Source organism: Aminobacter sp. P9b, from assembly GCF_045345995.1.
GTDB lineage: Bacteria > Pseudomonadota > Alphaproteobacteria > Rhizobiales > Rhizobiaceae > Aminobacter > Aminobacter niigataensis.
Genome location: NZ_CP150082.1, coordinates 1,320,076 through 1,434,572 on the forward strand (window position 1 = coordinate 1,320,076; position 114,497 = coordinate 1,434,572).

Consider the following 114,497-nt stretch of genomic DNA (forward strand, 5'->3'; position numbering starts at 1 on the left):
GCGTGCTCGAAATTCTCAGGCTCAGGGAGGACGAGATCGAGAAGCGGGTCATCGACGATTTCTGATGGGAATCCCATCGTGTCCGAGACGGCCCGGAGAATAATGACGTGATCGGCCTCAAGCCCCTTGGAGGCGTGCACGGTCATGAAGCGGATCGACAGCTTTGGAAACTGGTCTTCGAGCGTGTGGAGCGCCTGCGGACGGGCATGATGATAGCGGCCCAGCAGGAGGACGCTTGTGCCCGGCTTGGCTGTGGCCGAGAGGCGTTCGAGAGCTGCCTTTAGGGCATCGCCTTCCTGGCCCCATTTGTAGTGGGCGACCATGATAGCCGGGGATGCTGTCGTTGCCGCCGGGACGACGGTCTTCTTGATCTGTGCGGGGTTGCGGAGCACGAAGTGACGGGCCGGGTGAGCGATCTTGTCCACGCTGCGGAAGGTGCGGCCGAGATCGACCGTGCTGTGGACGGTCTTGCTGCCGGCGAAGCTGCCGCCAAACTCAGCGCCGAAGTTGCGCATCAGATGGATGTCTGAACCGGCGAAACGATAGATGGATTGCCAGTCATCGCCGACTGCGAACAGGCGCGCATCCTGATGCTGCGCCTTCAGGGCTCGGAGCAGGCGAGCGCGCCCTTCAGAGATATCTTGGAACTCATCGACCAGGAGATGGCGATAAGGGCTCTTGTAGCGGCCATTCTCAACGTGAGCGGTTGCGCGGACGATCATGTCCTCGAAATCGATCATGTCCCCAAGGCGCGCTTCGTAGGCGTCGATCAGAGCATCGAAGATCTTCAGGAAGGAGCGGCTGCGCGGCACATCAGCTGATGAGGCGGCGCGCGCTTCGCAGCGGGCGATGGTCGACCCCGCGCTCTTGAAGTGCCGTAAGAACGTGGCGAGCGTCTGTGTAAAGGCGTCGACCTGTCCCATGGTCGCAAGGGTGCTGAAAAGCTTGTCGGCGGGGATGGGATTGAAGGTGACGTGGGGGGCGAGTTTGTCCTTGAGGTTGTCGAGCAGCTTACCCTCGACCTTCTCGTAGCTGAACGTCTCAATGAGGGTCGTGCCGTTCGCCGCGTGGAGCTGGCGTTTCCATTCCATGTCGGCGAGATAGCGCTCGCGGTCGATATAGGGGGCGGTCGTGAGGCGCGTTGCGCCGTTGATGCCGCGCTCTTTGCGGACGCCGAAATGCTCGATGTAGATGCCGCTTTCGGTCAGCCGGAAGTCAGGCCGGTATGTACCGCGGGCGTCTTCCGGGAGCGGGCCTTCATAGAGGGGCTCGTATTCGAAGGCGATGCCGTGGCGATAGAGCCAGTTGGCTATTTCCCATTCTTCAAAGCTTCTGACGAGGTCGCCGTTCAGCGTTCGCAGCTCATGGGCCTCGACCCACTGGAAATAACTATCCTGCGTTTTGAAATCCCATTCGCTTTTGTATGGCCAGTAGAATTCGGAGAACCAATCCAGAATGAGTTTCGCGAGCCCGGCCTTGGAGGCGACCTCATTGAGCAGGATATCTCTGAGGAGCGCGCGGAATTTGGCGTCATCGCTGGCGTGATCGGCCAGGGCCGGACCTTTGCCCTCCACCTCGCGAATGATCCTGTTGCCAAGCGCGTGGAAGGTCATGGCATCGACGTCGACGCCCGCCCGCTCCTTGATGCGCGCGGCCATCTCGGCGGCGGCGTCTTTGCCGAAGGCAAGAAGCAGGATGTCTTGGGGCGGGCGGATGCCGCGCTCAATCAGATAGGCGGCCTTGGCGACGATGACGCTGGTCTTTCCTGAGCCAGCCCCGGCGAGGACGAGCGTTGCGTCCTCATCCGTCACCACGGCGAGGCGCTGTTCGGGCGTCAGCGGGTTCTTCTCGATCGTGTCGAAGAAGCCCTTCATCTCGGCAAGATCAGAGTCAATGAAGCGCTGGATGGCGGCCCGGCGCGCTCCTTCGGGGTTGGCTTGGAAAGCGCGGACGGAGTCGACGAGCCGTTGCTGATCCGCTGACAGGACGCCTTCGGGCATTGCGGCTGGCAAGGCACTGATGACTTGGGTTGCGCGCGCGAGAAAAGGGCTGAGAAGGCAGGCGGCGGGATATCTGCGCGGCTGGTCGAGGCGGGTTATGGCGTCGGAGAGCGCGGTCAGTTCGTCTTTCACAGCCTCGAATTGACCGAGGATGTGTGCGCGAAAGGCCGCATTGGCGGAGGAGATGAAGCTTGCGGCATCACGCGGCGCGACCCCGGCGAGGCGGGCGACCCGGCCATCAGCGAGAGGTACCGCGATCGTCATAAAACCGAGCGTGCTGGTCAGACGGGCGGGGCCTGCCCATTGGGCGAAGGGTGCCTGCTGGCGGCCGCCCAGAAAGTCGATTCCCGAAGGCGTCTGCTCGGCAGCCCATGACGCGTGGCCTAGCGAGCGCAGTAACGCGCCTGTCCATGCCCGTCTTTTGAGCCGCTGCGGCGCCGTCATTTCAGCTGTCTCCATCAGCGATGGCTTTGCTGCTGGGGTCGGCGTCGGCGAGAAGGCCAACGCGGTGCTTAATGGCCGCCCGGACCGAAGTGATGAGTTGATCGGGGAATCCGCGCGGCAGCGTGTTGATGACGTCGTCGGTTTGCTTCTCGGCGTTTGCGGCGAGGTCTTCGAAGATCGTGCGCATGAGCGGTGTGCCGACGCCTGCCAGTTCGGCGGTCTGGAGGAAGTGGCGTGGCATGATGGTGTCGACGGGGTAGTGACGGTTCTTGCCGACGGACATGGCGAGCTTGAATTTCTTCTGCTGGATTTGTCCGGCATCGAGACTCGGCTGCGCGGTCAGCACGTCATAGAGCGGGGTCAGGTGGAAGCGTCCGCCGGGGCCGAGCGTGATACTGAAATTCTTCGCGTGGCCGTCGGTGGCGCCGAGCATCCAGAACAGGATGCAGGCGCGCATGAAGGTGGCGATATCCTGTTCCGGCGTATCGCTGCCCTTCAAGAGCTGGATGATGTCGCGCATGCCGGGGCCGCCGTCGGACTGGTATTTACGCGTGGGCGGCACGGACAGGGCCTGGCAGATATCTTCCTGCGGCAGGCGCAGCAGGCGGCAGTCAGCCGTCCAGCGGCGGTCAAAGCGCTCGATGATGAGCGTGCGGCGGTCTCCGAAATCGGCGATCTCCGTGTGGGCTGTCGGGACGCCGAGGGCGGTGAGCAGCTTTAGGCAAAGATATTCATTCTCAACGCTGTTTGAGAGATCAACGCCGTTCGGCAGCTGACCAATCTGCGGCTTGAGGATGTGGGTGGTGGCGGCGGTGCCAGCCGGTTTGAACCATTTCTTGTCCTTGCGCAGCAGCGCGGTCTTTTCCTGCGCGCCCGCGATGGAGATGCGGAAATCTTCATCCTCGCCCATACCGAGGGGGGCGGCGGCGAGGTTGTTGATGATGGCGGCGACCTCATCATCGGTGACAGGATTGCCGTCGGTGGTGCCGGCTTTGCCGGGGTCGACGCCATCGGGGAGGAACTGCAGCGCGCCGACGCAGTCATGGCCGAGGGCGGTCAGCAGGCTATAGGCATCCGTGCCGCCTGCGCCGACGCGCTCGGCGACGCGCTTGCGGATGGCATCGCTGTCCGGAAGCAAATTGTCGAAGACGTTGATGACGGGCGCGCCGATATAGCGGTCCTCGCGCAAAGGCAGGGAGAGCGAGACGGCGAAGGTGTTCTCCCAGGCGAGCCAGTCTTGGGCGTACTGGAAATCGATCGCGCCGGTGGATTCGCGGCGCAGCGTTCCGACGAGGCGGTTGTTCAGGAAGACATTAAGGGGCGCGTGCGCCCGGCGGCGCGCCATCAGAACAGGTCCTCGATATCGACGGCGCTTGCCTTGCTGCGCGGGCGGACAACAAGTTCGAGGTCGAGAGCCGAGAGCGCGGCCATCAGGGTGCGCAGCTGAACGGCAGGTTCACCGGCTTCGAGGCGGGAGACGGTGCCCTGGCGCAGATGGATATGGTCGCCGAGTGCGCCTTGCGTCAGGCCGGCTTGTTTGCGGGCGCGGCGCAGAATAGCGCCGAGCTGTTTTTCGTTGCGGGCAATCTGGTCGGTCATGTGAGTCTCCACGGTCAATATACGTGAGTGCGTATAAAATGTCAATATACGGGTTTGCGTATCAAAGTGAAATATACGAGTTAGCGTATAATTTTGAAATATACGCTAATGCGTATCGCCGGTTACACGTCTGGGCGGCTCTGCCGGGAGGCTTGGCGGGTGAGATAAGTGAGCGCCTGGCTGACGGCAGCCTCTCTTTCCATAGGATTGGGGAGGGTAAAGGCGCGGCGGAAGTGGGCAGCGGCGCTGCTGAAACCGTTTCCGGCCAGCCAGTTCAGGGCGGCCTGGGTTTCCGGGCAGGCTCGGAGGTCTTGCTCGATGCAGCGCTCGACGGCTGCGGTGCAGATGCGGAGCGCTTCCTTCAGGTAGGAGCGGTCGCGGGCGCCATCCGCCCAGACGCCGAAATAGGCGACTTTGTCCGACTTGCTGTCTGAGAACATTTAAAGAACATAGCTTGGCGCCAGATGAGCGGCCAAGGAGGACGTATTCCTAGAGGATGGGCGCGTCCTTGCGGAGCAGGCTCTAGGCGGAGCCCCGAGCCGCGAGGCGTCTCGGCCTGGGCGGGTGACGATCCTTCGCGCGGAGTAAAGAGGGCTCGGGAGCCCACCACCAAAGCAGGCTCTGGCTTCGGCTGTTTCCGCCGCCGCCCCTCAGGCGTGAGGGCGACGGACGGCTCCAGACGAAGCAGGCTAACGGGTTTCCGTAACTTATCAGGAAACGTAAGTTTCCTCTCCAATTCTCTCTGATTTTCTCTATACTCCAGCCAACTGTGTTGGGGAATCAGAGGGCAATGAGCGAGATTCTCACGGTGCGTGAGGTAGCGGCACTTCTCAAGATCAATGAGAAGACGGCCTACAAGCTTGCGGCCAAGGGGGAGATTCCCGGCTTCAAGGTTGGGGGCTCATGGCGGTTCGAACGGGGTGAGATCGAGAGCTGGATAAAGCGGCAGACAGAGAAGCAGGGGCACCAGGGGTGACGACGGAGTATCACGCCAAACTTTTCGCGCATGAGCTGAGCAGGCGGCATTCGGTGGCCGATGCCGGGAAGCTTGCTGCCGCCCTACTTGACGCGCAAGTCGACCTTAATCCGCACCAGGTCGAAGCCGCACTCTTCGCGTTCAAGTCGCCGCTGTCGAAAGGCGCAATCCTTGCCGACGAGGTCGGGCTCGGAAAGACGATCGAAGCCGGGCTCGTCCTCGCTCAGAAATGGACGGAAGGGAAGCGGCGCATTCTGATCATCACCCCCGCCAATCTGCGTAAGCAGTGGTCACAGGAGATAGAGGAAAAGTTTTTCCTACCGACGATGATCCTCGAAGCCAAGAACTACAACAAACTTGCCAAGAGCGGCGTGCGCCGTCCGTTTGAGCAAAAGTCCCTTGTGATCTGCTCCTTTCAGTTTGCGGCCCGGTGGGCTGACGAGTTGATGGTCATTCCTTGGGACCTGGTCGTGATCGATGAGGCGCACAGGCTCCGCAACGTCTACAGGCCAGACAACCGCATCGGTCGCGCCCTAAAGACAGCCCTCGGAAACGCGCCGAAGGTGCTGCTCACCGCGACGCCTCTGCAAAACTCGCTTATGGAGCTGTATGGACTTGTCAGTCTGATTGACGATTACGCGTTTGGCGATGCCAAGAGCTTTCGCGCGCAGTACGCACGCATCACCGGTGACGAGCAGTTTGACGAGCTGAAGGAGCGCCTGAAGCCGGTCTGCCACCGCACGCTGCGGCGCCAGGTTCTCGAATATATCCGCTACACCAATCGCATTCCCATCACGCAAGAGTTCGTGCCGAGCGAGCGCGAGCAGGCACTCTACGACATGGTGTCGGACTATCTTCGGCGCCCTTCGTTGCAGGCGCTGCCATCAAGCCAGCGCACTCTGATGACTCTCATCATGCGCAAGCTTCTGGCGTCCTCGACTTTCGCGATTGCGGGCGCTCTCGACTCGCTGGCGAGGAAGCTGGAGCGCCAGCTTCGTGATGACACGACCATGCGAGAGAAGCTGGTCGAGGAAATCGCAGAAGACTACGAAGAGTACGAGGACGCCGCCGACGAATGGCCAGAGGAAGGCGAAGACACTGAGCTTCTCACCGAGAGCGACATCGCCAACATACAGCAAGAGATTGCCGATCTGCGAGCCTTCCGCGACCTGGCAGTATCCATCTCCGAGAACGCCAAGGGTATCGCTCTTCTCAGCGCGCTGCGGGCCGGTTTTGCGAAGGCGCAGGAGCTCGGCAGCGCTGAAAAGGCGATCATCTTCACCGAGTCTCGCCGGACACAGGAGTATCTCGTCCGACTGCTCTCCGAACATGGCTACGACGGCAAGCTGGTGCTCTTTAACGGCTCGAATGCCGATCCCCAATCCAAGGCGATCTATACCGCCTGGGTCGAACGGCATAAGGGGACCGATCGCGTCACCGGCTCCCGGACCGCCGACATGCGGGCCGCACTCGTCGATTACTTCCGCGAGAAGGCCGCGATTATGATCGCGACCGAAGCAGCGGCAGAGGGGATCAACCTTCAGTTCTGTTCGATGGTGGTCAATTACGACCTGCCGTGGAATCCACAACGTATTGAGCAGCGCATCGGGCGCTGTCACCGTTATGGACAGCGACACGATGTCGTCGTGGTCAACTTCCTCAACAAGAACAATGCCGCCGACCAGCGCGTCTATGAGCTGCTGGCTGAGAAATTCAAGCTATTCTCCGGCGTGTTCGGGGCCAGCGATGAAGTTCTTGGTGCGATCGAATCCGGCGTCGAATTCGAAAAACGCATCGTGTCGATCTACCAGACATGCCGGTCGGAGGCTGATATCGAGGAAGCCTTCGAGCGCCTACGCACCGAGATGGAGACCAACATCTCCGTTACGATGGAAGACACCCGCCGTAAGCTTCTGGAGAATTTTGACGCCGAGGTCCATGATCGCCTTAAGATCAACATGGCGCAGAGCAAATCGTACATCGATCGCTACGAGCGCATGCTATGGGCCATCACCAAGCACGAGCTGGCCAAGCTCGCCAAATTTGATGACGACTATCTGACCTTCACCCTCAAGGCCGTACCCGCCGGTGTTGATGCCCCGTCAGGTAGCTACTTCCTTTCCAAGCAGGGGATTGACGGACATCGATATCGCTTGGGCCATCCTCTGGCACAACATCTCCTGTCAGTGGCGGCCGAGCGTAAACTTAACGGTGCCGAGCTCGTTTTCGACTATACGGCTTGGCCGCAGACGGCGGTCGCCCTCGCGCCGCTTGTGGGAAAGGCCGGCACCCTCGTCGCGCACAAGCTTTCCGTTCGCGGTGCAGACGACCAGGATCATCTGATCATCGCGGCCATGACCGATGACGGCGTCCGCATTGATGCGGGGGCTGCCATGCGGCTATTTGAAATGCCGTCCCGGAAGAGTGGAGCCGCCGACCTGCAGTTGCCGCAGGCGATGAAGGCAACAGTGAATGAGCAGCGTAAGACCATTCTCGACGAGATGGCGCGTCGCCAGTCCACCTGGTTCGACGAAGAAATGGAAAAGCTCGACCACTGGGCCGAAGACCGTCGTGCCGGACTGAAGGCGGACCTGAAGGAACTAGACGAGCAGATCAAGGCGCTGAAAAAGGAAGTGCGGCAGACTGGCAATATGCCGGAGAAGCTCGCGTTGCAGCGCAAGGCGCGAGCACTGGAATCGCAGCGAGATGAAGCGTGGCGCGCCTATGACGCTGCCGCAAAGGATATTGAGGTCCAAAAGGATGGCCTTTTGGATCAGGTTGAAGAGCGCCTCGAACAGGCTGTGTCCGATGAGGAGCTCTTTGCCATCAGATTTCAGATTGTTTGAGGTAACATGCAAACGCGCTTGTTGGTTCAGAGCCCCGCTACGGTCGAAAGCAAAAGTCTCCAGGCTCAGATTGCTGCCTGTATCACGAAGGAAAAGTTCGACTTCGCGCGTGTCGCCGTTGCCTATGCAACGGTCTCTGGGGTTCGATCGCTGCTAGCCACATTTGACGCTCATGGTCTGCAGAAGAGTCGGTGGCTGATTGGACTTGACGACGCGATAACCCAGCCTGGGGCAATCGAACTCCTGCTAACCTTGAAAAACGGCGAAGTCAGGATTGCTTCATTCGAGGATGTCGGTCGTCGTTTTCATCCAAAGCTTTACGCGTTCGCGCACGCTAACAAAGATCATTCCATCGCTACCATGATCGGCTCCGCCAACCTCACGGCCAGCGCATTTTATGGGAATGGCGAGGCTGTTGCGCTGCTCGAATGCAATGACAAAAAAGAAAAGGCTGAAGTGAACGCGGCCTGGGACCAGCTATGGGCCCAAGGTCACAAGCCAACCGTCGATGAACTGAAGGCTTATGCTGAAAAATACAAGAAAGCGGCTGTCCTTCACCGGCAGTACAAGAAGATCGTTAAGGCAAAGCCACCGAAGCCAAAATCGTCGGAGGTTCTTGCCAGCGATGAAGCGGAAATCGATCCGACCATTGCGACCATCTGTTGGATCGAGTGTGGAAATGTAACTGCAATGGGCCGCGAGTTGGAGCTAAAGGCTGAGCAAGGGCTGTTTTTCGGTTTGAACCCAGCAGGAGAAAAAGCAAAGGCCATAGCCATTCAGAATTCGGACGGTTCAATGGTTGATCTGCGCATGAAGTACCAAGGCAATCACATGTGGCGCTTGCAGATGAACAATTCAGTTCCCGAGGTGAAGGCCGGCCTTCGCCCGGTCAAGAAGGACGGAAAGCTTGGCCGGTCACCGTACGTCGCCGTATTCACCCGCATTCCCGGAATGAAGGCAAAGACACTCCAGTTCATTGACCTGGGCAGCAAAGAATTTACAGCGCTTCGAAAGCGCACAATCAAAAGCGGAACACTCGGTAAAACCACAGCTCGCGAGTACGGCTGGTGCGTGTAGAGCCAGTCATCGCGAAGGGAGTCAACATATGAATAGCGCAGAGAAAATTGGATTGGCGTCTCTGGACGTGCCGGGTGAAAGGTTGTCCGAAATTGAGCGATGCCTCCGCGAATCTTTCCCTGAAGTCTTTGCCGAAGGCGGCATTGATTTCGATCAGCTACGGCGAGTACTGGGAGATTGGATTGATCCAGGAAAGGAGCGATTCGGACTGACTTGGCCCGGCAAGGCCGAATGCATGAAGATCATCCAACGGCCGAGCTTTGCCACGCTTAAGCCTGTGAGAGAGGCATCAGTTGATTTTGACTCAACGAGTAATCTATTCATTGAGGGCGACAATCTTGAAGTGATAAAGCTACTGCAAAAGTCATACTTTGGAAAAGTGAAATTAATATTCATAGACCCGCCCTACAACACTGGAAACGAATTTATCTATCCGGACCGTTTTTCAGAAACCTTAGAGACATACCTAAATTACACCGGGCAACTGGATGAAGAAGGGCGTAAATTTTCGACCAACACCGATTCTTCTGGGAGATTTCACTCCCGATGGCTGAGCATGATGTTTCCGCGACTTTACCTCGCACGCAATCTTCTGCGCGAGGACGGTTCGATTTTTATCTCGATTGATGACGGTGAGGTCGCAAACCTGCGCAAGATTTGTGATGAAGTTTTTGGCGAGGATAATTTTGTCGCGAATGTTGTATGGCAAAAGAAATACACTAGGGCGAATGACGCTCGGTGGTTTTCTGATAATCATGATCACATCTTGGTCTACGCAAAGAACAAAGACGAATTCACGATAAACGGGCTGGCGCGGAGCGAGGAGCAGCTAAAGTCCTACGCCAATCCTGATAAGCACCCAAAGGGACCCTGGAAGGCGACACCGCTCCATGCGAAGAGCGGTACGAACACTAGCTCCTTCACGTTTGCCAATGGCGTCAGTTGGTCGCCCCCGAAAGGTACCTTCCGGCGCTTCAATGATGAGGCGATGCGGAGGATGGATGCCGGTGAGGAAATTTGGTTTGGCTCCGACGGCCATCAAATACCGAGCCGCAAATCTTTCTTGAGCGAAGTGAAGGATGGTGTCACGCCGACCACGCTCTGGACCTATCAGGAAGCGGGGCACAACCACGAAGCAAACAACGATTTGAAAGCACTCGGACTTGGCGGCGCCTTTGATAATCCGAAGCCTGTTCGTCTGATAAAGCTGATCCTAAGTCTCGCAACGTCACCGCAAGAAGAAGATATTGTGATGGATTTTTTTGCGGGATCGGGGACGACGGCCCAGGCGGTACTTGAGCAAAACAAAGACGACAATGGGAATAGGCGCTTCATATGCGTTCAACTCCCGGAACATATCGACGGCGGCCGCGAGATAGACGGCAAGCGATATACAAAAATATCCGATCTAACCATCGAGCGAATTCGGAGGGCTGCTCACCGCCTTACGGCCACTAGTGAGGGTCTGCTTCAGCTATCCGGGGACGCAGGAATGGACCATGGGCTCAAGGTGTTCAGCCTAGACTCCTCCAATTTCAGAGTTTGGGACGGCGAAAAGGAGTCGGCCGACCAGATCGGAACACAGATCGAACTGCACGTTGACCACCTCTCGCGGCTGAGCACGCCGGAAGACGTCCTATATGAGATTCTCTTGAAGGCCGGCTTCCCCCTGACAACCGCTGTGAAATCTACGACCATGGCTGGAAAGCAGGTGTTCTCGATCGACGAGGGCGCCCTTCTCATTTGCCTTGAGAAAGAAATCACATCTCAATTGATCGACGCTCTCGCTGACGCCAATCCGCTCCAGGTAATTTGCGTGGACGAAGGGTTCGCAGGAAACGATCAGCTAAAGGCAAATGCCGTTCAGACCTTCAAGGCCCGTGCACAGGCCGAGGAATCTGAAATCGTCTTCAAGACAGTCTGAGGGCGATCGAATGAAACTCAAATTTGATCCCTCTCTCCAGTACCAGCAAGACGCCGTTGAAGCGGTGGTGGGCGCGTTCGCGGGCCAGCCTTTTGCGCAGACGGCAGCGATGGCGTTTCAGTCGCTTCAGATTGGCGGGCTGTTTCAGACCGAGCTGGGCATGGGCAATCGTCTCACGCTTGGCGATGACGAAATCCTGAAGAATGTGCAGGCGATCCAGGAGGCCAACGACATCGAGAAGGTGGCTGCATTGGCCGGTCGTGAGTTCTCGATCGAGATGGAGACCGGAACGGGCAAGACCTACGTCTATCTCCGCACCATTTTCGAGTTGAACAAAGTTTATGGCTTTAAGAAGTTTATAATTGTGGTGCCGAGCGTCGCCATCCGGGAGGGCGTGCTGAAGAGCATCGAGGTCACGAAGGAGCATTTCCAGACGCTGTTCGACAAGGCTCCCTTTGACCACTTCGTCTACGATTCCAAGCGTCTTGGGAAAGTGCGGCAGTTTGCCAGCAGCAACCAGATTCAGATCATGGTCATCAACATCCAGTCCTTCCAGAAGGATGTTGCCGACAAGGACCTGGGGGATATGACCGAGGATGAGCTGAAGAAGCTCAACGTCATCAACCGTGAAAACGACCGTATGTCGGGGCGCCGTCCGATCGAGTTCATTCAGGCAGCCAATCCGATCGTTATCATCGACGAGCCGCAGAGCGTCGATACGACCGACAAGTCGCGGCGCGCCATCCGCAATCTCAATCCTATGGCGACGCTGCGCTACAGCGCTACGCACCGCAATCCTTACAACCTTCTCTACAAGCTGGACCCGATAAAGGCCTACGACCTGCGGCTCGTGAAACGGATCGAGGTGGCCTCGGTCCGTTCTGACGACAACTTCAACGATGCCTATGTGAAGCTGCTCAGCACGGACAACACCAATGGCATCCGCGCCCGCATCGAGATTCATAAAAAAGGCGCGTCAGGCCCGAAGGCGACAAAGATCTGGGTCAAGCAGGGGGACGACCTGTTTGTGAAATCCGACGAGCGCGAGACGTATCGCAACGGCTACATCGTGCAGAACATCGATTGCACGCCGGGAGCCGAGTACGTCGAATTCAATCAGGGCCGGATCCTTGAGTTAGGGCAGGAAGCGGGCGGTCAGGCCGACGATGTTATGAAAGCCCAGGTCTATGAGACCGTCGAGCAGCATCTGAAGAAGGAGCGCGCGCTCAAGGGCAAGGGCATCAAGGTCCTGTCACTGTTCTTCATCGACAAAGTGGCCAACTACCGCGTTTACAACGATGACGGCACGACCAGTCTTGGCAAAATCGGGCAGTGGTTCGAGGAGGCGTATCGCGAACTGACGGCCAAGCCGATCTACAAGGGGCTGATCCCGTTTGAGGTGTCTGACGTTCACAACGGTTATTTTTCGCAGGACAAGCAGGGCCACGCCAAGGATACCCGCGGCAACACAGCCGATGACGACGACACCTACAGCCTCATCATGCGGGAAAAGGAGCGGCTTCTCGATCCGAACGTCGCCCTGCGTTTCATTTTCTCGCATTCCGCGCTGCGCGAGGGTTGGGACAACCCGAACGTCTTCCAGATTTGCACTTTGAACGAGTCGCAGTCGGTTGAGAAAAAGCGTCAGGAGATCGGACGCGGTTTGCGTCTGCCGGTCAACGCGGCCGGCGAGCGCGTGCATAATGAAACCGTCAATCGGCTGACGGTTATCGCGAATGAATCATACGAGGAATTTGCCCGCACCCTGCAATCTGAGTTCGAGGAAGACTTCGGCATACAGTTCGGGCGCGTAGAGAAGATCGCCTTCGCCAAGCTGCTGCGCCGCGCCGAGGACGGAACGGAGAGCGTGCTGGGTCAGGACGAGTCCGTCAAACTCTGGACCGATCTCGTGGCGAACGGCTATCTCAATGCCACGGGCGACATTCTGGAAAAGTTTGACCCCAAGAACCCCCATTTTGACCTGAAGGTCCCGGCTGCATTCGCAGGGCTGAAGGCGGAGATCGTCGACGAGATCAATCGCAAGCTCTTCAAGAACCGCATCGTGAATGCAAGGGACCGCCGCGAGCTGAAATTCCGCAAGGAAGTGCAACTCAGCCCGGAGTTCCAGGCACTATGGGACAAGATCAAACATCGGACCCGGTATCGGGTCACTTTCGAAACGGCCGACCTCATCGACAAGGCGCTGGCCCGCATCAAGCTTATCGAACCGATAAGGGCCCCTCGCGTTGCGACCACGGTTGTCGAGGTAGAGATTACCGACGCTGGCGTCGCCGCTGACAAACAGATCGCCACCCGCGTGCGGGACATGGAGCAGGTGAAGGTCCTGCCTGACATTCTAGCCTTCCTCCAGAAGGAAACCGAGCTGACCCGGCATACGCTGGCCGCGATACTCAAGCGCTCGGGGAGGCTTGCCGAATTCAAGGTAAACCCGCAGGCTTTCATGGCGGCCGTCGCCAAGGAAATTTCCCGTGCCCTTCATGATCTCATGCTTGAAGGAATCAAGTACGAACGGGTTGCCGGCCAGTTCTGGGAACAGAGCCGCCTTGAGCAGGATGCCGAGGAAGGCATCATCCGCTACCTCACCAATCTCTACGAGGTAAAGCACCGGGAAAAGGCGTTGTTCGATGCCATCGAGTACGAGTCCGAGGTCGAGAAGCAGTTCGCCCGCGATCTGGATAGCAACGAGAACGTCAAGCTGTTCGTGAAACTGCCGTCGTGGTTCAAGATCGACACGCCGATCGGTACCTACAACCCCGACTGGGCTTTCGTCACCGAGCGCGACGAGAAGCTCTATTTTGTGCGCGAAACCAAAAGCACCCTCGACAATGAGGAGCGGCGCACGAAGGAGAACCAGAAGATCGCCTGCGGACGGAAGCACTTCGACACGTTGGGTGTCGATTACGACGTTGTAACTTCGCTAGCAGAGGTCTCGTTCTAGCTTCTAGTCGTCGTCTGCCCTATTGCGCAAAGTATTTAGAATCGCGGTTGTCGAAAGCCGGGCGGGTGCCTTCGAGTACGTCCACAAGGTAGCGGTTGATGTCGGGGGATTCGATGGCGCCCATCGTGTAGATCACGGCATTGCGCGCCGAGCGGTCGATATGGGCGTGGATGATCTGCTCGGCGTCGCAGACCACGGCAATGTTGGGGCTGTGCGTCACCATGATGATCTGGCGGCGCTTCTTCACGTCCTTGATGACCGGGATAAGCAGCCGGTAAACGGTCTGGCTGTCGAGGTTTTCCTCCGGCTGATCCACGATGATCGGCTTGTTGCTCTTGTCAACGAGGAGGTAGAAAACGAGGAGCAGGGTGCCGCGCTCGCCAGGTGACAGGTGGCTCAGGTCCTTGCCGTCGAGCTTGAGCGAGTATTCCGGCTCCAGGTAGCCGAAGGTCCACAGATAGTCATAGAGGTCCTTCACAGTGACGTTCTTGCGCAGTTGGGAAACGATGCCCGTCTTTGGCTTTTGCGGGTTGCGCATATCCGTCTGGAGATATTGCGTCACACGTTCGATGAAGGCGATGGTTTCGTCCGCGCTGTTGAAGTCGAAGTCAGAGCGCAGTTCTTCCAGCGCGGCTGCGCCTCTCTCCTTGTTGTAGAACGAACCGACATTGCCCTGCGAAACGTAGCGCTCAAAAAAGTCTGTCTGGAATGTGCGCTCGACGATACTGCTTTCGAAAGTGAGCTTGAAACCTTCCTTGATGATGACGCTGCCGCTGATAAGCTCCTGGACAGCTCCAAAAAGCTCCTTGTACACGTCACGAATGGCGGCCACGCACTTGTGGATTTCTGTGGCAATGACTTTGCGCTGCTCCTGGAGGGCGGCGATATCGCCCGGCAGCTTCGTGGCGATGTAGGAAAGCTGCGCTTCATACCATTTCAGGGTGTCTGCCTTCTCGGCATCGCCTTCAATCACCTGCGATCTTTCTTGCCACACGCGCAAGGCTTCGTTGTAGCGCTGGTACTGCTTGTTCGGGGCGTCGAGCTGGTCTTGAAGACCTTTGATGCGATCAAGGCATGCGGCCTTCAATGCTATGACGCCCGTCGCAGTTTCCGGGGCTAGGTCAGTGTCGATGAGAGACTTCTGGGCCGTAAGGCCTTCCAACGCCTTCGGCAGGACGGTCTTATCGACCGTGAGTGTGATGATGGACTTAAAAACGAGAGACAACTTCTGCAAGTCGGCGGCCGTCTCGCGTTCGAGCCGCCCATACTCGGCCTCGAAATTCTCGATCTTGCCTTCGAGTTTTTTGGCGATGGCAATCTTTTCTGTCACGGTTTTCTGAAGGGCCTGCTGCTGTACGATCTTCGCGTCAAGCTCGTTCAGCGTGGTCCGCTCAGCCGCGAGTTTTTCGGCAATCGCTTCATAAGCCGCCTTGTGCTCAGCACTGACATTGCCGGGCTGTTCGACCGTGGCGGGCCGGTTTTCCTGGTGCGCTTTCAGCTCCTGCTGCTTGAGCTTCAGCTTTGCGTCGAGCTGGGCGGCAAAGTCCGCCGTGGCCTTGTCTTCCAGCCGGATCAGGTCGCCATTGATGCGGGAGATTTCGCGCCGGGCACTGTCGATCTGGCCCTTTAGCTCTTCGGTCTTGTACTCGATCAGTTCGTCGAGCGTTTCCTTATCAAGGCGATCGGCATCACTGATGTGAGAGAAGATGACCTTGCGCAGTTCGAGCTGGAATTCGCTCTGCTGGCCGGGTTCGGTTTCGGTGCAGACCTTCTCCAGGTAGGTTTGCGGAATGTAGCGCACCAGCTCAACGCCGTTTGTGTCCGGCTTCGCATTCAGCGATGACGTGCTCTCGGTGCCATCCTTCCAGACCGGGCGCACCTCGAATTGCTTGGCCAGCTTGCCGTTGCGCTCGCAGAATCTCTGTTTGGTCAGGAAGGAGAAATGGGCCGTGTCGCAGTGGGTGTTTCCGGCAAGGGCGAGGATGTCGGCAAGCGCGCTCTTTCCGCTACCCTTGTTGCCGATGATGGCGACCATGTCGGCATTGAGCGGCAATTCACATTCAAACCAAGATTCCGGCGTGTCGGCATCCGGCGTTTTGGCGATATGGAGCCGGTCGATATAGCGGGTGGCGTTGGCGCGCACCTCTGCCAGCTTGGGCGGCAGCTTGCCGATGAAGACACGGTCTTCGGGTTCATTGATGATCTGGCGCAGGCCGCTGAAGGTCGGGTCGGCCTTGATCCAGCAGTACTTGTCGGTCGGTTGCGAATTGTGATCCTTGAGCTTACCAAGTTCGTCATTCATGTTGTGAGAGTCGCTGCCCTTGATGCAAGGCTTCCGGCAGCGGAACCAGCCCCGGTACTGGTCATCGGAATAGGCTGTATCTTTCCACAGGAAAAAATCGGCCTGCTTCTTGTTCGACGAGCCGAGGATATCGGCGTTGTAGATCAGATTTTCCTTAAAGAGCTTGTCGGTGGCGGGGTTGATGCCGTCGATCCCGCCGTACTCGTCATACGGCAGCCAGATAAGAAAGCGGTCCTTGAATGATCCGTCGCTGCGCAGCGCCTGAATCATGGTGTTGTAGTCTACGGACACGTCGTCGAGCAGGAACTGGCTGTCACTGTAGCGGTTGCCGATGGAGCTGTCCTTGACGCGCTGGTTCTTGAGGAAAGTCTCGATGTTCTCGGGATCGACGGCCGGGTCGAAGATCAGGTGGAAGTTGATACGCTGCCCTGTCCCTTTCTTGTTCATCAGCACATTGGTCATGCGGCATTCGACTACCGGCATCAGCACCTTGGAACGCAGCTTTTCGAGGGATTCCCGGTAGGCCTTGTTGCCTTCCGTAGCTGCGCCCGGATCATCGAGACGGCGCTTCACTTCCCGGTATCCGACGACCGAGAAATAATCGTTGATGCCGATCACGTCGCAATCGGCATTGCCGAGCTGGATGATGAAGCCATTCCAGTCTCCCTGGAAATTGTGCGAGGCGGGGGTGTGGACATGGAGGTCCCACTTGCGCCATTCAGCACCGCGCGGCCAAGGATTTGTCGTCATACACCCCCCTCTTGTTATTCTTCGTGGGCTGGAGCGCCGGCCGTAATGTAGCCGAGTCTGCGGCGCGTGTTCAGCGGTTCGGTAGCAATGGGGGCAATTAACAACGTTCCGCAGGAGTATCGCCAGATTATTTGCAGTTTTTGTCCACAGGGCTGCCTCCGCTTTGCGCGGTCCGGGCTCTATGGCTCTCGCCACGGAGCCTTTGTCTCCGCCGGTTCCGGTGACGATCCCTGGTAGGGGTAAGGCCGGAGGCGTTCGGGCGCTGAGGAGGGACCAGGGCGGGCGCCGCCCTCCCTCCCTCGGGCACGCTTTCTACCGGCAGGCAGGGCCGCGCCGTTCGCAGGGCGTCGGCCCCGCTCAGGCCGCATCCCGGCCCGCCCCGAAAGCGCACCGACCCGAACCCCCCCCGCTCTCGGCGAGGGCCAGGGGTGCAGGCACCCCTCTACCAAGGCATCCCGGGCCGAACGCCGGAATCTGCGCTCGGGATAGTCTCATCACTGTAGTTCGCGATTTTGGGGAATTTTTAGTAATTCGCTATACTTTTGCCTGTAGGATACTGCACTACTGAAAATTCTCACTTATCGTGAATTTTCGTGGTATCATTAGAGTCATGGAATCGCACGTTCTGCCCGCTGGAAGAGCCCGCCTGGCCGCCGTTATGAAGGCGGCGGGGACAGTCGTGCGCATCGAGCACGCCGAGAAGGCGCTGAACGTTTCACGGACCGAGGCCGCCAAGCTGCTATCGCGGTGGGCAGGACAAGGATGGCTCAGACGGGTCGGCGTCGGCGCCTATGTGCCCGTGCAACTGGAATTTCTTGATGCCGATCAGGTTGTCGATGACCCGTGGATTCTCGTGCCGGTGCTGTTCGATCCTGCCTATGTAGGTGGCCGGACCGCTGCCGAACACTGGGACCTGACCGAGCAGATTTTCCGGGACATCGTCGTCTACACCGCCCGGCGCGTAAACCGCCCGGTGGTCGAGCGGCAGGGGGCCGTGTTTTCGGTGAAGCACACCGGACAAAAGCAGATATTCGGCACCCAGGCCGTCTGGCGCGGCCAGACGAAAATAGATGTATCGGACATTCACCGCACCATCGTCGATATGCTGGACGATCCTGCTGCCAGCGGCGGCATCCAGCATGTCGCCGATTGTTTCGGCCAGTATATGCGCCGCCCCGACAGGGATGCTTCAAAGCTCGTCGGCTATGCGGTGCGGCTTGGCAATGGGGCTGTCTTTAAGCGGCTGGGTTTTTTGGCCGAGCGTGAGAAGGATGGTGGTGAGCTTGTCGCGTTGAGCAAGCATCACCTGACCAAGGGCAACGCGCTTCTGGACCCGGTGCTGGCCTGTCCACGCCTGATAACGCGCTGGCGGCTGCGCGTGCCCGATAGCTGGGCCAGCGGGTCCGGCGCATGATCGGCAGGCGCGAGATTCTCGATACGGCCTCCCGGGTCGGCCTCAATCCCAGTGTGGTCGAAAAGGATTACGCGCTCGGCTGGGCGCTGGCCGGCATCTTCGCGCACCCGGAATTGGCCGATAGCTGGGTGTTCAAGGGCGGGACCTGTCTCAAGAAATGCTTCTTTGAAACCTACCGGTTTTCGGAAGACCTCGACTTCACGCTGCTCGATCCCTCTCATCTTGACGAGGCTTTCCTCAAGCGGGTTTTTGGAGAGGTATCGGCGTGGATTTACGAGCGCACCGGCCTTGAATTTCCGGCGGATCGCCAGGATTTTGAGATGCTGACGAACCCGCGCGGCAACCCCAGTTGCCAGGGCAAGCTCAGCTACCGGGGACCTGTTTCCTCCAACACCGGCGGTCTGCCGCGCGTCAAGCTGGACCTTACGGCCGACGAACGCATCGTGCTTGCCCCCGTTCAGGTGCCGATCTTCCATCCTTACTCGGATGCGCCGGAAGGCGGCATCACGGTTCTGTCCTACGCCTATGAAGAGGCGTTCGGCGAAAAGGTCCGTGCCCTTGCGGAGCGTACCCGGCCGCGTGACCTCTATGATGTGGTCAACCTCTTCCGTAACACGGAGGCGCGGCCCACCGCAGCCGTGCTGATGGACGTTCTGCGCCAGAAATGTGAGTTCAAAAGCATCGCCGTGCCGCGCGTCAGCGATCTTGACGGTCATCGCGGCGATCTTGAAGGCGCATGGGGCCATATGCTGGGGCACCAGCTTCCGGCGCTGCCGCCGGTTGACGTGTTCTGGAGCGTCCTGCCGGAATTTTTCGCGTGGCTCGAAGGAGGACCCGCGACGGTCGTGCCCGTCGCGTACGCAACAGCTTCGGGCGAGACCCTAATACGGCAGCGCGCCCTGCGCCTGCCTATCGGGCTGCCAGGTCAGGCCGCACTTGAGATCATCCGCTTCGCCGCCGCGAACCGCCTGGTCGTTGAATTGCAGTATCAGGGCGGCACGCGGCGCATCGAGCCCTATTCGCTGCGGCAGACCCAGGACGGCAACGTCGTGCTGCACGCCTGGAATATCGACCGCAACCAGCACCGCAGCTACCGCGTGGACCGGATAGAAGGCGCGCGGAGTACCAACCAGACATTCACGCCGCGCTACGCGATCGAGCTGACCCCCGCCGGTCCGGTAGTCATCCCGAGAGCCGCCGCGCCGGTGAGGACAGTCCGCGCACAGCCAGCGCCCGTGCGGCGAGCTGCGCGGCCCGCCCGGCCGGCAAAGCCACGCAAAGCGCTGGGTTCCCAAGGACCGACTTACGTCTTTCAGTGTCCCGTTTGCCGCAAGAAGTTCAAACGGAAATCGATGACAAGCGCCCTGAATGCCCACAAAGGGGCAGCAGGATATCCGTGCCCCGGACGCAGCGGCATCTACGTGAAAACTGAGTAATAGAAATAGGTCAGTCGAGATGGATCAGGACGCGCTCGAAAGAATCCTCATTGCCGCGCTGGACACCCTGTATGCCGGTGATCACGCGATCATAAAGGTCGATGTTGCGGAGAGGACGCTATGCGCCCGTCTGGCCGCGATCCTACAGGCCTCATTCAAGGACCATGCCGTCCATGCTGAGTACAATCGCCACGGCGTCGATCCCAAAGAGATCGATCTGCCGAATGGGGACGGTGTCCTCACTGCGACGCGCGTGTTCCCTGACATTATTGTCCACCAGCCTGGCCATGATAACGAGAACCTCCTCGTCATCGAGGTCAAGAAATCAACCAACCTCGTGCCCGACGAGGCTGATCTTCGGAAGCTTGAAAAAATCAAGGAGCAGATCGCCTACCGCTTCGCCGTGTTCCTGAGACTGCCTACGGGACAGAACGCCGCTCGCGCTGATGTGCGCATGACGTGGGTTGGCCCGCAGCAGCGTAACCCGAGCAGCGCATCGATCACGGAGTACCCGTTTCCCTGGCCGGATGAGGAGAAAGGGTATCGGGTTTTTCCACAGGCTATGGAGGATGATGCGCTTGTCGCCTTTCACGGAACCGCCCGCGCCAATCTGGACTCAATCATCACCGATGGCTTCCAGTTCGCCGGGTCGCTGCAATCGCTTTCGTTTGCCAAGCAAAGTCCGAGCTCATTGTCTCATGCGTGCGGTCGGCGGTCGGAGACCTCGCCAGAAGGCGTCGTGATCGCAGTTCGTTTTGCTCCGCCTATCCCCAGGCACTACGTTACCGTCGAAACCTCCGACATTCACGTTTACCGGCTCGACGAGCAGCCGGAGGTGATCGGTTATTGCATTGTTCCGGCAGACTACGTTTTACGTTGACGCAGGCACCGGAAATCAGAGGCTGTTGAATATCATCAACGAATGCTGACCTTTCTTAGATAGCAAAAACAAGCACATACGAGTGCCCAGTTTCATCTCGTCCGGCGCGCCATTTTAAACATAAATATCAGACAGTTAGTCGATGCCGATTTTAACGAGCGTCCTAGCGGCTTTTGCGCGGAAGCACTACGGAAGCACAAGAGACCGTACGAATTTCAACGCACCCTCCTGTGGATAAATGCCAACGAAGTCTGCTCGACGATAGGGCGGCGACTGATGGCCGCCCATTTCGAGGCGAATAGGATGCATCGGCTCATGAGATTGATGTGGTTGATGATGGTAGCGTTAGAGCGCTACTGCCTTTCTCTCCACTCGTCGCAGCGCCATTCTGACTTCGCTGCATGGGTTGAGCAAAGGGTTCCGGAGTTCTATCCCGGAAGGGCCACAGTCACAGAGACGATGAGGGGAGACGGTCGGCACCACCGCCGCTCTCTCGGTGCTGATGAACCCGGACTTGGTCTAATCCTCCATCAATTGCAGAAGCCGACGCTCGCGCTTACCTTGCGGATCATCTGCGCCACCTGAGGCAAGGCGCGCACGATCGCCCCCTTGTTCGTGCCGATGAAGACTTCCTGCAGGGGGAGAATCGTATGCGTTTTCAGAACCTGTATCATACCCAGCCGGATCTGCTCTTGAAGTAGGCGCGTTGGCAGAATGCTGATGCCGGTCCCCGATTCCACCAGCCTAAGGATGGTGCCGAGGCTGTTGCAAACATTTAGGCGCAGTCCGCCACCGGCCGTCGCGGCGAGCGCTCCGATGGTCAGCGAATGGAGGTTCGACGGTGCCGGCGTGGCGAAGATGCGTTGGCGCAGCAGCTCCCCATCCGAGACGGTTGTCTGCGGCAGCTGGAGCTTCTGGCTCGCGATCCAGTCGACGCTCTGACGCCCGAGAAGCTCGAGCGCGACATTGTCGTGTGATGGAGGCGTCGAGAGCACTGCGATATCCAGCAGCCCTTCCGAGAGCTGGTCGGCCAACCTATGGCTGGTATCCACCGTGGCGGCGATGCGAGTGCCGGAAAAGCGGTTGTCGAGTTCGTCGAGCAGGGCGGGCAGGCAGACGGCGGCGAAGCTGTCGATGACGCCGACCCTGAGCGTCGGCAGGCCGGTGTTGCGGGTCTTGATGTTGGATTCAATGTCCCGCGCGATCGCGATCATCGATTCCGCATAGTGCTTCAGAGCCTCGCCTTCGCTGGTGAGGAGGAGCTGGCGCTTCTGGCGCACGAACAGCGACACGCCGAGCTGCTCCTCCAGCTCGCGGATGCGGTAGGAGATCGTTGGCTGGGTGACGTTGAGCTTCTCCGCCGCCGCACTGAAGCTGCGCAACTGCGAAACCCAGTAGAAAGATTCAAGGGCGGAGAAGCTGAGGGTCATCGCTCATGCATAGAAGTTTTCTATCGATGACGACAAATATCCCAATTAGATTTTGATTTCAACACCGCCTAGGCTCATCTCATCCACATCAGAAACGCGGTGAGACAATGTACAAGACCATTTCACGGGAGCACATTCTCGAGGACCTTCCGGAGATCGCGGACATCCGCTCCGACGAACTGAGGGAAAAGGTAGTGGACGCGTGGGTTTTCGCCCTGGAGCGCTCGTCCTTCGATCGGGTCATCGACATTCCGGGCGAGGGCAGCCCGAAAGTATTTGCGCTGAAGCGCGGCACGCAGGACGCGCATCTGCGAGGCGTCACGCGCCTCGCGCTAGCGATCTACGACGAGTTCGACAAGACCTATCCCGAGGCCAAGGTCGACCGCGACATCATTCTCGCCGGCGGGCTCTGCCACGATATCGGCAAGACCTGGGAGTTCGATCCGATCAACCTGAGGCGCTGGCGCGAGCGCGGCGACCGCTACGGCGAACCGTCCTTCCGCCATTCCGCATATGGCACCCATGTCTGCTTGTCGGTCGGCCTGCCGGAAGAAATCGGCCATATCTGCATGGGGCACTCGCTCGAAGGCGCGCATATCGGCCATAGCACGGAATGCTACATCATCCGTCAGGCCGATCATGCCTGGTGGCATGTCGCGGCGGCTCTCGATCTCTGCCATCCGGAAACGATCGGTTTCGCCGGCCCGAACTTGCGGGTCCGACCGATCGGCATGCAGTAGGAAGCCGAAAAGGAACCGCCCGAGGGGAAAGCCGAGGTTTGAGATGGACTACACGTTCCAGTTCGGCCCATTGCTGAACTACCTGCCGCAAATCGTCAGCGGGCTGTGGCTGACGGTCGGCCTGTCCTTCGTCGGCATATTCGGCGGCATCGCGCTCGGGATTTTCTGCGCGGTGATGTCGACCTCGTCCTCGCCGTTTCCGCGCTTCCTCGTTCGCCTCTATGTCGAGGTGGTGCGCAACACGCCGCTGCTGGTGCAGATCTTCGTCATCTTCTTCGGATTGCCGAACATCGGGGTTCGGCTGACGCCGCTCACCTCCGTCTTCATTGCCCTGGTGCTGAACAATGGCGGTTATGTCGCGGAGATCGTGCGCGGCGGCATCGAGGCCACCCACCGCAGCCAGGTGGAGGCGGGGGAAAGCCTCGGCCTCACCTATTTCCAGACGCTGCGCTTCGTGATCCTGCCACCTGCACTGGAAAAGGTATTCACGCCGGTCGTCTCGCAATGCGTGCTCCTGATGCTGTCGACCAGCCTCGTCTCGGTGATCGGCGTCGAGGACCTGACGGGGGCCGCGATGATCGCAAGCTCTGAGACGTTCCGTACGATGGAAATCTACCTGGTCGTCGCCGTGGTCTATGTCGCCCTAAATTTCGCCTTCCGCGCCGTGCTGAACCTTGCCGGCCTCATGGTCTTCACGCGGCTCCGCCGCCGCCTGCTCGGGAGGGCATGAGATGCGCACGTTCGGCTCCCCCGAATTCCTCTTCATTGTCTATGCACTGCGCTGGACGCTGTCGCTGACCGTCCTCGCCTTCGTCGGCGGCGGCATCATGGGCATCGTGCTGGCGCTGCTGCGCATCGCTCGCAGCCGGACGTTGCGCACGATCACGAGCTTCTACATGCAGGTGATCCAGGGCCTGCCGCTGCTGGTGTTGCTGTTCCTGTGCTACTATGCGCCGTCGCTTTTCGGCATCGAGATCGCGGCGCTGACGGCGGCGGCCATTGCGCTCACCATCAATTCCAGTGCCTTCCTCGGCGCCATTTGGGAAAGCGCGCTGAGGGCTATCCCCAAGGCGCAGTGGGAAAGCGCCGATGCGCTGGCGCTGACGCCCTACAAGACGCTGCGCTTCGTCATCGCGCCCCAGGCGATCCGTCTCGCCCTGCCGTCCACCGTCGGCTTCCTGGTGCAGATCATCAAGCAGACGTCGCTCGCTTCGATCATCGGCTTCATCGAGATCACCCGCGCCGGGCAGCTCGTCAGCAATGCCACATTCGAACCGCTCAAAGCCTTTTTGAGCGTCGCCGCCCTCTATTTTGCCGTCTGCTTCCCGCTCACCCAGTTCAGCCTCTGGCTTGAGCGGCGTACGGCCCGCCGGGGCGCGGGAACCTGATCACCCAACGGCCCGCAGAAGGCTGTCCTACCAACCGGAACTCTAGAACTGTGAGGATGACCATGCGCCTGAAATCCCTTCTCCTGCCCCTCGTCGGGCTTCTTGCACTCACCGTCGGCGCCGCAACGGCGTCGGCTTCCTCCCTCGACGACATCATCGCCCGCAAGAAGGTCCTGATCGGTGTCGACCTGTCCGTCCCGCCCTTCGGCATCACCAATGAGGAGATGCAGCCGGACGGGCTGGATGTCGACGTCGCCGAGCTTCTGGCGAAGGACCTAGGCGTCGAGCTGGAACTGGTGCCCGTCACCGGCCAGAGCCGCATCCCGTCGCTTCAGACGGGCAAGGTCGATTTCGTCGTCGCGAGCTTCGGCATTTATGCCGAGCGCGCGCTGTCGGTCGCCTTCTCCAATCCCTATGGCGGCCACAAGTCGGTGATCATCGCGCCGAAGGGAACAGTGATCAAAAGCCTCGCCGACCTTGCAGGCAAGCGCGTCGGCGTCCCGCGAGGCACGGCACACGAAAAGATCCTTTCCGCTGCCAAGATCGAGGGCATGGAACTGGTGCGCTTCGACGACGACAGCACGACGTTGAACGCGCTCGTCTCCGGCCAGGTCGATGCCATCGGCACGGTGAACTACATCGCGGCGCAGCTTCAGGAACGCTATCCCGATAGCGGCTTCGAGGAGAAGACGACCTATCTCCAGAGCTTCTACGGGGTTGGCCTGCGCCGCAACGATCCCGACCTTCTGCACTGGGTGAACACAGTGCTCTTCGTCCACAAGCAGAGCGGCGAACTCTCCGCGATCTACGAGAAGTGGATGAAGACCCCGATCCCGGAACTGCCGTCGTTCTGATCCCAAAACAGCCAAGGGGCGCCCCTTTGGCGCCCCGACCACTGATCGAGAGGTCTATCATGTCCGTTGTCGTCGCAAAGAATATCCGCAAGAGTTTTGGCGCGCTGGAAGTGCTGAAGGGCGTGTCGCTGACCGTCGAAGGCGGCGAAGTCGTCGCCCTGATCGGCCGCAGCGGTTCCGGCAAGAGCACCTTCCTGCGCTGCCTGAACGGCCTCGAAAGCGTCGATTCAGGCGAGATCGAGGTGGCCGGCCACGGCATGTCGCGTAAGCCCGCCGAACTTCGCCAGCTCCGGCGCGACGTCGGCATCGTCTTCCAGAGCTACAACCTCTTCCCGCACTTGACTGCCGGCGAGAACATCATGCTCGCCCCGGTCCAGGTGAAGTGCATGGGCAAGGACGCCGCGCGCGCGGAGGCCAAGCGCTGCCTCGCGCTCGTCGGGCTCGGCGACCGCTTCGAGGCCTATCCGGACATGCTCTCGGGCGGCCAGCAGCAGCGCGTCGCCATCGCCCGCTCGCTGGCCATGCAGCCGAAGGTGATGCTGTTCGATGAAGTCACGTCGGCGCTTGACCCGGAACTCACCGGGGAGGTGCTCGCCGTCATCGAAAACCTCGCGCGTGACGGCATGACTATGCTCCTCGTGACGCACGAAATGGGCTTCGCCCGGCGCGTCGCCAACCGGACGATCTTCATGAAGGACGGCGTCATCCACGAGGAAGGTCCCTCCGCCGAATTCTTCTCCGCGCCGAAGACGCCGGAACTTCAGGCCTTTCTGCGTTCGGAAGTAGGCTGAGCCCGCGCAGCCGTTCGTCCACCCATTGTCTTACATAATCGGCAGAAACGCTCTGCCGGAGGAGTCCCCATGCCTAAGATCGAGGTATTACAGGTTGGCCCGTACCCTGAGTGGGACGAGGAGCGCCTGAACGCAGCCTTCACCATGCACCGCTATTTCGAGGCGGCCGACAAGGAGGCCTTCCTCGCGACGCACGGCCAAAACATCCGCGGCATCGCCACGCGTGGTGAGCTCGGTGCCAACCGTGCGATGATCGAAGCGCTGCCGAAGCTGGAAGTGATCTCCGTCTACGGCGTCGGCTATGACGCGGTGGACCTTGCCGCGGCGCGCGAGCGCGGCATCCGCGTCACCAACACGCCTGATGTGCTTACCAAGGACGTCGCCGACCTCGGGATTGCGATGATGCTCGCGCAGGCGCGCGGCGTAATAGGCGGCGAGACATGGGTCAAGAGCGGCGACTGGGCGAAGAAGGGTCTCTATCCGCTGAAGAGCCGTGTGCATGGCAAGCGCGCCGGCGTACTCGGCCTCGGCCGAATTGGCTACGAGGTGGCCAAGCGCCTCGCCGGCTTCGACATGGACATCGCCTACAGCGATATGGGGCCGAAGGATTTTGCCAGGGACTGGACCTTTGTCGCCGATCCGGTCGAACTTGCCGCACGCTCCGACTTCCTGTTCGTCACGCTCGCAGCGTCGGCCGAGACCCGTCATATCGTCGGCAGGAAGGTTATCGAAGCGCTCGGCCAAGAGGGCATGCTGATCAATATTTCCCGGGCCTCCAACATCGACGAGGAAGCGCTGCTCGACGCACTGGAGACGAAGGCGCTCGGTTCCGCCGCGCTCGATGTCTTCGACGGCGAGCCGAACCTCAACCCACGTTTTCTCGCCCTCGACAACGTGCTGCTCCAGCCGCACATGGCGTCGGGCACGATGGAGACCCGCAAAGCGATGGGCCAGCTCGTCTTCGACAACTTATCGGCCAATTTCGACGGCCGGCCGCTGCCGACCCCGGTTCTGTGAGGGCGACCCGATGAAAGCCATCGTCATCCACGCAGCAAAAGACCTGCGCCTCGAGGACAGCGCCGTCGAGGCGCCCGGTCCCGGCCAGGTGGAGATCCGCCTTGCGACGGGCGGCATCTGCGGTTCGGACCTGCATTACTACAACCACGGCGGTTTCGGTGCGGTGCGGCTGAAGGAGCCGATGATCCTCGGCCACGAGGTCTCCGGCCACGTCGCATCCCTGGGTGAAGGCGTGTCCGGGCTGGCCGTCGGCGATCTCGTCGCCGTCTCGCCCTCGCGGCCCTGCGGCGCCTGTGACTACTGCCTGAAGGGCCTGCCGAACCATTGCTTCAACATGCGCTTCTACGGATCGGCCATGCCATTCCCGCACATCCAGGGCGCCTTCCGTGAACGCCTTGTCGCCAAGGCCGCCCAGTGCGTGAAGGCGGACGGGCTTTCGGCCTGCGAAGCCGCCATGGCCGAACCGCTCGCCGTGACGCTGCACGCCACGCGCCGGGCCGGCGAGATGCTTGGCAAGCGCGTGCTCGTCACCGGCTGCGGGCCGATCGGCACGCTGTCGATCCTCGCCGCACGGCGGGCCGGCGCAGCCGAGATCGTCGCCGCCGACCTGTCCGAACGGGCGCTCGGCTTTGCTCGCGCCGTCGGCGCGGACCGCACGATCAACCTCTCGGAAGACCGCGACGGCCTCGTTCCGTTCAGCGCGAATAAGGGATACTTCGATGTCCTCTACGAATGCTCAGGCGCCCAGCCCGCACTCGTCGCCGGGATCCAGGCGTTGCGCCCGCGCGGCGACATCGTCCAGCTCGGGCTTGGCGGCGAGATGAGCCTTCCCATGATGGCGATCACTGCCAAGGAACTGGACCTGCGCGGTTCCTTCCGCTTCCATGAGGAATTCGCGATTGCGGTGAAACTGATGCAGGGCGGCTTCATCGACGTGAAGCCGCTGATCACCCATACGCTGCCGCTCGCCGATGCGCTCCAGGCCTTCGAGATCGCCTCGGACAAGAGCCAGTCGATGAAGACGCAGATCGCATTCTCTTGAGGACAAGCCCATGAGCACGCAACTTTTCGACCTGACGGGCAAGCGCGCCCTTGTTACTGGCTCCTCGCAGGGCATCGGCTATGCGCTGGCTAAGGGCCTTGCCGAGGCCGGCGCCGAGATCGTCCTCAACGGCCGCGACACAGCCAAGCTGAAGGCGGCCGCCGATAGTCTCGGCGCAAAGCACACGCTCGCCTTCGACGCCACCGACCATGAGGCCGTGCGCAAGACGATCGACGCCTTCGAGGCGGAAGTCGGGGCCATCGACATCCTCGTCAACAATGCCGGCATGCAGCACCGCACGCCGCTGGAGGATTTTCCGGCCGACGCGTTCGAGCGCCTGCTGAAGACCAATATCTCGACGGTCTTCAATGTTGGCCAGGCCGTCGCGCGCCACATGATCGCGCGCGGTGCAGGCAAGATCATCAACATGGCCAGCGTCCAGACCGCACTCGCCCGCCCGGGCATCGCGCCCTATACCGCCACCAAGGGCGCCGTCGGCAACCTCACCAAGGGCATGGCGACGGACTGGGCCAAGCATGGCCTGCAATGCAACGCGATTGCGCCCGGTTATTTCGACACGCCGCTCAACGCCGCGCTCGTCGCCGACGCCAACTTCTCCGAATGGCTGGAGAAGCGCACGCCAGCCGGCCGCTGGGGCAAGGTGGAGGAACTGGTCGGCGCCTGTATCTTCCTCTCTTGCGATGCTTCCTCCTTTGTGAACGGACACACGCTCTATGTCGACGGCGGCATCACGTCCTCGCTCTGAGGCAACCAGGCGTATCGTCCTGATGGGCGTCGCCGGCTGCGGCAAGTCCGCCGTTGGCTCGGCACTGGCCTCCCGCATCGGCGCGACCTATCTCGACGGCGACGATCTGCATCCGCCGGCAAACATCGCCAAGATGAGCCGCGGCGAACCGCTCGCCGACGACGACCGCTGGCCATGGCTGACGCTGGTCGGGCAAAAGCTCGCCGACCCGGACGGCATCATCATCCTCGGCTGCTCGGCGCTGAAACGCCGCTACCGCGACCATATCCGACAAGAGGCCAGCGCGCCCGTCGCCTTCGTGCACCTCGCCGGCAGCCGGGAGCTGATCACCTCGCGCATGGCCGCGCGGGCCGGACACTTCATGCCGACAAGCCTCATCGACAGCCAGTTCGCGGCACTGGAGCCGCCGGCGGCAGACGAAAACGCCATAACCGTCGATATCGACAAGCCGCTGGAGGCGATCGTCGCCGCCATCGCGGCCAGACTGGAGGAGATCCGGACATGACCAAAAGGGTAGCGCTGATCGGCGCAGGCGCCATGGGGGGCGCCATCGGCACGCGGCTGGCCGAGACCGGCAATCGCATCACCGTCTTCGACCCCGGGCCGGACAAGATGCAGGCACTGGTCGACAAGGGCGCCTTCGCCGCCGCGTCGGCCGCTGAGGCCGCCGCCGCCAGCGACTACGTGATCCTCAGCCTCAACGCCCCCGCCATCGTGCGCCGCGCGGTCTTCGGCGAGGCAGGCGTAGCGGCCGGCGCCAGGCCCGGCACGCTGATCATTGACATGTCCTCGATCGATCCGGACGCGACGAAAGAGCTGGCGGTGGCGGCGGCCGAAAAGGGTCTGCGCTGGGTTGACAGCCCGCTTTCCGGCGGCGCGCCGAAGGCGCTCGTCGGCGAGCTGACGCTGATGGCAGGCGGCGCGGCCAAGGATGTAGAGGACGCGTATGCGGTCCTCCAGCACGTCGCTAGCAACTATACCCATATGGGACCGGTCGGCGCGGGCCAGACGACCAAGCTGATCAACCAGGTGCTCTGCGGCCTCGGCTTCCTTGCCGTTGCGGAAGCCACCCAATTGGCGCTCGACGCCGACGTCGATGCAGCAAAGATCCCACAGGCCCTGAAGGGTGGGCGCGCCGACAGTGCCATCCTGCAGGAATACATGCCGCGCTTCGTGGCGAGGGATTACCGCCGCACTGGGCGCATCGACAACATGGTGAAAGACCTTTCCGGCGCGCAGGATCTTGCGCGGCGCACCAACACGGCCATGCCGCTGACGGCGGCCTGCGCCGAAATCCACCGTATGCTGACGGCCGCAGGCCTCGGCGGCGAGGACCAAGCCGCGCTGATGGAATTTTTCCGGGGACCGAACAAGGAGAATTTTGAATGATCACCCGTTACGCACTGTTTGAGGGCAAGGTGAAGCACGGCCAAACCGAAGCCTTCCGCAAGGCCGTCATCGAGCGCATCCTGCCGAAGTGGCGGGCCTTCCCGCGCGCGACCGGCGTGCGTGTCTCCTTTGCGGAAGCCCGCGACGAGGGCGCACCGGAACTGCCGATGATCCTCGCCATCGACTATCCGAGCCTGGAGGCCGTGGAAGAAGCTCTGGCGAGCCCCGTCCGCTCCGAAGCCCGCGCGGCGACCGAAGCAGTCCTTGCCGAATTCTTTGACGGCCGCATCCACCATCATGTGACACTCGCCAATGAATACAATCTTTGAGCATAAAAAGGTCGTCGGCTCGAGGTCCTTACAAGACCGCGGATAGCGGACGCCGGCGGTTGGTTCTCAGCGACCGGCCGCCGATGCCTACCGGCTGTTAGGGCGAGGCCAATTCGGTAGCCGATTCCCAACGCTGACGGGCCTACGGGGGAGGTCAACGCCTCCAAATCGTCAAAAAGCATTTGAAAGCGACATCTGTTGAGCAAAGGTAAGGGACCTCAGCGTTTCTAACGCGGCGGCGGAACTCTTCGTAACGCCAGGGCGGTGAGCAGACAGGTACGGGCACTCGAGAGCCATCGCGGGACGCTGCTGTTTCTCCGCGGTTCGGGGAAGCTCGAGCTTACGCCAGAGGGGCGCCGCTTCTAGTGCGATATTCATTCCGCCTTTGCCATTATTGGCCATGGTACCGCGCGCATCCGTGATGCGCATTCCAGCCAAGCACTAAACATACTGGTCAGTCGGTGTTTCCTACAGCAGTGGTTGTTGCCCAAGCTCAGTAGCTTCGAGGTGAGGGTCCAGGTGACCCTTGCCGCGACTTGCGAAGCGTGGCGCCGTCATCAACCGACTATTGTGGATGACGGTGACAAGTTTCGGGGTGTGTCGGTTCCGGGCAGACGGCGACCCAATCTCATCTTCTTGACGCGCTTTAACGTAATTCAAACAACGGAACTAGCGGTTGTATCGTCGCTCACTTGCATAGAGCGCAACCGCCATAGCGCGGTTGCGAACGTTCAGTTTGTCGTAGAGATTTTTCAGGTGGTACTTAACCGTGTTTTCCGAGATCCCGGTCCGCGTCGCGATCTGCAAATTTGTCCAACCATCCGCCAAGACGCCGAGCAGTTCGAGCTCGCGTGCGGTTAGGCACGACAGCGGCGTCTCGTTGATCTTGGCGACGTCTATGTAAGGGATGCAGATACGGCCGTTGGCGACTGCTAACAGCGTATCGAACAGGATGCAGGGATCGTCGAACTGGTAGCAGTAACCCTGCGCGCCGAGCCGCACGCACTGCTTCAGGATGCCAATATCATGGTCGTTGGAAAAAATGACCACGCGCGGCATCAATTGTCGGCGCTGAAGTTCAATCAACACCTCGCCCGCATCTATGTCGGACAGCTTCCAGGCGACGACGGCAACATCGAAGCTTGGGCTCTTCTCCTCAGCAGCCTTGATGAGCGCACGGCCGGTTTCCACGCTTCCGATTAATTCGAATCTTTCATCTCTAGTTGCGAGGTCGCTGAGCGCGGCGACCACGAGTGGGTTGCGCTCAGCGATTAGGAGTCGGGTCTGATCGTGTCGAGCACTCCGCTGTGATATGTTGGAGTCTTCTCGATACACCTACATTGAGCCCTTAATGGCATCGAGAGGTTGACCTGTCGCGCGGAGGGCCGAAACGACCGTGTTGGCCATCAAAAGTGCAATGGTCATCGGCCCGACGCCGCCGGGCACCGGCGTGATGGCGCCGGCCTGTTCGGCCGCACTGGCATAGTCGACGTCGCCGACAAGCCTAGACTTGCCGTTGGCGCCGCCTTTGAGGCGGTTGATACCAACGTCGATGACGGTGGCTCCCGGCTTGACCCAGTCGCCCTTGATCATTTCAGGACGCCCGACCGCGGCCACCAGGATGTCAGCGCTGCGGCAAAGGGCCGGCAGGTCCTTGGTGCGGCTGTGGGCGATGGTGACGGTGGCGTTGGCGTTGAGCAGAAGGTTGGCCATCGGCTTGCCGACGATGTTGGAGCGGCCGACGACAACCGCGTTGAGGCCCGACAGGTCGCGGCCAAGCGTGCGCTCGATCAACAACATCGAGCCGGCAGGCGTGCAGGGCACGAAGGCGGTGTCGAGTTCGCCGGTGCCGAGCTTGCCGACATTGGTGAAGTGGAAGCCGTCGACGTCCTTGTCGGCCGAGATCGTCTGAATGATCCTGCCGGCGTCGATATGGCCGGGCAGGGGCAACTGGACGAGGATGCCGTGGATCTTGGGGTCGGCGTTGAGCTTTTTCACCAGGGTGACGAGGTCGGCTTCGGAGGTGTCGGCCGAAAGCGCGTGCTCGATCGAATGGAAGCCGCATTCCTTGGCCTTCTTGCTCTTGGAAGCGACATAGACCTGGCTTGCCGGGTCGTGGCCAACGATGACCACAGCTATGCCGGGAACGATACCCGTCTCGGCGATCAGCTTTTCGGCTGCGATCCGAACTTTGGCGACTACATCGGCCGCCACCGCCTTCCCATCTATGATGATTGACACGTATTTCTAATCCTTATTTTAAGACGCGTTCGGCTCAGAACAGTCCTTCGATCTGGCCCTGTTCGTTGAGGAAGATCTTTTCCGACGAGGGTGCCCTGGGCAGGCCGGGCATGGTCATGATCTCACCGCAGATGGCGACGATGAAGCCGGCGCCTGCTGCAAGGCGGACCTCACGCACCGGCACGACATGGTCGACAGGCGCGCCGCGCAGGTTCGGGTCGGTCGAGAACGAGTATTGCGTCTTGGCCATGCACACCGGCAGATGACCGTAGCCCGCCTGTTCCCAGGCATGCAGCTGGTCGCGCACCGACTTGTCGGCGATCGCCTCCGAGCCGCGGTAGATGCGCTTGACGATGGTGTCGATCTTGTCGAACAGCTTCATCTCGTCGGGGTAGAGCGGCGAGAACTGCGAGGCGCCGCTTTCGGCGAGCTGCACCACCTTGTGGGCGAGTTCCTCGATGCCGGCCGAGCCCTTGGCCCAGTGCTTGCACAGGATCGCTTCGGCACCCATCGAGGCGACATAGTCCTTCATCGCCGCGATCTCGGCGTCGGTGTCGGAGACGAAGTGGTTCATCGCCACCACGACCGGCACGCCGAACTGCTTGACGTTCTCGATGTGGCGGCCAAGGTTGGCGCAGCCCTTCTTCACCGCCTCGACATTCTCCTTGCCGAGCTCTTCCTTCTTGACGCCGCCATTCATCTTCATCGCGCGCACGGTGGCGACGATGACGGCGGCTGCCGGCTTGAGGCCCGCCTTGCGGCACTTGATGTCGAAGAACTTCTCGGCACCGAGATCAGCGCCGAAACCGGCTTCGGTGACGACATAGTCGGCGAGCTTCAATGCGGTGGTGGTGGCGACCACCGAGTTGCAGCCATGGGCGATGTTGGCGAACGGGCCGCCATGGACGAAGGCCGGGTTGTTTTCCAGCGTCTGCACCAAATTGGGCTGGACCGCGTCCTTCAGCAGCACCGCCATGGCGCCATCGGCCTTGAGGTCGCGGGCATAGACGGCCGTCTTGTCGCGGCGATAGGCAACGATGATGTCGCCCAGGCGCTTCTCGAGATCTTTCAGATCGGTGGCCAGGCACAGGATCGCCATGACTTCGGAAGCAACCGTGATGTCGAAGCCGGCCTCACGCGGAAAACCGTTGGCGACGCCGCCGAGCGAGCAGTTGATCTGGCGCAGCGCCCGGTCGTTCATGTCCATCACCCGGCGCCACACCACGCGGCGGGTGTCGATGCCGAGCTCGTTGCCCCAGTAGATGTGGTTGTCGATCAGCGCCGACAAAAGATTGTGCGCGGTGGTGATGGCGTGGAAGTCGCCGGTGAAGTGGAGGTTCATGTCCTCCATCGGCACGACCTGGGCATAACCGCCACCCGCAGCACCGCCCTTGACGCCGAAATTCGGCCCGAGCGAGGCTTCACGGATGCAGACGATGGCCTTCTTGCCGATACGGTTCAAACCGTCACCGAGGCCGACAGTCGTCGTGGTCTTGCCTTCGCCGGCTGGCGTCGGGTTGATCGCGGTGACCAGGATCAGCTTGCCGTCCTTGTTCTTGCGTGCATTGGCAATGAACTCGGCCGAGATCTTCGCCTTGTCGTGGCCATAAGGCAAAAGATGCTCGGTCGGAATGCCGATCTTGGCGCCGACCTCCTGGATCGGCTTCTTCTTCGCCGCACGCGCGATCTCGATGTCGGTCTTAAACTCGGCCATGGTCCTGCCTAATCTGTTTTGGTTGGCGTGAAAGTTCGTTGCGAAGCGGGCTCATGCACTCACTGCGACTTCTGACAAAGGTTGGCTCGTTTGTTGGGTTATTGACGCTGGCACTTTCGGGCACTCAAGAAAAATCCGGTTCCTGCATGCAGCGCAAATGACTGGGTCGAGGTGGCGCACGACACCTGGAATAGCCTCACTCTTGCGGCGAAATACGTGCCCTCGACCAATTTCCTTCGCTACCCGATACGTGGAAAGCTGTTGACGCAACCGGGGATACTTGACGATGAGATAAAGGCCGCCGCCACGCGCTTTACGTCTTTTGGCCTCTTCGATGAGAAACTCCGCACCTGAAAGGTCCATACCGATGTTCCCGTCGATGCCCATCACCATATGAGTCTGATGAGGCCGGGTCTGTTCCAGGCGACGGAACTGTCGTTGTAGCCCCTCCAGTGCTCCGAAATAGAGCGGGCCTTGAAGACGTGAGAAGATTGCCTGCGGGCATTCCGGCAGCTTGGCTCTCTCGGCATTGGCGAAGCTCCGGTGTGGATTCTTCGGATTGGGAACCCATAACGGCACATCAGTTTGCATGGTCCTGCGCAGGAAGAAGCACAGCGACAGGATCACGCCCAAAAATATGGCGAATTCCATCTCCAGGAACAGAACCGCAAGAAAGGTACAGACAAGCACCATGGACTCGGGCGGGCTTGTGCGAAGTACATGGCTGATCTTTTCGAATTCAACCAGTCGCCATGCAATCAGGATGATGAGGCCGGACATTGCCGGGATAGGCAGGTAGTGCACCAGCGGTGCAATGAATGCTATCATCCCGAGCAAAAAAAGTGACGACAATATCGCCGAGAGCGGGGTCCTTGCTCCGCAATCATAATTCAAACCGCTTCGCGTTAGCGAACCAGATCCGGCATAAGAAGAAAAAAGCGAACCGACGAGATTTGATAGCCCCTGGCCGATGATCTCCCGGTTCGTGTCGATATGTTGACGCGAGCGTCCTGCAATGGCTCTTGAGATCGAGACAGTCTGCAGAAGGCCGATTAAAGCGATCGCGAATGACCCCGGCGCCAGCGATCGCAGCTCCTCAGCGGAAAATTCTGGGATGCGAAATGGTGGGAGGTGGAAGGTTATCGGTTCCACGAATTCAACGCCATGTGCTCGCGCATGCATGAGGTAGGCAACTGCGCCACCAAGTATCAGAGCAATCAGATGACTGGGCCACTTTGGCAACAGCCGCCGCAGCAATATCGATGAAACGAGCGTCACCAGAACGACCAAGATCAGGCTGTAGTTTGCCTTAGCGATAAAGACTAGGGAGTCGAGATTCGACAATCGGTCGTGCTCAAGATTTGTGGTTAGGCCTTCCATGATGGTGGCGATTTGGCTTTGTCCTATCAGGACCGCGGCGCCAGCGGTAAACCCCATCATCACCGACGGGGAAACAAAGTTCATCAACTGGCCGAGGCGCGCGATTCCAAGCAGGAACTGGAACGCGCCGACAAGAAGGCTGACGGTCATGGCGGCTGCTATGAATTCAGCACTTCCGGGCTGATATACAGGACTCAATGTTGCAAACACGACGAGTGAAATGGCTGTGGACGGCCCTGAAATCTGATGCCATGAGCTCCCATAGAGCGCAGCCACAATCGGAATCACGACGGCGGAGTAGAGCCCATATTCTGGTGGTAGGCCCGCAATTGCGGCGAACGCAATGGCCTGGGGCAAAACCACCGCCGCATTGGTGAAGCCTGCGAACGTATCAGCTTGCAGAGTGCGCTTATCGACAAGGCGCATCCAGTCCAGGAATGGAAAGAGCGACTTCATCCAGCGACGATCCGCAATATTTCGCATCATTCATCCATCGAGCCAAAGCTCAAGCGACCCTTTACCTTCCAAGATCTGGCGACGGGAAGGAAGGTGGTTCGCGGCAAGTAATGCCGCGGTGTTGCGGTTGAAGCCGACTGCCCGTTATGGGGTCAGACCAGCCTTTCAGTTAGGTTTAACGTTACGTGGCTCTGGGCACGTCCACTGTCGGCGAGCCGACAATCGCAATGATTTTGCCTGAAAGCTTCATGCGGCCGACCGTATGCTCCTGCTGGGGCCATGACGTTGCGGCGTAATATCTAATGAAAAATTGCAGTCGTATCGTGCTTTTGTCGGCGGGCCGACAGATGCAACCCGCAACCTGCGTCACCCTACCCCTCACTGAATTCAGCCAACCTTTGGTCAATCAAGAATGAGGAAGCGGATATGGATGTGCCTGTTACCAGAAAACGGGTGACCCTCAACAATTTGCACGACAAGAAAAAGCGCGGCGAGCGGATTACTTCGATCGGCGTCTACGATGCGCCACTCGCCGCCATCGCTGACAAAGTCGGCTTCGATCTACTTGTTATCGGAAACGCGGGTCCAATGTCGTTGTTTGGCCATGCCGATCCCACGACGGTCAAATTCGAAGAGCAGCTGTTTATGACCCAGGCGGTCAGCCGCGTCACGAAGTATGGCCTCATCGTCGCGCACATGCCTTATCTAACTTACCACTCTTCGAAGGAAGATGCGGTTCGTAACGCTGGTCGCCTCGTGGCCGAGGGTGGTGCTCATGCCGTAAAATGCGAGGGTAACCGTTATACTGCAGAGTATGTCGCTGAGATCGTGCGTGCTGGCATTCCAGTCATGGGTCATATCGGCATGCAGGCGTCGCGCCGCGTAGAACAAAGCGGTTTCGGTGTGAAAGGCCGGACTGCCGAGGATGCCCGCAAGATTCTCGATGATGCGGAAGCATTCGTTGAAGCTGGCGTATTCGCATTCATCTTGGAACAGGTGCCCGCCGAATTGGCCGAGTTCCTCGCCAGTCGCTTGGATGTTCCAGTGATCACGCTAGGCGGCGGCACAAACGCAGACGGCATATACCACATCGCAGGCGACGTGGTTGGATACAGTGCCTTCCCTATGCCAAAGAACAGGCGCAGCTTTACTAATGTCCAGCCGCTGCTTGAGGAAGGAATCACAAAATACAAGGCCGCCGTTGTCGACGGAAGTTATCCCGCAGAGGGCGACTCGTTTCGAATGAACGAGGGGGAGTTCGAGAAGTTCATGGAGTCGTACGGAAGAAAAACCAGTCTAAAATCCGTCATTTAGTTCTTGTCTTGGGAGGAGACAAAATGAAGAATATAGTTCGCACCTACATTGCTGCAGTCTTGCTGTCAGCCGGCATCGCTGGTTCTGAAGCGTTTGCCGGCGGCACGCAGCAATCAAGTTATGAGAAAATCGTTGCGCAGCAAACCCAAGTGGCCGGTGATGCAGTCAACTTGCGCTCAAACTACTGGCTAGCGTGGACCGGAGCCTGGGACACGGTCGTCATGAAGGAGACGCGTCTGTGGGAGAAGTGGCTGCCTGCCGGCAGCCAGGTCACTTGGCAGCGCAACTTGCAAGGCCCCCCGGTTATCACGGATCTCCTGAGCGGTAAGCAGCAGATCGGCTACATCGGTGACAACCCCGCTATTGTGTCGACCACCAAGCGCGACATCGCTCCTGTCAATCTGGTAGCCGTAAACACCATCTCGCCGGGGCGTATGTGTGGCCATCTTATTCTCGGAAAGGGCGCGCCTGAGTTCACCAACTACAAAGACGCCATCAAGTGGCTAGAGGGGAAGACTATCGGCGTGCCCCGGGGAAGCTGTGCTGACCGCCTAGCGCAAGTGATAGTAAAGCACGAAGGTATTAACGTGACCTGGCAGCAGATGCAGGCCGAAGTCGTGGTCACCAGCCTGCAAGCCGGAAAGATTGACGCCGCTGCCGTCTACGAGCCGCATTCGTCTAAGGCTGTTTTCGACGGCTATGCCAAGTATGCGATCTCGTCCAATCCGTATGGTGAACTAGATGCCAATGCCGTCGTAATGCGGCAGGACTTCATCGAATCCAATCGAGATGTCGCTAAAGCCTGGCTCAAGGCGAACATTGAAGCTCTGTATTTTCTCAAGGAACACCCAATCGAGACGATCGAGATGGTGAAGAAGGAGCTGCCTGGCTACACCAGAGAAAACCTCTGGCACGCGATCTACGGCAATCTGCCAAAGGAAACTGGCGCAAGCGACACCGTGCTCGTAGGCGCTATGAGTTTCACCAAGGATGTCAGAGACCTTCTGCAGCGCGGGCACGACTTCCTGCACGAAATCAAAGTCGTGGTCGAACCGCAATTCGATCCCAAGGCCATCCAAGATGATCTCGTTACCGAGGCATTCAAGGAACTTGGCCTCGACCCCAGCCAACCTCTCTTCGTCATCAAGGATGGTGACATGGGCACCAATCCTTTCAAGGGTGACGAGCTGGTCAAAAGCTAAGGCACCTGGCGGAAAATGGCGGCGAGATCAACTGTCGATCTCGCCAGCCTGAGATGGGAACAATCGAGATGCAAACGCAAACAGTTACTCAGCTCGCCGCGACTGGCGCGAGCCCCAGCAGTATCATCTTTTCTGTCGCCGGTGCGGACAACGGAAACCGCGAAGCAGCGCTGATTGAAGCCTTTCGACAGAAAAACGGAAGCAGTCAGGGCAAGGTTGGACGGCTTCTCAGAAGCTCTTCCCTGCGGTATGGCGCACTGGGCTTTGCAGTGTTCCTGGTCGCTTGGTATTTGGCTACGGATCTGCTGAAATTGCCTCGCTTCAACTTCCTGCCGTCACCGGTTCTGGTCTTTTCAGAGTGGATGAGTAGGGAACCGACGCATGGCGTATCGATATTCACGCCGATCTACTATGAGCACATCCTCGTCAGCATGCGCCGGGTTTTTCTGGCGTTCGCGATTGCGGTGCTTGCCGGCGTACCGCTCGGCATCCTCCTTGGTTGGAGCCGAGCGTTTCATAATTTCTTCTTTCCAATTGTCGAACTTCTACGCCCGATCCCGCCACTAGCCTGGGTGCCGTTCGCCGTACTCATCCTGCCCGGTGTTGAGACACCCGTCGTCTTCGTGACGCTGCTCGCAGCTTTCTTCGCGACGGTTCTGAACACTGTCCTCGGTGTCTGGTCCATCAATGACGACTATTTCCGAGCGGCAAGCTGTCTCGGCTACACTAGGTTGGACGTGCTCACCCGCGTCATTGTCCCGGGGTCGATGCCGTTCGTATTCACTGGCTTGCAGATTGCCATGGGCGTGTCCTGGTTCTCACTGGTTGGCGGCGAGATGATTGCCGGCAGATCCGGCTTGGGTTTTCTGATCTTCGACGCCTACATGCAGGTCGCATTGCCCAACATCGTCATCGGTATGATTACGCTCGGCATCCTCGGATACGCATCCAGCGCAGCGATCCGGCGCTTGGGCGACCGGCTGATGGCTTGGCAGTCCAAGGGAAGGAATTCACAATGACCAGGCTTTGGGACTCTAAACTTTTCAGTTTGGCGCACTGGTCACGGCGCTTGCGCTCACCGGTTCTGTGGCAAGGATTGGCCGGTATAGTCACCTTCTTTGCCGTCTGGCAGATCGCAAGATGGCTGGGGTGGATGGCGATTATCCCCTCTCCGATTGAGCTTGCGGAGGGTATTCCTGAGGAGATTGCACAGACAGGCTACTGGCAGAATTGGATCGACAGTAGCCGCAGGGTTTTCGTCGGCTTCGGCATAGCCGCGATTTCAGCCATCGTAATCGGCGTCCTCATGGGTATGAGCACCAGGCTGCGCGCTGCCATCTTCCCACTATTCGAGGTTATGCGCCCGGTCCCGCCTCTCGCCTGGCTCCCGCTCGCCATTCTCTTCTGGCCGAGCTCTGAGATGACGATGGCGTTCCTGACCTTCATCGGTGCCTTCTTTCCGATCCTCCTGAATGTGCTGGCAGGTATAGACAAGGTTGACCGTCGCTATGTCCAAGCAGCTTTATCGCTAGGGTCCAGCCGCGGCGCCTTGTTCCGGCGAATTCTGGTTCCAGGCGCGCTACCATCGCTATTCACGGGTCTCGCTATTGCCATCGGCATCACTTGGGAAGTGGTGATCGCGGCCGAGATGGCGTCGGGCACTAACGGTCTCGGCTACATGACGTGGGATTCGTATATGACGCATTCGATGATTGGAATTGTGCTCGGCATGCTGAGCATCGGACTGGCAGGCATGGCCTGCAGTTGGATGATGCGCTGGGTCGGCCAAATCGCCACCCCCTGGCAGAAATAAGGAGGCGGGAAGATGTTGAGCACTCATGAACGTGTCTCGCTGTTGCGCGCGAACATTCATCTCGGACGGGGGCCAGCCAAGTTGCTGGAAGAGCTTGCTGAAGCCGCCGAAGAACTGAGCTTTGCCAAAGGCGAGGTGGTCTTCAGCCGGCGTGATCCGTCAATCTACTTCTATGTTCTGGTCAACGGGCATGTGTCCCACCCGGAAGTTCAGGCGGCCGAGGAGCAGTTTGCCATCGCTAGGGAAACCACGGCACCAGGCCAGTTATTTGGCTGGGGTGCAGCGGTGGAAGGCATGCCGATCCGTATTATTTCGGCGCGATGCGACGAGCCGACCAGGGTTCTCGCGATCGACGGTAAGTGGTTCCAGGCACGCTGCCGGGCTCATGGCGAGCCCGGGTTGAACACGTTGCAGGGTCTGGTCCGTGCGTTTGCCGGCCATGAGCGCAATATCGTGGGGCGCCGTGGCTGGCTGTCCATCCGTAGCGTGCAGAAGGTCTACGATCCTTTCGGCAAGTCGGTGGTAGCTGTCGATAGTTGCTCGGTCGAGATTCGCCCGGGCGAATTCTGCGCCATTGTCGGCCCATCGGGTTGCGGCAAGTCAACATTGCTGAACGCTGTAGCCGGCTTTGACACGATTACCTCCGGAGAAATCTATCTGGATGGCCAATGCATCAACTCCGCCACTATGAAAGCCCAACCCGGCCCAGATCGCATCGTTGTTTTCCAACACGGAGCGCTGTTTCCGTGGGCGACAGTATTGGAGAACATGATCCGTGGGCCGATCGTACAAAAGAAGATGAACAAGCATCAGGCGATCCAGAAGGCGCGTGAACTGCTCGCTCGGGTCGGCCTGAGCAAAGTCGAAAACCTCTATCCCACGGATATGTCATCCGGCATGTGTCGTCGTGTCGAGATCGTGCGAGCGTTGATGAATGACCCGCGTGTCATCCTACTGGACGAGCCATTCCGGGGCCTCGACGCGCTAACCAAGACGGTTGTCCATAACGCGCTTCTGGAAATTTACGAGATGGAGAGGAAGACGATCCTCTTCATTACCCACGATCTTGAAGAGGCGATTTACCTCGCCGACCGTGTCTTGGTCATGACGACGAGACCCGGCAGCATTAAGCAAACGATTTTCGTTGATTTGCCCAGGCCGCGGCCGACTGAACTCTTGGGTCAGCCGGAATTCCTCCAGCTGAAGGAGAATGCGATCGGCGCTGTTCATGAAGAAGCGGTGAAAGCCTTCGAGGCTGGTGAAAGGGAGATGGCATAATGACAAAATCTTCAGCCACATCAGGTGGCCATTGTGTCGTTGATTCCGTTGGCAAGGTTTATTCGTCATCTGGGAACGATCTCGAAATCGTCCTCAAGGATTGCAGCTTCGAAGTCCCGGCCGGAAGTCTGACTGTTCTTCTCGGACCGTCGGGCTGCGGCAAGAGCACGATGGTAAAGCTAATCGCTGGGTACGAAACCCCGACGCTGGGGCAAGTCCGACTAGACGGCGTTCCGGTTAATGGTCCGAATGCCGATCGCATCGTCGTCTTCCAGGAAACGGCGCTGTTCCCCTGGATGACTTTGCAGGAAAATGTTGCTTACGGGCCGGTTCAAGCGGGCGAGGCCAAAGCTGCTGCCGAACGAGAAGCAGGCGCGTTATTGCGCACCGTCGGACTTGCCGGTTTCGAGCATCGCTACCCAACTCAGATCTCAGGCGGCATGCAGCGACGTGCAGAAGTTGCCCGTGCTCTGATCACCCGACCCAAATTGATGTTACTCGATGAGCCATTCCGCGGCCTAGATCATATGTCTCGCGGACTGATGCAGGAATACTACTTGAAGCTCTTCGATGAGCATCGCATGACGACCTTGTTTGTTACGTCGGAAATTGATGAAGCGATCTTCCTGGCGGATCGGCTAGTCGTTCTCAGCTACAAGCCGACAGTTGTGAAGACCGTGATCGATGTGGATTTGCCGCGACCGCGCAACTTCCAGATGCTGACCTCTGCCACCTATGGCCGGATCAAGGAACAGGCGCTCGATCTCCTCTACAACGAGGCCCTGAAAGCCTTTGATCAAACACCCGCTGCGGCTTAGGGGCAAGATACATGAAGATCATTAAAAGCTTGTTTGAACGGAAGTCTGCCGCCGAACCTACAGCGCCTGCCGACATTTCTGGACTCCTCAATGGGTTTTCGGTCGAGGTTCTGCCTAAGACAGTCGGTAGACTCCTGGAACGCTCAGAAGGGCTTCCTGCCCGCAGTCGAGTGTATATCGCTTACATCCAAGGGACTGATATTGTCGACATGGTAAGTACAGCTCGGCGCCTAACGGATGCCGGATTTGAGCCTATGCCGCATATTCCTGCACGGCTGGTGAAGGATCGGCAAACGCTTTCCGACTGGGTCGCCCGTTACAAGAATGAGGCAGGAGTTCATCAAGCCCTAGTGATTGGCGGCGGCGTTGATCATCCGGTGGGCGAATTCAGTTCCTCCATAGAGTTGATGGCGACTGGGGTGTTCCAAAAGGCAGGGTTCGATCGTCTGCATGTGGCAGGGCATCCCGAGGGCAATCGTGACATCGACCCAGATGGGACGGACAAAAATACGCTTGCTGCACTGAGATGGAAGCAGGAGTTTTCCGAACAGACTGGGGTGGATATGGCAATTGTCACACAATTCTCATTCGACAGCCAACCGGTGATCGAATGGGCACAACGATTGTCCGCGGAAGGCATCCGACTTCCGATCCACATTGGAGTGCCTGGACCTGCAAAGTTGCAGACCTTGATCCGCTACGCTCTCCATTGCGGTATCGGACCGAGCATTCGCGTGCTTCACCGGCGAGCTGCGGATGTGACGCGTATGATGTTACCCTTTACGCCGGAAGAGTTCCTGAATGGCATTGCTCATCACAAAGCTGCAAATCCAGGAAGCAAAATCGCCGTCTCACATTTCTTCCCACTTGGCGGCATTGATAAGGTCCTTGAATGGAACGCCCGCTTTACGCGGGAAGTGGGCCTCCCGGACGTTTGTTGAATCCCTGGCCTCAAGCTGGGCCAACGGCCAAGTAGTCGGACACGTTTATTTTAAAGCAGCAGTGAACCTACGGCGAAAATGTCATCTTGTTCCAGAATCTGATGAACTTGCCAATCGCAAGCGTGGTAGCCATCGTAGCGGTGGCCGGCCTAGTACGCGGCGTTACTGGTTTTGGCGGGGCGATGTTCATGGCCCCGCCACTCAGTTTGTTGGTCGGGCCCGTCCAAGCTGTCTTGTACGCCTTATTTCTGGAGTCGATCGCTGTACTGGCGATTATCCGTTCGATTTGGCCTCGGCTGAACCCTCGTACGCTTGCCTTCGTCGGAATCCCGGCCTTGTTGAGCGCCCCTGTCGGTGGTCTCCTGCTGACTATTCTCGACGCGAATATCATCAGATATTTGATCGCGACTACTGTGGTGATATTCAGCCTGCTCCTCATGGTCGGGTTTCGCTACGATGGGCCGCCTCGTGGCACGACTTCAGCGATTCTGGGAGGTTTCAGTGGAGTTTTGTTCGGCGCGACCAGCATGGGAGGCCCTCCCGTCATCCTGTATCTTCTCTCAGGCCCCGACCATCACGATGTAACCCGCGCCAATCTCGTTGCATATGTTAGCGCCGTCTCGGCGGCAGCACTTGTACTACCCTGGTATGGGGGTGCACTAACGGCAGCAGTCACCCTCAACGCGCTCGCATTGGCCGCGCCTTACCTGCTCGGAATATGGCTCGGCAGCCACTGCTTCTCGTTCTTGAGCGAAAAACTTTTCCGCCGCACAGTGCTAGGATTTATGCTATTGAGTGGATTGGTCGCGCTTTTAGGCTAGTAGAGCTTGCGTTCGTGGTTGTTATGCAGCGCGACTTGGATTGGATTGCATGAGATGCATTCGGAATGCTGTTGTCTGCAGCGTTCTAGTGAAGTTCGAGTGGCGTGGATGAGTCAAGCTGTTGTGCACTCGGATTTCGACAACGAAGCACCATGGTATTGGCGCCCGGTCAATCTTTTCGACGGCACGCCATCCGAGACGCGGCGAGAATTCTTTAATTGTGCGAAAATGCGCGGCTTCGCGCGAGGTGAGCATGTTTGCCTTGCCGACGAACTAGCTGACCATCTGTATTATGTTGTCGCCGGCTTAGTTAAAGTTGAGCACATCACAGCCACTGGAAATGTCACTATATTCTGGTTCTGCGTCCCCGGTGATCTATTCGGTGCGGGCGGCATTTCTGGCAGCCTTAGGCAGGGTGTCTATAGCAGGGCCGTGGAGGATTCTCAAATTGCGCTATTGCGACGCACGCAATTTGAAGAATTGGTCGGGAACCATCCGAGGCTGGCTCTCAATGTGATCAAACTCATGGGTGGTCGTCTAAGGCTGGCATGCGATGCGATGGCCGAGGTAACCCAACGAGCAAATCTGAGGGTGGGCCGTCTGCTCCTGCGTTTGGCAGAGAGTTGTGGACAGTGGACGAATAAGAATGAAGTGGCGATCAGGGCCCGCATTTCACAACAGGAAATGGCCGACATGGTCGGATGCACGCGTCAGACAGTTACCGAGGTCTTGCAGAGCTTGTCTCGGAGCGGAATCATTAGGATAGAGAAGAGAACCATTCACATCCCAAGCGTGGAGCGGCTGCGGACTTGCGTTGAAGATGCCGAAATGACTGACGGCGGTAGTATACTGTAGACTTTCTGCCATCGAACACGAGTCATTTTCCAACGCGCTGGTGTGGCGATTCGCGTTCTTCGTCTTCGGCGCAATGTCATTGCATAGCTCATTCGGCTGAGTTGGCGTTCTCAATCTCTGCCTTGCTAGTTCAATCTGCGCCCATTTCCGAGACGATGTAAATTCGACTTAGGGGCCGAGAGTGCTCTAGCGTAGAATTGCGTGCACAAAGGCGGGTCCGCTTTGCGCCTTCTACACGGTCGTTCGGCAGAGAGGCGCTGAACCCTAAAAGCGGCCACTAGATTTGGCAGCTCCCCGCAAGTTGCCGGCATCCCTTTGCGCATTGCGTAGCCGTATTCCTCGATGAGGAGCGGGTATGTAGGTCGTCTGGAACACCGGAAATTCGTACGTTTTAACTTCACAGGGTTGTTCGAGTAGATGATAAAGGCCAAATGATGCCGATCAGGACGAGAGCGTCTGTAAAGGGGGCAAGATGCATAAACATGATCCAGCTCGTCAAATCAGCTTTATTCAGCAAGCCCTTTCTCAGAACCGAAAGCCGATCGGCTTCTTCCTCGGCGCAGGCTGCCCCCTGTCGATCCGCGTCAATCACCGCGAGGAGGACGGGAAAACCGTTACCGACCCGCTGATCTGGGATGTTGCCGGATTGACGAAGGTAATCGCCAAGTCACTTTCGAGTGGAAAACCCGAAAATCCCAAAAGCTGGGACAAAATAGTTCAGATCGTTAAAGACGATGGCGGCGAAAGCGGCAATATTGAGCTCCTGCTCAGCCGCATTCGCGTATTCGCGAGCGTTGCCGGCAGCGGGAATGTGCGCGGTCTTACAAGGGCCGAACTCACCGCGCTCGATACTGAGGTCTGCAAGGTCATCTCACAAGAGGTCACTCGCTCGCTTCCGACCAGGGACACCCCCTATCATAATCTCGCGATCTGGAGCCGTTCGATCCGCCGAGAGCGGCCCGTTCATCTCTTTACTACTAACTATGACCTGCTGATGGAGCAGGCGCTTGAGGAAAGTTCGGCGCCCTATTTCGACGGTTTTATCGGTGCGCGAAAGGCGTTCTTCGATTTGGGCGCGGTCGAGGATGAGGGCCTGTTGCCTCCGCGGTGGACCCGGCTCTGGAAGATCCACGGCTCGCTCAACTGGCGCCTTGAAAATGAGACCGACGTTGTTCGAACCGACGAAAAGACCGACAAGCAGAGCTATCTGATCTACCCGTCGCACCTCAAATATGACCAGAGCCGCAAGATGCCCTATCTAGCGATGCTCGACCGTCTCAAGGCTTTCCTGCTCGCTCCATCCGCGCTGCTGTTCATTTGCGGCTATTCTTTCGCTGACGAGCATATCAACGACGTGATCTGCCGTAGCCTCGAGGCCAATCCGACCGCACATGTCTTTGCCTGCGTTTTCGGCGAACTAGAGTCAGATAACTACAAACTCGCCCGCCAGTGCGCGCTGTCGAATCCCAATCTCAGCTTGTTAGGTTTCGACAAAGCTATCATTGGTCGCACACCGGGCGATTGGACTGCCGACGGATCGGATGATCTTTTGCTTCCGCCCAGCATTCTCGTGAGAGATGGCGACAATGTTACCTTGCGGCTCGGAGATTTCGCAGCACTCGGCACTTTGTTGCGTGGCCTCTCCGGTGAAGGTGTGAGCGATGTTGCGGCCTGATCGCGCTGATCGGGCGACCGTCATCGGAACGGTTCAAGACGTCAGCGGCACGTCGGTCAGCGTGACCCTGACCTCGGACCGATTTTCGGGCCTGAGCTTTGTCCACGGCCAAGGTCATAAGATCGGTCAGATCGGCAGCTTCGTCAAAATCCCGATCGGCTATGTCGATCTCTATGGGATCGTCTCGCAGGTCGGTGCCAGTGCGGTGCCGGAAAAGGCGGCGCTCTCCATGCCCAATGGGCTGCGCTGGATGACAGTCCAGCTGATCGGCGAAGGCTATCGGACTGGCAGATTTCAACGCGGAATCTCGCAGTACCCAACCTTCGAGGATGAAGTTCATCTTGTCTCCGAGGCCGACCTCCAGGCGATCTATGGACGATCGGACAAGCAGAACCATCTGGTCCGCGTCGGCCATGTGGCGGGAAGCGAGTCGATCGACGCGCTGGTCGACGTGAACAAGCTCGTCACGCGCCACAGCGCTGTGGTGGGAACGACCGGCTCGGGCAAGTCGACGACGGTGGCCGGACTCCTCAACGTCCTGTCGGATGAGAGCCGCTTCCCCTCCGCGCGAATCGTCGTCCTTGACCTTCACGGAGAATATGCCAAGGCGCTTGGCGACCGTGCGAACATCTTTAAGATCAGCCCGGATGTCCGCAACATCAACGAGCACCGGCTGTGCATCCCATTCTGGGCGCTGAGCTTCGACGAACTCATGCGGGTGACCTTCGGAAGCCTTCCGCCCGATGGAAAAGCGCGCAACATCATCCTCGAGCAGATACTCGAAGCTAAGATCGCAAGCCTGACGGCGCAGCCGATCGCCGGTGTCGATCCCGCCAGCATCACCGCCGATAGCCCGGTGCCTTTCTCGCTGAACAAACTCTGGCATGACCTCTATTGCCGCGAGTTCGGAACCTATCTCAGCGCCAGCGGCGCGAACCCGTCAGATCAGGCGACCTGGGCCTATGAATGCGATCCTTTGGGCGCGAAGATCGTCGGGGATGCGCAGGCCGCGGTTCCACCGCGCTTTCGCAAGGTCAAGAATGTCGCCTCCGATCCGGAGAAGATAAATTGGCTCCCCGACGTCCTCAACATCCGGGGGCCGCTTGAGGCGCTCGGCGCCCGGCTTCGCGTCGCGCGCTACGACTTCCTGCTGAAGGCCGGCGATTGGCATCCCGAGCTCGACGGCACGACGACTAAGACGCTCGCCGAGCTCGTCGGGCAATGGCTCGGCAGTGACAAGCCGATCACGATCCTCGATCTGTCGGGCATTCCCTCGACGGTGACGAACGACATCATCGGCAGCATCTTGCGTGTCCTTTACGATGGTCTCTTTTGGGCGCGGAACCTCTCGGAAGGCGGGCGCGAACGCCCGCTGCTCGTCGTGATGGAGGAGGCGCACAGCTACCTTGGCGACGATGGCAGCAGCGCGGCCTCGATCGCGACCCAGCGCATTGTCAAGGAAGGGCGCAAATATGGGATCGGCGCGATGATCGTTAGCCAGCGCCCGGCCGAGATCAATCCCACGATCCTGTCACAATGCGGGACCTTCTTTGCGATGCGGTTGAGCAACGCCACCGACCGCTCACATGTGACCAGCGCTCTCTCCGACAACCTCGAAGGTTTGACGAGCATGTTGCCGGTGCTACGCACCGGCGAAGCCATCATCCTCGGCGAAGCGGTAAGGCTCCCCATGCGGACAATGATCCAGGCGCCACCTCGCGATCGTCGCCCCGACAGTCAGGATCCACTGATCTGTGACGAAGCCGCGCCCGAGGATTCGATGACGCCAGGCGGTTGGAACCTGCAAATGCACATCGCCGCGGACTATCGCTATTTTGTCGAGACTTGGCTCCAGCAGAACCCGGTCCCCACCCCGCCCAAGAAGGAGTAAAACATATGGCCTGGCAGGATTTCGCTCCCTTCACCTCATCGAACATCGCCGCAATCCGCTACGATGAAGATCGGCTGCTGCTCGAGATCGAGTTTCACAACAGCACCCGCTATCACTATTTTGAGGTGCCTCCGCAGATTGCCCAAGCCTTCGATCAAGCCGGATCGAAGGGAACTTTCCTTGCATCGACCATCAAGGGTCATTATCGCTACAGCCGGGTCTAATATGCCTCTTGTCAGCCTCGATCAGAAAAATACTCGCGTTCAGTTTGGTGCATTCGAGGTCGACAACAAGATCTTGTTCGAATTCTTCAACAAAGCTCCGGCTGCCGAGCGCGACGAGCAGCTTCACAAGGCGCTCTATATCGGCGTCCTAGCGTTGATGGAGGACCGGCTCTCGAGCTTCCTTTCGAGAACCGCGAACGAGCTCGGCACCGAGCTCGAAAGTCTTAAGCTTATCTTCGACATGAAGAAGGAGCTTTTCTATCGGTCCGCGGTCAAGGGTGTGCTCGCTGAAACCGACATCGCCGACTTCCTGTCCGAGTTTTTAGCTCGCCAGAAGATTGCTGACCGCATCGAGCTGACCGGCGACCGGGCCGGTGCGATCCGTAGGAATAAGACGGGCGACATCGTCTGCCATCTGGCCGGCGACAGCGGCAAACGGATCGCGATCGAGTGCAAGTTCGACAAGAGTATCCGTCTTGGCGACATCCGGACCAAGGACATCTTCACGAAGAAAGCGGATACGGCCTGGAGCCAACTCCTCGAAGCACAAGCGGATCGCGACGGCCAGGCTGGCATCATCGTGTTCGACGCATCGCTCGTCGATAGCAGCATCCTGGTTGCGGTTCAGGATCTGAAGTTCTTGCCCGGTATCGGCCTAATCGCGATCATCGATTCGCAGAAGGGTGATTATCGCAACCTTGCCATCGCCTACATGCTAGCGCGCGACATCGCTCTGAACGCAAAGACAATCGAGCTCGACACCGATGTCCTCAAGATCATCGTCAATCGGCTAATCAAGGATGCGCGCGACATGGCACTGGTGAAGCATCTCGTCACCGCCAATATCGACAATATGAAGCAGATCCTCGCGCAGATCGAGAAGGGCATCCTACTCGCCGAATTCAATCAGCGCTACCTCATCAAGTTCCTCGCCGAGGGTACCCTCACAAAGGAGGATATGCTTGCCTTCTACGCGGGCGAAGAGGTCAAGGAGCGCTTCCGTTTAGTCGAGCGGGAAATAGGAGATCTTTGCTCTTGACGTGGACAGCGCCCCTATCCGCTTGTCGCGACCGAGAGCTGACTGTCTGCAATCGGCCCCTTTTTCAGGCAATATTTGCCCGGCCGGCTTTGCGGCTCCATCGCCGCCGCTGGGGGCATCCTCGTCGCCCCCTACGACGTGATAGTATGCGGCTCAGGCGCTCGCCCACACTCGGAGAGGCATTCTCCAAGTCTCCATAAGATAGGCCTCTGTCGCAGACAGCAACTCCAGATGTTCTGCTGCGACCTTCCTGCGCGAGTAACCTGGCTGGACAAGTGTCACAGCGAACTCTGCATGCATGTCGTGGCTTTGCCCGATCATACCGAGTAGAACTGCCATTGTGCCTCTCTCAAAGCGCGACGGCTGGCCAGACGACACCCTCTCGAGCTCACGCTGACGGAGATGGTTCAGCATGTCTCTGAACCTTTCCGCCCAGCGGACGGACTTCTGCGCCTGACCGCAAACCTCATAGAGGTCCTCGACGCGGGCGCCCGGTGCGGTCCCGGCGGAATACTTGCAATGGAACAGGTCGATCAGCAGCGTCCGGCCGCTGCGTCGTATGGCCACGACGTCGGCGACCTCGCCGGTGCCATCGTCGTCGAAGATGATGTCGTAGGGTGTTGCGCTCGCGAGCAAGCGCTCGATCACATGGCGCTGAACGGTTCCGGCCTTCTTGGCAGATCCCTGCGATTCAGCTTTGATGTTGACACCGCTCCAGTCGATGGACTCGATCTTGCCGGTGTCGAATGCCGGACGCGACTCCCTCGGCAGCACTAGGATGTCCGGCGCGATGAGTACGTCGCCGTCGGCAAAATAAATGTGAGGCGGATCTTCGTGAAATACATCGACGAGCGGGCGCTCCTTGCGGGTCCTGCCGCGCCTGACGATTACCGTGCGCCCCTCGGTCTGGGTAAATACGGCACCACCGCTTCCGATCTTCAGTTCGTAGCTGGCCGACCTTGCCCCACCGAGCACGTTGAAGCGGATGGCGTCTCCAATGTCGTGTCCGGCAAGTTCGATCTCGCAGTTGAAGAACGGGTGCTCGCTGTCCTCTAGCACCAACTGAAGGTTCTCTTCCGACGTGTCGAGGAACTCCTCCGGCCAGGCGATCCCGATGGGGACTTTTTTGGCAGGGAGGGAGGTCAGGCGTTGCGGACGAACGACGTTGCGGAGAATGGTCTCAGGGGTAATCGAGGTATTCAGCAGCTTCCGGCCGAGGTCGTGGCACCAGTCGATCCACTCGGAGAAGCTGTTGGATGTCCGATAGGACCAGAACTTCCCTTTGCGCGAACAGCCGATCGTCTCCTTCGACGCGTGCCTGCCGATGACCTGGCCATCATCATCAATGGTCTCCAGGTCGATGTAGCCGAGCCCAAAGAGGTTGGTCTTGCTCCGCGAACGGTTGCCAGGAAGGGTATCCAACTGGTCGGCTATATCCGAACCCATGAACTGCGAGTATCGAACCGGCTTCCGCTGGGTCTCACTGAGGCCGAGGTTGGTCAGCATGAGGCGCCGGAACCCGTGTAGTACCCGGAATACGTCCTCACCCGTGATCCGCATCACACCGGGGCCGGCCAGCGCCTTTGCCAGGTCGGCATGCAAGTCGGCCAGATCAGATCCGTGGATGAAGAGCAGCTTCAGCTCCGGATCCCAGTGCGCCATCACTAGGTTATAATACACGTTGCGGACTGACTTTACGGTCGTCCAGCGTAAGCGCTCCTCATCCCGTCGGACATACAGCAGGAGCCTGTGTTCCGCGTTGAGGGCCGGTGTCTCGACGATCGTTGACCATTGGCTCGCAACCGTCTCGGCAGATTCCGGCGTCCACTCGATGCAGTCGGTCTGATAGACGACCGTACTGAACCGCGGTTCAATGCTCTCCAATGGAAACGTCTCGGCCGCAACGTCCGCGTCAGGGAAGCCTGCAAAAAGGTCCTCGCGGCTCTGTTCGCGTTTGGTGCGGTTATGCCCTATCACCGAAAGGATGCGGTTCCAGTCTGAATCCTCGGCAAAGAGTGCGTTGAGCGAGGAAGTCGCGTCGCCAGCCTCGATGTTGGCAATGACGGTTGCCGAGCCGAGGTCGCTGCGTATCCGTGTGAACCTGCCGACAAACTGCAAGGTTACGGCTTCGCTGCGGTGACGGTCGTGAAGCCCGGCGATCTTGAGATCCGGCAGGTCGAATCCTTCGCCCAGCATGTCCACGCACACGATGATACGAGAGGCGCCGGAACGTAGCTCGGATAGGGCCTTGGCCCGCAACGGCGCTGACATGTGACTGTGGATCAGAACAGGATTGTATTCCGGGAGAAGCCGCGCGTAGAGGCCGTGCAGAGCTTCCGCGCGCTCCACATTGCTGGTTCTTGCCATGGCAAGGTGCGCAAACCCAGCGGCCGCGTCTGCCTTCAGCTGCTCACCCACCTTTCGCGCGATCAGTCCGTCGGCCTGTTCTTTGCCCGAAGCGTGGACGGGTACGAAGTTGATCGAGGTGAATAGTCCGTCAGCTTGCGCGCGCCTGAGCGGGTAGACATATATGAACTTCCCGTCAACCCGCCGTCCGTCGTTCCGGAATGGCGTTGCGGTGAACTGCAGCACGATCTTGCCGGTGAACAGCGCCTTGAAGTCCCGCCAGGTGCTGGCGCCGATGTGGTGAGCCTCGTCCACAAAGAGATGCGTGACCCGCCCGGCAAGCTGGCCGCGCAAGTCGGCCGACATTGCAGTCAGCACACTCATCGTAGCGATGATGACCTGGGCTTGGTCGGTGAGGTCGTCAACGTCTTTTGCGGATTTCAGTGCCTTTGAGAGGACGGCAACGGTCGGATGCATCAGATCCGCTGGCACTATGCCGGCGGCCTTCAATACGTCTAGTCGCGCGAATTTTAGAGCGATCTGTCGGCGCAGCGCGTCCGACGGCACGATCACGAGGAGGCGCTCTATCTTCTCCGACACCAGCAGCGCAGCCATCGTGTCGGTTTTGCCTGTTCCGGTCGGCAGCACTAGGGTCGCCGCCTGCTTTGACACGCTCCAGTGCGCCTTGACGGCGAAGATAGCGCCCAACTGCGGTGGCCGGAATCCCGGCTGCAGCCGTTGCCCGGTGTGAACGACTTCTTCTTTCAACGCCAGCTTGCGAGACCACGAGTCCACGACGACCGATACGGCTGGACCGGGCGGTGCCTTCCGTGGATTGGGCAATATCCAGCGGGCTTCCTCTCCCGCCGCACCGAGCGCGACGTTGGCGGAACTGTTGATGTTAGGCACCCGCAGGACGGCGTCACAGCCAAGCAGCGAAGTCGTCGGCGTGTCTACGACCGCGATGACGCCCAAGCCAGGAGCGTCGACTTTCCAGAATCGCTGGCCCCGCGCTCCGGCAGATGAGAGCATCGAACACGAGATTTCCCGTTCGCCGTGAGCCAGCCTGTAGACGACGTTCCCGCCGATGCGCGTGATGCATGAAACTCGCTCGGGGAATTTGATGGTCTGCTGCTCGGCGAAAATATCGATCATGTGGCACACCGGTGTTGATTGCCACTGAGAACTGACCCGGCATTTCCACCGAGAATTGACCCGCCTATTAGGTATGTTTCGGGTCTGTGGCTTGGGTCAAGTTCCTGCCTTTCTCCTTTTTGCTTTTGGTCTCATGCGCCGAGCTGTTCTTGAAGCGGAAGCTGTCATTTCCGGTTTCGAGGATGTGGCAATGATGGGTGAGCCGGTCGAGCAGCGCGGTGGTCATCTTCGCGTCGCCGAAGACGCTGGCCCACTCGCTGAAGCTTAGGTTGGTGGTGATGATGACGCTGGTGCGCTCGTAGAGTTTGCTCAGCAGATGGAAGAGCAGCGCACCGCCGGACGCACTGAACGGCAGGTATCCCAGCTCGTCGAGAATGACGACATCGGAATGGACAAGGCGATTGGCGATCTGGCCAGAACGTCCCTGTGCTTTCTCCTGCTCCAACGCGTTGACCAGTTCCACGGTCGAGAAGAAGCGGACCCGTTTGTGATGATGTTCGATGGCCTGGACGCCGATCGCCGTGGCGATATGCGTCTTGCCCGTGCCGGGGCCGCCGACCAGAACGATGTTGTTGGCCTCGTCGAGGAACTCGCAGCGATGGAGCTGGCGCACGAGCGCCTCGTTGATCTCACTGCTGGCGAAGTCGAAGCCGTTCAGATCGCGGTAGGCTGGAAAGCGTGCGGTCTTGAGCTGATAGGCCGTCGATCGCACCTCTCGTTCCGCCGTCTCCGCCTTGAGAAGCTGTGACAGGATCGGAATGGCGCCCTCGAACGCCGGCGATCCCTGTTCGGTCAACTCGCCGACTGCCTGCGCCATGCCGTGCATCTTCAGTTGCCGCAGCATGATGACGATAGCGCCGCTTGCCGGATTATGACGCATGGCGGGCCTCCGTCTTTCTCAGGGCATCGTATCGTTCGACATTGGCCTTGGGCTCGTTGATGAGCGTTAGGGCCTGAGGCGCCTCGATGGTCGGTGGTGTGAAGGATTTGCCGTCGACAAGGCGATGTAGCAAGTTCAGCACATGCGTCTTGGTTGGAACGCCGGACTTCAGTGCCATATCGACCGCCGACAGAACGGCCTGTTCATCGTGCTGAAGCACGAGCGCCAGGATATCGACCATCTCGCGGTCGCCGCCCGGCTTCTTGAGCAAATACTGCTGCAGAGTCCGGAACGCGTCGGGAAGCTCGGCGAACGGTGCGCCGTTGCGAAGAGCGCCCGGCTTGCGCTGCACGACCGCCAGATAATGTCGCCAGTCGTAGATAGTCTGCCCCGGCCGATCATGGGAACGATCGATGACGCGCCGATGCTCGCAGACGATCTGACCTTCCGCGGCGACAACGACACGATCCGGGTAGACCCGCAGGCTCACCGGCCGGTTGGCAAAGGAAGCCGGGACGCTGTAGCGGTTGCGTTCCAGATGCACGAGGCAGGTGGGCGAGACCCGCTTGGTGTATTCTACAAAACCGTCGAAGAGCCGGGAAACTGGCATCAGAGCCTGAGCCTCCTCAGCCCAGATGTCGGCAATGGTGCCACGCATCTGACCATGCGGCGTCTGTGCCCATAGTTCCTTGCAGCGCTGCTCCAGCCATTCATTGAGTGCTGCCAGCGACGGAAAGCGCGGCGTGGGCTGCCAGAGGCGGTGACGCGCGTCCTGCACGTTCTTCTCGACCTGTCCCTTCTCCCAGCCAGAAGCCGGATTGCAGAACTCCGGCTCGAACAGATAGTGGCTGGCCATCGCCTGGAAACGGACATTGATGTCACGTTCCTTGCCACGTCCGACCTTGTCGATCGCCGTGCGCATATTGTCGTAGATGCCGCGACCCGGAATGCCACCAAAGACGCGGAATGCATGATTGTGGGCGTCAAACAGCATCTCATGCGTCTGCAGGAGGTAGGCCCGGACGATGAAGGCCCGGCTGTAGCTCAGCTTCGTATGCGCTACCTGGAGCTTGGTGCGCTCATTGCCGATGATCGCCCAGTCCTCCGACCAATCGAACTGGAAGGCTTCGCCCGGCTCGAACGCCAGGGGCACAAACGTCCCGCGGCCAGTAGTTTGCAACTCCCTCTGCCGATCCTCCCGCCATTCCCGAGCAAAAGCCGCCACGCGGTTATAGGAACCCTCATAGCCGAGGCTTATAAGGTCGGCATGCAACTGCTTCATCGTCCGCTTCTGCTTGCGGCCCTTCTTGGATTCCGTCTTCAGCCAGGCCGATAACCGATCCGCAAACGGGTCAAGTTTGCTCGGACGCTCCGGGACCTTGAACTTCGGCTCTACGCCGTCGGCACGGAGATACTTGCGGATGGTATTCCGGGATAGGCCAGTCCTGCGGCAAATCTCCCGGATCGATAGATGCTCTCGAAAATGCCAGCGTCGGATCACGCTCAATAACGCCATGTCGATCACTCCATAGCCCCCGCTGAAAACATGCGAGGGAGGGTTCAAACATGGGTCAATTCTCAATGGAAATATTGGGCTGCGCCGGGTCAGTTCTCAGTGGCAATCAACACTCTCACTGCCGCAGGGCTTTCGGCAGGAGCTTTGCAGCTCGACGTCGACGATCCCGCAGCCGCTGCCGCGGTGATCGGCGAAGCGGGACCGTTCGACATTTTTGTCAGCAACGCCGGCGCTGCCCGGCATGCTCCCATGGTAGACACGACAGTGCCGGACTTCGACGCTGTCGTGGGCGTGAATCTTCGCGGAGCCTACTTCGCCACGCAGGCCGTGGCGCGCGGCATGGTTCGGGCGGGGAAGGGCGGCTCGATCATCTCGATTTCCTCCCAGATGGGCCACGTCGGCGGCATCGACCGCACGGTTTACGCCGCCACCAAGCACGCAATCGAGGGCATGACCAAATCCGCAGCGATTGAGCTCGGGCCGCACAACATCCGCGTCAACACCATCTGCCCGACCTTCATTCGCACGCCGCTGTCTGAGCCGACGTTCAGCGATCCCGAGAGGGCTGCCTGGATCACTTCGAAGATCAAGCTGGGGCGGGCGGGCGAAATCGAGGACATCATGGGTGCTGTCGTTTTCCTCGCGGGTGACGCCGCCTCGATGATCACGGGAACCTCCCTTCTGATCGATGGTGGATGGACTGCAGGCTAAGGCCCTCTGCAAAGGGGTGAAAAGCGCCCTTCCCACCGCCTCTATTTCAAATAGCGAACCGGCCCCGGGGCATGCGTCGCACTCCATTCGCGTCACCGACAGCGGAGCTTCCCGCATGAACGATACCCAACCGATCTGGACGCCTTCGGCGTCGTCTGCTGCCGCAGCTCCAATGGCTGCCTTCATGGAGAGTTGCAACTCCAAGTATGGCATGGAAATGCACTGCTACGCCGACCTGCATGCTTGGTCGACTGACAATCGAGAGGAATTCTGGAGTGAGGTTTGGGATTTCTGCAACGTCAAGGGTGAGCGCGGTGCTCGCGCCTTGGTCGATGTAGGTGAGATGCGAGAGGCGCAGTTCTTCCCAGATGCAAGGTTGAACTTCGCGGAAAACCTGCTGGCGAGCGCAAGCAGCGCCGACGCGATCGTTTTTCGTGGCGAGGATAAGGCTGCCGATCGCTGGTCGTGGGATCGGCTGCGCGCTGCGGTTTCGCAGCTTCAGCAAGCATATACAGCGATGGGCATCGGGGAAGGCGATTGCATAGCCGCGATGATGCCTAACATGCCAGAAACGGTCGCGTGCATGCTGGCCGCCGCATCGATAGGCGCCATATGGTCATCCTGCTCACCAGATTTCGGGGAACAGGGAGTCCTAGATCGCTTCAGCCAGATTGGCCCGAAGCTTTTTGTGGCGTGTGACGCCTACTGGTATGGCGGCAAGAAACAGGACTTGTCGGAAAAAGTACCCGCAATCGCGGCGCGGCTAGGCGCTCCATCCGTGATTGTGCACTACGCAGGCGATGCAAAGGACGTGGCACGTAAGATAGCGGACTCACGGACGCTCGAAGATTTCATCGCGCCATATCGCGCCGAGGCGCCGACATTCACGCGCTTACCATTCTCCCACCCGCTCTACGTCCTGTTCTCCTCTGGCACGACCGGAGTACCAAAATGCATAGTGCATTCCGCTGGCGGCACGCTGTTGCAGCACCTGAAAGAGCACAGACTGCATTGCGGGCTACAACTTGGTGAAAAGCTCTTTTACTTCACCACCTGCGGCTGGATGATGTGGAATTGGCTTGTGAGTGGCCTTGCGTCAGGTGCAACGCTTTGTCTCTACGACGGGTCTCCCTTCGCGCCGGATGCAAAAGTCCTTTTCGAGTATGCAGAGGCCGAGCACTTCGCCATTTTTGGCACCTCCGCGAAGTACATCGACGCGCTGCGCGTGAGCGGGCTCAAGCCTGCGACCCACGATCTTGCGAGCCTACGCCTGATCGCCTCGACAGGGTCGCCACTATCTCCGGACAGCTTCAGCTTCGTTCATGAATGTATCAAGGAGGACGTGCATCTCGCGTCGATCGCTGGCGGCACCGACATCATTTCCTGCTTTGTACTCGGTAATCCACTTCAGCCGGTGTGGCGCGGCGAAATCCAGGGGGCGGGCTTGGGCCTTGCAGTGGACGTATGGGACGACGCTGGTCGTCCCATACGTCACGGGAAAGGGGAGCTTGTCTGCGCCAAAGCTTTTCCGTCCATGCCAATCATGTTTTGGAATGACCCCAACGGAGCGAAGTACCGAGCGGCGTACTTCGAACGGTTCGATAAGGTCTGGTGTCATGGTGACTTCGCTGAATGGACGGAGCATGGAGGCATGGTCATCCATGGCCGTTCAGACGCCACGCTTAACCCCGGCGGGGTTCGCATAGGCACGGCCGAGATCTACAATCAGATTGAAAACATGGAAGAGGTCGTTGAGGCACTGTGTATCGGGCAGGAATGGCAGGGCGACGAACGTATTATTCTCTTTGTCCGCCTGGCGTCCGGTATAGCGCTTGACGACGAGTTAATCCTACAGATGAAGGCGCGCATCCGTCACCAAGCATCGCCGCGTCACGTACCTGCCAAGATTATCGCGGTGAATGATATTCCCCGCACTAGATCAGGCAAAGTGGTTGAGCTTGCAGTCCGCGAGGTCGTTCATGGCCGAACGGTCAGGAATAGGGAGGCTCTGTCGAATCCGGAGGCGTTGGCACTGTTCACGGGTTTGGAGGCGCTCTCCACGTAGACGAGACCGGTTGCGCGAGGTCGAATGACTGTTGTCGGCTACGGAATCCATTTGTCGTAGTCACCGAGCTGACCGATGGGCTTCGTCGCAAATCGGTGGCGTGGACGCGAAAAGCTCCGCATCGCGCAATCAGATTGCCTCGTCATCGGTTTGCCATCAATGATGCGAACGGGTCGCCCGTGGCAAAGGCCAGAAGCCGCATAAGCAGTGTGTTCTCGTCCTCGACACCTTGAGGTACTTCGCCTCGGACACCTACATGCCACCGAATTTGGCCTTTCACTGGTAGATCAAGGAATCGCATCACATGATGCCTGTCACACAGATCGGCGGCCCGACATTACGACGTCGTGCTCTTCCAATCCCAATGATCTGCTCATCATGTGCTCATTGGAACGAACTTCAAATCGGATTAGGCTGCAGGGGCAACGTCGAGTTGAGCGCGGGTCGAAGTCATTACCTCAGTGGAGCGCCGCCGTCTTCGATCGGGCCGACGCTCTGTAAGGATGATTGCGTGTGCTCTAGCAAGGTCTGATCGGCCCGTGGGGGCGCAGAGGCAACCCCTACGATCTCGACTTTAGGGAACTGGGCTCTCTGCGCCCACCAACTGGATGTTGCCTATGACGATTCAGCAATTCAGGCGTTGTATATCTGTAGAAGATGACGAGTTTGAATTATTTTGAGGTAGGCAGTTATATATTGCACAACAGAAAATCATTATTGGCTACGCTGCACGCGCTTCGACGTCGGCAGTCTCGTTTGTCACGACCTCAGAAAACAAGCGTGAGAGAGCGGCCTGTCTTGCCGTCCGATCGAGAGCGTAGGAAGTTCGCTTAAACTGCACGCCGTCCAGCAGTCCATCGATGTAGCCCGCGATTGTGTCAGCCGCCATGATCAGTGCAGTATCAATGGTGTGGATGTAGCGGCTCGTGACTGTGCTGCGAGAATGACCGAGCAACGCGGCAACTGTGGCTTCCGTAAATCCAAGATCGTTGGCGATGCTGGCGAAGCTGTGGCGGAGCACGTGGGGTGTTATGCCCTCAAGCGTCGTCCCCTTGAGAACCTTTTTCCAATATTTTGGAAAGCCACCCAGCGATTTGCCCTCGGCCGTTCCTGGAAAAACGAACGTGCCCGGTTCATCAGTCCTAAGACCATCAGTCAAATCCAGAACGGACAGCCCGACCGGCCTTACGGAGGTTCCTTCCTTGCTGTCTTCAAATCGAAGGCAGCTATTTTCCTCATCCACCTCCGCCCATTTCAGGCTCAGCACTTCGCCTCTCCGACATCCCGTAAGGGCGAGAAACCGTATCACTGCGACGGAAGTGCCCAAGGCGACATTCTTTCGAGCCCTCTGCAAAATCACTCCGAGTTCGCGATACTCCTGCTCTGTCAGATGGCGATCTTTGATACGATCGGCCTGCTTCTTGACGCCGTGGGCTGGGTTCTTCTCAATAATCCCTTGTTCAATTGCGTATGTGAAAATGCCGCCGAGCAACCCTAGTGCACGGGCGGCTGTTCCGGCTCCACCACGAACAATTGCGCGACCTCGCGCCTTCGTTTTCACATTGGCCTTGGTCCGTCCGGCCGTGACGTCCCGGACGAAGCGGTTGACGTCGGTGGAAGCGATGTCCTTGACGCGACGGGTGCCCAGAAGTGGGACGATGTGACGGCGAATCCGGCTCTTGTCGATCGTCAGCGTAGATATCTTCTTAGGTCGGCGCGCTTTGCCTAGGATCAAGCCATTGTCAGCATCTTCGAGATATCGCTCACAAAGTTCCTTCACAGTGATGGCTTGGTGATCGAGGCGCCGTTCCTCGGATGGGTTTTCGCCCTGGGCGATTCTTCCGAGAAGCATTCGAGCTTCACGACGGGCGGTCTCGGGCGTCCATACGCCGTGAATCCCAATCGTATAGCGGCGGGTACGGCCGGCGGCGCGGTACTGGACGAGGTAGCTTCGTTTTCCTGACCGAAATATGCGTAGTCCAAACCCGGGCAACTCGTCGTCCCAGATGAAATAATCCACACCACGTGTTTCGGTGGCATCGACAACGCGCTTTGTCAGTCTGGCCATATGTCGCCTTCTTGCACCTTCCCGCCTGCTTCCGCGGAAGCGCCACGGAAGCAGGCAGGAGAAAATCTCGACCTGTCATAGCCTACAAAATTCGGCGCTGGTGTCAAAATAAATACGTAGAATCAAAGTGATAGAGAGCTACGGCGTGCAAAGAGAAACGTTGATGAAAGCTGTAAAATTTTCCTCCGAAGGCAGAGGTCACAGGTTCGAATCCTGTCGGGTGCGCCATTTAACAGATTGAAAACAGATATGGTTTTCCGTCTGATTGCTCCCCAATAGATCGATCGATTTGGCTGCTGGCACAAATTCCAGCACAGGCGGGTCGGGTTCATGGCTGCGCTTCGGAAGCGAGCAAGCAAGTTTCATGTGCAGGTGAGGAGGACAGGCTTTGCGCCGGTAACGCGCTGGAATGGTCGCGGGCAACAAGCGGCAGCCGGGCATCGAAATTCACCGAACCGATCGCTCATTCCTCCACAGCAGGAATGAGCAGGCAGATGTAACGCCAGCAGATTCTGCGGCTTCGCTCCAGATCTGCCTCCTCATAGTCGCTCGCGATCTGCCAGAAAAACCCGTCGATCATCGCGGCGATACCGTGGACCGTATCGTCCACCTGTTCCGGCGGAACCAGCCGTCTGACGGCATAGCGGATGTTCGACACGAAACGGGCGCCCGTCAGTTGGTACAGATGCTTGATGCGCGGTTCCGTCTGGGACGCGATCATGAACTGCATCCATGTCGCCGCTCGCTTCGGGGCACCCAGGTGTTGCGGTGCGAACGAACCGTCGACGATCGCGCGCAGCCGCTGCGCTGGCGTGGGATCAGCGGGCGCCACCCTCATGATGTCCTGACGAAACAGGTTCGAGAGATTGCGCATCGCCAGCGCCATCAGCTCTTCCTTGCTGTCGAAATAGTGGTTGACCAGGCCGGCTGACATGCCGGCGCGGCCAGCAATGCTGGCCATCGTCGCTCCGGCCAATCCTTCCTCAGCGATGACTGCGATCGCCGCATCCATCAGCTCGTCGCGGCGCATCGCCCTGATTGATCGCCTTGCCATTTGCGCTACCTTCCGATTATATATTGATTGCTCATTCAATATATTATACGTTCATTTAATCAAAGCCGGAGTTCACATGCCAGCCGTCGTCATTTCCGGGGTAAAAACAGTCGAAACCCATTGGATTCCTTTGGCCGATGGCCGCAAGCTCGCCGCACGGCTGTTCCTCCCCGAAGGTGCTGAAGACAATCCTGTCCCTCTAATCCTGGAATACATACCGTATCGCCGCCGCGACGGCACGCGTAAGGGCGACGACGAAATACACCTGTTCTTTGCCGCCCACGGCTACGCCTGTGCCCGCGTCGATATTTCCGGAACCGGCGATTCCGACGGCTTGCTGGAGGACGAATACGTCAAGCGCGAGCAGGATGACGGACTGGAAATCCTGGCCCATCTTTGTGCCCAGCCATGGTGTACGGGCGTCGCCGGCATGATCGGCATCAGCTGGGGCGGATTCAGCGGCCTCCAGGTCGCCGCGAGGAAGCCGCCGCAATTGAAGGCGATCGTCACCGCATGCTCGACGGATGACCGTTATGCCTGTGACGCCCATTACAATGGCGGCCTGCTGATCAACGACAATTTCGGCTGGGGCGGCGCCTTGTTCAGCTACGCGGCGCTGCCGCCGGACCCTGCCGTTGTCGGCGAAGAGCGCTGGCGTGAAATGTGGAAACATCGCCTCGAGGACCACAAGAACCACGCCGCCCAATGGCTGAACCACCAGCGTCGCGATGCTTTCTGGAAGCAAGGCTCGGTCTGCGAGGATTACTCTTCGATCGAATGCGCCGTGCTGGCGGTCGGTGGCTACCTCGATGGTTATACGCAGGCGATCTTCAACCTTGTCGAGAACCTCGAGGCGCCGGCGAAGGGGCTTTGTGGGCCGTGGGGCCATACCGAGCCCCATGGCGGGGTCCCCGACCCAGCCATCGGCTATCTCCAGGAATGCATCCGCTGGTTCGATCACTGGCTGAAGGGCATCGAAAACGGCGCCGAGCGCGACCCGGACATGCGCCTGTACCTGATGGACTATGCGAAACCCCACTCGCACATGGGTGCCAGGTCGGGCCGTTGGCTGGGATTCCCGCAATGGCCGGCAAGACAGATCGTTCGCAAGCAATTGTGGTTGAACGCCGGTTGCCATCTCAGCGAAACACCGGATGCAGGCGGCGCGAAACCTGCCATTTCCTCGCCACTCACCACCGGCGTGCAAGGGCAGGAATGGTGCCCCTATGGACAGGGCAGGATTGCCGCGGAAGGCGCGCGCGACCAGCGGACCGACGACGGCGGGTCGTTGTGCTTTGACACCCAGGTGCTGAGTGCGGAGATGCCACTTGCCGGAGTGGCGAAAATAAAGCTGCGTGTTGCCGCCGACAAGCCGCAGGCGCAGGTTTGCGTCAGGCTGAACGACGTGGCGCCCGATGGCACCTCCGCCTTCCTGACCTTTGCCCTGCTCAATCTCACGCACCGGAAAAGTCATGAGTTCCCGGCACCTTTGACCCCCGGTCAATTCGAGGATGTCGAGCTTTCGTTCAAGCCGATAGCGCAAACGATCCCGGTGGGACATAGGTTGCGGGTGGCGATTTCATCGTCCTATTGGCCGATGGCATGGCCATCGCCGCAGCGCACGACGCTGACCATTGATTGCCAGGCTTGCCAGCTCGACCTGCCCATTCTGAATTCCGAAGATGGCCTTGTGCCTGTCCGGTTCGAGGAGGCTGCCTGGGCCGAGCCCGGTGCGGTGACGGTCAAGGAACCGGCACGCCAGTTGCGCTCGCTCACGACAGACCTGCCTACCGAGCGAACCGAATTGACGGTGTTGTCGGATGACGGCCGGTTCGTCATCGAGGAAACGGGCACGGAAATCACCGCCTGGCGCCGCAAGGTCTATGGCATCGATGACAATGACCCGGCCAGCTGCGTCACACAGGTGACCTGCCATGAAGAATTCACGCGGCCTGATTGGAACGCGCGTCTGGATTGCGAAATCATCATCAGCTGCGACCTCGCCAATTTTTACATCGGCGGCTGGGTCAAGGCTTATGAGCGCGGGCAGATATTTGCAGAACGGAGATATGACGAGGTCATTCCGCGCGACTGCATGTAACAAATAAAAGGGGGAACAGCATGAGCGTGAATCGTAGAACTTTCCTTCTAGCTTCATCGGCAGCGGCACTTCTGCCTTTTGCCGGGTTTGCGCGGGCCGCAGGCGACCGAATGAACCCGGTCATCGCCGTGGATGCGGATATCGGCAGCCTCGACCCGGGCAATCGCGTTGGCACGACCGAGGGCAACATCATCCGTTCGGTTTGCCAGACACTGGTGCGGTTCGAACCGGGCAAGCTCAGCTGGTCCAACGATGCGGCAAAGGAGATACGGCAGGTTTCCGATACCGAGTTCGAATTCGAGCTCAACGCAGGCCAAATGTTCACCGGTGACTTCGGCGAGATGACCGCCGAAGACGTGAAGTACTCGTTCGACCGCTTCATCAATGGCGACAACGGCAAGAAACTTGCCTACGCCGACGATATGGAGGCTCTTAAGTCGGTCGAAATCACGGGAAAATACACAGGCAAGCTCATCCTCAAGCACCGCTCCGCGGCGCTATGGCTGATCGGTATCTGCGACGCTTCCGGGGCAATCCTGTCCAAGAAGGCCTGCGAACAGCTGGGCGACAAGATCGCCACGACCCTCATCGGTTCGGGGCCGCTGCTGCTCAAGGACTGGCGCCCCAAGGAGCAGTTCCTGCTTGCCGCAAATCCCGACTACAAGGGTCCTTTCAAGGCTCGCGTCGGCGAAATCACCGGCAAGATCATTCCCGAACGCAGGACCTCCTTCCTGGCCTATCAGGCGAAGGAACTGGATTTCACGGCCTTCGACGCCGACCAGCTCGACACTGCGAAGGCGCTGCCGGACACCGACGTGATCGACATTGCCGGCGTCGACTACACCTGGATCGGCATCAACGTCCAAAAAGGTGCCCTGGCCGATGTCAAAGTGCGCCAGGCGATCCGCTGGGCGATCGACGTCGATGCAATCATTGAAGGCGCCTATGCCGGCGCCACCTCGCGCGCCAAGACGCTTCTGGCTCCAGGCCTGCTCGGCAACTGGGCCGATGCACCGCTCTACAACCGGGATCTCGAAAAAGCGCAGGCGCTGCTGGCCGAAACCGGCCTGACCGGCCTGACCTTCAGCTTCACCTGCCTCAACGACGCCACCTCGCTTGCCGTGGCCCAGATCGCCCAAGCCAATCTTGCCGAAGTCGGCATCACGCTCAACATCAACCCGATGGATTCCGGCGCCTATTGGGCGCTCGGCGCCGACAATGCCAGCAAGGATCTCGAACTCACGCTCATACCCTACACCTCCAAATTCGATCCGAGCTTCCAGACACAATGGTTCCTTGGCAGCCAGGTCGGTCTGTGGAACTGGCAGCACTGGAACAGTCCCGAGTTTGACAACCTGCACCAGCAAGGCGTGGAAACGCTGGAGAAGGCCCAGCGAGAGGCAATCTATATCGAGATGCAGAAGCTGCTCGACGAATCCGCGTCCTGCATCTGGATCACCCATGGCCGGAATTTCTTTGTCGATGCGTCGTGGCTAACGCCGATGCTCCTGCCGAATGGCAAGGACTGGCAGTTCGAGTACTTCGACAGAGCGTGAGCCAACAATGATGTAGGTCGATCAAGCCGGGGAACCTTGGGGGAGGGGAAACAGATGATCAAAGCGCAGCGGACGGCCGCGTTCATCGCATCGCGCCTCGTGTCGGTCGTGCTGACCATTGCCGGCGCCACCCTTCTACTGTTCCTGATGATGCGTCTTGTCCCGGGAGACTTCGCGTCCGTGATGCTTGGTCCGCGGGCGACGCCTGAGCTTCGCGTTCAAATCACGCAGGCCATGGGCCTCGACCGTAGCATCCCGGAGCAGCTCTGGCTGTTCTTCAGCCGCATCGCCACCGGCGATTTCGGCGTCGATGTCGTATCGAATCGGCCGATCCTCGATATCGTGATGGATGTGATCCCCAACACCTTGGCGCTGGCCTTCAGCGCGCTGGCGCTGGCGTTGCTCGTCGGCATTCCGATCGGCGTGATCGCGGCGCTGAAGCCGGGTTCGTGGCTGGATAGCGGCCTGGCCCTGCTGTCCATTTCCTTCATCACGACACCTACTCTCGTGGTGTCGGTCGCCCTCTTTCTCGTCTTCGCCATCGGCCTGCATTGGTTGCCCGTGGCGGGGGCCGGAGAACCGGGCGACACGTTCGACCAACTACGGCATTTGATCCTGCCGAGCGTGGCACTGGCACTTGGCTGGATCGGCTACATCTCGCGGCTTGTCCGCGCTTCCTTGCTCGACACCCTGGCGGAACTTCACGTGCGGACCCTCCGCGCCTACGGCGTGTCGGAATACCGCATCGTCGGATTGTATTCCCTGAAGCTCGCGCTGGTGCCGATCGTGTCGATCCTCGGCATCGGCCTGGGCGAATTGATCGGCAGTTCGGTTGTGGTGGAGATCATCTTCGCCCGTCCTGGCATCGGAAGCCTGATCTTCAACTCCATCGCGCAGCGCAATTATCCGATTGTGCAGGCTTGCGTGGTGTTCATCGTCACCTTTTACATCATCGCCAATCTGGTGGTCGACATGATCAACGCACTGCTCGACCCTCGCATTGCGGCGGGTCGCGGGTGATGGGGTCTTTCACGACACTGAAACGCATCTGTTCGGAGCGCGATGGCAGGCTCGGCCTCGTTTTTACGCTCGTCATCCTCATATTCGCGATCGTCGGGCCACTGGTCAGTCCCGACCCCAATCTCATCGACGTCAAAGCCCGCTTCGCGCCACCGGGAGCGGCGCATCTTTTGGGAACCGACAACCTGGGGCGCGATCTTGTTGCGCGCACATCCGCCGGCACACGCTATGCGCTCGCGCTGGCAGCGATGATCGTCGTCATCTCCTCGGTCGTCGGATCGCTGATCGGCGTCGTAGCGGCTGTTGCCGGTCCTCGGATCGACCGGGTGATTACCGGTGTCTTCGACATCGTCAACGCATTTCCACCGCTCATCCTGGCATTCGCCCTCATCGCCCTCTACGGCAAGGGACCAATCACCTTTGTGCTCCTGGTCACAGTCGTCTTCATCCCGCAGTTTGGCAGGATGGCGCGGGCGCGGGCGCAAAGCCTGCGGAGCCTGAGCTTCATCGAGGCCGAGCGCATGCTGGCCGTGCACCCCGCCACCATCGTGGCCCGGCACTATTTGCCCAATGTCGCCGGTCCCATCATCGTGCTGGCCAGCATGAACCTGCCCGTCGTCATCGCCTTCGAGGCATCGCTCTCGTTCCTCGGCTTCGGCGTGCAACCGCCGAAATCCTCGCTCGGCACGTTGATCAAGGATGGCTTCGTGTCGATCAACCAATCCTGGTGGCCCATCATCGCGGCCTCGCTGGTCCTGGCGATCGCAACGCTCGGCGCAACCCTCCTCGGGGAAGCACTGCGGCGGGTGATCGACCCCAAAACGACAGGAGCGCGCTGATGGCGATCTCGGTGCGCAATCTGTCGGTCGACTATAATCTGTCCCATGTTACCGCGCATGCGTTGCGCGATATCTCGCTGGAGATCGGCAAGGGCGAGATACTCGGTCTCGTTGGCGAATCCGGCAGCGGAAAATCGACCGTCGCCTTCGCATTGATGGGCCTGCTCGCCAACAATGCAAAGGTTACGTCAGGCACCGCTACTATCGGCGGCAGGAGCTATGACCTGACACAGCGCGACGCCACGGCTCCACTGCGGGGACGCGGCATGGCGATGATCTTCCAGGATCCGATGCTGTCGCTCAATCCGGTGTTCACCGTCGGCACACAGCTCTGCGAAGTCCTTCGCCGGCGGTTGCCGGGTGGTGACCGCAAGACGCATGTCGCCATGGCCGAGGAGGCGCTGGCAAAGGTCAAGCTGAGCGACCCGAAGCGGCGGATGGGCCAGTACCCTCACGAATTGTCCGGTGGCATGCGTCAGCGCGTGGTGATCGCCATGGCGCTTTTGTCCGAGCCGGTGCTGCTGATCGCCGACGAGCCGACGACGGCGCTCGACGTCACGGTCGAAGCGCAGATCATGCGCGAGATCGTCAGCCTGCGAGACCGCATAGGCTGCGCGGTGCTTCTGATCACCCACAGTCTTGGGCTCGTCACCGAATATTGCGACCGCATATCGGTACTTTATGCCGGCGAACGGCTGGAGCACGGCACGGTCAAGCAAGTCCAGCAGCAGCCCGGTCATCCCTACACGCGCATGCTCTTTGACTGCGAGGTCGCAATCGATCGCCAGCGCGCCGTCAACGTCACCGAAAACCGCTTTACCGTCATCCCCGGGGAATTGCCTGACCCGTTCCGGCGTCCATCCGGTTGCATCTTCAACGGCCGCTGCGATGTCTCGTTCGAGGCGTGCGCGACGACTGTTCCGGACGAATTTGCGGTCGGTGACGCAGCGGACCACGGCGCGCGCTGTCTCTTGCTGGCGGGTTCATGATGGATGCCATCTCGATCAGCAAGGCGAGATTGCGTTTTGGCCAGACCATCGCTCTCGACGATGTATCCCTCGCCATTCCGCAAGGCACGTGTTTCGGCATTGTCGGCGAGTCCGGTTCCGGAAAGACGACGCTGATGCGGGCCATTCTCGGGTTGCAGAAGCTCGACCAGGGCGATGTCTGCATTCTGGGCATGCCGCTGTCGCATAGCCGCGCCGCGCTGAAGAAGAGGGCGCGTGTCTTGCAGCCGATCTTCCAGGACCCGGCGGCATCCCTTTCCCCGCGCAGTCGCATCCGCACGCTGATGGGCGAAGTCGCCACGGTCTTGAACGAACCGCTGGCGGTGACATACGAGCGCCTTGGCGTCATCTTGAACCGGCTTGGCCTGCCGAAAGGCATCCTCGACAAATACCCTCACGAGATCAGCGGCGGTCAGGCTCGGCGGGTGGCCATCGCGCGTGCGCTGCTCATGAAACCGTCCATCCTGATCGCCGATGAGCCGACCGCCGGCCTGGACGTTTCCGTTCAGGGCGACTTGCTCAATCTCTTGCAGGACATCAGGCAGTCGGAAAACATGACGCTTGTCGTCATCAGTCACAATCTGGCGGTTGTTCGGTTGATCGCTGAAAACGCTGTCGTGATGCGTGCTGGAAAAGCGGTCGAGAGCGGCGATGTAGCCTCGATGTTTCAATCGCCACGAGACGCTTACACGCGCGAGCTTCTTTCAGCCTGGCCGCGCCTGCGCGTCGAATAAGAAATTTCCCCACATGGGCAACACCAGCCGCCCCGAGTCTCCTTCAGGCTGGATAAAAGTTTTAGGGGCAACGTCAGCTTGAATCCTGTCGGGCAAGCCAGCTTTTTGGTATGATCGGGAGCTGTGCTTTGCGCTCGGACTGGCCAAGTGGGCGTACCAAATGCCCGCTTCTCGGCCGACCCTATCGGACAGACAGAGCCGTATTGGGCCGTGCCACGGCCGGGGATGCTGCCGCTCCCTGCGCCGGACTGGCCATGTCGGGGAAGTTCGGCTAGCTTTCCCTCATCCGAAACATTCCGGTGAACCTTTTTGCGGCCAACAACGACCAAGCAGACAGGAGCCCGGCGGTTGCACCGGCCATGAACATCGCATCAGACCCCATGTCCGATCGTGATCTCGTGAGCCGCGTCGCAAACGGCGACCGCGCCGCTTTGCGGCTCCTGTTCACGCGCCACCACGCACGGGTCTACCGTTTCGTGGCGCGCCAGACGGGGTCGGAAGCCATGGCGGATGACGTTGCCAATGAAGTGTTTCTGGAGTTGTGGCGCAAGGCGCCGCAGTTCGAAGGCCGTTCGGAAGTCTCGACCTGGCTGCTCGGCATCGCCCGCTTCAAGGCGCTGTCGTCGCTGCGCAAGCGCAAGGAAGACTGGCTTGACGACGACGATGCCGCCGCAGTGCCCGACGGCTCGGACACGCCCGAAGTGGTGACGATGAAGCTGGACAAGGGCGCCGCCCTGCGCCGTTTCGTCGACGCGCTGGCCGAGGAGCACCGCACCGTCATCGACCTCGCCTATTATCACGGCAAGTCGGTGACTGAGATCGGCGAGGTGCTCGACATTCCGGTGGCGACGGTGAAGACGCGGATGTTTTATGCCCGCAAGAAACTCGGCGAAGCCCTGAAGGCTGCCGGATACGACAGGGGCTGGCCATGAGCGCTGCCGAAAAGATGTCCCGCCGCGACGAGATCGAAACGCTGCTGCCGTTCTACCTGAACGGCACGCTGGAAGGCGCCGAACTGGCGACCGTCGAGGACTGGCTCGCCAGCGATCCGGCCGCGCCCGCAGCCCTCGAGGCAGCCGAGGCCGAATTCTCAGGCACGATGGCGTCCAACGAGGCGATCCGCCCGCCGGCCGATGCGCTGAGCCGCTTCTCCAGGCTGCTCGATGCCGAGGCCGGGCCGGTCCGCGAGCCGCAGGCGCAGTCGCTGCTGACGCGTGCCTGGGAGCGCTTCATGGGCGTGCCCGTGGGCGTCGCCTGGGCCGCGGCGGCAGCATTGCTGGCCTTCATCGTCGTGCAGGGCGTGGTGGCGCCTTCGGGCACCGGTTCCGACATCCAGGTCGCCGGCACCGGCGCGGAGCAGTCGAAGCTGCCTTTCGCGCTGGTTACCTTCAAGCCTGACGCCAGGATGGCCGACATTGCCGCGCTGCTCGGCGACAACGGTGCGGCGATCATCGATGGCCCGACGGCCAGCGGCGTCTTCCGCATCGCCATTCCTGCCGAAACTGTCGCCGACTACGATCGCATCGTCGGCCTGATCGCGGCGGCACCCTTTGCCGATACGGTGACAGCGGGAAGGAAGCCTGCGGGATGACGCTGCCGAGGCGAGTTGCAGGGTTGATGCTGGCGGCGACATTGTTCGCCGCCACGCCTGCATTTGCCCAGACCAACGATCCCAGCCTGACGCCGCAGCAGCTCGACTGCCTCAGCCGAACGACGGCGGCGACGGCTGCTGAATGCCTGCAACCCGGCGCGCAGCCGACGCCGGGCGGTCCGGGTTCCGGCGGCGAAATCCCGCCCCGGGCGGTCGGCCTGCCCGAACTGCTGGTCGACCTTTTTCCCAATCCCGGCGACTTTCCCGGTGTCGCATCCGGGGGGCAGCCAGCGACGCCGGTGCCGACGCCCAATCCGCTCCGCGACCCGGCCGCCGCAAGCCCGGATCCGTCAGGTGGCGGCGCGCAGGCGGGTGGTGGTCAGCCGACACCGCCGCCGCCTGATGTGCCACCACCCGGAACCGCGATTACCGCGCCGCCGCGCGCGATCTCGGGTGCCTTCGTGCCCGACGAAGTGCTGGTCACCGTCGATGGCGGCGCGCCGGTCGCGCAAGCTGTCGCTGCCGCCTATGGCCTGGAAATCCGCTCGCAGCGTCTGTCGGCCCTGCTCGGCACCAGCCTTGTCCGCTACGGCATTCCCGACGGTCGCCCGGTCGGTACGGTGCTTGCGCAGCTTGCCGGCGATGGCCGCACCACGACACGCGAACCCAACCACATCTACGAACTGCAGCAGGCGGCGGCAGGGCCCAATTTCGCCTTCCAGCGCATCGCGCTCGACGAGGCCGCCGCCAATGGCGAGAACGTCAGCATAGCGGTCATCGACACCGCCATCGACGACACTCACCCGGCGCTGAAGGGCGTCGTCGCCGGCAGCTTCGACGCCATGCCGGGGGTGACGGTCACCGCCCGCGACCACGCCACCTCGGTCGCCGGTCTGATCGCCGGCACGGGACCGTTCAAGGGCATGGCGCCGGGCTCGAAGATCTTCCATGCCCGCGCCTTCGAAGGCGGCAAGTCGAACATGGAGATCATTCTCAACGCGCTCGACTGGGCAGCCGAGCAGAATGTCCAGATCGTCAACATGAGCTTCGTCGGGCCCAAGAACGCATTGCTGGAGCAGGCCAGCCGCGGCGCCCGCGCCCGCGGCATGATCCTCGTCGCTGCCGCCGGCAACAATGGCCCCGGTGCGCCCTATGGCTACCCCGCCGCCTACAAGGGCGTCATCGCGGTAACGGCCACCGATGCCAAGGACGCGTTGATGAAGCAGGCGAATCGCGGGCCCTACGTCTACATCTCCGCCCCCGGCGTCGACGTCATGGCCCCGGTCGGCGGCGGCACGGACTTGGTGACGGGCACCTCGTTTGCCGCAGCAGTGGTCAGCGGCGCGATTGCCAATTTGTTGCACAACGAGCCAGGCCGCTCTGCAGAATCGATCGAAAAGGCACTCGCCGCCACTGCCACCGATCTCGGCGACAAGGGCCGCGACACCGATTTCGGTTTTGGCCTGATCAACACCAAGGCTGCCGAGGCCGTGAAGGAGTAGGGCCGGCACCGTCCGTCACAGCGGAACATAGAGTTCTGGTGAGCAAGTTGGACCGAGCGGCGTCGTAACGACGGCTTCCAACCGGTTGCGTCCTCAATAAGTTTAGTGAAGCAGCGCGTTGGCCAAAAACCGTGGATAGGTTCTTCGACACTCTATTGCGATTTCGAGGGAAGGCGCGACGGCGGGCGGTATACACCTGCATGTTTGGCTATTCGGAGACATTTGCCGATAGATATTTCAAGCGGGATGGCAAGACCGACTTCATTTGCTTCACTGATGACCGGTCTTTGAAATCCAGTCTGTGGCAGTTCAAATACGTCGACTCGAGCAAGCTTGGCCCGGTTCGAACATCCAAAATGGTGAAGCTTCTACCGCATCGCTTTGTCGGCGGTTACGCGGCGAGCTTGTATTTCGACAATACTGTCGAGCCAAAAGTCCCCGCCGAGGGCTTTTTCCAACTGCTGGATGCAACTCCAGAGCCGATGCTGTGCTTCCGCCACCCCGAGCGAAGCTGCGTGTACGACGAGGCTGAGGTTGTGACCGCCTTGGGTCTGGACGATCCTTCCACGATCGCCGCGCAAATGGATCATTATCGCGCCCTCGGGTATCCGGTCGGCGCGGGGCTCATTACGGCGACGATAATGCTAAGACGACACAACAATGCGGCCCTCGTTACCGTAATGGAGAGCTGGGCTGCCGAGGTGAAAAGATGGTCATATCGTGACCAGCTCTCGTTCAACGTCGTTGCCTGGCGGCACAGGTTCCAACCTGCCTATCTCACGGGCACGCCACATGAAAATGAACTATTTGACTGGCCACGCATAAGCGGCCATCGGCTGCCTCGTGGGTTTCGCGACGAAGTCTATCTAAAATTGAACCCTGACGTTGCAGCCGCAGGCATGAACCCAAGAAAACACTACATCGAAGCAGGATTTGCAGAGGGCCGGCGCTGGAACTAGGCGCTCCCCAAACTTCGACCAGCTAGTCGATACGGAGACCTACTCCGCCTTGCCTTCCTCTTCGAATGTCACCGCGACATCGGCATTGGCCGACAGCCGCACCTTGTTGCCCTCGGTCTCCGCAACGAGCGCGGTGGAGATGTAGTGATGGTGGCCGCGATGGCTGCCTTCGCCGCTGTCCCTTTTCGTGAGCTTGATGCGCCCGTTCTCGACCTTGTCGACGGTGCCGATATGCACGCCGTCGGCGCCGATGACTTCCATATGCTCGCGAATTGCTGTGCTGGCTGACACGACCGTTCTCCTTGTCTGGGATTGGCAAACGAAAACGCGCTCAGCCTCGATTGGATGCAAGGCCCGAGGCCGTCGCAGCGGAATTCGCATTTCTTATTGCAAACGATTTGCAATTGCATTGACAGGCGACCCGGCTGCCACTAGGTAAGGCATCGTATCTGCCGCCCATCGGGCGCGTATTCTCGAACGGGATATCCATGACAGCGCTACGCACCACCTTCGCCGCCATCGCCATGCTCGCGGCCATGCTCGGGCTATCGGCCTGCTCCCAGGACAGCGAAGCCGGCGGCAAGATGAAGGTGGTGACCACCTTCACGGTGATCGCCGACATCGCCCGCAACGTCGCCGGCGACGCAGCCGAGGTGGAATCGATCACCAAGCCGAACGCCGAGATCCACAACTACCAGCCGACGCCGGGCGACATCCTGCGCGCCCAGAAGGCCGATCTCGTGCTGTGGAACGGGCTGAACCTCGAACTGTGGTTCGAAAAGTTCTTTGAAAACCTTGATGGCGTGGCGCAGGCCGTCGTCTCCGATGGCGTAAGCCCGATGGGCATCGCCGAAGGCCCCTACACCGGCAAGCCCAACCCGCATGCCTGGATGTCGCCCGAGGCGGCGCTCATCTATGTCGAGAACATCCGCAAGGCCTTCGCCGAGAAGGATCCTGCCAATGCCGAGGTCTATGCCAGGAACGCGGCCGCCTATTCGGAGAAGATCAAGGCAACGGTCGCGCCGATCCACAAGGCCATCGAGACCATCCCCGCCGAGCGCCGTTGGCTCGCCACCAGCGAAGGCGCGTTTTCCTATCTCGCCCGCGATTTCGGCTTGAAGGAGGTCTATCTTTGGCCGATCAATGCCGACCAGCAAGGTACGCCCCAGCAGGTGCGCAAGGTGATCGACCTCGTCAAGGCCAACAGCATTCCGGCCATGTTCAGCGAAAGCACGGTGTCGTCGAAGCCGGCCGAGCAGGTCGCGCGGGAAACGGGCGCCAAGTATGGCGGTGTGCTCTATGTCGACTCGCTGAGCGACGAAGGCGGCCCGGTGCCGACCTATCTCGACCTGCTCAGCGTCACCACCCAGACCATCGTCAAGGGACTTTCCCAATGAACGTTCCGCTGAAGGGGCGCCCCGCGGCCCAGGCTCAGGCCGGCGACGGCCTCAGCGTCGACAACATCTCGGTGACCTACCGCAACGGGCACACGGCCCTGCGCAACGCCTCCTTTTCCATTCCGCGCGGCACGATCACAGCGCTTGTCGGCGTCAACGGCAGCGGCAAGTCGACCCTGTTCAAGTCGATCATGGGCTTCGTGCCGCTTGCCACCGGCAGCGTTTCGATCCTGGGCCAGCCGGCCCGCGAGGCGCTGAAGAAAAACCTCGTCGCCTATGTGCCGCAGAGCGAGGACGTCGACTGGAACTTTCCGGTGCTGGTCGAAGACGTGGTGATGATGGGCCGCTACGGCCACATGAATTTCCTGCGCATGACGCGCAGTATTGACCGCGAGGCGGTGGACGCGGCACTTGAACGCGTCGGCATGGCCGACTTCCGCAAGCGCCAGATCGGCGAGCTCTCGGGCGGACAGAAAAAGCGCGTGTTCCTGGCGCGGGCGCTGGCGCAGGAGGGCGAACTGATCCTGCTCGACGAACCCTTCACCGGCGTCGACGTGCGCACCGAAGAAGCGATCATCGCGCTTTTGCAGGGCTTGCGCGACGAAGGCCGGGTGATGCTGGTGTCGACGCACAACCTGGGCTCCGTGCCGCGCTTCTGCGACCGCGCCGTTCTGGTCAATCGCACCGTTCTCGCCTCCGGGCTGACGGCCGAAACCTTCACCAAGGCCAATCTCGAAAAGGCCTTTGGCGGCGTGTTGCGCCAGTTCATCCTGGGCGGCGCCGAGCTGCATCAGGACGCCGCCGACAAGCGTCAGGTGACAGTGCTGACCGACGACGAGCGACCCTTCGTCATCTATGGCGACGGCAACGGCAACGACGGTGCGGCCAAGAAGGGCGGGCGCAAGAAATGATCGCCATGCTCAGCGAGCCGTTCGGCTATGGCTACATGCTCAACGCGATGTGGGTGTCGGCGCTGGTCGGCGGCGTCTGCGCCTTCCTCTCGGCCTATCTGATGCTCAAGGGCTGGTCCCTGATCGGCGACGCGCTCTCGCATTCGATCGTGCCGGGCGTTGCCGGCGCCTACATGCTCGGCCTGCCGTTTGCGCTTGGCGCCTTCCTTTCGGGCGGGCTTGCGGCCGGCGCCATGCTGTTCCTCAACCAGCGCACCAAGCTCAGGGAAGACGCCATCATCGGCCTGATCTTCACCTCGTTCTTCGGGCTCGGCCTGTTCATGATCTCGCTGTCGCCGGCCTCGGTGAACATCCAGACCATCGTGCTCGGCAACATCCTGGCAGTGACGCCGGCGGACACGCTTCAGCTGGCGCTGATCGGCGGCATTTCGCTGGCCATCCTGCTCGCCAAGTGGAAGGACCTGATGGTCGCTTTCTTCGACGAGAACCATGCGCGCTCGATCGGGCTCAACCCCGACATGCTCAAGGTGCTGTTCTTCATGCTGCTGTCGGCCTCGACGGTGGCGGCACTGCAGACGGTGGGCGCCTTCCTGGTCATCGCCATGGTGGTGACGCCGGGGGCGACGGCCTATCTTCTGACCGACCGCTTTCCCCGGCTGATCGTGATCAGCGTTGCGATCGGCTCGATCACCAGCTTTGTCGGCGCCTATGCCAGCTATTTCCTCGACGGCGCCACCGGCGGCATCATCGTGGTGGCCCAGACGCTGATCTTCCTGATGGCGTTTGTCTTTGCGCCGAAGCACGGCATGCTGGCCGCGCGGCGGCGGGCGCGGGTCGAACTGGAGGCGGGAGCATGATCGAAACCCTCGCGCTCCCCTTCGCCTTTCCGTTCATGCAGCAGGCGTTCGCCATCTCGCTGCTGGTGGCGGTGCCGATGGCGCTGCTGTCGTGCTTCCTGGTGCTCAAGGGCTGGTCGCTGATGGGCGATGCCATCAGCCATGCCGTGCTGCCCGGCGTCGTGCTCGCTTATATCGCCGGCATCCCGCTGGCCATCGGCGCCTTCGCCGCCGGCATGACCTGTGCCCTGGCGACCGGCTATCTCAAGCAGAACAGCCGGGTCAAGGAAGACACGGTCATGGGCATCGTCTTTTCCGGCATGTTCGGCTTTGGCATCGTGCTCTACACCAAGATCCAGACCGACGTGCATCTCGACCACATCTTGTTCGGCGACATGCTGGGCGTCAGTTGGTCCGATGTCGGCCAGACCGCGGTGATCGCTCTGATCGCCACCGGGGCCATCGGCATCTTCCGCCGCGACCTGCTGTTGCATGCCTTCGACCCGCAGCATGCGCAGGCCATCGGCCTGCCGGTCAGGCTGCTGCATTACGGGCTGTTGACCGTGCTGTCGCTGACCATCGTCGGTGCGCTGAAAGCTGTCGGCATCATCATCGCGATCGCCATGCTGATCGCGCCGGGCGCAATTGCCTATCTACTCACCGACCGCTTCGAGCGCATGCTCATGGTGTCGGTGCTGGTGGCGGTAGCGTGCTCATTCGCAGGCGTCTACCTCAGCTTCTTCATCGACAGCGCGCCGGCACCGACCATCGTGCTGCTGATGAGCCTGACCTTTGTCGTTGCCTTCTTCATATCGAGGCGCCGGACAGCGCTTCGGGAGCGACAGGTGGTGGTGGCGGATTGAGCCCTCTGCCCTCCCCACAAGGGGGAGGGTGAAGAGCGTCACGCGGCTGCCGCCGCCAATCTGCGGCGGGCAAACGAATGGCCTTCGCTGTCGAAGATATGCAACTCGTCGGGGCTGGCGGCGAGCCGGATCTTCGCACCGCGCTTGACCTCGACATTGCCCGGAAGCTTGGCCACCAGCGGCTGGTCGGCGCGGCCGATGTCGATATAGACGAGCTGGACCTCGCCGAGCTGCTCGACATAGTCGACGAGCCCCTCGAACAGGTAGTCGTCGCCGGTCGCGACATAGAGGTCCTCGGGCCGCACGCCGAAGCTCACTGCCTTGCCTTGGGCATCAGTGGGTGTCGCCACCGGCACCGGGGTCTTGTGGCCGCCGACATGGCTGACCAGGCTGGTCTCACCGGCCCGCTCGATGGTGCCGCCAACGATGTTCATCGCCGGCGAGCCGATGAACTGGGCGACAAACAGATTGCCGGGGTGCTTGTAGAGTTCCATCGGCGTGCCGACCTGCTCGATGCGGCCGTCCTTGAGCACGACGATACGGTCGGCCAGCGTCATCGCCTCGACCTGGTCGTGGGTGACATAGATCATCGTCGTGTTGGGCATCGACTCCTTGAGCTTGGCGATCTCGATGCGGGTGGCGACGCGCAGCGCTGCGTCGAGGTTCGACAGCGGTTCGTCGAACAGGAAGACCTTGGGGTTGCGCACGATGGCGCGGCCGATGGCGACGCGCTGGCGCTGGCCGCCCGACATCGCCTTGGGCAGCCGGTCGAGATACTTGGTCAACTGCAGGATCTCGGCGGCGGCGCGCACGCGCTTGTCGATCTCGGCCTTGCTTTCCTTGGCGATCTTCATGCCGAAGGCCATGTTGTCGTAGACGGTCATGTGCGGGTAGAGCGCGTAGGACTGGAACACCATGGCGATGCCGCGCTTGGATGGCGGGATGTCGTTGACCTTCTCGCCGGCGATCTCCAGCGTGCCGCCGGTGATCTCCTCGAGCCCGGCGATAGAGCGCAGCAGCGTCGACTTTCCGCAGCCCGAGGGGCCGACGAAGACGATGAACTCACCCGATTTGATGTCGAGATCGATGCCGTGGAGAATGTGCAGATTGCCGTATGATTTCTTGACGTCCCTGAGCGTTAGATCGGCCATGGTTTCCTCCCAGATTTCTGTCAGCGTCGGTCAGGCGAAGCGCCCGAACCAGGCGCCGTAGCTGCCGAGCCGGACTGCGCCGGCGTCTGCCTTTCCATCAAGTCCGTGTCCCGCCAAAGGCTGCAGGCCCCTGCCTCCGAGATCGACCGTGGCCGGTGCGCTGCCGAGATTGAAGACGCAGACGATCTCCTCGTTGCCCTCGCGGCGGCTGAAGGCCACCGTGTCGCCCTGTGTGTCGAGGAACGAGATGTCGCCCTTGGCAAGTGCGGGATGCGACCGGCGGAACGAGAGAAACCGGCGGTAATGTTCGAGCAGCGAGGCGGCGTCGCCTTCCTGCGTGTCGACCGCCTTGGCCAGATGGTCTGCCGGCGCCGGCAGCCACGGCTTGGCCTTGGAGAAGCCACCATTGGCAGCGTCCTTGTTCCACACCATCGGCGTGCGGCAGCCGTCGCGGCCCTTGAACTCCGGCCAGAAACGGATGCCATAGGGGTCCTGCAGATCCTCGAAGGCAAGACTGGCTTCAGTCAGGCCGAGCTCTTCGCCCTGGTAGATGCAGACCGAACCGCGCAGCGACATCAGCAGCGCCGAGACGACCTTGAGATAGGCGGTGCGGTCGGCCTCGCCCATGCCCCAGCGCGAAGCGTGGCGGACGACGTCGTGGTTGGAGAAGGCCCAGCACGACCAGCCGTCGCTGGCGGCCTTGCCGAAGTCCTCGAGCACCGTGCGCACCTTGGCGGCAGAGATCTTCTCCGGCGCCAGGAAGTCGAAGGCGTAGCACATCTGCACCTTGTCGCCGCCGGCGGTGTAGGACGCGACGACCTCGAGCCCGCGCTGGGAATCGCCGACCTCGCCAACCGCCGCTGCGGCAGGGTACTCGTCGAGCACGGCGCGGAAGCGGGCGAGGAATTCAAGGTTCTCCGGCCGGCTCTTGTCGTAGATGTGGTCCTGGAAATTGTAGGGGTTCACCGCCGGTGCGGTCTGGTCGTTGCGCTCCTCCGGCGGCAGCGCGGGATTGTCCTCCAGCCCGGCCGAGTGGAAGTAGAAGTTGATGGTGTCGAGGCGGAAGCCGTCGACGCCGCGGTCGAGCCAGAACCGGGTGACGTCAAGCAGCGCGTCCTGGACGTCGCGGTTGTGGAAGTTGAGGTCGGGCTGTTCGGACAGGAAATTGTGCAGGTAATACTGCATGCGCCTGGTGTCCCACTGCCAGGCCGAGCCGCCGAAGATCGACAGCCAGTTGTTGGGCGGGCTGCCGTCTGGCTTGGCGTCGGCCCAGACGTACCAGTCTGCTTTGGCGTTGTCGCGGCTCGCCCGGCTTTCTTTGAACCAGGGATGCAGGTCGGAGGTGTGCGAGATGACGCCGTCGATCATCACCTTGAGGCCGAGCCGGTGCGCTTCCGCGATCATCGCGTCAAAGTCGGCCAGCGTGCCGAACATCGGGTCGATGTCGAGATAATCCGAGATATCGTAGCCGAAATCCTTCATCGGCGACTTGAAGAAGGGCGAGATCCATACGGCGTCCGCGCCGAGGTCGGCGATGTGCGGCAGCCGCGAGATGATGCCCTTCAAGTCGCCGATGCCGTCGCCGTTGGAGTCCTGGAAGCTGCGAGGGTAGATCTGGTAGATCACCGCCCCCCGCCACCAGTCGCGATCCGCAGCGGGAGCGGGGTTTTCGATCTTGCGCATTGCGGCCTGCATGGAGCTAGCCTCCCTTGACTGAGCCCGCGAGCAGCCCGCGGACGAAATAACGTTGGAGCGAGAAGAACACGATCAGCGGCACGATGATGGTGACGAAGGCCGAGGTGGTGAGGATTTCCCAGTCGCCGCCGCGCGAGCCGAGCAGGGCGTTGAGCTTGCCGGTCAGCACCAACTGGTCGGAGCCGGAGCCCAGGAACACCATCGCCACCAGAAGGTCGTTCCAGACCCACAGGAACTGGAAGATGGCGAAGGAGGCGAGCACCGGGAAGGACAGCGGCAGCACGATCTTGACGAAGATCTCGAAGTCGCTGGCGCCGTCGATGCGGGCCGACTCCATGATCTCGCGCGGCAGGCCGGCGATGTAGCTGCGCAACAGGTAGATGGCGAAGGGCAGGCCGAAGCCTGTATGCGCCAACCATATGCCGAGATAGGTCTTGGCCGGCACGCCGAAGAACAGCCCGACACCGTTGTAGAGCTTGAGCAGTGGGATGAGCGACATCTGCAGCGGCACGACGAGCAGGCCGATGATGACGGCGATCAGCAGCGCGCGGCCTGGAAATCGCATCCAGGCCAGCGCATAGGCGGCATAGGCCGCGATCAGGATCGGGATGATGGTCGCGGGAATGGTGACCGTCAGCGAGTTGATGAAGGAGCGGCCGATGCCCTCGGAAAACAGCACCGTCTGGTAGTTGTCGGTGGTGAAGCGCGGCGGCGCCGACGACGCGTAGTAGACGCGCTGGCCGCGGCCGCCCTCGAAGGCTTTGGGCGACTGCAGCACGAAGGAACCGTCGGCGTTGAGCTGCAGTGAGACGCCTTCGCCGAGATCGGCAACCGTGCCGGCTTCGTATTGCGTAGGCTGCTGCGCCTTGGTGCCGAAGGCGCTGATGTTGCGTGCCGGACCGTCGCCGAAGATGTTGCCCTCGATGACGAACTTGCCATCCTTTTCGATCTGGGCCGAAGCACCCGGCAGGCGGCCGGCTTCGGTCTGCGACGAGGTCGAAAGTGCTGTCCACCAGCCGGAGACGATGAGCTGGTCCTTGTCGCGCAGCGAACTGACCAGGATGCCGAGCGTCGGGATGGTCCAGATGGCGACGAAGACAAGCACTGCGATATGGACGCCGAAGCGGCCGAAGAAGGACTTTCCGCTTGCGCTGGCCATGTCAGTGACCTCCCCCGCCTTCGCGATTAGCCTGGCGGATGTTCCAGATCATGATCGGCACGACCGCGAGCATGATGATGACGGCGATCGCAGCACCGCGGCCGAAATCGCCGCCGCCGCGGAACATCCAGTCGAACATCAGGTTGGCCAGCACCTGGCTGTTCCACTGGCCGTTGGTCATCGTCAGCACGATGTCGAAGACCTTGAGCACGAGGATGGTGATGGTGGTCCAGACCACCGCGATGGTGCCCCAGATCTGCGGCACCATGATTTTCCAGAAGATCTGGAACGGGTTGGCGCCATCGATGACGGCGGCCTCGATTGTTTCCTCCGGGATGCCGCGCAGGGCCGAAGACAGGATGACCATGGCAAAGCCGGTCTGGATCCAGATCAGGATCACCATCAGGAAGAAGTTGTTCCAGAACGGCGTCGAGATCCACACCTGCGGATTGCCGCCGAGATACTGCACGGCCGCGTTCAGGATGCCGATCTGGGTCTGGCCTTCGGCGCGGTATTCGTAGACGAATTTCCAGATAACGCTGGCGCCGACGAACGAGATGGCGAGCGGCAGGAACACCAGGCTCTTGGCGATGTTGCCCCACCAGATCTTGTCGGTGAGCACCGCGATGATCAGGCCGAAGAAAGTGCAGGCGGCCGGCACGACCGCGAGCCACAGCAGGTTGTTGAAGATTGAATTTCGAAATTCGCGGTCGCCGAAAGCCCAGCTGTAATTGGCGAGGCCGACGAAATTCTGGCCGGTGCGGTCCATGACGGAGAGCCTCAGCGTTTCGATCACCGGGTAGACGAGATAGACGGTGACGATCAGCATCGCCGGACCGACGAACAGCCACGGCCGGATCAGGCCCTGGCGGCGCAGATTGTCGACAGCGGCAGCACCCGAGACGCCGCGCGAAGGAAAGACCGCGTCGAGGATCTTGTTGGCGCCCCAGTAGTAGACGACGCAGCCGCCGACGCCGATGATGATTGTGAAAATGGCCGAAAGTATCTGTGCCGTCATGGGATCATCCCCCTGGGATCAGGCTGACATCGCTCAGAATTACGAATGGAAAAGCCGGGGCGTCCGGACCCGGGCCAACCAGCCCGGATCACAACTCGCATGGACGTCCGCGGGGCGCGCGCTACTTGATCGCGTCCCAGCTCTTCTGGATGTCGGCGGCGACATCGGCCGCAGGCTTGCCGCCGACGAGGTCGATCATGCCGGTCCAGAAGGCGCCGGCGCCGATCTTGCCCGGCATCAGGTCGGAACCGTCGAAGCGGAAGGTCGAGGCGTTGACCAGGATGTCGCCCTGCTTCTTCAGCGCTTCGTTGCCATAGGCTTCCTTGTTCGCCGTCTTGAGCGGGGTCAGGAAGCCCGACTGGGCCATCCAGACCTCGTGGGCCAGCGGCATCTTCAGGAAATCGATGAAGGCGCGCGCGGCCTTGGAGTCCTTGGCGATGGTGAACAGCGTTCCGCCGCCGAGCACCGGATTGCCGAGCTCTGGCTTGGCGGCCATCGGCGGCAGGTAGAAGAAGTCGGCATCCTCGCCGAGCTTGGTGCCTTCAGGGAAGAAGGACGAGATGAACGACGCCTGGCGGTGCAGGTAGCACTTCGGCGGCACCGCAAAGAGGCCCTTCGGGCTGTCGCGGAAGTCGGTTGCGGCGACCGCCGCCTTGCCCCCGTCGACATATTTGTCGTTGGTGGCGATCTTGGCGAAGATGTCGAGCGCGCCGACCACGGCCGGATCGTTGAACGGAATCTCGTTCCGGGTCCACTTGTCATAAACGTCGGGCGCCTGGGTGCGCAGCATGATGTCTTCGACCCAGTCGGTCGCCGGCCAGCCGGTGGCGCCGCCCGAGCCCAGGCCGATGCACCACGGTACGCCGCCATCGGCGACGATCTTGTCAGTCAGGGCCTGCATCTCTTCCCAGGTCTTGGGCACCTCATAGCCGGCTTCCTCGAAATTTTCCGGCACGTACCAGACCAGCGACTTCAGGTCGGCCTTGAACGGGAAGCCGTAGAAGCCGGGCTTGCCGTCCTTGTCCTTGTAGGTGCCGAGATCGACCCACGACTGGCCGGCACCGTAATTCTCCTTGACGAAGTTGGCGGTGCCCTCGTCCAGCGCGGTGAGCAGGCCCTTCGACGCCAGATCCTGGATCAGGCCGGGCTGCGGCAGGATGGCGATGTTGGGCGGGCTGCCGGCCTGCGTGTCGATGACGATCTGCTGCTCGTAGTTCTCGGACGACGAGTAGTTGATGGTGGCGCCGGTGGCCTCGCTGAAATATTCGAGCACCGAGCGGGCCAGGGCTTCGTCTTCGCCGCGCCACGGCCCGAAGATCGAGAGCGTCTCGCCCTTCAGGTCGACCTTCTTGAGTTCTTCGAAATTGGCCCAGGTGAAACGGGCGTCCTCGCCCGGCTTGAACTTCAGCTCCGCCGAGGCGGGCGCGCTCAGGGCGACGGCGGCCAGCGCCACGCCCAGTAACAGGGACTTCCTCATGGTCTTCCTCCCAGTGGATCGAAAACTCCGGACGGAACCTCCATTCCGTCCGCCTGCACCGCCCCGACTGTGCCTCAGACTTGCGCGAGCTGCAACTACACCGCACAACGGCATTTCAAAGCGCTTTGGCTGGCTTCATCACGCCACTGGAATCGAAAAGAGTCAAGAGCGCAGCCGAACTAATCGATTTAAATTTGCCTAGCATGTGCGGTGCAGCATGCTTTTTGGGCGTCGCAGCAGTAAATTCTGCTTCAAACCAAGCACCTGAGGGCCTAGTCTTGCCGGCGCGACACGGCTACTTGGTTCGGCGATCGGACCAGGCTGTATCTAAAGCGCTTTGGGAATCGGGGCCGAGGTGAACCTCAAGCAACTTTCGACCATGCTCCAGCTTTCGCAGACGACGGTGAGCCGTGCGCTCAACGGCTATCCCGAGGTCAACGAGGAAACGCGCCGCCGCGTGATGGAGGCGGCCAAGCGCCATGGCTACCGGCCCAACCCCAGCGCGCGCCGGCTGGCGACCGGCAAGGCCGGCATGATCGGCTACGTCATGCCGACGGGCGCCGCCGTCGACATCGATCCGCATTTCGTCGAGTTCCTGTCGGGCCTTGGCGATTACGCCCGCGGCCACGAGCTTGACCTGGTGCTGAGCCCGGCCGATGCCCAGGACGAGGAGACGACCTACCGGCGCATCGTCGCCAACAAGCAGGTCGACGCGCTCTACATCTCGGCGCCTCGCGCCGCCGACAGCCGCATTGCGCTCGCCCACCAGCTTGGCGTCCAGTTCATCGTCCATGGCCGCAGCGAGGGGCTGGACTTCGACTATCCCTACATCGACATCGACAATGAAGGCGCCTTTCACGACGCGACGCGGCTGCTGGTCCAACTCGGCCACAAGCGCATTGCCCTGATCAACGGCGACGACACCCAGACTTTTGCCATCTTCCGCGAGCGCGGCGTCAGGCGGGCGCTGTTGGAAAGCGGACTGGCGCTTGATCTCAGGCACATTCGCTCCGAGGTCATGATCGAGGAGAACGGCTATCGCGCCGCCCGCAGCCTGCTCGAAGCGTCCGACGCGCCGACGGCGATCGTCTGCTCCAGCCTGATCATGGCGCTGGGCGTGGTCAGGGCGGCGCGCGACCTCAATTTGTCGCTGCCCGGCGACCTGTCGCTGGTCAGCCATGACGACGTCTTTCCCTGGCTGAAGCCCGAGCATTTTTCGGTGCCTCTGACGACCACGCGCTCCTCCATCCGCGCCGCCGGCGCCCGTGTCGCCGAGCGGCTCGCCGCCCGCATCTCGGGGCTGGAGGACGGGGCCCGCGGCGAGGTCTGGCCGGTCGATCTCGTCGTGCGCGGTTCGATTGCGGGCGCACGCTAGCGGGCGCTGTTTCCACAGCGGGGCTGCTGTTGTCGCTGTTCATCTGGGGATGAACGCGTACATAATCTTTTGCAACTGGGTGTCATCTGGCACATAGTCGCGCCATGATGAAAACCGCAGCCAAGCCCGTTTCCAAGAAGCCCGACTATGAGAAGGCGTTGCGCAAGGCGGGCATCCGCATCACCCGGCCGCGCAAGATCATCCTGGGCATACTGGGCGAGACCGAGGACCATCCCGACGCGCTCGAGATTTTCCGCCGCGCCGAAACCATCGACAAGAGCATCTCCCTGTCCACGGTCTACCGGACGATGAAGCTGCTGGAGGAGATGGGTGCCATCCACCGCCATGCCTTCGAGGGCGGGCCGTCGCGCTTCGAGCAGGCCGGCGGCGATCACCACGACCATCTGATCGACATCGAAACCGGCAATGTCATCGAGTTCCGGTCCGACAGGATCGAACAGCTACAGCAGGAAATCGCTCGCCAGCTCGGCTACGACATCGTCCATCACCGGCTCGAGCTCTACGGCCGCCGCCGCAAGGATTGATGACGCAAGGTCAGGGCACGACGAGTTGATCGGCCTCTGCCGGTGCCTGGACGCGCGCGAGTTGACCTTGTCACGGGCCCGGTCAATCATGCCGCCACCCCGGACCACAGCAATCAGCAGACAGGAACAGCGACCATGGACAAAGCCGAAATCGGACTGATCGGGCTTGGCACGATGGGCTCGAACCTGGCGCTCAACATCGCCGAAAAAGGCCATCGCATCGCCGTCTTCAACCGCACCCCGGCGAAGACCCAGGCCTTCGTCGAACAGGCCGGCGACCTGCGCAACATGATCGTGCCCTGCGCCTCCATCGCCGAGCTGGCCGAGGCCATCCGCCCGCCGCGCCCGGTCATCATCATGGTGCTGGCGGGCACGCCGGTCGACGAGCAGATCGCAGCGCTTCGCGGCGTCATGTCGGCCAACGACATCGTCATCGACGCCGGTAATGCCAATTTCCGCGACACCATGCGCCGCTTCAAGGAGCTCGAGGGCTCGGGCCTGACCTTCATCGGCATGGGTGTCTCGGGCGGCGAGGAGGGCGCGCGCCACGGCCCCTCGATCATGGTCGGCGGCACGCCTGAATCCTGGACGCGCGTCGAAGACGTGCTGACCGCGATATCGGCCAAGTTCAAGGGCGAGCCATGCGCGGCCTGGCTCGGCACCGACGGTGCCGGACATTTCGTCAAGACCATCCACAATGGCATCGAATATGCCGACATGCAGATGATCGCCGAGATCTACGGCATCCTGCGCGACGGCCTCGGCATGAAGCCGAAGGAGATCGCGCCCGTATTCGCCGGCTGGAACAAGGGCAGGCTGGAGTCCTACCTGATCGAGATCACCGCATCCGTACTCGAAGCCGACGATCCCACGACCGGCCGCCCGGTGGTTGACATCATCCTCGACCGCGCCGGCCAGAAGGGCACCGGCAAGTGGTCAGTCATCGAGGCGCAGCAGCTTGGCATTCCGGCAACGGCGATCGAGGCGGCGGTGGCGGCGCGTGTGCTGTCGTCGATGAAGGACGAACGGCTTGCGGCGGAGAAGGCCTATGGCGCCAACACGCTGAAGTTCGCAGGCAGCCGGGACGAAGTGCTCGGCGACCTGGAGCTGGCACTGTTTGCCGGCAAGATCGCTGCCTACGCGCAGGGTTTTGCCGTGATGGCCGGCGCCTCGAAGGAGTTCGGCTGGAACCTGCCGATGCCGACCATCGCCAAGATCTGGCGCGCCGGCTGCATCATCCGCTCGCAGTTCCTCGACACCATTGCCGAAGCCTTCGGCAAGGCCGAACCGTCGACCAATCTTCTGATGGTGCCGGCCTTCGTCGAGATGATGGGCAAGGCGCATCCTTCGCTCCGCCGCATCGTCGCCCGTGCCGCCGAGGCCGGATTGCCGGTGCCGGCGCTGTCGTCGGCGCTGGCCTATTTCGACAGCTATCGCCAGGGCCGCGGCTCGACCGACCTGACCCAGGCGCAGCGTGACTTCTTCGGCGCCCACGGTTTCGAGCGCATCGATGCGCCCGGCGCACATCACGGCCCGTGGGGAAGTGGAAGCTAGGCTTCGTAGGCCTCCACCGCTCTCGGGTAGCTGACGCTCTGCAGCGAGGCCATGTCGCGTCCTGAAATGCGGCCAAGCACAGCCTGGGCAAGTGCCGCGCCGGCCAGCCGGATGTCCTCATTGACCACATAGAGCTGCGGCCGCAGCAGGTGCAGCAGCTTCGATGTCTGCTTCGAGACGATGTCGACATCCTGGCCGAGCTTGAAGCCGGCATCCTCGACACCCGCGACCAGCGCGAACGTGCCGGCACCCGCTCCGCTGACGAAGCCGTCCGGGCGGTTGGGCCGAAGCATAAGCTCAGTGGTGAGTTTGCGGAGCTCTTCGATCGAATGGTCGACGGTGGCGGTCGGGAAAGGCACCTCGCTCAAGCCGTGCTCCATCAACGCATCGGCAAAGCCATCGCGCATGTGCCTGTAGTAGCTGAGGTTCGAGGGCGGTGCGAGCAGTGCCAGCCGCTTCCGCCCCAGCGCGGCAAGCTTCTCCACCGCCTCGCGCGAATAGGCACGGTTGTCGAAGTCGTGGAAGGGGTGCTCGATACCCATGTGCGTGCGGCCATGCGTGGCGAAGGGCATGCCGTGCTCGGTCATATAGCGCACGCGTTGATCGTCGGGCTCGATATGCGAGATGATGACGCCGTCGGCGGACGCGGTCTCGACGACATAGCGCACCGGTTCGAGCGGATCGTTTGTGCGCGAATAGGGCGTGACGACGAGGTGATAGGGCGTCGGCGCCAGGGCCTCCGAGATGCCGTAGATCAGGTCGGAGACGAAGCCGCCGATCTGCTCTTCGGTGTTGAGCACCAGGCTGATGACATTGGTCTTACCGGTCCGCAGGCGCACGCCCGCGCGGTTGGGACGATAGCCGATCTGCTTGGCGACCAGTTGCACGCGTTGCCGGGTCGCCGCCCCGATTTCGGGGGCGTCCTTCAGTGCACGGGAAACGGTGGTCACGCCAAGCCCTGTCATGAAGGCGATGGTCTTCAGCGTCGGTGGGCTGGCCTCGCCACCGGCCGCCTGCGCGGCACTTTGGTCCGGCGGTGTCTTGTCGTTCATAGCCATTGCCCCGCCGTCCTTACTGATCGGCATATCGCATCTGCATCATGGACCGTGCAAGCTTTTCCGACAAGAACTGTAACGTTGTAGTAGGATTTCCTGGAGGGGCCAAAACGAGCGTTGAGGCGACTTCAGACCGGGCTGCAGAATTGCCCGCGGCATCGCAGCGATGCGTCGGATGCTTCGACAATATGACAACGAAAATAGTCAGTTATAGCGAAATCCAGCCGGATTTTCTTGGCCAATGGGCGAGGCGTTTTTGTTCGGGTCCCGAAGAAAATCACTACACTGGCCTTGCTGCCCATTGCGTCAGGTCGCGAGTTGACTTACGCTTCAAATCTGTAACGTTACAGATACGAGCCGATGCGACTGCAACGGCGTGAGTTTTTGGCCGCTGCTGCTGCTGTCGGGCCGATTTCGGGCGCGGGTTTGCCGTCGAGACGACGCATGCCGCGCTGGCCAAGATGAACCGCATACGCAACCAACCGGACGAACGAGATGGACTGGTCATTTCAACTCTACAGCGCGCGCAACTTTCAGCCTTGGGAAGATGTGCTGAAGACGCTTGCCTCGCTAGGCTACACCCAGGTCGAAGGGTATGGCGGGGTCTACGAGAATCCGGAGGCGTTCCGCGCGGAGCTCGACAAGAACGGACTATCCATGCCGAGCGGTCATTTCGGCATCGACATGCTCGAACGGGACTTCGGCGCAGCCAAGGGCATCGCCGAAACGCTGGGCATGAAGCTGATCGCCTGCCCTTGGCTCGAACCGGCGGAACGACCGACCGATGCGGATGGCTGGCGCGCTTTCGGCCGCCGGCTCGCCGCGATCGGCAGGAAAGCCAGGGACGGCGGCTTCGACTTCGCCTGGCACAACCATGATTTCGAGTTCGTCCCGGTAGCCGGAGGTCTTGTGCCGCAACGGCTGATCCTGGAGGCTGCGCCCGATATCGGCTGGGAGATGGACGTGGCCTGGGTGATCCGCGGCGGCGACGATCCGCTGCATTGGATCGAGGAGTTCGGCCCGCGTATCGTGGCCGCCCACGTCAAGGACATCGCGCCCGATGGCGAGGCCAAGGACGAGGACGGCTGGTCGGATGTCGGCCATGGTGTGGTCGACTGGGCGGGACTGGTGATCGCACTGCGCAACCGGACGCCGGCACAATACTTCGTCATGGAACACGACAATCCTGCCGACTTCGAGCGCTTCGCGCGGCGATCCATCTCAGCGGCCAGGACCTTCTAGGGAGCATCGCATGGCAAGGAAACTCGGAGTCGGGGTGATCGGCTGCGGCAACATCTCCAAGACCTATTTCAAGCACGCGCCGGCGTTCAAAGGCATCGAGATGCGCGCCTGCGCCGACATCAACATGGACGCGGCGCGCGCCCGGGCAAAGGAATTCAAGCTGCGCGCCGAGACCGTCGAGGGGCTGCTGGCATCCGGTGACATCGACATCGTCGTCAACCTGACCATTCCGGCCGTGCACTATGAGGTCTCCAGGCAGGCGATCGATGCCGGCAAGCACGTCTATTCGGAAAAACCCTTCGTGCTCGCCATCAAGGACGGTCTCGATTTGAAGAAGCGGGCCGAGAAGAAGGGCGTGCGCATCGGCTCGGCGCCCGACACCTTCCTCGGCGGCTCGCACCAGTTGGCGCGGCACCTGATCGATACGGGCAGGCTCGGCAGGATCACCAGCGGAACCTGCCATGTGATGAGCCACGGCATGGAACAGTGGCACCCCAATCCCGACTTCTTCTTCCAGCCGGGCGGCGGGCCGATCCTCGACCTCGGGCCCTATTACATCGCCAATCTGGTGCAACTGATCGGGCCGGTGGCCCGCGTCGCGGCGTTGTCGTCGATACCGGCCAGGGAACGCACGATTTCGTCCAAGCCACGCGCGGGCGAAAAAATCCCGGTGACCACGCCGACGACGATCCTGGCGCTGATGGAATTCGAGAACGGCGCGGTGTTCACCTTCAATGCCAGCTGGGACGTCTGGGATAGCGGTCACGCCCCGATGGAGCTCTATGGCGAGGCCGGTACGATCCACATGCCGGACCCCAATTTCTTCGGCGGCGAGTTGCGTTACACCAAGGGTGAAAAGCCGCTGAAGACGCTGCCGAAATGGGACCACCCGTTCTCCGTGCCCAACGAGAAGCATCCGGAAGGCATGATGGCCAACTACCGTACGGCTGGCCTGGCCGACATGGCGCTGGCGATCATGCAGGGCAGGCCGCACCGCTGTTCGCTCGAACTCGCCAACCACGTCATCGACGTCATGACCGGCATCCTGAAATCGGGCGAGACGAGGAAGTTCGTCGAGATGCAGACCACTTGCGAACGGCCCGCGCCGCTGGGGCCCGCCGCTGCGAGGGGGCTGCTGGCGAATAAGCAGTAGACAGCCCGAGGTGACATTTGCTTTAGGGCAAGGCATGTTCGATCTGGAACATGCCCCTCATCCGGCCGCTTCGCGGCCACCTTCTCCCCGCTGGGAGAAGAGTCTGGCGCCAACGCTGCTGCACTCCTCTCCCCTCGGGGAGAGGTCGTCCGAGCGAAGCGGAGGACGGGTGAGGGGGCAGTCTACAAATTCAAGGAAAGCGCTATGTCCTGGCAACCCGCCGCAAACCGCTACGAAAACATGGTCTACAACCGCTGCGGCAGGTCGGGCCTCAAGCTGCCTGCGATTTCGCTCGGCCTGTGGCACAATTTCGGCGAGGACACGCCGCACCAGACCAAGCGCGCCATCTGCCAGAAGGCCTTCGACCTCGGCATCACTCACTTCGACCTCGCCAACAACTACGGTCCGCCGCCCGGTTCGGCAGAGACCGCCTTCGGCGAAATCCTGCGCACCGACTTCGCCGGCCTGCGTGACGAGATGATCATCACCACCAAGGCCGGCTACGACATGTGGCCGGGGCCGTATGGCGAGTGGGGCAGCCGCAAATATGTGCTGGCGAGCCTCGACCAGAGCCTCAAGCGCATGGGGCTCGACTATGTCGACATCTTCTATTCGCACCGCTTCGACCCCGAGACGCCGCTTGAAGAGACGATGGGCGCGCTCGACCATGCCGTGCGCTCGGGCAAGGCGCTCTACGCCGGCATCTCGTCCTATAACGCCCAGCGCACGCGCGAGGCCGCCGATATCCTGAAGCGGCTCGGCACGCCGTGCCTGATCCACCAGCCGAGCTATTCGCTGATCAACCGCTGGGTCGAGGATGACGGCCTGCTCGATGCGCTCGACGGGCTCGGCATCGGCTCGATCGTGTTCTCGCCGCTGGCCCAGGGCATGCTGACCGGCAAGTACCTGCAAGGTGTGCCGGAAGGCAGCCGCGCATCGCAGGGCAAGTCGCTGCGGCAGGCTTTCCTCAGCGACAAGACGCTCGCCAACATCCGCGCGCTCAACGCCATTGCCGAGCGCCGCGGCCAGACACTGGCGCAGATGGCGCTGGCCTGGGTGCTGCGCGGCGGTCGCGTGACCTCGGCGCTGATCGGCGCCAGCCGCCCGGAGCAGGTCGAGGATTGCGTCGGAGCGATCAGGAACCTCGCCTTCAGCGACGCCGAACTGGCCGAGATCGACCAGTATGCGCGCGACGCAGACATCAACCTTTGGGCACGCTCGGCCGAGCGCGAAGGCCCGGCGCGGCAGAAGAAGTAGGCCGGCGCGCCAAAGCTCCGAACGTGCACGCGGCGGGAGTTCCCGCCGTTTGCTTTCGGGGCTGGTGGGCCGAACATTGTCTTTGCCGGCCGGACGCGCTAGCAAAACCGATGTCCAATCGCCATCTTGGGGCGATGGATTGTTCCGCCTGGGTCCTGCCCGGGCGAGGAAAGGTGCCGCCCGACACATGTGCCGGGCAGGGAAAGGTAAAGGAATGGCGGCGCGGGCTACGCTGACGAAGAACCAGCAGAAGGTTCTGGAGAAACTCGAAGCGGCGACCGGGCCGCTCAGCGCCTATACGCTGCTCGACCAGCTGCGCGACGAGGGCTTCCGCGCGCCGCTGCAGGTTTATCGTGCCCTTGAATCGCTGATGAAGGACGGGTTTGTTCACCGTCTCGAAAGCCTGAACGCCTTCGTTGCCTGCTCCGAGCCGCACGACCACAGCCATCACAACCATCGCATGACGGCCTTCGCCATCTGCGACACCTGCGGCCAGGTCACCGAGATTTCCGACGAGACGATCGGCAAGCGCCTCGACGACTGGGTCGGCTCGACCGGCTTCGTCGCCAAGAAGGCGGTCATCGAGTTTCGCGGCACCTGCGCCAAATGCGCCGCGATTGCCGCCTAACGCGCCGTCGAGAACGCAAACCAGATAGCCACCGCAGCGAGCAGAGCCGACAGCGTCCGGCGCGCGATGCGCTCGCGCCTGCTATCGTTGAGGAATGGTTCGAGCGTCCCTGCCAGCGTGGCGATCAGCGCATGGATGATGGTCGCAACCGCAACATAGATTGCGGTGAGCGTGATGGTCTGTGACAGCACCGGCCGCTCGGCCACGATGAAAGTCGGCAGGACCGCGACATAGAACACCGCAGCTTTCGGGTTGAGCAGGTTGGTGACCAGCCCGCGCATGAAGTAGCGCCGGTCGGCGTCCTTGTCGGTCGCGACGACTTCGGCCGCGCCCCTCCAGCCTTCATAGGCAAGGAACAGCAGGAACAGCACGCCGGCCCATCGCAGGCCCTCATAGAGCAGGTTCGAAGCTTGAATCAGTTCGGTGACGCCCAGCGCCGCGACAATGCCGAGGACAGCGAGGCCGAGCGCGATGCCGGCCACGGTGGCGAAGCCGGCGCGGCGCCCTTCGCCGGCCGACACCAGCGCCAGGTAGGTCATGTTCGGCCCGGGCGTCAGCTCGATGATCAGCGACGTCAGGGCGAAGGAGGCGAGCGTCGCCGCGTCCGACGACGTCGCGAACTCCATGTCAATGCGCCTCGTCCCAGCTGTTGGCGCCATGGGCGTCGACATGTAGCGGCACCGACATCGACACCGCCGGCATGGCGGCGTTTTCCATGACATGGCGGATGACAGGGATGGTTGCCTCGACCTCGTGCTCGACGGTTTCGAAGATCAGTTCGTCGTGCACCTGCAGCAGCATCCGAGCCGACAGTCTGGCGGCGATGAGAGCGTCCTCCATGCGGATCATGGCGCGGCGGATGATGTCGGCGGCCGTACCCTGCAGGCGAGCGTTAATCGAGGCGCGTTCGTTGAAGGCGCGCACCGAGGGATTGGAGGACCGGATTTCCGGGTAATGGATGCGCCGGCCGAAGATGGTCTCGACATAGCCGTTCTCGCGGCAGAACGCCTTGGTCTCGTCCATGTAGGCGCGGATACCGGGGAAGCGCTCGAAATACTTCCTGATGTAGTCGGAGGCTTCCTCGCGCGGGATCGACAGCTGGTTGGCGAGGCCGAAGGCGGAGATGCCGTAGATGATGCCGAAATTGATCGCCTTGGCCCGACGGCGGATCTCCGACGGCATGCCTTCCACCGGAACCGAGAACATCTCGGACGCCGTCATCGCATGGATGTCGACGCCGTCGGCGAAGGCCTGCTTGAGCTGGCCGATGTCGGCGACATGGGCAAGCACGCGCAGCTCGATCTGGCTGTAGTCTGCCGAGATCAGCTTGTTGCCCTTGTCGGCAATGAAGGCAGTGCGGATCTTGCGGCCTTCGGTGGTGCGGATCGGGATGTTCTGCAGGTTCGGGTCCGACGACGACAGCCGTCCCGTCGTGGTGGCGGCGAGCGCGTAGGAGGTGTGGACGCGCTTGGTCTCGGGATTGATGAAGCCGGGCAGGGCGTCGGTGTAGGTCGACTTGAGCTTGGTCATCTGGCGCCAGTCGACGATCTTGCGCGGCAGCTCGTGGCCTTCGGCCGCGAGGTCTTCCAGCACCTGCGCCGATGTCGACCACTGGCCCGTCTTGGTCTTGGTTCCGCCGGGCAGGCCCATGCGGCCGAACAGGATGTCGCCGAGCTGCTTGGGCGAGCCGATGTTGAAGCGCTCGCCGGCGATTGCGTTGATTTCGTCTTCGAGACGGGCAGCACCCTGGGCCAGTTCGCCCGAAAGCCGCGACAGGATCTGGCGGTCGACCGAGATGCCGCGCTGTTCCATGCGCGCCAGTACCGGCACCAGCGGCCGTTCCAGCCGCTCGTAGACCGAGACCACACCCTTGGCAGCGAGGCGCGGCTTGAGCACGCGCCACAGCCGCAGCGCCACGTCGGCGTCCTCGGCCGCATAGGCGGTCGCCTTGTCGATGTCGACCTGGTCGAAGCCGACGACATTCCTGCCCGAACCGGCAATCTCCTTGAACGGGATCGGCGTGTGGCCGAGCCACTTCTCCGACAGGGAATCCGTGCCGTGGCCGCCATTGGTGCCGCCGTCGAGCACGTAAGACAACAGCATCGTGTCGTCGAACGAGTGCACGTCGATGCCGTGCCGGTCCAGCACCACGAGATCGTATTTCAGGTTCTGCGCCACCTTGAGCACGGAGGCGTCTTCGAGCAGCGGCTTGAGGGCGGCGAGCGCATCGCGAACCGGAATCTGGTTCTCGACCAGTCCGCCGCCGAGAAGATCGCCGCGGCCGCTCTTGTGGGCCAGCGGCACATAGGCGGCGCGACCGGGTGCAGTTGCCAGGGAAAAGCCGACCAGTTCGGCCTGCATCGGGTCGAGCGAGGTGGTCTTGGTGTCGAAGGCGACGACGCCGGCCTGTCTTGCCTCGGCGATCCAGTTGTTCAGGGTCGCCAGGTCGCGGATGGTGACATAGGCGGCATGGTCGAACTTTTGCGAGGCTGCCCGTTCGGCGATCTTGTTGGCGAGGGCGGTGGGAGTGTCGTGCACGTTGCCGCTTTCGGCAGAGGCGGACGAGGGGGCTGCGGCTGCAGCGGTGCCTCCGTTCGCACGCGCTGCAGGAGCCGCGGCAGTCGCCGCCGGTGCCGCTCCCGAACCGACGTCAGGCCCATGCGCGTCAGCGCCCCACTGCACGCTGACAGGCACAGCCTCGACCTCGCCGGCCTCCGTGCCGGTGGCCTCGGCGACGCGGCGCGTCAGCGAGGTGAATTCCATCGTCTTGAGGAAGCCGATCAGCTTCGGCCCGTTGGGCGGCTGCAGCACGAAGTCTTCGAGCACGTCGGTCACCGGCACGTCGACCTTGAGCCGCACCAGTTCGCGCGAGATGCGCGCCTTGTCGGCGTTGTCGATGATCGACTGGCGGCGCTTGTCCTGCTTGATCTCGGCGGCGCGCGCGAGCAGCGTGTCGAGGTCGCCGAACTGTTCGAGCAGCTGTGCCGCCGTCTTCGGGCCGATGCCGGGTACGCCCGGAACGTTGTCGACCGAGTCGCCGGTCAGCGCCTGCAGGTCGATCATCTTCTCGGGCGGCACGCCCCACTTCTCGACAACCTCGGGAACGTTGATCTGGCGATCCTTCATCGGATCGTACATCGACACGCTGGGGCCGACGAGCTGCATCAGGTCCTTGTCGGAGGAGACGATGGTGGTGTCGCCGCCGGCTTCGCAGGCGAGCCGGGCATAGGTGGCGATCAGGTCGTCGGCCTCGAAACCCTCCATCTCGATGCAGGGCAGCTCGAACGCCTTGGTCGCCTGCCGGATCAGGCCGAATTGCGGGATCAGGTCTTCCGGTGGCGCCGAGCGGTTGGCCTTGTACTCGGGGTAGAGCTCGTTGCGGAAGGTCTTCGAGGAATAGTCGAAGATGACCGCGAAATGCGTCGGCACGACCCCAGCTTCGGTGTTGCGTGCGTCGAGCATCAGCTTCCACAACATGTTGCAGAAACCTGAGACGGCACCGACCGGAAGGCCGTCGGACTTGCGGGTCAGCGGCGGCAGCGCATGATAGGCGCGGAAGATGTAGCCGGAGCCGTCGACAAGGAAGAGATGATCGCCTTTTTTCATGGCGATACGGGTAGCTTGGCATAGCGCGGCTGTCCATGGTCAAGCTGGCCCTGCCGCCGTCTACTGACAAGTCCTTTGCCCGTGCTGGACCGTGGCCGGTGCCGGTCGGCCGGCCCGCCCCCGCGCTCGGGGAACCGGTTTTGGCCCGGCACACCATGAAGAAGCTTTTTACTCTGCGATGCCGTTGCAATGGCGGCTACGGCGCGAGAGCGATGGTATGTTTCAAGTCGCTATCAAGATCACCCACGAGCACATTACGCTGGGGAAGAATTCAGCCCAGTCACCAACATCGGCCATCTTTCGGTGGGTGTTTTCGACAATGCCCTCGTGAGCACTTCCGTCACTATCCATGACGACGATTTCGATGCCCGGGACACCCGGCGTATTACCGGCCGAGGAATACATCGGCGGGCGATGGCAGGGCTGGCTGCGCGCGCCGGGCGATCACGCGCATGTTACAAAAGTGTAATCTTCGTGCCCTTGAATCGCCATGTTCAAAGGAACAAATAATGGGCATCGGCAGTTTTTGCCGAAGTCCGGTCTCAGGCCCGTCCCCCGCCTATCCGGACCCTGCGGCAGCCTCATCCCCCTCTCCGGGCTGCCGCACCGTTTGAAGAATGTGCCGCCGTGGCTCCCCCCTCCACCACGGCGGCACTTTTTTGTCCCGACATTGCCGCGATGGTTTGCGCAGCCTTGGCAGTTGGCCCAATCCTGCCGGCTTTTCGTTTTCTCTTTGGCCAATTAGGTTGCGCCGCAGAAGAATCGAAAGGCACCCCAATGTCCGCTCTCTCGCCGGTCCTCGACCGTCTCGACAACAATCTCGACCAGTCGCTGGAGCGCCTGTTCGGCTTGCTCCGCATCAAGTCGATCTCCACCGATCCGGCCTTTTCAGGCGATTGCCGCAAGGCCGCCGAATGGCTGGTCGCCGACCTCAAGTCGATCGGCTTCGAGGCCAGCGTCCGCGACACGCCCGGCCATCCGATGGTGGTCGCCCACCATGACGGTCCCGCCGGTTCGCCGCATGTGCTGTTTTACGGCCACTACGACGTCCAGCCGGTCGACCCGCTCGATCTGTGGGAAGCCGATCCGTTCGATCCCAAGGTCAAGGAACTGGAGCCCGGCCGCAAGGTCATCACTGGCCGTGGTTCGTCCGACGACAAGGGACAGCTGATGCTGTTCGTCGAGGCCTGCCGCGCCTGGAAAGAGGTACATGGCGGCCTGCCGTGCAAGATCACGCTCCTGTTCGAGGGCGAGGAGGAGTCCGGCTCGCCGTCGCTCAAGCCGTTCCTCGACGCCAATTCGGAAGAGCTGAAGGCCGATTTCGCCATGGTCTGCGACACCGGCATGTGGGACCGCGAGACGCCTGCCATCTCGATTGCCCTGCGCGGTCTCGTCGGCGAGGAGATCACCGTTCATGCCGCCGACCGCGACCTGCATTCGGGCGAATATGGCGGTGCCGCCGCCAACCCGGTGCGCATCCTGGCCAAGGTGCTGGCCGACATCCACGACGACACCGGCCGCATCACCATCCCCGGCTTCTATGACGGCGTCGAGGAAACCCCTTCGCAGATCCTGAAGTCGTGGGAAACGCTTGGCGAGACCGCGGAGAAGTTCCTGGGCGAGGTCGGCCTGTCCATTCCCTCGGGCGAAAAGGGCCGTTCGGTGCTCGAACTGGTCTGGGCCCGTCCGACGGCAGAGTTCAACGGCATCATCGGCGGCTACACCGGCAAGGGTTTCAAGACCGTGATCGCGGCCCAGGCTTCGGCCAAAGTGTCGTTCCGCCTCGTCCACAAGCAGGATCCGGAAAAGATCCGCGCCGCCTTCCGCGAGTTCGTCAGCGCGCGCATTCCCGCCGACTGCAGCGTCGAGTTCGACAAGCATGGCGGTTCGCCGGCGATCCAGCTGTCCTACGACTCGCCGTTCCTCAACAAGGCCAAGGACGCGCTGACCGACGAATGGTCGAAGCAGGCCGTGATGATCGCCGTCGGCGGGTCGATCCCGATCGTCGGCGACTTCAAGACCTATCTCGGCATGGAATCGCTGCTCGTCGGCTTCGGCCTGCCCGACGACCGCATCCATTCGCCCAACGAGAAGTACGACCTGACCTCGTTCCACAAGGGCCAGCGCTCTTGGGCCCGCATTCTCGATGCGCTGACCCGTTCGTGACCGCCTAAGATCAACTTTCTGTTGATTTTTCCTCCGATCGCGGCAAGTGAGAAGCCAAGCCGCGATCGGAGACAATGATGACCATCCGCTTTCACAAGCACGACCTGCCCGACCTCACGCACTACGACGTCGATGCGGTCGCCATCGACACCGAGACGCTGGGGCTGAACCCGCATCGCGACCGGCTTTGCGTCGTCCAGATCTCGCCGGGCGACGGCACCGCCGACGTGATCCAGATCGCGCCCGGGCAGAAGAAGGCGCCGAACCTGACGAGCTTGCTCAGGAACCGCAAGGTGACCAAGCTGTTCCATTTCGGCCGCTTCGACATCGCCGTGCTCTACAACGCCTTCGGCGTCATGGCCGAGCCGGTGTTCTGCACCAAGATCGCCTCGCGCCTGACCCGCACCTACACCGACCGCCACGGCCTCAAGGACATCTGCAACGAGCTTCTCGGCGTCAGCCTGTCGAAGCAGCAGCAGTCGTCGGACTGGGCAGCCGAGACGTTGTCGCCCGAGCAGCTCGAATATGCCGCATCCGACGTGCTTTACCTGCACCGGCTGCGCGACGTGCTGGCCGGCAGGTTGGAGCGCGACGGCCGCACCAAGGAGGCCGAGGCCTGCTTCCGCTTCCTGCCCGTCCGGGCGAAGCTCGACCTGATGGGCTGGGACGAAGAGGACATTTTCGCCCATAGCTGACGCAGCGGTAGACCTGTCGAGGGAACGAACGGACAGGCTTGGCCGTTTGGGGTGCGTTACCTGATGAAAGGATGCACCCGAATGGCCACGACCCGTGAAGAAATCCAGACCGAACTCGAAGCGCAGGTTTCCCAGCTCACTAAGCAGGTCGCGTCGCTGACCAAGGCGATGTCCAAGCGCAGCGCAAGCGCCTTGGCGGAAGGCCGTGATAGTGCCTCCGAACTTTATGACGGCTTCTACGACCGCTTCACCGAAGCCCTGCCGGTGATGCGCAAGCAGGCGCGCGCGGCGCAGAAGACCGCCCAGGACAATCCGATGACGACGGCACTTGTGGGCGTCGCCGTTTTCGGCTTGCTCGCGGCTTTGCTTACCCGTCGATGAGTTTTGCCGCCGCGTGGCTTTACCAGGCCGCGCGGTCGGCTATCGTTGGTTCGCAAATCTAAGGGATCCGCATGAGCGCCAAGACACCCATCGCCACCGCCCCGACCGACGGTTCCAAGGTCACGGTCTACTGGACCGACCGCGACGGCCAGGAAAATGAGTCGCTCGCCCAGTACCGCTCCCTGGCGCGGCTGAAGGCGGCCGGCGGGCAGTGGGACGATACCGACGAGGGCTGGTGGGCCTATGTCGACAGCGATACCCAAAAGCGCATCGCCCCGCATTCGTGGGCGGCACCCGGCGGCGACGAAGACGAAGAATGAGCGTATGCTCGGCGTTGCCAGCCTGGGAGAACAGCCATGGCCGAAAGACCCGATCAGAAAGAGCACGAATTCATGGTCACGGCCGTCGAGCCGGCGAGCGAGCCTACCCTTGACGGTGTCGCGGTGACGCTGGTCGACGCGCGCGGCGGCCGCGTGCGCCTGCATATGGACACCGACATGGCCGAACTCCTGCGCGAGCGCATCTCGGCCGCGCTCAACAAGACAATCGGGCCGTGAAGTCGCGCTCAAGCCTGATCAGGCTTGGCCAAATGCATGCCTGCCGGTAATGCTTTCGATCTTGATGCGAAAAAACACCGGAAGGACTGCTGTTGCGGGTGGGGCTGACGCTGGCTTCAGGTCTCCGGGCTCCCACCAGTTGGCGTGCTGTTGAAGGGCCGACAAGGCGTGGCTCCGGTTGCGTTGCCATTGTGGTGTGTCCGGCATCTCTTCATAGACACCGTAGACGATGACGCTTCGCCATTCGCGATTTGCGCTGAACTCGTCGACCTGGACGCAGACATGAGCGTTCTTGCGCATCCAGTCGATCTTCTGTCCGGGCATTGAAAAGCCGTACAGGTGACTTTCCGACACCGCGTAGTGGAAGGGAACGAGATAGGGCTGGTTGTCCTTGGCACAGGCCAGCCGTCCAAATCGCCTTGATGAGAGGAACGAGATATTTTCCTCTCGCGTCGTCTCCTGCACGATCATCTTGCGCCTCGGCCGGTCCGTTACAATGTCTTGTCTTGGCCAGATAGCGGCGCCCGGAGACGCCGCCGTCAACTGACAATCAGCGGCTAGCTGGCCTTGGCCATATGCCACACGCCGCCCATGCCTTCGCCGTTCATATCGCCGGCCTTCTTGTCCTTGGCATAGGTATACAGCGGCTTGCCGTCATAAGCCCACATCTTGGTACCGTCGGTACGGTCCACGATGGTCCATTTGCCGTCGGCCTTTGCCCCGGCGTCAGCCTTGAGTGCGGGCCAGGATGTCGCGCATTCCTCGTAGCAGGCCGATGTTCCGGCCTTGTCCTTATCGAATGTGTAGAGCGTCATGCCCTGGGCGTCGGTGTAGATATTGCCCTTCGCGGTTTTCGTCATCATTGCAGGTTCGGCCGCAAAGGCCAGTCCGGCTGTCATGCCGATAGCCGTGAGCGCGGTCGCAAGTCCAAGTGCAATGCGTTTCATGTCAATATTTCCTTATTGTTATTAGTAGGCGGTCGAATGCCGCCATGAGCTAAACGGCTGCCGAGGAAGCTTCGTTCCGGTCAAGGTTGAACTAATCGAGCGGGCAGATGTCGGCAGCTCTTGTGAGCTCATGCTTTTCCGCCAGCGGCACCTGTTTCCGGGCAGACGCAAATATTCTGCACCCTCCTTTGAACCTTTTCTCTCCTGGAGCCGACCAAGCTTCGTGAGGTGGACAAATCTGTTTCAAAGGAGAGAACCCATGAGTGCACTACGCAATGTCATCCTGGCCGTGGTCGCGGCCTCCGCCGTGACCGCATGTCAGTCGACCGAAATACGCCGCTGCGAATGGAAGCCGAAGGATCCGCGCTATCTTGAGAGCAGCAACTGCTGCAACAAGAACGATCCGTCGAGCCCCTGCTACAAGAGCAGCGACCGGCCGGATCGCCCCGACAAGCCGAACGACCCGCGCCCGAACGATCCGATTCCGGGTTGATTTCTGGCAATTCCACGGCCGCCGCCTCCGAGAAGGTCGGCGGCCTTGGCATGATATCCACTGCCTTGCCTGTGGGCACGCAGGCGCCGCCACTTAATCCCTCCTTAAATCGCCGCATTTACTGTTCAACCGGAACGCCATTGGCATGGGGGCCGGACAAACAGGTATGGCGAACCGGAAAGACAGACGCATCGAGCCCAGCTTCGATGGACCGCGCGATGAGGCGGAGGACGATGTCTTTTCGGTGCGCGAGGAGGACCGCGTCGTGCCCAGCCGCCGCAAGGCCCCGACCAAGCGCAAGTCTTCCAAGACGCGGTCGACATCGCGTGGACGGTCCAGCAAACCCAAGCGAGGCATCTTCGGCATCTTTGGCCGGCTGGTCTACTGGGGCTTCGTGCTGTCCATCTGGGGCGGCATCGCTGCCGCCGGCATCGTCGTCTATTACGGCGCCAAGATGCCGAGCTCGACGACCTGGGCCATCCCCGATCGTTCGCCCAACATCAAGATCATCGGTGTCGACGGCAGGCTGGTCGCCAATCGCGGAATGACCGGCGGCGAGGCCGTCGGCCTGCACGAGATGTCGCCCTATATCCCGCAGGCCGTGATGGCGATCGAGGATCGCCGCTTCTATTCGCATTTCGGCTTCGATCCGATCGGCCTTGCGCGCGCGGTGTCGACCAGGGTCCTGCACGGGCGCTTCACCCAGGGCGGCTCGACGCTGACCCAGCAGCTCGCCAAGAACCTGTTCCTCAAGCCCGACCGCACGCTGGAGCGCAAGGTGCAGGAGGTGCTCCTGGCGCTGTGGCTGGAGCAGAAGCACACCAAGGACCAGATCCTCGAAATGTACCTCAACCGGGTCTATTTCGGCTCGGGCTCCTACGGTGTCGAAGCTGCATCGCGGCGCTATTTCGGCAAGTCCTCACGCGACGTGACGCTGGCCGAGGCTGCCTTGCTCGCCGGTCTGCTCAAGGCGCCGTCGCGCCTGTCGCCGGCACGCGACCCCAAGGCCGCGGAGGCCCGCGCCCAGCTCGTGCTGGGAGCGATGCGCGGCGAGGGCATGATCGGCGAGAAGGAACTGAAGACGGCGATGAGCGCGCCGGCAACGCGCGCCGCCTCGTTCTGGACCGGTTCGGAAAACTATGTCGCCGACCGCGTCATGGAAGAATTGCCTGGCCTGATCGGCGAGGTGCGCTCCGACATCATCGTCGACACCACCGTCGACATGACGTTGCAGGACCTGGCCGAGAAGTCGATCCGCCGGCTGATCGACGAGAGCGGCCAGAAGCTCAATGTCAGCCAGGGCGCGCTGGTGTCGATCGACAATTCCGGTGCCGTGCGCGCCATGGTCGGCGGCTACGATTATTCGACCAGCCAGTTCGACCGCGCCTCCGAGGCGCGCCGCCAGCCGGGGTCGGCCTTCAAGCCGTTCGTCTACATGGCGGCCCTCGAGCAGGGCCGCACGCCGGACAGCATGCGCAACGACGCGCCGATCAAGATCGGCAAATGGACGCCGGAAAACTACAACGGCAAATATTTCGGCCGGGTCACGCTGAAGACCGCGCTGGCGAAGTCGTTGAACTCGGTGGCAGCACAGCTCGCCATGGAAGTCGGCCCCAACGCGGTCGTCGAGGCAGCCCATCGCATGGGCATCGAATCCGACCTCCAGCCCAATGTCTCGATCTCGCTCGGCACCTCCGAGGTGACGCCGCTGGAGCTGACGGCGGCCTATGTGCCGTTCGCCAATGGCGGCTACCGCCCCGAAGTGCACATGATCCGCCGCGTCACCACGGCCGACGGCAACGTGCTCTACGAGAACACCTCGGGCGGCGGTCCACGCGTCATCAGCCCCGAAGTGGTCGGCATGATGAACGCGATGATGACCGGCGCGGTCGAGGAGGGCACGGCCAAGAAGGCTGCCTTCGCATGGCCGGCAGCCGGCAAGACCGGCACCAGCCAGAATTCGCGCGACGCCTGGTTTGTTGGCTATACCGCCAACCTCACCACCGGCGTGTGGTTCGGCAACGACGACGGCAAGCCGATGAAGAAGGTCACCGGCGGCGCGCTGCCGGCGCTGGCCTGGCATGAGTTCATGGTCGCCGCGCATGAGGGCGTGCCGGTAGCTGCTTTGCCGGGCTCCTGGACGCCGCAGCCTGCGGCCCCCGCTGTCGCCGTCGAGGACCAGCCGCTCGACGAAGACACCTTCCCGGCAGCACCCCAGCCTGTCCGGCAGCAGGTCGGCGATGCAACTGGCATGTCGCAGGAGCCGACGGCTTCGATACGCCGCCCGGTGCCGCCCGCCGACGTTGGCGGCCCGGTCCAGCGCCGCGAAACGTCGATCCTTGACGTTCTGCTGGGCAACTAGACGCCCCGGCCATCCGGCAACTGTGTCCGCACTGCCCACGGAATTCAGCCGCGGACATAGTGTTGCCCGAATGCTTCAGGTCGGGGAAAACCCGCCAGGGTTGTGGCCTGTCAGGTGCTCCTATTATTACGAATCGCTAATTTAGAGATATAGGATTCCCTTATCGAATCTCAGGCGAGGGGCCATCCGTGAAGACTCTTCTCTCAAGCGTCTGCCTTGCAGCGCTGACCACATCCGCATTTGCAGCAGATGCCCTGGCGCCGGTCGACGACACGGTCGTCCGCCAGATCTCGGGCTATGGTGAAATCTACGGCGGCGGTGTGTGGTTCGATGAATTCGACGACGGTGACATCTGGGCCTATGGCGGCGCCGTGCGCATCAACGTGCCCTTCGCCGAGCGCTGGAACGCACAGGGCGACCTCACCGTCGATGCCATCGACATCGAAGGCACCAGGCTGCACAGCATCGGCGGGGTCCTGCATCTCAACTGGCGCGATCCCGCATCTTACGCTGTTGGCGGCTTCGCCGAGGTCAAGACCTATGGCTTCTCCGATGGTGGCCCCGACCAGGATATCTGGGACTGGAAGGTCGGTCCCGAGGCTCAGGTCTATTTCGGCAACGTCACCCTTTACGGCCAGGCCTATTACGGTGGGCTTGAAGCTGACGGGCTGCCCTTCGACGTCGATCTGATGGGCATTCGCGGCGTGGCGCGCTACTTTGCGCAGGACAACCTGCGCTTCGACGCCGAGCTTGGCTTCCACCGGATGAATATCAGCCAGGGCGGCATGGAGCTGGATTTCGACGTCGTCGCCTTGGCTCTCCAGGCGACCTACCGCTTCACCGACACCCCTTGGTCGGTCTTCGGTCGTTATCAGTATGAAAACGTCTCGATATCGGAGGCGTCGGATAGCCTGGACCTGCACAAGCTCACGGTCGGCCTGCGCGCCAGCTTCGGCAGCGGAACGCTGCTCGACGAGGATCGCAACGGCGCCACGATGGACACCTACCGGCCGAATTTCGTCCTGCCACTCGTCGGCGGCTGACCGGCACTTCAGACGCAAAACGAAGCCGCGCAGGCAACTGCGCGGCTTTTGCTTGCCTGGACCTGCGCAGGCCGATTCAGTCGGCGGGGCTTGGGGCACGGGACGGTGTCCGCCGGCCTTCCACCATCCCCCGTCGATGGCGCGGGCGATCTCGCGTATTTCTGACTGTTGGGGCGAGGTCAGGCGCCGATTGACATATAGTACGGCGCCATACTATATGTCGACATATGACAATGCTTGAGCAAAAACACCTCGCTTTGCTGGACGAAGCCAAGCGCCGGGGCCAGCCCGAAACCGGCTTGCGGCTGTGCCTGGAAATTCTGGCGCTGTCGTCGGCGATCGACCGGGATTGTGCCGCACGCCTTGCCCCGCATCAGCTTTCCGAGGGCAAGTTCGTGCTGTTGTTCTTGCTGCACGATCGCCCCGAGGGGCTCTCGCCGCACGAGTTGGCCGAGCGCGCCGGCGTCACGCGCGCGACGATCACCGGGCTGCTCGACGGGCTCGAACGCGATGGTTTCCTTGCGCGCCATGCGGGTCTTGAGGACCGCCGCAAGGTCTCGGTGCGCCTCAGCGCCAAGGGACAGGCGGCGGCGCGTGTCCTGTTCGACGAGCATACCAAGTGGATCGCCACGCTGTTCGCCGGCTTCAGCGCCGACGACAGGCAGATGTTTGGCGATCTGCTGCGCCGTGTCTGGCAAAATCTCGATCCCACCGTGACACAGGCAAGCGCTCAAGCAGCCGAACCAGGCTGACCCGGCGTCCCACCGCCCCCATCAATCCCGCGTATGCCTGTGCGGCCGCATCCCGTGGCCGTGGGCAGCGCTTTATCGAAAGGAAACACCGTGGCGCACTATCTGGCCGAGCTCTATACCCCGAAACCCGCATGGCAGGCGCTCGACGCCGCCGGGCGGCAGGCCTTCTTCGAGGCCATAGGTGCCGGCATGGCTGCCTTGTCGTCGCTTGGCGTCGAGGCCATCGCACTGGGCGAAACCGATGCCACCAAGATGCATCCTGCGCCGTATCGCTTCTTCGCCATCTGGAGGTTCCCCGACAATGCCGCGTTGGATGCGCTGTTGCAGGGCATCGCCGCATCGGGATGGCACGATTATTTCGACACGATCAATGCGTCTGGACCCGGCACCGATCTGCCCGGCCATCTCGCCCAGCTCGCCGCCAGCAGGTGAAGCTGGTCATGCCGACACGGGGTCCGTCGGGCCTGATTGCTCGGACCCTCCGGCCGGTCAGGCCGCTACCGGCGCGCCTGGCTCCGGTTCGCCGGCCGGCGGCGTGCCGGCATTTGCCATCACCTGCTCGACGATCCCGCGCGCGATCTCGCGCTCGCCCATGATCACCTTGTCGGCACCAAGGCCGGTGAGGTGGTCGACCTCGGCGTCGGAATGGGCGCGTGCGATGATGACCATCGCGGGATTGGCGGCCTTGGCCTTGAGGATGATCTGGCCGGCCTCGAAGGCATTGGGGATGGCCAGGATCAGCCGCCTGGCCCCGGCAGCATTGGCGGAGGCGAAGACTTCGCCCTTGACCGCGTTGCCGGCGACAGTCTCGATCCCCTCGGCCTTGAGCCTGGCGATCGTCTTGTCCGCATCCTCGATGACCAGGAACTCCATTCCGGCGGCCTTCAGCGACTGGCCGACGAGCGAGCCGACGCGGCCGTAGCCGATCAGGATCGTATGGCCGGTCAGCTTGGTCGGCGGCGGCGCGTCCTCGTCGTCCTTCACAGGCACGGTCGTCGTGGTCGCAACCTCGCCGGGTTCGGTCGCCGGGCCGATCGGGACGGCTTCGACGGCTTCGGGGATGCCGGCGCGCTTTTCGAGCCAGGGCTTCAGCCTGGCAGCGCCGGCAAAGGCCAGCGGATTGAGTACGATCGACAGGATGGCGCCTGCCAGGATCAGGTCGCGGCCCTGCTCTGGCAAGAGGTTGAGGCTGACGCCGAGGCCGGCCAGCATGAAGGAGAACTCGCCGATCTGCGCCAAACTTGCCGAAATGATGAGAGCGGTTGCGATGGGGTAGCCAAAGGCAATGACGATCAGGAAGGCCGCGACCGACTTGCCGATCAGGATGATGAACAGCGTGCCGAGGATCGGCCAGGTGTTGCTGAGCAGGCTGGTCGGGTCGAACAGCATGCCGACCGAGACGAAGAACAGCACCGAGAAAGCGTCGCGCAACGGCAGCGTCTCTTCCGCCGCCTGATGGCTGAGTTCGGACTCGCTCATCACCATGCCGGCGAAGAAGGCGCCAAGCGCCAGCGACACTCCGAACAGCTTTGCGGCACCGAAGGCGACGCCGAGCGCGATTGCCAGCACCGACAGGCGGAACAGTTCGCGCGAGCCGGTATGGGCGACGTAATGCAGCAGCCAGGGAATGATGCGGCGTCCGACGACCATCATCAGCACGACGAAGGCCGCGACCTTGGCAAGCGTGATGCCCAGCACGCCCCATACGCCGACGTCGAAGCCCAGCGCGAGGATGTTGGGCGCCTGCGATGCCTGCTGCTCGCCGCCGAGCACGCCGGCCAGCGCCGGCAGCAGCACAAGCGCCAGCACCATCGCCAGGTCCTCGACGATCAGCCAGCCGACGGCGATGCGGCCGCGCTCGGTCTCGATCATGCGCCGCTCCTGCAGCGCCCGCAGAAGCACCACGGTAGAGGCGACCGACAACGCCAGGCCGAAGACGAGGCCCGCGCCCAGCGACCAGCCGAGCATCCAGGCGAGGCCGACGCCAAGTACCGTGGCAAAGGAAATCTGCACGACCGCCCCGGGCACCGCGATGGCGCGCACCGATAACAGGTCCTTGAGCGAGAAATGCAAGCCGACGCCGAACATCAGCAGGATGACGCCGATCTCGGCGAGTTCCAGTGCCAGCTCCTGGTCGGCGACGAAACCGGGCGTGTTCGGCCCGACCAGCACGCCGGCGATCAAATATCCGACGAGCGGAGGCACTCTGAAGCGGTTGGCGAGTGCGCCGAAGATGAATGCCAGCCCCAGACCGGCGACGATAGTAGCGATGAGGGGCGTGTCATGCGGCATTGTCCCGGCGGCACCTTTCGGAAAGTCAAAATTGTGTGGGGTGCGGCGGTGAAATCCGCTGCATTTCCAATATGGTGGACGCAGGTCAGCATGCGCAACCCTGTGCGGCCAAGAAACTTGGCTCGTGCCGAAAAAAAGTGCCGGCATCGCTGCCGGCACTCCTCGCCTGGTTGCTGGGGAACTACTTCTGCGGGTCAAGCCGCCATCAGGATCGTCTCGATGTCGGACACGCTGTGATTGGTCAGCGTCTTCGGAATTTCGGCTGAGACGCGCTCATCGACTTCCTTGTGCAGCTTCTTGCGCAATTCGCCGAGCACCAAGGGTGGCGCCACCAGTACGATCTCCTGGAAATCGCCGGCATGGGCGAGCTTGTACAGGCGAGCTGCGATTTCGTCGGCGAAGCGCTCCTTGGCGACCCTGTGCCAATCGGTGTCGTCGACCGCGCTGCGATGGATCGAAGGGCCGTCGCTGTAGCGGCCGGGGCGATCGCTGCCCTGCTCGCGCGTCGGCGGGTTGTCCTGCTCCATCTCGCGCACGACCTCAAGGTTCGGATATTTGGTGTCGCCCTGGTTCTTCAGGAACAGCGCCTTTTCGCCATCTGCCACCAGCACCCAGATCCCGTGCTTCAGATTGATGTGCGTCATCTCGTGCTCCTTCTTGTCCGCATCGTCCCCGCTTGGTGAACGCGGGGGCGACGGCACGGTTCCGAATGACGGCCGCGATGGCGGCGAAGGGCATCTGCCCGTAATTCTACTAATTTGGTAGAAATTAGGAAAAACGCGTTTCGGGGCACCATCGTCTTCCTTGCGAGCAAGCACTATGGATTGGCGATCTGTGCGGGCGGCACCTGGCCGCGGACCCGGTGAATGCAGGCGATTGTCGGGCTTCGCAGAGGCAGCCGGCTGCCAATGGCCGCAGCAGCGAGGCAGGGATTGAAATACCCTGGCATCGCCGCGGTGGAATATTTTTCTCCTCGGGCTGGGGCGCGGGCAAAAGCGATTGCCTCCCATCTCGACGCGCGCGAGTGCATTTCTTCTGCAGCGCAGCAATGGCGGCTAGAAATGACGGGTATTCCGGAAACCCTCGCGTCATGACTCAAGCCGCCGCCAAGTTGAACGCCTTCCCGATCTTCCTCAAGGTCGAAGGCGAAGCCGTGGTCATCGTCGGCGGTGGCGACGAGGCGCTGGCCAAGGCGCGGCTGCTCGGCCAGTCGAGCGCCGAAATCCGCATCATCGCCGATCATGTCGAGCCGCAGCTCCGCGACTGGATTGCCGCCAACGGCGCGACCCGTATTCACGCTGCCTATGACGCCTCGCTGATTGGTCGTGCCGTCATGGTCTTCGCCGCGACCGGCAACGAAGCGCTCGATCGCCGCATTTCCCAGGACGCACGCGAGCTCGGCATCGTCGTTAACGCGGTGGACCGTCCTGAACTCTGCGATTTCTTCACGCCCGCGCTCGTCAATCGTGCGCCGGTAGCCGTCGCCATCGGCACCGAAGGCGCAGGGCCGGTCCTCGCCCAGATGATCCGCGCTCGCATCGACCGCATGCTGTCGCCCCAGCTTGGCGCGCTGGCCACGCTGGGTGCCAGCTTCCGTGATTCCGTCGAGCGTTTGTTGCCCAAGGGCAATGTCCGCCGCGGCTTCTGGCGCGAGTTCTTTGAAGGCGTCCCCGCCCGGACGCTGGACAACGGTACCCTGGCCCAGGCGCATGACGCGGCGACCGAACTCCTGTTGCAGAACGGCGAAGCCAAGGGCCATGTCGCGCTCGTCGGTGGCGGCCCCGGTGCCGAGGACCTTTTGACCCTGCGCGCCCATCGCCTGCTGATGGAAGCCGACGTTATCGTCCACGATGCGCTGGTGCCCGAGGCGGTGATCTCTATGGGCCGCCGTGACGCAGAACGCCTGCCAGTCGGCAAGCGCAAGGGCTGCCATTCCAAGACCCAATCCGAGATCAACGACCTGCTGGTCGAACTGGCCCAGGCAGGCAAGCGCGTGGTGCGCCTCAAGTCGGGCGATCCGCTGGTCTTTGGCCGTGCCGGCGAAGAGATGCAGGCGATGCGCGATGCCGGCGTCTCCTACGAGGTCGTGCCGGGTGTCACCTCGGCCTTTGCCGCTGCCGCCGATTTCGAGCTGCCGCTGACGCTGCGCGGCGTCACCTCTTCGATGGTCTTCACCACCGGCCACGACCTCAAGGGCGGCTCGCTACCCGACTGGGCCAAGCTTGCCATCTCGGGCGCTACCGTTGCCGTCTATATGGGCCGCTCGGTCGCCGCCGATGTCGCCGGCCGGCTCATCGATGCCGGGCTGTCGCCCGACACGGCGGTTGCCGTCGTCGAGAATGCCAGCCTGAAGAACCGCCGCCGTTTCCATGGCACGCTCGCCGACCTGCCGTCGCTCGAAGCGCGCAGCGATCTCGATGGACCTGTCATGACCATCATCGGCGATGCGGTCGCCGGCGCCAATTTCGAACTTTCCGAGCCGCTGGCGGCACACAGGCACGAACAGGCCGCGCGTGCGGCGCTCGAAGGAAGCAGGGCATGAAGATCCTTACCGCCAACCGGCTGACCGACGGCGAGGCCGTATGGTTCGCAGCCGACGGCACCTGGGCCGAGACCATCGATGTCGCCGAGACCGTCGACGACAAGGCAGGCGAAGCCCGCCTCGAAGCAATCGGCAAGGCCGCCCACGACAACAACGAGGTGGTCGACGTCAACCTGATCGACGTGTCGCTGGTCGGCGGCACCATACGCCCCCTGAGGCTGCGCGAGGCGATCCGCGCTGCTGGCCCGACCAACCGCCTTGACCTTGGCAAGCAGGCCCGGCCCTCGGCCGGTGCCGCCTGAGACCGGAAGACGACCATGTACCGTTACGACGAGTTCGACCATGATTTCGTGAAGGCCCGCGTCGCCGAATTCAGCGACCAGGTCGAGCGCCGCCTTGGTGGCGAGATCACCGAGGATCAGTTCCGGCCGCTGCGCCTGATGAACGGCGTCTATCTCCAGCTCCACGCCTACATGCTGCGCATCGCCGTGCCCTACGGCACGTTGAACTCGAAGCAGATGCGCATGCTCGGCCACGTCGCCCGCAAATACGACAAGGGCTACGGCCACTTCACCACGCGCCAGAACATCCAGTTCAACTGGCCGGCCCTGTCGGATATTCCGGCGATCCTCGCCGACCTCGCTTCGGTCGAGATGCACGCCATCCAGACCTCGGGCAACTGCATCCGCAACGTCACCGCCGACCACTTCGCCGGCGCTGCCGCCGACGAGGTTGCCGATCCGCGTCCCTATGCCGAGATCCTGCGCCAGTGGTCGTCGGTGCATCCGGAGTTCTCGTACCTGCCGCGCAAGTTCAAGATCGCGGTGACCGGTGCCGAGCGCGACCGCGCCGCCATCCAGACCCACGACATCGGCCTGCATCTCAAAAAAAACGACAAGGGCGAGCTTGGCTTCGCCGTCTATATCGGCGGCGGCCAGGGCCGTACGCCGATGGTCGCCAGGAAGATCCGCGACTTCCTGCCGGAGGAACACCTGCTGTCCTACACCACGGCGATCCTGCGCGTGTACAACCTGCACGGCCGCCGTGACAACAAGTACAAGGCGCGCATCAAGATCCTGGTCCACGAGACCGGCGTCGACGAGATCACGCGTCAGGTCGACGCCGAATGGCAGGCGCTGAAGGACGGCGAGCTCAAGCTGCCGGAAGCCGATGTCGCTGCGATCCAGGCCTATTTCGCGCCGCCGGCACTGGCGGCGCGGCCCGAGGGCGACGAAGCTGTCAAGCTGGCGCGGCTCGATTCCAAGAGTTTCGGCGACTGGATCGACCAGAACGTCTTCACCCACCGCAATCCTGATTATGCTGCCGTCACGATTTCGCTCAAGGGCATCGGCGAGGTGCCGGGCGACGCCACCGACAGCCAGATGGAGGCCGTCGCCGACATCGCCGAGAGGTACGGCTTCGACGAGATCCGCGTCAGCCACGAGCAGAACCTGATCCTGCCGCATGTCGCCCGCGCCGACCTCAAGGCGGTCTACGACGCGCTGGTGGCGATCGAGCTTGCCACCGCGAATTCGAACCTGATCAGCGACATCATCGCCTGCCCGGGCCTCGACTATTGCGCGCTGGCCAATGCCCGTTCGATCCCGGTAGCACAGGAAATCTCGAAGCGCTTCGCCTCGCTCGAGCGCCAGCGCGACATTGGCGAACTGAAGCTCAAGATCTCCGGCTGCATCAACGCCTGCGGCCACCACCATGTCGGCCATATCGGCATTCTCGGCGTCGAAAAGAAGGGCGCGGAGCTCTACCAGGTGACGCTCGGCGGTTCGGCCGACGAACATACGTCGGTCGGCGAGATCATCGGCCGCGGCTTCGGCCCGGAAGAGATCACCGACGCCATCGAGACGATCGTCGAGACCTATCTTGCGATCCGGCTCGACCGGTCGGAAAAGTTCCTCGACGCCTATCGCCGCATTGGCCCGGCGCCGTTCAAGGAGGCGCTTTATGCTAGCGAAGCCAAGGCAGCCTGACGCCGACATCGAAGCGCAGGTTCTGGCCGAAGCCGCATCGCTCGACGCGCTCTACGGCAATCTCTCGCCGCTGGAGATCATCGAGCGTACGGCCGGCGACCGCTTTGCCGGCGAAATTGCCGCCGTTTCCTCGTTCGGCGCGGATTCGGCGGTGCTGCTGCACCTGATCTCCGAAGTCGACCGCAACCTGCCGGTGATCTTCCTCGATACCGGCAAGCATTTCGGCGAAACGCTCGACTATCGCGACGCGCTGGCCGCCGATTTCGGCCTGACCGACATCCGGGTCATAACCCCCGACGAGGCGGCCCTGGCGCGCATCGACCCGACCGGCAATCTGCACCAGACCAGCACTGACGCCTGCTGCGACGTGCGCAAGGTCGAGCCGATGGCCCGCGGCGTCGAGCCCTTCAGTGCCTGGTTCACCGGCCGCAAGCGGTTCCAGGCGTCGACGCGCGCTGCCTTGCCGGTGATCGAGCAGATCGGCCCGCGCTTTCGCATCAATCCGCTGGCGCGCTGGACGACCTCGGATCTCGCTGACTACATGCGCAAGCATGCCTTGCGCGAGAACCCGCTGGTCGCCTACGGATACCTGTCGATAGGCTGCTTCCCGTGCACCCAGCCGGTCAAGCCCGGCGAGGATGCCCGCAGCGGGCGCTGGGCAGGCCAGGGCAAGACCGAGTGTGGTATACATCTCTCCGGCCTCGAACAGTCGCTGACCGACGCATCCCTCTAGGAATTCTGCAATGACCGACGTGACACCGGAGACCAAGACCCGCCTCTGGACCCCGGAGGGTTTCCGCGACGACGGCTGGATCCATGCCGAGGATGCCGGTGCCCTGGCCGGCAACAGCCGGGTCATCCTGTCGCTGCCCGCCTTCCTCGAACTCGATCCCCAGCAACGCGAGGCCGCCAAGGAGCGCCTTGGCGTGCTGCTGCAGCCGGGTGACCAGTTGGAGTCGATCGTGGACCTGCTCGACCAGCTGTCGCTGGTGGCGCTTGCCTTTCCGGCCTTCAACGACGGACGTTCCTTCTCGAAGGCCGAACTGCTGCGCAGCCGCCACGGCTTCGATGGTGCCGTTCGTGCGACCGGCCAGGTATTGATTGATCAGTTGCCGCATATGCTGAGGGTGGGCTTCGACGAGTTCGAGGTGTCGCATCCGGTGCTGCTGAAGCGGCTTGAAGCGGGGCAGGTCGGCGGCTTGCCGCTGCACTATCAGCCCGCGACGAAGCCGGCGGACAAGGGTGCCGGCTATTCATGGCGACGGGTGCAGGCCAAAGCCTGAATCTAGGGTTTTGGATGAGGTTGCGTCCGCTCAGCCGCTTCCAGCCTGTCGAGCAGGCGGCGAAGCTTTTGTGGCAGATCGTCCTCAGCCTGGAATGCCGGCAACGCTTCCAGAACGCGCAGATTGCTTTCCGTGGCCAGTTCGCCTCGGATGTTGGTCGCCAACTTGGCTGTTGCGATTTTGTTGATGCGTCTGCTCGGCATGGCAAAGGACCTGTTCCTTCCTCGGCAAAACTCCTGCCAAATGCAAATGGTTCCCAAATCGATCGCCCGCCATGGCAATGGTCGGCCTCTATGGTAAAACTTGAATTAACATTGAAGTATGGGGGCTTGCCGGACCGCCGCTCGGGGCGGCGAAAGGGCGCGGCATCGCGCCCGGCGGCCCTTGCCCCTTGATTTTTGGCCCCCGAACCTCGATATCGGGCGCAACTTCCAACGTATCCGAATAACGGGAATTGGCGATGAGCGACCAGGCAAAAGACGAACGCGCGCCCGACGAGACGGCGGCTGTCGAGGCCCAGGCCGAAAAGATCGAGGGCGGCGTCGATGGCGATTATGAAGCCGTCGTGCGGCTGCTGAAAGAAAACGAGGAACTGAAGGACCGCGCCCTGCGCACGGTTGCCGAGATGGAGAACCTGCGCCGCCGCACCGCGCGCGACGTTCAGGATGCCCGTGCCTATTCGGTGGCCAACTTCGCCCGCGACATGCTTTCGGTTTCCGACAATCTGCGCCGCGCCATCGAAGCGGTTTCCGACGAGGCCAAGGCTGCCGGCGGCGCTGGACTTGCAAGCCTCATCGAAGGCGTCGAGGTGACCGAGCGTGCGATGCTCACGGCCCTGGAACGCCATGGCGTGCGCAAGCTCGACCCGCAGGGCGAGAAGTTCGATCCCAATTTCCACCAGGCGATGTTCGAGGTGCCGAACCCCGACGTGCCGGCCAATACGGTCGTGCAGGTC

102 protein-coding genes (2 of these 102 only partly in view) are annotated in these 114,497 nt (G+C 61.2%); 73 read left to right on the forward strand and 29 right to left on the reverse strand.

Annotated features, from left to right (window positions below; genetic code table 11):
* From WHT83_RS06505 to WHT83_RS06520, 4 genes are all read right to left on the reverse strand, one after another.
* On the reverse strand, positions 1–2,444 hold the 5' portion of the coding sequence (locus WHT83_RS06505) for a UvrD-helicase domain-containing protein (RefSeq protein ID WP_406873340.1). Its footprint begins 481 nt before the window's first position; only the first 2,444 of its 2,925 coding nucleotides appear in the window; the start codon lies at positions 2,442–2,444; the stop codon falls past the left edge of the window.
* 1 nt (position 2,445) lies between these two features.
* Positions 2,446–3,789, reverse strand: a complete 1,344-nt coding sequence (locus tag WHT83_RS06510) for a type II toxin-antitoxin system HipA family toxin (RefSeq protein WP_406873341.1) — start codon at positions 3,787–3,789, stop codon at positions 2,446–2,448.
* The gene (locus WHT83_RS06515; RefSeq protein ID WP_406873342.1) at positions 3,789–4,043 is read right to left on the reverse strand and encodes a helix-turn-helix domain-containing protein; all 255 of its coding nucleotides are present in this window, start codon (positions 4,041–4,043) and stop codon (positions 3,789–3,791) included. Before WHT83_RS06515 ends, WHT83_RS06510 begins: the two co-directional genes overlap by 1 nt.
* 122 nt (positions 4,044–4,165) lie before the next feature.
* Positions 4,166–4,483, reverse strand: a complete 318-nt coding sequence (locus WHT83_RS06520) for a hypothetical protein (RefSeq protein WP_406873343.1) — start codon at positions 4,481–4,483, stop codon at positions 4,166–4,168.
* 350 nt (positions 4,484–4,833) lie between these two features.
* Here WHT83_RS06520 and WHT83_RS06525 point away from each other — a divergent pair, with 350 nt between their 5' ends.
* Genes WHT83_RS06525 through WHT83_RS06545 form a run of 5 tightly spaced genes read left to right on the forward strand, consistent with a single transcriptional unit; the run spans position 4,834 to position 13,825 of the window.
* The gene (locus WHT83_RS06525) at positions 4,834–5,019 is read left to right on the forward strand and encodes a helix-turn-helix domain-containing protein (protein ID WP_406873344.1); all 186 of its coding nucleotides are present in this window, start codon (positions 4,834–4,836) and stop codon (positions 5,017–5,019) included.
* Positions 5,016–7,865: an SNF2-related protein gene (locus WHT83_RS06530; RefSeq protein WP_406873345.1), complete on the forward strand. Its 2,850-nt coding sequence runs from the start codon at positions 5,016–5,018 to the stop codon at positions 7,863–7,865. Before WHT83_RS06525 ends, WHT83_RS06530 begins: the two co-directional genes overlap by 4 nt.
* A gap of 6 nt (positions 7,866–7,871) precedes the next feature.
* Positions 7,872–8,942, forward strand: a complete 1,071-nt coding sequence (locus tag WHT83_RS06535) for a phospholipase D-like domain-containing protein (RefSeq protein ID WP_406873346.1) — start codon at positions 7,872–7,874, stop codon at positions 8,940–8,942.
* 28 nt (positions 8,943–8,970) lie between these two features.
* On the forward strand, positions 8,971–10,866 hold the full coding sequence (locus WHT83_RS06540) for a site-specific DNA-methyltransferase (protein WP_406873347.1): 1,896 nt from the start codon (positions 8,971–8,973) through the stop codon (positions 10,864–10,866).
* A 10-nt stretch (positions 10,867–10,876) separates the two neighbouring features.
* Positions 10,877–13,825, forward strand: coding sequence for a type III restriction-modification system endonuclease (locus WHT83_RS06545; protein WP_406873348.1), 2,949 nt, complete (start codon positions 10,877–10,879; stop codon positions 13,823–13,825).
* A 19-nt stretch (positions 13,826–13,844) separates the two neighbouring features.
* On the opposite strand, the gene WHT83_RS06550 is transcribed toward WHT83_RS06545, so the two are convergent.
* The gene (locus tag WHT83_RS06550) at positions 13,845–16,877 is read right to left on the reverse strand and encodes a TrlF family AAA-like ATPase (protein WP_406873349.1); all 3,033 of its coding nucleotides are present in this window, start codon (positions 16,875–16,877) and stop codon (positions 13,845–13,847) included.
* Positions 16,878–17,556: 679 nt separating this feature from the next.
* Between WHT83_RS06550 and WHT83_RS06555 the strand changes: the two genes are divergently transcribed.
* From WHT83_RS06555 to WHT83_RS06565, 3 genes are read left to right on the forward strand one after another with little or no spacing between them, the layout of a single operon-like run.
* A complete protein-coding gene (locus tag WHT83_RS06555; protein WP_406873350.1) occupies positions 17,557–18,291 on the forward strand; it encodes a hypothetical protein in 735 nt (244 codons plus the stop codon).
* On the forward strand, positions 18,288–19,727 hold the full coding sequence (locus WHT83_RS06560) for a nucleotidyl transferase AbiEii/AbiGii toxin family protein (protein WP_406873351.1): 1,440 nt from the start codon (positions 18,288–18,290) through the stop codon (positions 19,725–19,727). Before WHT83_RS06555 ends, WHT83_RS06560 begins: the two co-directional genes overlap by 4 nt.
* A gap of 19 nt (positions 19,728–19,746) precedes the next feature.
* Positions 19,747–20,607: a hypothetical protein gene (locus WHT83_RS06565; RefSeq protein ID WP_406873352.1), complete on the forward strand. Its 861-nt coding sequence runs from the start codon at positions 19,747–19,749 to the stop codon at positions 20,605–20,607.
* A gap of 530 nt (positions 20,608–21,137) precedes the next feature.
* Here the strand turns inward: WHT83_RS06565 and WHT83_RS06570 are convergent.
* On the reverse strand, positions 21,138–22,037 hold the full coding sequence (locus WHT83_RS06570) for a LysR family transcriptional regulator (RefSeq protein ID WP_154385766.1): 900 nt from the start codon (positions 22,035–22,037) through the stop codon (positions 21,138–21,140).
* Positions 22,038–22,144: 107 nt separating this feature from the next.
* Between WHT83_RS06570 and WHT83_RS06575 the strand changes: the two genes are divergently transcribed.
* The 12 genes from WHT83_RS06575 (at position 22,145) to WHT83_RS06630 (ending at position 30,719) form a co-directional block, all read left to right on the forward strand.
* Positions 22,145–22,777 (forward strand): HD domain-containing protein, encoded by a 633-nt coding sequence (locus WHT83_RS06575; RefSeq protein ID WP_154385767.1) that lies wholly within the window; start codon positions 22,145–22,147, stop codon positions 22,775–22,777.
* Between the two features lie 43 nt (positions 22,778–22,820).
* Positions 22,821–23,507 (forward strand): amino acid ABC transporter permease, encoded by a 687-nt coding sequence (locus tag WHT83_RS06580; RefSeq protein ID WP_154385768.1) that lies wholly within the window; start codon positions 22,821–22,823, stop codon positions 23,505–23,507.
* A 1-nt stretch (position 23,508) separates the two neighbouring features.
* The gene (locus tag WHT83_RS06585; RefSeq protein WP_154385769.1) at positions 23,509–24,165 is read left to right on the forward strand and encodes an amino acid ABC transporter permease; all 657 of its coding nucleotides are present in this window, start codon (positions 23,509–23,511) and stop codon (positions 24,163–24,165) included.
* 62 nt (positions 24,166–24,227) lie between these two features.
* Complete coding sequence (locus tag WHT83_RS06590; RefSeq protein WP_246340898.1) at positions 24,228–25,019, forward strand: transporter substrate-binding domain-containing protein; 792 nt, start codon at positions 24,228–24,230, stop codon at positions 25,017–25,019.
* A gap of 59 nt (positions 25,020–25,078) precedes the next feature.
* Positions 25,079–25,810, forward strand: a complete 732-nt coding sequence (locus WHT83_RS06595) for an amino acid ABC transporter ATP-binding protein (protein WP_154385771.1) — start codon at positions 25,079–25,081, stop codon at positions 25,808–25,810.
* Between the two features lie 69 nt (positions 25,811–25,879).
* Entirely contained in the window at positions 25,880–26,827 is a 948-nt protein-coding gene (locus tag WHT83_RS06600; protein WP_154385772.1) for a 2-hydroxyacid dehydrogenase, read from the forward strand.
* 10 nt (positions 26,828–26,837) lie between these two features.
* Entirely contained in the window at positions 26,838–27,869 is a 1,032-nt protein-coding gene (locus tag WHT83_RS06605; RefSeq protein WP_154385773.1) for an L-idonate 5-dehydrogenase, read from the forward strand.
* A gap of 10 nt (positions 27,870–27,879) precedes the next feature.
* Positions 27,880–28,635 carry an SDR family oxidoreductase gene (locus WHT83_RS06610; RefSeq protein WP_154385774.1) on the forward strand — a complete coding sequence of 252 codons (756 nt, stop codon included), beginning with the start codon at positions 27,880–27,882 and terminating at the stop codon, positions 28,633–28,635.
* Positions 28,636–28,657: 22 nt separating this feature from the next.
* Positions 28,658–29,140: a gluconokinase gene (locus tag WHT83_RS06615; RefSeq protein WP_154385775.1), complete on the forward strand. Its 483-nt coding sequence runs from the start codon at positions 28,658–28,660 to the stop codon at positions 29,138–29,140.
* Positions 29,137–30,024: an NAD(P)-dependent oxidoreductase gene (locus WHT83_RS06620; RefSeq protein WP_154385776.1), complete on the forward strand. Its 888-nt coding sequence runs from the start codon at positions 29,137–29,139 to the stop codon at positions 30,022–30,024. Before WHT83_RS06615 ends, WHT83_RS06620 begins: the two co-directional genes overlap by 4 nt.
* Positions 30,021–30,353: a hypothetical protein gene (locus WHT83_RS06625; protein WP_154385777.1), complete on the forward strand. Its 333-nt coding sequence runs from the start codon at positions 30,021–30,023 to the stop codon at positions 30,351–30,353. The genes WHT83_RS06620 and WHT83_RS06625 overlap by 4 nt, the downstream gene beginning before the upstream one ends.
* A 264-nt stretch (positions 30,354–30,617) precedes the next feature.
* Complete coding sequence (locus tag WHT83_RS06630; RefSeq protein WP_182575118.1) at positions 30,618–30,719, forward strand: LysR family transcriptional regulator; 102 nt, start codon at positions 30,618–30,620, stop codon at positions 30,717–30,719.
* A 303-nt stretch (positions 30,720–31,022) separates the two neighbouring features.
* Here the strand turns inward: WHT83_RS06630 and WHT83_RS06635 are convergent, their stop codons facing one another.
* The 4 genes from WHT83_RS06635 to WHT83_RS06650 are packed head-to-tail and all read right to left on the reverse strand — an operon-like array spanning position 31,023 to position 36,144.
* Positions 31,023–31,667 carry a response regulator transcription factor gene (locus WHT83_RS06635; RefSeq protein ID WP_182575130.1) on the reverse strand — a complete coding sequence of 215 codons (645 nt, stop codon included), beginning with the start codon at positions 31,665–31,667 and terminating at the stop codon, positions 31,023–31,025.
* A 21-nt stretch (positions 31,668–31,688) separates the two neighbouring features.
* On the reverse strand, positions 31,689–32,594 hold the full coding sequence (gene folD, locus WHT83_RS06640) for a bifunctional methylenetetrahydrofolate dehydrogenase/methenyltetrahydrofolate cyclohydrolase FolD (protein ID WP_182575119.1): 906 nt from the start codon (positions 32,592–32,594) through the stop codon (positions 31,689–31,691).
* A 34-nt stretch (positions 32,595–32,628) separates the two neighbouring features.
* Complete coding sequence (locus WHT83_RS06645; protein WP_154385778.1) at positions 32,629–34,308, reverse strand: formate--tetrahydrofolate ligase; 1,680 nt, start codon at positions 34,306–34,308, stop codon at positions 32,629–32,631.
* Positions 34,309–34,359: 51 nt separating this feature from the next.
* Positions 34,360–36,144, reverse strand: a complete 1,785-nt coding sequence (locus WHT83_RS06650; protein WP_182575120.1) for a SulP family inorganic anion transporter — start codon at positions 36,142–36,144, stop codon at positions 34,360–34,362.
* A 426-nt stretch (positions 36,145–36,570) separates the two neighbouring features.
* Here WHT83_RS06650 and WHT83_RS06655 point away from each other — a divergent pair, with 426 nt between their 5' ends.
* The 13 genes from WHT83_RS06655 (at position 36,571) to WHT83_RS06715 (ending at position 50,015) form a co-directional block, all read left to right on the forward strand.
* Positions 36,571–37,458: a 3-methyl-2-oxobutanoate hydroxymethyltransferase gene (locus tag WHT83_RS06655; RefSeq protein ID WP_154385780.1), complete on the forward strand. Its 888-nt coding sequence runs from the start codon at positions 36,571–36,573 to the stop codon at positions 37,456–37,458.
* A 23-nt stretch (positions 37,459–37,481) separates the two neighbouring features.
* Positions 37,482–38,660, forward strand: a complete 1,179-nt coding sequence (locus WHT83_RS06660; RefSeq protein ID WP_154385781.1) for an ABC transporter substrate-binding protein — start codon at positions 37,482–37,484, stop codon at positions 38,658–38,660.
* Between the two features lie 68 nt (positions 38,661–38,728).
* The gene (locus tag WHT83_RS06665; protein WP_154385782.1) at positions 38,729–39,679 is read left to right on the forward strand and encodes an ABC transporter permease; all 951 of its coding nucleotides are present in this window, start codon (positions 38,729–38,731) and stop codon (positions 39,677–39,679) included.
* A complete protein-coding gene (locus WHT83_RS06670; protein ID WP_154385783.1) occupies positions 39,676–40,473 on the forward strand; it encodes an ABC transporter permease in 798 nt (265 codons plus the stop codon). The genes WHT83_RS06665 and WHT83_RS06670 overlap by 4 nt, the downstream gene beginning before the upstream one ends.
* Before the next feature lie 12 nt (positions 40,474–40,485).
* Positions 40,486–41,751 (forward strand): ATP-binding cassette domain-containing protein, encoded by a 1,266-nt coding sequence (locus WHT83_RS06675; RefSeq protein WP_154385784.1) that lies wholly within the window; start codon positions 40,486–40,488, stop codon positions 41,749–41,751.
* Entirely contained in the window at positions 41,751–42,569 is an 819-nt protein-coding gene (locus WHT83_RS06680) for an ABC transporter ATP-binding protein (RefSeq protein ID WP_154385785.1), read from the forward strand. Before WHT83_RS06675 ends, WHT83_RS06680 begins: the two co-directional genes overlap by 1 nt.
* 11 nt (positions 42,570–42,580) lie before the next feature.
* Positions 42,581–43,510: a methylenetetrahydrofolate reductase gene (locus WHT83_RS06685; protein ID WP_154385786.1), complete on the forward strand. Its 930-nt coding sequence runs from the start codon at positions 42,581–42,583 to the stop codon at positions 43,508–43,510.
* An 86-nt stretch (positions 43,511–43,596) separates the two neighbouring features.
* Positions 43,597–44,331 carry a sulfite exporter TauE/SafE family protein gene (locus tag WHT83_RS06690; RefSeq protein WP_154385787.1) on the forward strand — a complete coding sequence of 245 codons (735 nt, stop codon included), beginning with the start codon at positions 43,597–43,599 and terminating at the stop codon, positions 44,329–44,331.
* Positions 44,332–44,439: 108 nt separating this feature from the next.
* Positions 44,440–45,186 carry a Crp/Fnr family transcriptional regulator gene (locus tag WHT83_RS06695; protein ID WP_182575121.1) on the forward strand — a complete coding sequence of 249 codons (747 nt, stop codon included), beginning with the start codon at positions 44,440–44,442 and terminating at the stop codon, positions 45,184–45,186.
* 472 nt (positions 45,187–45,658) lie between these two features.
* A complete protein-coding gene (locus tag WHT83_RS06700; RefSeq protein ID WP_154385789.1) occupies positions 45,659–46,861 on the forward strand; it encodes an SIR2 family protein in 1,203 nt (400 codons plus the stop codon).
* Positions 46,848–48,752 carry an ATP-binding protein gene (locus WHT83_RS06705; RefSeq protein WP_246670801.1) on the forward strand — a complete coding sequence of 635 codons (1,905 nt, stop codon included), beginning with the start codon at positions 46,848–46,850 and terminating at the stop codon, positions 48,750–48,752. Before WHT83_RS06700 ends, WHT83_RS06705 begins: the two co-directional genes overlap by 14 nt.
* Positions 48,753–48,757: 5 nt before the next feature.
* Complete coding sequence (locus WHT83_RS06710; protein ID WP_246340899.1) at positions 48,758–48,976, forward strand: KTSC domain-containing protein; 219 nt, start codon at positions 48,758–48,760, stop codon at positions 48,974–48,976.
* Between the two features lies 1 nt (position 48,977).
* Positions 48,978–50,015, forward strand: a complete 1,038-nt coding sequence (locus WHT83_RS06715) for a hypothetical protein (RefSeq protein WP_406873353.1) — start codon at positions 48,978–48,980, stop codon at positions 50,013–50,015.
* A gap of 153 nt (positions 50,016–50,168) precedes the next feature.
* On the opposite strand, the gene WHT83_RS06720 is transcribed toward WHT83_RS06715, so the two are convergent.
* The 3 genes from WHT83_RS06720 to istA all read right to left on the reverse strand — a co-directional run bounded on the left by WHT83_RS06720 (position 50,169) and on the right by istA (position 55,912).
* A complete protein-coding gene (locus WHT83_RS06720) occupies positions 50,169–53,516 on the reverse strand; it encodes a DEAD/DEAH box helicase (RefSeq protein ID WP_154385791.1) in 3,348 nt (1,115 codons plus the stop codon).
* Positions 53,517–53,583: 67 nt separating this feature from the next.
* Positions 53,584–54,396 carry an IS21-like element helper ATPase IstB gene (gene istB / locus WHT83_RS06725; protein ID WP_315929025.1) on the reverse strand — a complete coding sequence of 271 codons (813 nt, stop codon included), beginning with the start codon at positions 54,394–54,396 and terminating at the stop codon, positions 53,584–53,586.
* Positions 54,386–55,912 carry an IS21 family transposase gene (gene istA, locus WHT83_RS06730; protein ID WP_315929027.1) on the reverse strand — a complete coding sequence of 509 codons (1,527 nt, stop codon included), beginning with the start codon at positions 55,910–55,912 and terminating at the stop codon, positions 54,386–54,388. Before istA ends, istB begins: the two co-directional genes overlap by 11 nt.
* A 99-nt stretch (positions 55,913–56,011) precedes the next feature.
* On the opposite strand from istA, the gene WHT83_RS06735 reads away from it, so the two are divergent.
* A complete protein-coding gene (locus WHT83_RS06735) occupies positions 56,012–56,623 on the forward strand; it encodes an SDR family NAD(P)-dependent oxidoreductase (RefSeq protein WP_406873354.1) in 612 nt (203 codons plus the stop codon).
* Positions 56,624–56,738: 115 nt separating this feature from the next.
* On the forward strand, positions 56,739–58,688 hold the full coding sequence (locus WHT83_RS06740; protein WP_154385833.1) for an acetoacetate--CoA ligase: 1,950 nt from the start codon (positions 56,739–56,741) through the stop codon (positions 58,686–58,688).
* Between the two features lie 721 nt (positions 58,689–59,409).
* Here WHT83_RS06740 and WHT83_RS06745 read toward each other — a convergent pair.
* Complete coding sequence (locus tag WHT83_RS06745; RefSeq protein WP_154385834.1) at positions 59,410–60,756, reverse strand: site-specific integrase; 1,347 nt, start codon at positions 60,754–60,756, stop codon at positions 59,410–59,412.
* A gap of 463 nt (positions 60,757–61,219) precedes the next feature.
* Positions 61,220–61,810 carry a transcriptional regulator BetI gene (betI, locus tag WHT83_RS06750; protein WP_406873355.1) on the reverse strand — a complete coding sequence of 197 codons (591 nt, stop codon included), beginning with the start codon at positions 61,808–61,810 and terminating at the stop codon, positions 61,220–61,222.
* Here betI and WHT83_RS06755 point away from each other — a divergent pair.
* The 10 genes from WHT83_RS06755 (at position 61,707) to WHT83_RS06800 (ending at position 73,119) form a co-directional block, all read left to right on the forward strand.
* Positions 61,707–63,911 carry a CocE/NonD family hydrolase gene (locus tag WHT83_RS06755; RefSeq protein ID WP_406873356.1) on the forward strand — a complete coding sequence of 735 codons (2,205 nt, stop codon included), beginning with the start codon at positions 61,707–61,709 and terminating at the stop codon, positions 63,909–63,911. The two genes, betI and WHT83_RS06755, sit on opposite strands and share 104 nt — an antisense overlap.
* A 110-nt stretch (positions 63,912–64,021) precedes the next feature.
* Positions 64,022–65,467 carry an ABC transporter substrate-binding protein gene (locus WHT83_RS06760; protein ID WP_406873357.1) on the forward strand — a complete coding sequence of 482 codons (1,446 nt, stop codon included), beginning with the start codon at positions 64,022–64,024 and terminating at the stop codon, positions 65,465–65,467.
* A 54-nt stretch (positions 65,468–65,521) separates the two neighbouring features.
* On the forward strand, positions 65,522–66,487 hold the full coding sequence (locus WHT83_RS06765) for an ABC transporter permease (protein ID WP_108605621.1): 966 nt from the start codon (positions 65,522–65,524) through the stop codon (positions 66,485–66,487).
* The gene (locus WHT83_RS06770; RefSeq protein ID WP_406873358.1) at positions 66,487–67,326 is read left to right on the forward strand and encodes an ABC transporter permease; all 840 of its coding nucleotides are present in this window, start codon (positions 66,487–66,489) and stop codon (positions 67,324–67,326) included. Before WHT83_RS06765 ends, WHT83_RS06770 begins: the two co-directional genes overlap by 1 nt.
* Positions 67,326–68,315, forward strand: a complete 990-nt coding sequence (locus WHT83_RS06775; RefSeq protein WP_406873359.1) for an ABC transporter ATP-binding protein — start codon at positions 67,326–67,328, stop codon at positions 68,313–68,315. Before WHT83_RS06770 ends, WHT83_RS06775 begins: the two co-directional genes overlap by 1 nt.
* Positions 68,312–69,067 (forward strand): ABC transporter ATP-binding protein, encoded by a 756-nt coding sequence (locus WHT83_RS06780; protein ID WP_406873360.1) that lies wholly within the window; start codon positions 68,312–68,314, stop codon positions 69,065–69,067. The genes WHT83_RS06775 and WHT83_RS06780 overlap by 4 nt, the downstream gene beginning before the upstream one ends.
* A 359-nt stretch (positions 69,068–69,426) precedes the next feature.
* Entirely contained in the window at positions 69,427–69,999 is a 573-nt protein-coding gene (locus WHT83_RS06785) for a sigma-70 family RNA polymerase sigma factor (RefSeq protein WP_055981680.1), read from the forward strand.
* Complete coding sequence (locus WHT83_RS06790; RefSeq protein WP_406873361.1) at positions 69,996–70,658, forward strand: anti-sigma factor; 663 nt, start codon at positions 69,996–69,998, stop codon at positions 70,656–70,658. Before WHT83_RS06785 ends, WHT83_RS06790 begins: the two co-directional genes overlap by 4 nt.
* Entirely contained in the window at positions 70,655–72,160 is a 1,506-nt protein-coding gene (locus WHT83_RS06795; protein WP_406873362.1) for a S8 family serine peptidase, read from the forward strand. The genes WHT83_RS06790 and WHT83_RS06795 overlap by 4 nt, the downstream gene beginning before the upstream one ends.
* A gap of 200 nt (positions 72,161–72,360) precedes the next feature.
* The gene (locus WHT83_RS06800; RefSeq protein ID WP_406873363.1) at positions 72,361–73,119 is read left to right on the forward strand and encodes a glycosyltransferase domain-containing protein; all 759 of its coding nucleotides are present in this window, start codon (positions 72,361–72,363) and stop codon (positions 73,117–73,119) included.
* Between the two features lie 39 nt (positions 73,120–73,158).
* On the opposite strand, the gene WHT83_RS06805 is transcribed toward WHT83_RS06800, so the two are convergent.
* Positions 73,159–73,380 (reverse strand): DUF2171 domain-containing protein, encoded by a 222-nt coding sequence (locus WHT83_RS06805; protein WP_406873941.1) that lies wholly within the window; start codon positions 73,378–73,380, stop codon positions 73,159–73,161.
* 263 nt (positions 73,381–73,643) lie between these two features.
* Here WHT83_RS06805 and WHT83_RS06810 point away from each other — a divergent pair, with 263 nt between their 5' ends.
* The 4 genes from WHT83_RS06810 to WHT83_RS06825 are packed head-to-tail and all read left to right on the forward strand — an operon-like array spanning position 73,644 to position 77,126.
* Complete coding sequence (locus WHT83_RS06810) at positions 73,644–74,516, forward strand: metal ABC transporter substrate-binding protein (protein ID WP_108609561.1); 873 nt, start codon at positions 73,644–73,646, stop codon at positions 74,514–74,516.
* A complete protein-coding gene (locus WHT83_RS06815; protein ID WP_406873364.1) occupies positions 74,513–75,427 on the forward strand; it encodes a manganese/iron ABC transporter ATP-binding protein in 915 nt (304 codons plus the stop codon). Before WHT83_RS06810 ends, WHT83_RS06815 begins: the two co-directional genes overlap by 4 nt.
* Positions 75,424–76,284 carry a metal ABC transporter permease gene (locus WHT83_RS06820; RefSeq protein ID WP_406873365.1) on the forward strand — a complete coding sequence of 287 codons (861 nt, stop codon included), beginning with the start codon at positions 75,424–75,426 and terminating at the stop codon, positions 76,282–76,284. The genes WHT83_RS06815 and WHT83_RS06820 overlap by 4 nt, the downstream gene beginning before the upstream one ends.
* Complete coding sequence (locus WHT83_RS06825; protein ID WP_406873366.1) at positions 76,281–77,126, forward strand: metal ABC transporter permease; 846 nt, start codon at positions 76,281–76,283, stop codon at positions 77,124–77,126. The genes WHT83_RS06820 and WHT83_RS06825 overlap by 4 nt, the downstream gene beginning before the upstream one ends.
* A 38-nt stretch (positions 77,127–77,164) precedes the next feature.
* On the opposite strand, the gene WHT83_RS06830 is transcribed toward WHT83_RS06825, so the two are convergent.
* The 5 genes from WHT83_RS06830 to WHT83_RS06850 form a co-directional block, all read right to left on the reverse strand.
* Positions 77,165–78,277: an ABC transporter ATP-binding protein gene (locus WHT83_RS06830; protein ID WP_318762818.1), complete on the reverse strand. Its 1,113-nt coding sequence runs from the start codon at positions 78,275–78,277 to the stop codon at positions 77,165–77,167.
* Positions 78,278–78,307: 30 nt separating this feature from the next.
* A complete protein-coding gene (locus tag WHT83_RS06835) occupies positions 78,308–79,972 on the reverse strand; it encodes an alpha-amylase family glycosyl hydrolase (protein WP_318762817.1) in 1,665 nt (554 codons plus the stop codon).
* Positions 79,973–79,976: 4 nt separating this feature from the next.
* Positions 79,977–81,131 (reverse strand): carbohydrate ABC transporter permease, encoded by a 1,155-nt coding sequence (locus WHT83_RS06840; RefSeq protein ID WP_183263018.1) that lies wholly within the window; start codon positions 81,129–81,131, stop codon positions 79,977–79,979.
* A gap of 1 nt (position 81,132) precedes the next feature.
* Positions 81,133–82,149 carry a carbohydrate ABC transporter permease gene (locus tag WHT83_RS06845; RefSeq protein WP_108605608.1) on the reverse strand — a complete coding sequence of 339 codons (1,017 nt, stop codon included), beginning with the start codon at positions 82,147–82,149 and terminating at the stop codon, positions 81,133–81,135.
* A gap of 121 nt (positions 82,150–82,270) precedes the next feature.
* Entirely contained in the window at positions 82,271–83,626 is a 1,356-nt protein-coding gene (locus tag WHT83_RS06850) for an ABC transporter substrate-binding protein (protein WP_183263017.1), read from the reverse strand.
* Positions 83,627–83,981: 355 nt separating this feature from the next.
* Here WHT83_RS06850 and WHT83_RS06855 point away from each other — a divergent pair, with 355 nt between their 5' ends.
* From WHT83_RS06855 to gndA, 3 genes are all read left to right on the forward strand, one after another.
* On the forward strand, positions 83,982–85,001 hold the full coding sequence (locus tag WHT83_RS06855; RefSeq protein WP_108609560.1) for a substrate-binding domain-containing protein: 1,020 nt from the start codon (positions 83,982–83,984) through the stop codon (positions 84,999–85,001).
* A 104-nt stretch (positions 85,002–85,105) separates the two neighbouring features.
* Positions 85,106–85,546: a Fur family transcriptional regulator gene (locus WHT83_RS06860; protein ID WP_108605606.1), complete on the forward strand. Its 441-nt coding sequence runs from the start codon at positions 85,106–85,108 to the stop codon at positions 85,544–85,546.
* Positions 85,547–85,681: 135 nt separating this feature from the next.
* On the forward strand, positions 85,682–87,100 hold the full coding sequence (gene gndA / locus WHT83_RS06865) for an NADP-dependent phosphogluconate dehydrogenase (RefSeq protein ID WP_406873367.1): 1,419 nt from the start codon (positions 85,682–85,684) through the stop codon (positions 87,098–87,100).
* On the opposite strand, the gene WHT83_RS06870 is transcribed toward gndA, so the two are convergent.
* Complete coding sequence (locus tag WHT83_RS06870; protein ID WP_406873942.1) at positions 87,097–88,152, reverse strand: LacI family transcriptional regulator; 1,056 nt, start codon at positions 88,150–88,152, stop codon at positions 87,097–87,099. The genes gndA and WHT83_RS06870 overlap by 4 nt on opposite strands.
* Positions 88,153–88,650: 498 nt before the next feature.
* Here WHT83_RS06870 and WHT83_RS06875 point away from each other — a divergent pair, with 498 nt between their 5' ends.
* The 4 genes from WHT83_RS06875 to WHT83_RS06890 all read left to right on the forward strand — a co-directional run bounded on the left by WHT83_RS06875 (position 88,651) and on the right by WHT83_RS06890 (position 92,435).
* Entirely contained in the window at positions 88,651–89,397 is a 747-nt protein-coding gene (locus tag WHT83_RS06875; protein WP_406873368.1) for a sugar phosphate isomerase/epimerase family protein, read from the forward strand.
* 10 nt (positions 89,398–89,407) lie between these two features.
* Entirely contained in the window at positions 89,408–90,550 is a 1,143-nt protein-coding gene (locus tag WHT83_RS06880) for a Gfo/Idh/MocA family protein (protein ID WP_406873369.1), read from the forward strand.
* 204 nt (positions 90,551–90,754) lie between these two features.
* The gene (gene mgrA, locus WHT83_RS06885; protein WP_183263012.1) at positions 90,755–91,807 is read left to right on the forward strand and encodes an L-glyceraldehyde 3-phosphate reductase; all 1,053 of its coding nucleotides are present in this window, start codon (positions 90,755–90,757) and stop codon (positions 91,805–91,807) included.
* 214 nt (positions 91,808–92,021) lie between these two features.
* Positions 92,022–92,435, forward strand: a complete 414-nt coding sequence (locus WHT83_RS06890; protein ID WP_108605600.1) for a Fur family transcriptional regulator — start codon at positions 92,022–92,024, stop codon at positions 92,433–92,435.
* On the opposite strand, the gene WHT83_RS06895 is transcribed toward WHT83_RS06890, so the two are convergent.
* Both WHT83_RS06895 and polA read right to left on the reverse strand, forming a co-directional pair.
* A complete protein-coding gene (locus WHT83_RS06895) occupies positions 92,432–93,061 on the reverse strand; it encodes a LysE family translocator (RefSeq protein WP_406873370.1) in 630 nt (209 codons plus the stop codon). The genes WHT83_RS06890 and WHT83_RS06895 overlap by 4 nt on opposite strands.
* A gap of 1 nt (position 93,062) precedes the next feature.
* Positions 93,063–96,041: a DNA polymerase I gene (gene polA, locus WHT83_RS06900; RefSeq protein WP_406873371.1), complete on the reverse strand. Its 2,979-nt coding sequence runs from the start codon at positions 96,039–96,041 to the stop codon at positions 93,063–93,065.
* Positions 96,042–96,818: 777 nt separating this feature from the next.
* On the opposite strand from polA, the gene WHT83_RS06905 reads away from it, so the two are divergent.
* The 5 genes from WHT83_RS06905 to WHT83_RS06925 all read left to right on the forward strand — a co-directional run bounded on the left by WHT83_RS06905 (position 96,819) and on the right by WHT83_RS06925 (position 99,840).
* Complete coding sequence (locus tag WHT83_RS06905) at positions 96,819–98,207, forward strand: M20/M25/M40 family metallo-hydrolase (protein ID WP_108605596.1); 1,389 nt, start codon at positions 96,819–96,821, stop codon at positions 98,205–98,207.
* A gap of 77 nt (positions 98,208–98,284) precedes the next feature.
* On the forward strand, positions 98,285–98,902 hold the full coding sequence (locus WHT83_RS06910) for a ribonuclease D (RefSeq protein WP_183263008.1): 618 nt from the start codon (positions 98,285–98,287) through the stop codon (positions 98,900–98,902).
* An 81-nt stretch (positions 98,903–98,983) separates the two neighbouring features.
* On the forward strand, positions 98,984–99,283 hold the full coding sequence (locus WHT83_RS06915; protein WP_108605594.1) for a hypothetical protein: 300 nt from the start codon (positions 98,984–98,986) through the stop codon (positions 99,281–99,283).
* A 71-nt stretch (positions 99,284–99,354) separates the two neighbouring features.
* Complete coding sequence (locus tag WHT83_RS06920; RefSeq protein WP_318762809.1) at positions 99,355–99,603, forward strand: hypothetical protein; 249 nt, start codon at positions 99,355–99,357, stop codon at positions 99,601–99,603.
* Positions 99,604–99,639: 36 nt separating this feature from the next.
* Positions 99,640–99,840, forward strand: coding sequence for a hypothetical protein (locus WHT83_RS06925; protein ID WP_183263006.1), 201 nt, complete (start codon positions 99,640–99,642; stop codon positions 99,838–99,840).
* Positions 99,841–99,858: 18 nt separating this feature from the next.
* On the opposite strand, the gene WHT83_RS06930 is transcribed toward WHT83_RS06925, so the two are convergent.
* Positions 99,859–100,311, reverse strand: coding sequence for a pyridoxamine 5'-phosphate oxidase family protein (locus WHT83_RS06930; protein WP_406873372.1), 453 nt, complete (start codon positions 100,309–100,311; stop codon positions 99,859–99,861).
* Positions 100,312–100,397: 86 nt separating this feature from the next.
* On the reverse strand, positions 100,398–100,787 hold the full coding sequence (locus WHT83_RS06935) for a hypothetical protein (RefSeq protein WP_199914531.1): 390 nt from the start codon (positions 100,785–100,787) through the stop codon (positions 100,398–100,400).
* A 259-nt stretch (positions 100,788–101,046) separates the two neighbouring features.
* Between WHT83_RS06935 and WHT83_RS06940 the strand changes: the two genes are divergently transcribed.
* The 5 genes from WHT83_RS06940 (at position 101,047) to WHT83_RS06960 (ending at position 105,869) form a co-directional block, all read left to right on the forward strand.
* Positions 101,047–101,280: a hypothetical protein gene (locus WHT83_RS06940; RefSeq protein ID WP_108605591.1), complete on the forward strand. Its 234-nt coding sequence runs from the start codon at positions 101,047–101,049 to the stop codon at positions 101,278–101,280.
* Positions 101,281–101,446: 166 nt separating this feature from the next.
* A complete protein-coding gene (locus WHT83_RS06945; protein ID WP_406873373.1) occupies positions 101,447–103,642 on the forward strand; it encodes a transglycosylase domain-containing protein in 2,196 nt (731 codons plus the stop codon).
* Positions 103,643–103,830: 188 nt separating this feature from the next.
* On the forward strand, positions 103,831–104,685 hold the full coding sequence (locus WHT83_RS06950) for a hypothetical protein (RefSeq protein WP_108605589.1): 855 nt from the start codon (positions 103,831–103,833) through the stop codon (positions 104,683–104,685).
* 227 nt (positions 104,686–104,912) lie between these two features.
* Positions 104,913–105,437 carry a MarR family transcriptional regulator gene (locus WHT83_RS06955; protein WP_318762806.1) on the forward strand — a complete coding sequence of 175 codons (525 nt, stop codon included), beginning with the start codon at positions 104,913–104,915 and terminating at the stop codon, positions 105,435–105,437.
* Positions 105,438–105,527: 90 nt separating this feature from the next.
* Positions 105,528–105,869 carry a DUF6616 family protein gene (locus WHT83_RS06960; protein ID WP_406873374.1) on the forward strand — a complete coding sequence of 114 codons (342 nt, stop codon included), beginning with the start codon at positions 105,528–105,530 and terminating at the stop codon, positions 105,867–105,869.
* Between the two features lie 57 nt (positions 105,870–105,926).
* Here WHT83_RS06960 and ybaL read toward each other — a convergent pair whose 3' ends face one another.
* Positions 105,927–107,729 carry a YbaL family putative K(+) efflux transporter gene (ybaL, locus tag WHT83_RS06965; RefSeq protein WP_406873375.1) on the reverse strand — a complete coding sequence of 601 codons (1,803 nt, stop codon included), beginning with the start codon at positions 107,727–107,729 and terminating at the stop codon, positions 105,927–105,929.
* A gap of 194 nt (positions 107,730–107,923) precedes the next feature.
* Entirely contained in the window at positions 107,924–108,373 is a 450-nt protein-coding gene (locus WHT83_RS06970; protein WP_108605585.1) for a host attachment protein, read from the reverse strand.
* A gap of 222 nt (positions 108,374–108,595) precedes the next feature.
* Between WHT83_RS06970 and WHT83_RS06975 the strand changes: the two genes are divergently transcribed.
* From WHT83_RS06975 to WHT83_RS07000, 6 genes are read left to right on the forward strand one after another with little or no spacing between them, the layout of a single operon-like run.
* On the forward strand, positions 108,596–108,823 hold the full coding sequence (locus WHT83_RS06975; RefSeq protein WP_159091515.1) for a hypothetical protein: 228 nt from the start codon (positions 108,596–108,598) through the stop codon (positions 108,821–108,823).
* A complete protein-coding gene (gene cysG, locus WHT83_RS06980; protein ID WP_318762803.1) occupies positions 108,820–110,271 on the forward strand; it encodes a siroheme synthase CysG in 1,452 nt (483 codons plus the stop codon). The genes WHT83_RS06975 and cysG overlap by 4 nt, the downstream gene beginning before the upstream one ends.
* Positions 110,268–110,573, forward strand: a complete 306-nt coding sequence (locus WHT83_RS06985) for a DUF2849 domain-containing protein (protein WP_108605583.1) — start codon at positions 110,268–110,270, stop codon at positions 110,571–110,573. The genes cysG and WHT83_RS06985 overlap by 4 nt, the downstream gene beginning before the upstream one ends.
* A 15-nt stretch (positions 110,574–110,588) precedes the next feature.
* Entirely contained in the window at positions 110,589–112,259 is a 1,671-nt protein-coding gene (locus WHT83_RS06990) for a nitrite/sulfite reductase (protein ID WP_183262999.1), read from the forward strand.
* Positions 112,234–112,992: a phosphoadenylyl-sulfate reductase gene (locus WHT83_RS06995; RefSeq protein WP_406873376.1), complete on the forward strand. Its 759-nt coding sequence runs from the start codon at positions 112,234–112,236 to the stop codon at positions 112,990–112,992. The genes WHT83_RS06990 and WHT83_RS06995 overlap by 26 nt, the downstream gene beginning before the upstream one ends.
* Positions 112,993–113,002: 10 nt before the next feature.
* Positions 113,003–113,542 (forward strand): DUF934 domain-containing protein, encoded by a 540-nt coding sequence (locus tag WHT83_RS07000; RefSeq protein ID WP_183262997.1) that lies wholly within the window; start codon positions 113,003–113,005, stop codon positions 113,540–113,542.
* Positions 113,543–113,544: 2 nt separating this feature from the next.
* Here WHT83_RS07000 and WHT83_RS07005 read toward each other — a convergent pair whose 3' ends face one another.
* Positions 113,545–113,745 (reverse strand): hypothetical protein, encoded by a 201-nt coding sequence (locus WHT83_RS07005; RefSeq protein ID WP_108605579.1) that lies wholly within the window; start codon positions 113,743–113,745, stop codon positions 113,545–113,547.
* 257 nt (positions 113,746–114,002) lie between these two features.
* On the opposite strand from WHT83_RS07005, the gene grpE reads away from it, so the two are divergent.
* Positions 114,003–114,497 carry the 5' portion of a nucleotide exchange factor GrpE gene (grpE, locus tag WHT83_RS07010; protein ID WP_108605578.1) on the forward strand. It continues 138 nt past the right edge of the window, so the window shows 495 of its 633 coding nt (coding positions 1–495); it begins with the start codon at positions 114,003–114,005; its stop codon lies off the right edge, out of view.

What these genes read in the sequence shown, in the direction of transcription:
- WHT83_RS06510 (WP_406873341.1), bottom strand. Translation starts at nt 3,789, where the DNA reads ATGGCGCGCCGCCGGGCGCACGCGCCCCTTAATGTCTTCCTGAACAAC.
- WHT83_RS06515 (WP_406873342.1), bottom strand. Translation starts at nt 4,043, where the DNA reads ATGACCGACCAGATTGCCCGCAACGAAAAACAGCTCGGCGCTATTCTG.
- WHT83_RS06520 (WP_406873343.1), bottom strand. Translation starts at nt 4,483, where the DNA reads ATGTTCTCAGACAGCAAGTCGGACAAAGTCGCCTATTTCGGCGTCTGG.
- WHT83_RS06525 (WP_406873344.1), top strand. Translation starts at nt 4,834, where the DNA reads ATGAGCGAGATTCTCACGGTGCGTGAGGTAGCGGCACTTCTCAAGATC.
- WHT83_RS06535 (WP_406873346.1), top strand. Translation starts at nt 7,872, where the DNA reads ATGCAAACGCGCTTGTTGGTTCAGAGCCCCGCTACGGTCGAAAGCAAA.
- WHT83_RS06540 (WP_406873347.1), top strand. Translation starts at nt 8,971, where the DNA reads ATGAATAGCGCAGAGAAAATTGGATTGGCGTCTCTGGACGTGCCGGGT.
- WHT83_RS06545 (WP_406873348.1), top strand. Translation starts at nt 10,877, where the DNA reads ATGAAACTCAAATTTGATCCCTCTCTCCAGTACCAGCAAGACGCCGTT.
- WHT83_RS06550 (WP_406873349.1), bottom strand. Translation starts at nt 16,877, where the DNA reads ATGACGACAAATCCTTGGCCGCGCGGTGCTGAATGGCGCAAGTGGGAC.
- WHT83_RS06560 (WP_406873351.1), top strand. Translation starts at nt 18,288, where the DNA reads ATGATCGGCAGGCGCGAGATTCTCGATACGGCCTCCCGGGTCGGCCTC.
- WHT83_RS06565 (WP_406873352.1), top strand. Translation starts at nt 19,747, where the DNA reads ATGGATCAGGACGCGCTCGAAAGAATCCTCATTGCCGCGCTGGACACC.
- WHT83_RS06570 (WP_154385766.1), bottom strand. Translation starts at nt 22,037, where the DNA reads ATGACCCTCAGCTTCTCCGCCCTTGAATCTTTCTACTGGGTTTCGCAG.
- WHT83_RS06575 (WP_154385767.1), top strand. Translation starts at nt 22,145, where the DNA reads ATGTACAAGACCATTTCACGGGAGCACATTCTCGAGGACCTTCCGGAG.
- WHT83_RS06580 (WP_154385768.1), top strand. Translation starts at nt 22,821, where the DNA reads ATGGACTACACGTTCCAGTTCGGCCCATTGCTGAACTACCTGCCGCAA.
- WHT83_RS06585 (WP_154385769.1), top strand. Translation starts at nt 23,509, where the DNA reads ATGCGCACGTTCGGCTCCCCCGAATTCCTCTTCATTGTCTATGCACTG.
- WHT83_RS06590 (WP_246340898.1), top strand. Translation starts at nt 24,228, where the DNA reads ATGCGCCTGAAATCCCTTCTCCTGCCCCTCGTCGGGCTTCTTGCACTC.
- WHT83_RS06595 (WP_154385771.1), top strand. Translation starts at nt 25,079, where the DNA reads ATGTCCGTTGTCGTCGCAAAGAATATCCGCAAGAGTTTTGGCGCGCTG.
- WHT83_RS06600 (WP_154385772.1), top strand. Translation starts at nt 25,880, where the DNA reads ATGCCTAAGATCGAGGTATTACAGGTTGGCCCGTACCCTGAGTGGGAC.
- WHT83_RS06605 (WP_154385773.1), top strand. Translation starts at nt 26,838, where the DNA reads ATGAAAGCCATCGTCATCCACGCAGCAAAAGACCTGCGCCTCGAGGAC.
- WHT83_RS06610 (WP_154385774.1), top strand. Translation starts at nt 27,880, where the DNA reads ATGAGCACGCAACTTTTCGACCTGACGGGCAAGCGCGCCCTTGTTACT.
- WHT83_RS06615 (WP_154385775.1), top strand. Translation starts at nt 28,658, where the DNA reads ATGGGCGTCGCCGGCTGCGGCAAGTCCGCCGTTGGCTCGGCACTGGCC.
- WHT83_RS06620 (WP_154385776.1), top strand. Translation starts at nt 29,137, where the DNA reads ATGACCAAAAGGGTAGCGCTGATCGGCGCAGGCGCCATGGGGGGCGCC.
- WHT83_RS06625 (WP_154385777.1), top strand. Translation starts at nt 30,021, where the DNA reads ATGATCACCCGTTACGCACTGTTTGAGGGCAAGGTGAAGCACGGCCAA.
- WHT83_RS06645 (WP_154385778.1), bottom strand. Translation starts at nt 34,308, where the DNA reads ATGGCCGAGTTTAAGACCGACATCGAGATCGCGCGTGCGGCGAAGAAG.
- WHT83_RS06650 (WP_182575120.1), bottom strand. Translation starts at nt 36,144, where the DNA reads ATGAAGTCGCTCTTTCCATTCCTGGACTGGATGCGCCTTGTCGATAAG.
- WHT83_RS06655 (WP_154385780.1), top strand. Translation starts at nt 36,571, where the DNA reads ATGGATGTGCCTGTTACCAGAAAACGGGTGACCCTCAACAATTTGCAC.
- WHT83_RS06660 (WP_154385781.1), top strand. Translation starts at nt 37,482, where the DNA reads ATGAAGAATATAGTTCGCACCTACATTGCTGCAGTCTTGCTGTCAGCC.
- WHT83_RS06665 (WP_154385782.1), top strand. Translation starts at nt 38,729, where the DNA reads ATGCAAACGCAAACAGTTACTCAGCTCGCCGCGACTGGCGCGAGCCCC.
- WHT83_RS06670 (WP_154385783.1), top strand. Translation starts at nt 39,676, where the DNA reads ATGACCAGGCTTTGGGACTCTAAACTTTTCAGTTTGGCGCACTGGTCA.
- WHT83_RS06675 (WP_154385784.1), top strand. Translation starts at nt 40,486, where the DNA reads ATGTTGAGCACTCATGAACGTGTCTCGCTGTTGCGCGCGAACATTCAT.
- WHT83_RS06680 (WP_154385785.1), top strand. Translation starts at nt 41,751, where the DNA reads ATGACAAAATCTTCAGCCACATCAGGTGGCCATTGTGTCGTTGATTCC.
- WHT83_RS06685 (WP_154385786.1), top strand. Translation starts at nt 42,581, where the DNA reads ATGAAGATCATTAAAAGCTTGTTTGAACGGAAGTCTGCCGCCGAACCT.
- WHT83_RS06695 (WP_182575121.1), top strand. Translation starts at nt 44,440, where the DNA reads ATGAGTCAAGCTGTTGTGCACTCGGATTTCGACAACGAAGCACCATGG.
- WHT83_RS06700 (WP_154385789.1), top strand. Translation starts at nt 45,659, where the DNA reads ATGCATAAACATGATCCAGCTCGTCAAATCAGCTTTATTCAGCAAGCC.
- WHT83_RS06705 (WP_246670801.1), top strand. Translation starts at nt 46,848, where the DNA reads ATGTTGCGGCCTGATCGCGCTGATCGGGCGACCGTCATCGGAACGGTT.
- WHT83_RS06710 (WP_246340899.1), top strand. Translation starts at nt 48,758, where the DNA reads ATGGCCTGGCAGGATTTCGCTCCCTTCACCTCATCGAACATCGCCGCA.
- WHT83_RS06715 (WP_406873353.1), top strand. Translation starts at nt 48,978, where the DNA reads ATGCCTCTTGTCAGCCTCGATCAGAAAAATACTCGCGTTCAGTTTGGT.
- WHT83_RS06720 (WP_154385791.1), bottom strand. Translation starts at nt 53,516, where the DNA reads ATGATCGATATTTTCGCCGAGCAGCAGACCATCAAATTCCCCGAGCGA.
- istB (WP_315929025.1), bottom strand. Translation starts at nt 54,396, where the DNA reads ATGCGTCATAATCCGGCAAGCGGCGCTATCGTCATCATGCTGCGGCAA.
- istA (WP_315929027.1), bottom strand. Translation starts at nt 55,912, where the DNA reads ATGGCGTTATTGAGCGTGATCCGACGCTGGCATTTTCGAGAGCATCTA.
- WHT83_RS06740 (WP_154385833.1), top strand. Translation starts at nt 56,739, where the DNA reads ATGAACGATACCCAACCGATCTGGACGCCTTCGGCGTCGTCTGCTGCC.
- WHT83_RS06745 (WP_154385834.1), bottom strand. Translation starts at nt 60,756, where the DNA reads ATGGCCAGACTGACAAAGCGCGTTGTCGATGCCACCGAAACACGTGGT.
- WHT83_RS06755 (WP_406873356.1), top strand. Translation starts at nt 61,707, where the DNA reads ATGCTGGCCATCGTCGCTCCGGCCAATCCTTCCTCAGCGATGACTGCG.
- betI (WP_406873355.1), bottom strand. Translation starts at nt 61,810, where the DNA reads ATGGCAAGGCGATCAATCAGGGCGATGCGCCGCGACGAGCTGATGGAT.
- WHT83_RS06760 (WP_406873357.1), top strand. Translation starts at nt 64,022, where the DNA reads ATGAACCCGGTCATCGCCGTGGATGCGGATATCGGCAGCCTCGACCCG.
- WHT83_RS06765 (WP_108605621.1), top strand. Translation starts at nt 65,522, where the DNA reads ATGATCAAAGCGCAGCGGACGGCCGCGTTCATCGCATCGCGCCTCGTG.
- WHT83_RS06770 (WP_406873358.1), top strand. Translation starts at nt 66,487, where the DNA reads ATGGGGTCTTTCACGACACTGAAACGCATCTGTTCGGAGCGCGATGGC.
- WHT83_RS06775 (WP_406873359.1), top strand. Translation starts at nt 67,326, where the DNA reads ATGGCGATCTCGGTGCGCAATCTGTCGGTCGACTATAATCTGTCCCAT.
- WHT83_RS06780 (WP_406873360.1), top strand. Translation starts at nt 68,312, where the DNA reads ATGATGGATGCCATCTCGATCAGCAAGGCGAGATTGCGTTTTGGCCAG.
- WHT83_RS06785 (WP_055981680.1), top strand. Translation starts at nt 69,427, where the DNA reads ATGAACATCGCATCAGACCCCATGTCCGATCGTGATCTCGTGAGCCGC.
- WHT83_RS06790 (WP_406873361.1), top strand. Translation starts at nt 69,996, where the DNA reads ATGAGCGCTGCCGAAAAGATGTCCCGCCGCGACGAGATCGAAACGCTG.
- WHT83_RS06795 (WP_406873362.1), top strand. Translation starts at nt 70,655, where the DNA reads ATGACGCTGCCGAGGCGAGTTGCAGGGTTGATGCTGGCGGCGACATTG.
- WHT83_RS06800 (WP_406873363.1), top strand. Translation starts at nt 72,361, where the DNA reads ATGTTTGGCTATTCGGAGACATTTGCCGATAGATATTTCAAGCGGGAT.
- WHT83_RS06805 (WP_406873941.1), bottom strand. Translation starts at nt 73,380, where the DNA reads ATGGAAGTCATCGGCGCCGACGGCGTGCATATCGGCACCGTCGACAAG.
- WHT83_RS06810 (WP_108609561.1), top strand. Translation starts at nt 73,644, where the DNA reads ATGCTCGCGGCCATGCTCGGGCTATCGGCCTGCTCCCAGGACAGCGAA.
- WHT83_RS06815 (WP_406873364.1), top strand. Translation starts at nt 74,513, where the DNA reads ATGAACGTTCCGCTGAAGGGGCGCCCCGCGGCCCAGGCTCAGGCCGGC.
- WHT83_RS06820 (WP_406873365.1), top strand. Translation starts at nt 75,424, where the DNA reads ATGATCGCCATGCTCAGCGAGCCGTTCGGCTATGGCTACATGCTCAAC.
- WHT83_RS06825 (WP_406873366.1), top strand. Translation starts at nt 76,281, where the DNA reads ATGATCGAAACCCTCGCGCTCCCCTTCGCCTTTCCGTTCATGCAGCAG.
- WHT83_RS06830 (WP_318762818.1), bottom strand. Translation starts at nt 78,277, where the DNA reads ATGGCCGATCTAACGCTCAGGGACGTCAAGAAATCATACGGCAATCTG.
- WHT83_RS06835 (WP_318762817.1), bottom strand. Translation starts at nt 79,972, where the DNA reads ATGCAGGCCGCAATGCGCAAGATCGAAAACCCCGCTCCCGCTGCGGAT.
- WHT83_RS06840 (WP_183263018.1), bottom strand. Translation starts at nt 81,131, where the DNA reads ATGGCCAGCGCAAGCGGAAAGTCCTTCTTCGGCCGCTTCGGCGTCCAT.
- WHT83_RS06845 (WP_108605608.1), bottom strand. Translation starts at nt 82,149, where the DNA reads ATGACGGCACAGATACTTTCGGCCATTTTCACAATCATCATCGGCGTC.
- WHT83_RS06850 (WP_183263017.1), bottom strand. Translation starts at nt 83,626, where the DNA reads ATGAGGAAGTCCCTGTTACTGGGCGTGGCGCTGGCCGCCGTCGCCCTG.
- WHT83_RS06860 (WP_108605606.1), top strand. Translation starts at nt 85,106, where the DNA reads ATGATGAAAACCGCAGCCAAGCCCGTTTCCAAGAAGCCCGACTATGAG.
- gndA (WP_406873367.1), top strand. Translation starts at nt 85,682, where the DNA reads ATGGACAAAGCCGAAATCGGACTGATCGGGCTTGGCACGATGGGCTCG.
- WHT83_RS06870 (WP_406873942.1), bottom strand. Translation starts at nt 88,152, where the DNA reads ATGAACGACAAGACACCGCCGGACCAAAGTGCCGCGCAGGCGGCCGGT.
- WHT83_RS06875 (WP_406873368.1), top strand. Translation starts at nt 88,651, where the DNA reads ATGGACTGGTCATTTCAACTCTACAGCGCGCGCAACTTTCAGCCTTGG.
- WHT83_RS06880 (WP_406873369.1), top strand. Translation starts at nt 89,408, where the DNA reads ATGGCAAGGAAACTCGGAGTCGGGGTGATCGGCTGCGGCAACATCTCC.
- mgrA (WP_183263012.1), top strand. Translation starts at nt 90,755, where the DNA reads ATGTCCTGGCAACCCGCCGCAAACCGCTACGAAAACATGGTCTACAAC.
- WHT83_RS06890 (WP_108605600.1), top strand. Translation starts at nt 92,022, where the DNA reads ATGGCGGCGCGGGCTACGCTGACGAAGAACCAGCAGAAGGTTCTGGAG.
- WHT83_RS06895 (WP_406873370.1), bottom strand. Translation starts at nt 93,061, where the DNA reads ATGGAGTTCGCGACGTCGTCGGACGCGGCGACGCTCGCCTCCTTCGCC.
- polA (WP_406873371.1), bottom strand. Translation starts at nt 96,041, where the DNA reads ATGAAAAAAGGCGATCATCTCTTCCTTGTCGACGGCTCCGGCTACATC.
- WHT83_RS06905 (WP_108605596.1), top strand. Translation starts at nt 96,819, where the DNA reads ATGTCCGCTCTCTCGCCGGTCCTCGACCGTCTCGACAACAATCTCGAC.
- WHT83_RS06910 (WP_183263008.1), top strand. Translation starts at nt 98,285, where the DNA reads ATGACCATCCGCTTTCACAAGCACGACCTGCCCGACCTCACGCACTAC.
- WHT83_RS06915 (WP_108605594.1), top strand. Translation starts at nt 98,984, where the DNA reads ATGGCCACGACCCGTGAAGAAATCCAGACCGAACTCGAAGCGCAGGTT.
- WHT83_RS06920 (WP_318762809.1), top strand. Translation starts at nt 99,355, where the DNA reads ATGAGCGCCAAGACACCCATCGCCACCGCCCCGACCGACGGTTCCAAG.
- WHT83_RS06925 (WP_183263006.1), top strand. Translation starts at nt 99,640, where the DNA reads ATGGCCGAAAGACCCGATCAGAAAGAGCACGAATTCATGGTCACGGCC.
- WHT83_RS06930 (WP_406873372.1), bottom strand. Translation starts at nt 100,311, where the DNA reads ATGATCGTGCAGGAGACGACGCGAGAGGAAAATATCTCGTTCCTCTCA.
- WHT83_RS06935 (WP_199914531.1), bottom strand. Translation starts at nt 100,787, where the DNA reads ATGAAACGCATTGCACTTGGACTTGCGACCGCGCTCACGGCTATCGGC.
- WHT83_RS06940 (WP_108605591.1), top strand. Translation starts at nt 101,047, where the DNA reads ATGAGTGCACTACGCAATGTCATCCTGGCCGTGGTCGCGGCCTCCGCC.
- WHT83_RS06945 (WP_406873373.1), top strand. Translation starts at nt 101,447, where the DNA reads ATGGCGAACCGGAAAGACAGACGCATCGAGCCCAGCTTCGATGGACCG.
- WHT83_RS06955 (WP_318762806.1), top strand. Translation starts at nt 104,913, where the DNA reads ATGACAATGCTTGAGCAAAAACACCTCGCTTTGCTGGACGAAGCCAAG.
- ybaL (WP_406873375.1), bottom strand. Translation starts at nt 107,729, where the DNA reads ATGCCGCATGACACGCCCCTCATCGCTACTATCGTCGCCGGTCTGGGG.
- WHT83_RS06970 (WP_108605585.1), bottom strand. Translation starts at nt 108,373, where the DNA reads ATGACGCACATCAATCTGAAGCACGGGATCTGGGTGCTGGTGGCAGAT.
- WHT83_RS06975 (WP_159091515.1), top strand. Translation starts at nt 108,596, where the DNA reads ATGCAGGCGATTGTCGGGCTTCGCAGAGGCAGCCGGCTGCCAATGGCC.
- cysG (WP_318762803.1), top strand. Translation starts at nt 108,820, where the DNA reads ATGACTCAAGCCGCCGCCAAGTTGAACGCCTTCCCGATCTTCCTCAAG.
- WHT83_RS06985 (WP_108605583.1), top strand. Translation starts at nt 110,268, where the DNA reads ATGAAGATCCTTACCGCCAACCGGCTGACCGACGGCGAGGCCGTATGG.
- WHT83_RS06990 (WP_183262999.1), top strand. Translation starts at nt 110,589, where the DNA reads ATGTACCGTTACGACGAGTTCGACCATGATTTCGTGAAGGCCCGCGTC.
- WHT83_RS06995 (WP_406873376.1), top strand. Translation starts at nt 112,234, where the DNA reads ATGCTAGCGAAGCCAAGGCAGCCTGACGCCGACATCGAAGCGCAGGTT.
- WHT83_RS07000 (WP_183262997.1), top strand. Translation starts at nt 113,003, where the DNA reads ATGACCGACGTGACACCGGAGACCAAGACCCGCCTCTGGACCCCGGAG.
- WHT83_RS07005 (WP_108605579.1), bottom strand. Translation starts at nt 113,745, where the DNA reads ATGCCGAGCAGACGCATCAACAAAATCGCAACAGCCAAGTTGGCGACC.